Annotated in this window: 114 protein-coding genes, 1 tRNA gene, 2 pseudogenes and 1 riboswitch (1 of these 118 running past the window's edge); of the genes and pseudogenes, 56 read left to right on the top strand and 61 right to left on the bottom strand. The window is 63.6% G+C overall.

Features of this window, described 5'->3' with window-relative positions; genetic code table 11:
* Positions 1 to 144: 144 nt before the first annotated feature.
* The 7 genes from ACGYLD_RS15030 to ACGYLD_RS15060 form a co-directional block, all read right to left on the bottom strand.
* Complete coding sequence (locus ACGYLD_RS15030) at positions 145 to 1323, bottom strand: DUF6538 domain-containing protein (RefSeq protein WP_271691804.1); 1179 nt, start codon at positions 1321 to 1323, stop codon at positions 145 to 147.
* 61 nt (positions 1324 to 1384) lie between these two features.
* Positions 1385 to 1459 (bottom strand) — tRNA-Phe (locus ACGYLD_RS15035).
* A 115-nt stretch (positions 1460 to 1574) separates the two neighbouring features.
* Positions 1575 to 1766: a DNA gyrase inhibitor YacG gene (locus ACGYLD_RS15040; RefSeq protein WP_067268003.1), complete on the bottom strand. Its 192-nt coding sequence runs from the start codon at positions 1764 to 1766 to the stop codon at positions 1575 to 1577.
* A complete protein-coding gene (locus tag ACGYLD_RS15045; protein WP_271691807.1) occupies positions 1763 to 2797 on the bottom strand; it encodes a ribonuclease E/G in 1035 nt (344 codons plus the stop codon). The genes ACGYLD_RS15040 and ACGYLD_RS15045 overlap by 4 nt, the downstream gene beginning before the upstream one ends.
* Positions 2794 to 3372: a nucleoside triphosphate pyrophosphatase gene (locus tag ACGYLD_RS15050; protein WP_271691809.1), complete on the bottom strand. Its 579-nt coding sequence runs from the start codon at positions 3370 to 3372 to the stop codon at positions 2794 to 2796. Before ACGYLD_RS15050 ends, ACGYLD_RS15045 begins: the two co-directional genes overlap by 4 nt.
* A gap of 89 nt (positions 3373 to 3461) precedes the next feature.
* Positions 3462 to 3680 (bottom strand): translation initiation factor IF-1, encoded by a 219-nt coding sequence (infA, locus tag ACGYLD_RS15055; RefSeq protein WP_005978431.1) that lies wholly within the window; start codon positions 3678 to 3680, stop codon positions 3462 to 3464.
* Positions 3681 to 3761: 81 nt separating this feature from the next.
* Complete coding sequence (locus ACGYLD_RS15060; protein ID WP_394403059.1) at positions 3762 to 4637, bottom strand: carbon-nitrogen hydrolase family protein; 876 nt, start codon at positions 4635 to 4637, stop codon at positions 3762 to 3764.
* Positions 4638 to 4800: 163 nt separating this feature from the next.
* On the opposite strand from ACGYLD_RS15060, the gene ACGYLD_RS15065 reads away from it, so the two are divergent.
* Together ACGYLD_RS15065 and ACGYLD_RS15070 are read left to right on the top strand one after the other, a co-directional pair.
* Entirely contained in the window at positions 4801 to 5796 is a 996-nt protein-coding gene (locus ACGYLD_RS15065) for a LysR family transcriptional regulator (protein ID WP_271691812.1), read from the top strand.
* A gap of 6 nt (positions 5797 to 5802) precedes the next feature.
* Positions 5803 to 6501: an NAD-dependent deacylase gene (locus tag ACGYLD_RS15070; RefSeq protein WP_271691813.1), complete on the top strand. Its 699-nt coding sequence runs from the start codon at positions 5803 to 5805 to the stop codon at positions 6499 to 6501.
* A 21-nt stretch (positions 6502 to 6522) separates the two neighbouring features.
* On the opposite strand, the gene ACGYLD_RS15075 is transcribed toward ACGYLD_RS15070, so the two are convergent.
* The gene (locus tag ACGYLD_RS15075) at positions 6523 to 8163 is read right to left on the bottom strand and encodes a BCCT family transporter (RefSeq protein WP_394403061.1); all 1641 of its coding nucleotides are present in this window, start codon (positions 8161 to 8163) and stop codon (positions 6523 to 6525) included.
* Positions 8164 to 8418: 255 nt separating this feature from the next.
* Positions 8419 to 8718 carry a 50S ribosomal protein L28 gene (gene rpmB, locus ACGYLD_RS15080; protein WP_067268014.1) on the bottom strand — a complete coding sequence of 100 codons (300 nt, stop codon included), beginning with the start codon at positions 8716 to 8718 and terminating at the stop codon, positions 8419 to 8421.
* 268 nt (positions 8719 to 8986) lie between these two features.
* Between rpmB and ACGYLD_RS15085 the strand changes: the two genes are divergently transcribed.
* Complete coding sequence (locus ACGYLD_RS15085) at positions 8987 to 9682, top strand: phosphatidylcholine/phosphatidylserine synthase (RefSeq protein WP_067268016.1); 696 nt, start codon at positions 8987 to 8989, stop codon at positions 9680 to 9682.
* A gap of 15 nt (positions 9683 to 9697) precedes the next feature.
* Here ACGYLD_RS15085 and ACGYLD_RS15090 read toward each other — a convergent pair whose 3' ends face one another.
* The 3 genes from ACGYLD_RS15090 to ileS all read right to left on the bottom strand — a co-directional run bounded on the left by ACGYLD_RS15090 (position 9698) and on the right by ileS (position 13590).
* Positions 9698 to 10153: a methylated-DNA--[protein]-cysteine S-methyltransferase gene (locus ACGYLD_RS15090; RefSeq protein ID WP_394403063.1), complete on the bottom strand. Its 456-nt coding sequence runs from the start codon at positions 10151 to 10153 to the stop codon at positions 9698 to 9700.
* A 249-nt stretch (positions 10154 to 10402) separates the two neighbouring features.
* Positions 10403 to 10663: a hypothetical protein gene (locus ACGYLD_RS15095; RefSeq protein WP_394403065.1), complete on the bottom strand. Its 261-nt coding sequence runs from the start codon at positions 10661 to 10663 to the stop codon at positions 10403 to 10405.
* On the bottom strand, positions 10660 to 13590 hold the full coding sequence (gene ileS, locus ACGYLD_RS15100) for an isoleucine--tRNA ligase (protein WP_394403067.1): 2931 nt from the start codon (positions 13588 to 13590) through the stop codon (positions 10660 to 10662). The genes ACGYLD_RS15095 and ileS overlap by 4 nt, the downstream gene beginning before the upstream one ends.
* A gap of 373 nt (positions 13591 to 13963) precedes the next feature.
* Between ileS and ACGYLD_RS15105 the strand changes: the two genes are divergently transcribed.
* Entirely contained in the window at positions 13964 to 14713 is a 750-nt protein-coding gene (locus ACGYLD_RS15105) for a Crp/Fnr family transcriptional regulator (RefSeq protein WP_394403069.1), read from the top strand.
* Here the strand turns inward: ACGYLD_RS15105 and ACGYLD_RS15110 are convergent.
* Genes ACGYLD_RS15110 through ACGYLD_RS15125 form a run of 4 tightly spaced genes read right to left on the bottom strand, consistent with a single transcriptional unit; the run spans position 14710 to position 19985 of the window.
* Positions 14710 to 15867 (bottom strand): glycosyltransferase, encoded by a 1158-nt coding sequence (locus ACGYLD_RS15110; RefSeq protein WP_271691823.1) that lies wholly within the window; start codon positions 15865 to 15867, stop codon positions 14710 to 14712. The two genes, ACGYLD_RS15105 and ACGYLD_RS15110, sit on opposite strands and share 4 nt — an antisense overlap.
* Positions 15864 to 16808: a glycosyltransferase family 2 protein gene (locus ACGYLD_RS15115; RefSeq protein ID WP_271691824.1), complete on the bottom strand. Its 945-nt coding sequence runs from the start codon at positions 16806 to 16808 to the stop codon at positions 15864 to 15866. The genes ACGYLD_RS15110 and ACGYLD_RS15115 overlap by 4 nt, the downstream gene beginning before the upstream one ends.
* Positions 16780 to 17937, bottom strand: coding sequence for a glycosyltransferase (locus ACGYLD_RS15120; protein ID WP_394403071.1), 1158 nt, complete (start codon positions 17935 to 17937; stop codon positions 16780 to 16782). Before ACGYLD_RS15120 ends, ACGYLD_RS15115 begins: the two co-directional genes overlap by 29 nt.
* Positions 17934 to 19985 (bottom strand): HAD-IIB family hydrolase, encoded by a 2052-nt coding sequence (locus tag ACGYLD_RS15125; protein WP_394403073.1) that lies wholly within the window; start codon positions 19983 to 19985, stop codon positions 17934 to 17936. Before ACGYLD_RS15125 ends, ACGYLD_RS15120 begins: the two co-directional genes overlap by 4 nt.
* Before the next feature lie 152 nt (positions 19986 to 20137).
* On the opposite strand from ACGYLD_RS15125, the gene ACGYLD_RS15130 reads away from it, so the two are divergent.
* On the top strand, positions 20138 to 20917 hold the full coding sequence (locus ACGYLD_RS15130; RefSeq protein WP_394403075.1) for a sulfotransferase family protein: 780 nt from the start codon (positions 20138 to 20140) through the stop codon (positions 20915 to 20917).
* Positions 20918 to 20921: 4 nt separating this feature from the next.
* On the opposite strand, the gene ACGYLD_RS15135 is transcribed toward ACGYLD_RS15130, so the two are convergent.
* Genes ACGYLD_RS15135 through ACGYLD_RS15145 form a run of 3 tightly spaced genes read right to left on the bottom strand, consistent with a single transcriptional unit; the run spans position 20922 to position 23814 of the window.
* Entirely contained in the window at positions 20922 to 21926 is a 1005-nt protein-coding gene (locus tag ACGYLD_RS15135) for a YcjF family protein (RefSeq protein ID WP_394403076.1), read from the bottom strand.
* A complete protein-coding gene (locus ACGYLD_RS15140) occupies positions 21926 to 22390 on the bottom strand; it encodes a GNAT family N-acetyltransferase (protein ID WP_394403078.1) in 465 nt (154 codons plus the stop codon). The genes ACGYLD_RS15135 and ACGYLD_RS15140 overlap by 1 nt, the downstream gene beginning before the upstream one ends.
* A complete protein-coding gene (locus tag ACGYLD_RS15145) occupies positions 22387 to 23814 on the bottom strand; it encodes a YcjX family protein (RefSeq protein ID WP_394403080.1) in 1428 nt (475 codons plus the stop codon). Before ACGYLD_RS15145 ends, ACGYLD_RS15140 begins: the two co-directional genes overlap by 4 nt.
* 89 nt (positions 23815 to 23903) lie before the next feature.
* Here ACGYLD_RS15145 and truA point away from each other — a divergent pair, with 89 nt between their 5' ends.
* Positions 23904 to 24677: a tRNA pseudouridine(38-40) synthase TruA gene (gene truA / locus ACGYLD_RS15150; RefSeq protein WP_394403082.1), complete on the top strand. Its 774-nt coding sequence runs from the start codon at positions 23904 to 23906 to the stop codon at positions 24675 to 24677.
* 176 nt (positions 24678 to 24853) lie between these two features.
* Here truA and gndA read toward each other — a convergent pair whose 3' ends face one another.
* A complete protein-coding gene (gene gndA / locus ACGYLD_RS15155) occupies positions 24854 to 26302 on the bottom strand; it encodes an NADP-dependent phosphogluconate dehydrogenase (protein WP_394403165.1) in 1449 nt (482 codons plus the stop codon).
* A gap of 169 nt (positions 26303 to 26471) precedes the next feature.
* On the opposite strand from gndA, the gene ACGYLD_RS15160 reads away from it, so the two are divergent.
* Both ACGYLD_RS15160 and ACGYLD_RS15165 read left to right on the top strand, forming a co-directional pair.
* Entirely contained in the window at positions 26472 to 26900 is a 429-nt protein-coding gene (locus tag ACGYLD_RS15160; protein WP_231886276.1) for an NUDIX hydrolase, read from the top strand.
* Positions 26901 to 27060: 160 nt separating this feature from the next.
* Positions 27061 to 28542, top strand: coding sequence for an inorganic phosphate transporter (locus ACGYLD_RS15165; protein ID WP_271691834.1), 1482 nt, complete (start codon positions 27061 to 27063; stop codon positions 28540 to 28542).
* 18 nt (positions 28543 to 28560) lie between these two features.
* On the opposite strand, the gene ACGYLD_RS15170 is transcribed toward ACGYLD_RS15165, so the two are convergent.
* The 3 genes from ACGYLD_RS15170 to ACGYLD_RS15180 form a co-directional block, all read right to left on the bottom strand.
* Complete coding sequence (locus ACGYLD_RS15170; RefSeq protein WP_271691835.1) at positions 28561 to 29595, bottom strand: 2-dehydropantoate 2-reductase; 1035 nt, start codon at positions 29593 to 29595, stop codon at positions 28561 to 28563.
* Entirely contained in the window at positions 29592 to 30497 is a 906-nt protein-coding gene (gene argF, locus ACGYLD_RS15175) for an ornithine carbamoyltransferase (protein ID WP_271691836.1), read from the bottom strand. Before argF ends, ACGYLD_RS15170 begins: the two co-directional genes overlap by 4 nt.
* 73 nt (positions 30498 to 30570) lie before the next feature.
* Positions 30571 to 31746 carry an aspartate aminotransferase family protein gene (locus ACGYLD_RS15180; protein WP_271691837.1) on the bottom strand — a complete coding sequence of 392 codons (1176 nt, stop codon included), beginning with the start codon at positions 31744 to 31746 and terminating at the stop codon, positions 30571 to 30573.
* Positions 31747 to 32107: 361 nt separating this feature from the next.
* On the opposite strand from ACGYLD_RS15180, the gene ACGYLD_RS15185 reads away from it, so the two are divergent.
* Positions 32108 to 32728, top strand: a complete 621-nt coding sequence (locus ACGYLD_RS15185) for a GcrA family cell cycle regulator (protein WP_067261447.1) — start codon at positions 32108 to 32110, stop codon at positions 32726 to 32728.
* Positions 32729 to 32803: 75 nt separating this feature from the next.
* On the opposite strand, the gene ACGYLD_RS15190 is transcribed toward ACGYLD_RS15185, so the two are convergent.
* Both ACGYLD_RS15190 and ACGYLD_RS15195 read right to left on the bottom strand, forming a co-directional pair.
* Positions 32804 to 33610, bottom strand: a complete 807-nt coding sequence (locus ACGYLD_RS15190; RefSeq protein ID WP_271691838.1) for an SseB family protein — start codon at positions 33608 to 33610, stop codon at positions 32804 to 32806.
* Positions 33591 to 34190, bottom strand: a complete 600-nt coding sequence (locus ACGYLD_RS15195; RefSeq protein ID WP_271691839.1) for a uracil-DNA glycosylase family protein — start codon at positions 34188 to 34190, stop codon at positions 33591 to 33593. The genes ACGYLD_RS15190 and ACGYLD_RS15195 overlap by 20 nt, the downstream gene beginning before the upstream one ends.
* A gap of 109 nt (positions 34191 to 34299) precedes the next feature.
* Here ACGYLD_RS15195 and ACGYLD_RS15200 point away from each other — a divergent pair, with 109 nt between their 5' ends.
* Positions 34300 to 34641 (top strand): helix-turn-helix transcriptional regulator, encoded by a 342-nt coding sequence (locus tag ACGYLD_RS15200; RefSeq protein WP_271691840.1) that lies wholly within the window; start codon positions 34300 to 34302, stop codon positions 34639 to 34641.
* Positions 34634 to 35665 carry a permease gene (locus ACGYLD_RS15205; RefSeq protein ID WP_394403086.1) on the top strand — a complete coding sequence of 344 codons (1032 nt, stop codon included), beginning with the start codon at positions 34634 to 34636 and terminating at the stop codon, positions 35663 to 35665. The genes ACGYLD_RS15200 and ACGYLD_RS15205 overlap by 8 nt, the downstream gene beginning before the upstream one ends.
* Before the next feature lie 127 nt (positions 35666 to 35792).
* Here ACGYLD_RS15205 and ACGYLD_RS15210 read toward each other — a convergent pair whose 3' ends face one another.
* Positions 35793 to 37268 carry a sensor histidine kinase gene (locus ACGYLD_RS15210; protein WP_394403088.1) on the bottom strand — a complete coding sequence of 492 codons (1476 nt, stop codon included), beginning with the start codon at positions 37266 to 37268 and terminating at the stop codon, positions 35793 to 35795.
* Positions 37269 to 37478: 210 nt separating this feature from the next.
* On the opposite strand from ACGYLD_RS15210, the gene ACGYLD_RS15215 reads away from it, so the two are divergent.
* The 5 genes from ACGYLD_RS15215 (at position 37479) to ACGYLD_RS15235 (ending at position 43243) form a co-directional block, all read left to right on the top strand.
* A complete protein-coding gene (locus ACGYLD_RS15215) occupies positions 37479 to 38285 on the top strand; it encodes an acyl-homoserine-lactone synthase (RefSeq protein ID WP_394403090.1) in 807 nt (268 codons plus the stop codon).
* Positions 38286 to 38515: 230 nt separating this feature from the next.
* A complete protein-coding gene (locus ACGYLD_RS15220) occupies positions 38516 to 39175 on the top strand; it encodes an ABC transporter ATP-binding protein (RefSeq protein WP_067261436.1) in 660 nt (219 codons plus the stop codon).
* Entirely contained in the window at positions 39153 to 40889 is a 1737-nt protein-coding gene (locus ACGYLD_RS15225; RefSeq protein ID WP_271691844.1) for a capsule biosynthesis protein, read from the top strand. The genes ACGYLD_RS15220 and ACGYLD_RS15225 overlap by 23 nt, the downstream gene beginning before the upstream one ends.
* A complete protein-coding gene (gene kdsA, locus ACGYLD_RS15230) occupies positions 40886 to 41719 on the top strand; it encodes a 3-deoxy-8-phosphooctulonate synthase (protein WP_271691846.1) in 834 nt (277 codons plus the stop codon). Before ACGYLD_RS15225 ends, kdsA begins: the two co-directional genes overlap by 4 nt.
* Positions 41720 to 41746: 27 nt before the next feature.
* Positions 41747 to 43243, top strand: coding sequence for a phosphomannomutase/phosphoglucomutase (locus ACGYLD_RS15235; protein ID WP_271691848.1), 1497 nt, complete (start codon positions 41747 to 41749; stop codon positions 43241 to 43243).
* A gap of 75 nt (positions 43244 to 43318) precedes the next feature.
* Here ACGYLD_RS15235 and ACGYLD_RS15240 read toward each other — a convergent pair whose 3' ends face one another.
* From ACGYLD_RS15240 to ACGYLD_RS15260, 5 genes and pseudogenes are all read right to left on the bottom strand, one after another.
* On the bottom strand, positions 43319 to 43966 hold the full coding sequence (locus tag ACGYLD_RS15240; RefSeq protein ID WP_271691849.1) for a phosphoribosylanthranilate isomerase: 648 nt from the start codon (positions 43964 to 43966) through the stop codon (positions 43319 to 43321).
* A 9-nt stretch (positions 43967 to 43975) separates the two neighbouring features.
* On the bottom strand, positions 43976 to 44326 hold the full coding sequence (locus ACGYLD_RS15245) for a lipopolysaccharide assembly protein LapA domain-containing protein (protein WP_271691852.1): 351 nt from the start codon (positions 44324 to 44326) through the stop codon (positions 43976 to 43978).
* A complete protein-coding gene (gene ihfB / locus ACGYLD_RS15250) occupies positions 44326 to 44610 on the bottom strand; it encodes an integration host factor subunit beta (protein WP_067261426.1) in 285 nt (94 codons plus the stop codon). The genes ACGYLD_RS15245 and ihfB overlap by 1 nt, the downstream gene beginning before the upstream one ends.
* Positions 44611 to 44894: 284 nt before the next feature.
* Positions 44895 to 46589, bottom strand: a pseudogene (gene rpsA / locus ACGYLD_RS15255) (30S ribosomal protein S1); the annotation flags it as partial.
* Between the two features lie 397 nt (positions 46590 to 46986).
* Positions 46987 to 47739 carry a response regulator gene (locus tag ACGYLD_RS15260; protein ID WP_271691854.1) on the bottom strand — a complete coding sequence of 251 codons (753 nt, stop codon included), beginning with the start codon at positions 47737 to 47739 and terminating at the stop codon, positions 46987 to 46989.
* A gap of 130 nt (positions 47740 to 47869) precedes the next feature.
* Here ACGYLD_RS15260 and trmB point away from each other — a divergent pair, with 130 nt between their 5' ends.
* The 4 genes from trmB to ACGYLD_RS15280 all read left to right on the top strand — a co-directional run bounded on the left by trmB (position 47870) and on the right by ACGYLD_RS15280 (position 51141).
* Positions 47870 to 48571 carry a tRNA (guanosine(46)-N7)-methyltransferase TrmB gene (gene trmB / locus ACGYLD_RS15265; RefSeq protein ID WP_067261420.1) on the top strand — a complete coding sequence of 234 codons (702 nt, stop codon included), beginning with the start codon at positions 47870 to 47872 and terminating at the stop codon, positions 48569 to 48571.
* A gap of 94 nt (positions 48572 to 48665) precedes the next feature.
* Positions 48666 to 50018 (top strand): 3-phosphoshikimate 1-carboxyvinyltransferase, encoded by a 1353-nt coding sequence (gene aroA / locus ACGYLD_RS15270; RefSeq protein ID WP_209217349.1) that lies wholly within the window; start codon positions 48666 to 48668, stop codon positions 50016 to 50018.
* Positions 50015 to 50518, top strand: coding sequence for a hypothetical protein (locus ACGYLD_RS15275; protein WP_271691855.1), 504 nt, complete (start codon positions 50015 to 50017; stop codon positions 50516 to 50518). Before aroA ends, ACGYLD_RS15275 begins: the two co-directional genes overlap by 4 nt.
* Positions 50515 to 51141, top strand: coding sequence for a d(CMP) kinase (locus ACGYLD_RS15280; RefSeq protein ID WP_271689435.1), 627 nt, complete (start codon positions 50515 to 50517; stop codon positions 51139 to 51141). Before ACGYLD_RS15275 ends, ACGYLD_RS15280 begins: the two co-directional genes overlap by 4 nt.
* 46 nt (positions 51142 to 51187) lie before the next feature.
* Here ACGYLD_RS15280 and metK read toward each other — a convergent pair whose 3' ends face one another.
* From metK to ACGYLD_RS15315, 7 genes are all read right to left on the bottom strand, one after another.
* Positions 51188 to 52369 carry a methionine adenosyltransferase gene (gene metK / locus ACGYLD_RS15285; protein ID WP_271691856.1) on the bottom strand — a complete coding sequence of 394 codons (1182 nt, stop codon included), beginning with the start codon at positions 52367 to 52369 and terminating at the stop codon, positions 51188 to 51190.
* A 4-nt stretch (positions 52370 to 52373) separates the two neighbouring features.
* Positions 52374 to 52422, bottom strand: a riboswitch (SAM-SAH riboswitch).
* Between the two features lie 31 nt (positions 52423 to 52453).
* Positions 52454 to 53953 (bottom strand): apolipoprotein N-acyltransferase, encoded by a 1500-nt coding sequence (gene lnt / locus ACGYLD_RS15290; RefSeq protein ID WP_271691857.1) that lies wholly within the window; start codon positions 53951 to 53953, stop codon positions 52454 to 52456.
* Complete coding sequence (locus tag ACGYLD_RS15295; protein WP_271691858.1) at positions 53950 to 54852, bottom strand: hemolysin family protein; 903 nt, start codon at positions 54850 to 54852, stop codon at positions 53950 to 53952. Before ACGYLD_RS15295 ends, lnt begins: the two co-directional genes overlap by 4 nt.
* 27 nt (positions 54853 to 54879) lie before the next feature.
* Positions 54880 to 55425 (bottom strand): rRNA maturation RNase YbeY, encoded by a 546-nt coding sequence (gene ybeY / locus ACGYLD_RS15300; RefSeq protein WP_271691859.1) that lies wholly within the window; start codon positions 55423 to 55425, stop codon positions 54880 to 54882.
* The gene (locus ACGYLD_RS15305; RefSeq protein ID WP_067261409.1) at positions 55400 to 56389 is read right to left on the bottom strand and encodes a PhoH family protein; all 990 of its coding nucleotides are present in this window, start codon (positions 56387 to 56389) and stop codon (positions 55400 to 55402) included. The genes ybeY and ACGYLD_RS15305 overlap by 26 nt, the downstream gene beginning before the upstream one ends.
* A 147-nt stretch (positions 56390 to 56536) precedes the next feature.
* On the bottom strand, positions 56537 to 56860 hold the full coding sequence (locus ACGYLD_RS15310) for a hypothetical protein (protein ID WP_197470808.1): 324 nt from the start codon (positions 56858 to 56860) through the stop codon (positions 56537 to 56539).
* A 13-nt stretch (positions 56861 to 56873) separates the two neighbouring features.
* The gene (locus tag ACGYLD_RS15315; RefSeq protein WP_394403167.1) at positions 56874 to 57416 is read right to left on the bottom strand and encodes an OmpA family protein; all 543 of its coding nucleotides are present in this window, start codon (positions 57414 to 57416) and stop codon (positions 56874 to 56876) included.
* A gap of 457 nt (positions 57417 to 57873) precedes the next feature.
* Here ACGYLD_RS15315 and ACGYLD_RS15320 point away from each other — a divergent pair, with 457 nt between their 5' ends.
* A complete protein-coding gene (locus ACGYLD_RS15320) occupies positions 57874 to 58218 on the top strand; it encodes a hypothetical protein (protein ID WP_394403095.1) in 345 nt (114 codons plus the stop codon).
* A gap of 53 nt (positions 58219 to 58271) precedes the next feature.
* Here the strand turns inward: ACGYLD_RS15320 and miaB are convergent, their stop codons facing one another.
* On the bottom strand, positions 58272 to 59576 hold the full coding sequence (miaB, locus tag ACGYLD_RS15325) for a tRNA (N6-isopentenyl adenosine(37)-C2)-methylthiotransferase MiaB (protein WP_394403097.1): 1305 nt from the start codon (positions 59574 to 59576) through the stop codon (positions 58272 to 58274).
* A gap of 122 nt (positions 59577 to 59698) precedes the next feature.
* Between miaB and ACGYLD_RS15330 the strand changes: the two genes are divergently transcribed.
* The 4 genes from ACGYLD_RS15330 (at position 59699) to ACGYLD_RS15345 (ending at position 62994) form a co-directional block, all read left to right on the top strand.
* On the top strand, positions 59699 to 60568 hold the full coding sequence (locus ACGYLD_RS15330) for a hypothetical protein (RefSeq protein WP_271691862.1): 870 nt from the start codon (positions 59699 to 59701) through the stop codon (positions 60566 to 60568).
* Between the two features lie 324 nt (positions 60569 to 60892).
* On the top strand, positions 60893 to 61585 hold the full coding sequence (locus tag ACGYLD_RS15335) for a phosphatidylserine decarboxylase (protein WP_209217358.1): 693 nt from the start codon (positions 60893 to 60895) through the stop codon (positions 61583 to 61585).
* 10 nt (positions 61586 to 61595) lie between these two features.
* Positions 61596 to 62375 carry a CDP-diacylglycerol--serine O-phosphatidyltransferase gene (gene pssA / locus ACGYLD_RS15340; protein WP_067261404.1) on the top strand — a complete coding sequence of 260 codons (780 nt, stop codon included), beginning with the start codon at positions 61596 to 61598 and terminating at the stop codon, positions 62373 to 62375.
* A 1-nt stretch (position 62376) separates the two neighbouring features.
* A complete protein-coding gene (locus tag ACGYLD_RS15345) occupies positions 62377 to 62994 on the top strand; it encodes a class I SAM-dependent methyltransferase (RefSeq protein ID WP_271689428.1) in 618 nt (205 codons plus the stop codon).
* Between the two features lie 31 nt (positions 62995 to 63025).
* On the opposite strand, the gene irrA is transcribed toward ACGYLD_RS15345, so the two are convergent.
* A complete protein-coding gene (gene irrA / locus ACGYLD_RS15350) occupies positions 63026 to 63445 on the bottom strand; it encodes an iron response transcriptional regulator IrrA (protein WP_394403099.1) in 420 nt (139 codons plus the stop codon).
* 164 nt (positions 63446 to 63609) lie between these two features.
* Here irrA and fabA point away from each other — a divergent pair, with 164 nt between their 5' ends.
* Complete coding sequence (fabA, locus tag ACGYLD_RS15355; protein WP_067261401.1) at positions 63610 to 64119, top strand: bifunctional 3-hydroxydecanoyl-ACP dehydratase/trans-2-decenoyl-ACP isomerase; 510 nt, start codon at positions 63610 to 63612, stop codon at positions 64117 to 64119.
* 60 nt (positions 64120 to 64179) lie between these two features.
* Here fabA and ACGYLD_RS15360 read toward each other — a convergent pair whose 3' ends face one another.
* Positions 64180 to 64776, bottom strand: a complete 597-nt coding sequence (locus ACGYLD_RS15360) for an SDR family oxidoreductase (RefSeq protein ID WP_394403101.1) — start codon at positions 64774 to 64776, stop codon at positions 64180 to 64182.
* Positions 64777 to 64847: 71 nt separating this feature from the next.
* The gene (locus ACGYLD_RS15365; RefSeq protein WP_271691866.1) at positions 64848 to 66227 is read right to left on the bottom strand and encodes an NAD-dependent succinate-semialdehyde dehydrogenase; all 1380 of its coding nucleotides are present in this window, start codon (positions 66225 to 66227) and stop codon (positions 64848 to 64850) included.
* 163 nt (positions 66228 to 66390) lie between these two features.
* On the opposite strand from ACGYLD_RS15365, the gene fabB reads away from it, so the two are divergent.
* Complete coding sequence (fabB, locus tag ACGYLD_RS15370; RefSeq protein WP_271691867.1) at positions 66391 to 67620, top strand: beta-ketoacyl-ACP synthase I; 1230 nt, start codon at positions 66391 to 66393, stop codon at positions 67618 to 67620.
* Positions 67621 to 67629: 9 nt separating this feature from the next.
* The gene (locus ACGYLD_RS15375) at positions 67630 to 68421 is read left to right on the top strand and encodes an enoyl-ACP reductase (protein WP_271691868.1); all 792 of its coding nucleotides are present in this window, start codon (positions 67630 to 67632) and stop codon (positions 68419 to 68421) included.
* A gap of 184 nt (positions 68422 to 68605) precedes the next feature.
* On the opposite strand, the gene ACGYLD_RS15380 is transcribed toward ACGYLD_RS15375, so the two are convergent.
* Together ACGYLD_RS15380 and ACGYLD_RS15385 are read right to left on the bottom strand one after the other, a co-directional pair.
* On the bottom strand, positions 68606 to 69721 hold the full coding sequence (locus tag ACGYLD_RS15380) for a class I SAM-dependent RNA methyltransferase (RefSeq protein ID WP_271691869.1): 1116 nt from the start codon (positions 69719 to 69721) through the stop codon (positions 68606 to 68608).
* A gap of 97 nt (positions 69722 to 69818) precedes the next feature.
* A complete protein-coding gene (locus ACGYLD_RS15385) occupies positions 69819 to 70256 on the bottom strand; it encodes a peptidylprolyl isomerase (RefSeq protein WP_271691870.1) in 438 nt (145 codons plus the stop codon).
* Between the two features lie 195 nt (positions 70257 to 70451).
* On the opposite strand from ACGYLD_RS15385, the gene ACGYLD_RS15390 reads away from it, so the two are divergent.
* The 6 genes and pseudogenes from ACGYLD_RS15390 (at position 70452) to ACGYLD_RS15415 (ending at position 76402) form a co-directional block, all read left to right on the top strand.
* Entirely contained in the window at positions 70452 to 71138 is a 687-nt protein-coding gene (locus ACGYLD_RS15390) for a haloacid dehalogenase type II (protein WP_394403104.1), read from the top strand.
* Positions 71138 to 71959: an alpha/beta fold hydrolase gene (locus ACGYLD_RS15395; RefSeq protein WP_394403105.1), complete on the top strand. Its 822-nt coding sequence runs from the start codon at positions 71138 to 71140 to the stop codon at positions 71957 to 71959. Before ACGYLD_RS15390 ends, ACGYLD_RS15395 begins: the two co-directional genes overlap by 1 nt.
* Positions 71956 to 72927 carry a threonine/serine dehydratase gene (locus tag ACGYLD_RS15400; protein WP_394403107.1) on the top strand — a complete coding sequence of 324 codons (972 nt, stop codon included), beginning with the start codon at positions 71956 to 71958 and terminating at the stop codon, positions 72925 to 72927. The genes ACGYLD_RS15395 and ACGYLD_RS15400 overlap by 4 nt, the downstream gene beginning before the upstream one ends.
* Before the next feature lie 170 nt (positions 72928 to 73097).
* Positions 73098 to 73900 (top strand): annotated as a pseudogene (pcaD, locus tag ACGYLD_RS15405) (3-oxoadipate enol-lactonase).
* Positions 73901 to 74020: 120 nt separating this feature from the next.
* Entirely contained in the window at positions 74021 to 75241 is a 1221-nt protein-coding gene (locus ACGYLD_RS15410) for a TCR/Tet family MFS transporter (RefSeq protein ID WP_394403109.1), read from the top strand.
* A 72-nt stretch (positions 75242 to 75313) separates the two neighbouring features.
* Positions 75314 to 76402, top strand: a complete 1089-nt coding sequence (locus tag ACGYLD_RS15415; protein ID WP_394403111.1) for a zinc-binding dehydrogenase — start codon at positions 75314 to 75316, stop codon at positions 76400 to 76402.
* A 23-nt stretch (positions 76403 to 76425) separates the two neighbouring features.
* Here ACGYLD_RS15415 and ACGYLD_RS15420 read toward each other — a convergent pair whose 3' ends face one another.
* The 4 genes from ACGYLD_RS15420 to ACGYLD_RS15435 all read right to left on the bottom strand — a co-directional run bounded on the left by ACGYLD_RS15420 (position 76426) and on the right by ACGYLD_RS15435 (position 80541).
* Positions 76426 to 77697, bottom strand: a complete 1272-nt coding sequence (locus ACGYLD_RS15420; protein ID WP_271691877.1) for a glycerate kinase — start codon at positions 77695 to 77697, stop codon at positions 76426 to 76428.
* A gap of 47 nt (positions 77698 to 77744) precedes the next feature.
* Positions 77745 to 78734: an ROK family protein gene (locus ACGYLD_RS15425; RefSeq protein ID WP_394403113.1), complete on the bottom strand. Its 990-nt coding sequence runs from the start codon at positions 78732 to 78734 to the stop codon at positions 77745 to 77747.
* A gap of 120 nt (positions 78735 to 78854) precedes the next feature.
* Positions 78855 to 79073, bottom strand: a complete 219-nt coding sequence (locus ACGYLD_RS15430) for a hypothetical protein (protein ID WP_271691879.1) — start codon at positions 79071 to 79073, stop codon at positions 78855 to 78857.
* Between the two features lie 109 nt (positions 79074 to 79182).
* Positions 79183 to 80541: a formimidoylglutamate deiminase gene (locus ACGYLD_RS15435; RefSeq protein WP_271691880.1), complete on the bottom strand. Its 1359-nt coding sequence runs from the start codon at positions 80539 to 80541 to the stop codon at positions 79183 to 79185.
* A gap of 85 nt (positions 80542 to 80626) precedes the next feature.
* Here ACGYLD_RS15435 and hutI point away from each other — a divergent pair, with 85 nt between their 5' ends.
* From hutI to hutU, 4 genes are read left to right on the top strand one after another with little or no spacing between them, the layout of a single operon-like run.
* Positions 80627 to 81835: an imidazolonepropionase gene (gene hutI / locus ACGYLD_RS15440; protein ID WP_394403115.1), complete on the top strand. Its 1209-nt coding sequence runs from the start codon at positions 80627 to 80629 to the stop codon at positions 81833 to 81835.
* Positions 81832 to 83370 carry a histidine ammonia-lyase gene (hutH, locus tag ACGYLD_RS15445; protein WP_394403117.1) on the top strand — a complete coding sequence of 513 codons (1539 nt, stop codon included), beginning with the start codon at positions 81832 to 81834 and terminating at the stop codon, positions 83368 to 83370. The genes hutI and hutH overlap by 4 nt, the downstream gene beginning before the upstream one ends.
* A gap of 11 nt (positions 83371 to 83381) precedes the next feature.
* Entirely contained in the window at positions 83382 to 84182 is an 801-nt protein-coding gene (gene hutG, locus ACGYLD_RS15450; protein ID WP_271693843.1) for an N-formylglutamate deformylase, read from the top strand.
* Positions 84179 to 85846, top strand: a complete 1668-nt coding sequence (gene hutU / locus ACGYLD_RS15455) for a urocanate hydratase (RefSeq protein WP_394403119.1) — start codon at positions 84179 to 84181, stop codon at positions 85844 to 85846. Before hutG ends, hutU begins: the two co-directional genes overlap by 4 nt.
* A gap of 37 nt (positions 85847 to 85883) precedes the next feature.
* Here the strand turns inward: hutU and ACGYLD_RS15460 are convergent, their stop codons facing one another.
* On the bottom strand, positions 85884 to 86573 hold the full coding sequence (locus ACGYLD_RS15460; RefSeq protein ID WP_394403121.1) for a UTRA domain-containing protein: 690 nt from the start codon (positions 86571 to 86573) through the stop codon (positions 85884 to 85886).
* Between the two features lie 182 nt (positions 86574 to 86755).
* On the opposite strand from ACGYLD_RS15460, the gene ACGYLD_RS15465 reads away from it, so the two are divergent.
* Positions 86756 to 87277: a cell wall hydrolase gene (locus ACGYLD_RS15465; protein WP_394403123.1), complete on the top strand. Its 522-nt coding sequence runs from the start codon at positions 86756 to 86758 to the stop codon at positions 87275 to 87277.
* Positions 87278 to 87280: 3 nt separating this feature from the next.
* Here ACGYLD_RS15465 and ACGYLD_RS15470 read toward each other — a convergent pair whose 3' ends face one another.
* From ACGYLD_RS15470 to ACGYLD_RS15495, 6 genes are all read right to left on the bottom strand, one after another.
* Positions 87281 to 87709 (bottom strand): YqaA family protein, encoded by a 429-nt coding sequence (locus ACGYLD_RS15470; RefSeq protein ID WP_394403125.1) that lies wholly within the window; start codon positions 87707 to 87709, stop codon positions 87281 to 87283.
* Between the two features lie 96 nt (positions 87710 to 87805).
* Positions 87806 to 87970 carry a hemin uptake protein HemP gene (locus ACGYLD_RS15475; protein WP_082851946.1) on the bottom strand — a complete coding sequence of 55 codons (165 nt, stop codon included), beginning with the start codon at positions 87968 to 87970 and terminating at the stop codon, positions 87806 to 87808.
* Positions 87971 to 87975: 5 nt separating this feature from the next.
* The gene (locus ACGYLD_RS15480; RefSeq protein WP_394403127.1) at positions 87976 to 88152 is read right to left on the bottom strand and encodes a hypothetical protein; all 177 of its coding nucleotides are present in this window, start codon (positions 88150 to 88152) and stop codon (positions 87976 to 87978) included.
* A 160-nt stretch (positions 88153 to 88312) separates the two neighbouring features.
* Entirely contained in the window at positions 88313 to 88630 is a 318-nt protein-coding gene (locus ACGYLD_RS15485) for an antibiotic biosynthesis monooxygenase family protein (protein ID WP_394403129.1), read from the bottom strand.
* An 11-nt stretch (positions 88631 to 88641) separates the two neighbouring features.
* On the bottom strand, positions 88642 to 89403 hold the full coding sequence (locus ACGYLD_RS15490) for a ChaN family lipoprotein (protein ID WP_394403131.1): 762 nt from the start codon (positions 89401 to 89403) through the stop codon (positions 88642 to 88644).
* A complete protein-coding gene (locus ACGYLD_RS15495; protein ID WP_209217383.1) occupies positions 89400 to 89654 on the bottom strand; it encodes a hypothetical protein in 255 nt (84 codons plus the stop codon). The genes ACGYLD_RS15490 and ACGYLD_RS15495 overlap by 4 nt, the downstream gene beginning before the upstream one ends.
* 431 nt (positions 89655 to 90085) lie before the next feature.
* Here ACGYLD_RS15495 and phnC point away from each other — a divergent pair, with 431 nt between their 5' ends.
* From phnC to ACGYLD_RS15520, 5 genes are all read left to right on the top strand, one after another.
* The gene (gene phnC, locus ACGYLD_RS15500; protein ID WP_067261353.1) at positions 90086 to 90880 is read left to right on the top strand and encodes a phosphonate ABC transporter ATP-binding protein; all 795 of its coding nucleotides are present in this window, start codon (positions 90086 to 90088) and stop codon (positions 90878 to 90880) included.
* Between the two features lie 45 nt (positions 90881 to 90925).
* Entirely contained in the window at positions 90926 to 91834 is a 909-nt protein-coding gene (phnD, locus tag ACGYLD_RS15505; protein ID WP_271689405.1) for a phosphonate ABC transporter substrate-binding protein, read from the top strand.
* Positions 91835 to 91907: 73 nt separating this feature from the next.
* Entirely contained in the window at positions 91908 to 92786 is an 879-nt protein-coding gene (gene phnE, locus ACGYLD_RS15510; RefSeq protein ID WP_271691894.1) for a phosphonate ABC transporter, permease protein PhnE, read from the top strand.
* 65 nt (positions 92787 to 92851) lie between these two features.
* Positions 92852 to 94087 carry a phosphonate ABC transporter, permease protein PhnE gene (gene phnE, locus ACGYLD_RS15515; protein WP_271693844.1) on the top strand — a complete coding sequence of 412 codons (1236 nt, stop codon included), beginning with the start codon at positions 92852 to 92854 and terminating at the stop codon, positions 94085 to 94087.
* Positions 94087 to 94701 carry a chloramphenicol acetyltransferase gene (locus ACGYLD_RS15520; protein ID WP_271689403.1) on the top strand — a complete coding sequence of 205 codons (615 nt, stop codon included), beginning with the start codon at positions 94087 to 94089 and terminating at the stop codon, positions 94699 to 94701. Before phnE (ACGYLD_RS15515) ends, ACGYLD_RS15520 begins: the two co-directional genes overlap by 1 nt.
* Here the strand turns inward: ACGYLD_RS15520 and phnF are convergent.
* Entirely contained in the window at positions 94698 to 95411 is a 714-nt protein-coding gene (gene phnF, locus ACGYLD_RS15525) for a phosphonate metabolism transcriptional regulator PhnF (RefSeq protein WP_271691895.1), read from the bottom strand. The two genes, ACGYLD_RS15520 and phnF, sit on opposite strands and share 4 nt — an antisense overlap.
* Positions 95412 to 95512: 101 nt before the next feature.
* Between phnF and phnG the strand changes: the two genes are divergently transcribed.
* From phnG to phnN, 7 genes are read left to right on the top strand one after another with little or no spacing between them, the layout of a single operon-like run.
* A complete protein-coding gene (phnG, locus tag ACGYLD_RS15530) occupies positions 95513 to 95971 on the top strand; it encodes a phosphonate C-P lyase system protein PhnG (protein WP_271691896.1) in 459 nt (152 codons plus the stop codon).
* A complete protein-coding gene (gene phnH / locus ACGYLD_RS15535; protein ID WP_271691897.1) occupies positions 95971 to 96531 on the top strand; it encodes a phosphonate C-P lyase system protein PhnH in 561 nt (186 codons plus the stop codon). Before phnG ends, phnH begins: the two co-directional genes overlap by 1 nt.
* Entirely contained in the window at positions 96531 to 97634 is a 1104-nt protein-coding gene (locus ACGYLD_RS15540; RefSeq protein ID WP_271691898.1) for a carbon-phosphorus lyase complex subunit PhnI, read from the top strand. The genes phnH and ACGYLD_RS15540 overlap by 1 nt, the downstream gene beginning before the upstream one ends.
* A gap of 47 nt (positions 97635 to 97681) precedes the next feature.
* Positions 97682 to 98551 carry an alpha-D-ribose 1-methylphosphonate 5-phosphate C-P-lyase PhnJ gene (locus tag ACGYLD_RS15545; protein ID WP_271691900.1) on the top strand — a complete coding sequence of 290 codons (870 nt, stop codon included), beginning with the start codon at positions 97682 to 97684 and terminating at the stop codon, positions 98549 to 98551.
* Positions 98548 to 99318: a phosphonate C-P lyase system protein PhnK gene (gene phnK, locus ACGYLD_RS15550; RefSeq protein WP_007117460.1), complete on the top strand. Its 771-nt coding sequence runs from the start codon at positions 98548 to 98550 to the stop codon at positions 99316 to 99318. Before ACGYLD_RS15545 ends, phnK begins: the two co-directional genes overlap by 4 nt.
* A gap of 52 nt (positions 99319 to 99370) precedes the next feature.
* Entirely contained in the window at positions 99371 to 100054 is a 684-nt protein-coding gene (gene phnL, locus ACGYLD_RS15555; RefSeq protein ID WP_209217393.1) for a phosphonate C-P lyase system protein PhnL, read from the top strand.
* Entirely contained in the window at positions 100051 to 100599 is a 549-nt protein-coding gene (phnN, locus tag ACGYLD_RS15560; RefSeq protein ID WP_271689398.1) for a phosphonate metabolism protein/1,5-bisphosphokinase (PRPP-forming) PhnN, read from the top strand. The genes phnL and phnN overlap by 4 nt, the downstream gene beginning before the upstream one ends.
* Here phnN and ACGYLD_RS15565 read toward each other — a convergent pair.
* A complete protein-coding gene (locus ACGYLD_RS15565) occupies positions 100575 to 101252 on the bottom strand; it encodes a DUF1045 domain-containing protein (protein ID WP_394403134.1) in 678 nt (225 codons plus the stop codon). The two genes, phnN and ACGYLD_RS15565, sit on opposite strands and share 25 nt — an antisense overlap.
* Positions 101253 to 101299: 47 nt before the next feature.
* Here ACGYLD_RS15565 and ACGYLD_RS15570 point away from each other — a divergent pair, with 47 nt between their 5' ends.
* The 5 genes from ACGYLD_RS15570 (at position 101300) to ACGYLD_RS15590 (ending at position 107091) form a co-directional block, all read left to right on the top strand.
* Entirely contained in the window at positions 101300 to 102448 is a 1149-nt protein-coding gene (locus tag ACGYLD_RS15570) for an alpha-D-ribose 1-methylphosphonate 5-triphosphate diphosphatase (protein ID WP_394403136.1), read from the top strand.
* Positions 102449 to 102658: 210 nt separating this feature from the next.
* Positions 102659 to 105055, top strand: a complete 2397-nt coding sequence (locus tag ACGYLD_RS15575) for a PAS domain S-box protein (RefSeq protein ID WP_394403138.1) — start codon at positions 102659 to 102661, stop codon at positions 105053 to 105055.
* Between the two features lie 60 nt (positions 105056 to 105115).
* The gene (locus tag ACGYLD_RS15580) at positions 105116 to 105403 is read left to right on the top strand and encodes an SH3 domain-containing protein (protein WP_209217398.1); all 288 of its coding nucleotides are present in this window, start codon (positions 105116 to 105118) and stop codon (positions 105401 to 105403) included.
* Between the two features lie 163 nt (positions 105404 to 105566).
* Positions 105567 to 106502, top strand: a complete 936-nt coding sequence (locus ACGYLD_RS15585) for a class II glutamine amidotransferase (protein WP_271691908.1) — start codon at positions 105567 to 105569, stop codon at positions 106500 to 106502.
* A gap of 22 nt (positions 106503 to 106524) precedes the next feature.
* Positions 106525 to 107091 (top strand): poly-gamma-glutamate hydrolase family protein, encoded by a 567-nt coding sequence (locus ACGYLD_RS15590; protein ID WP_271691909.1) that lies wholly within the window; start codon positions 106525 to 106527, stop codon positions 107089 to 107091.
* Positions 107092 to 107131: 40 nt separating this feature from the next.
* Here the strand turns inward: ACGYLD_RS15590 and ACGYLD_RS15595 are convergent, their stop codons facing one another.
* The 4 genes from ACGYLD_RS15595 to ACGYLD_RS15610 all read right to left on the bottom strand — a co-directional run.
* Positions 107132 to 107983, bottom strand: coding sequence for an ABC transporter permease (locus ACGYLD_RS15595; RefSeq protein ID WP_067261320.1), 852 nt, complete (start codon positions 107981 to 107983; stop codon positions 107132 to 107134).
* Between the two features lie 4 nt (positions 107984 to 107987).
* Positions 107988 to 108845: an ABC transporter permease gene (locus ACGYLD_RS15600; protein ID WP_209217402.1), complete on the bottom strand. Its 858-nt coding sequence runs from the start codon at positions 108843 to 108845 to the stop codon at positions 107988 to 107990.
* Positions 108845 to 109930, bottom strand: a complete 1086-nt coding sequence (locus tag ACGYLD_RS15605) for an ABC transporter ATP-binding protein (RefSeq protein WP_271691910.1) — start codon at positions 109928 to 109930, stop codon at positions 108845 to 108847. Before ACGYLD_RS15605 ends, ACGYLD_RS15600 begins: the two co-directional genes overlap by 1 nt.
* A 61-nt stretch (positions 109931 to 109991) precedes the next feature.
* Positions 109992 to 110648 carry the 3' portion of an extracellular solute-binding protein gene (locus tag ACGYLD_RS15610; RefSeq protein WP_394403141.1) on the bottom strand. The gene runs 405 nt beyond the window's last position, so 657 of the gene's 1062 nt are visible here — the last part of the coding sequence; the start codon falls outside the window, past its right edge; its stop codon occupies positions 109992 to 109994.

Raw genomic sequence — 110648 nt, forward strand, 5'->3', positions numbered from 1 at the left:
TTTGCTGGAGCTACCAGCTGAAGGGATGCCTGTAACGGGAACACAACGGAGTAAACCCTCCGCCCCCGGGCACCATTCCTCCAGCTAACACACTGGTAACGCTTCAGCTTTTAGCCACTGCTAGGAGCCGTAGACCATGTCGGCTTAAGTGACCTTCTTCATCCATTTCCTGAGGACGTCGAGCGGGTAACCTGTACCGTATCCATGCCCCACCCCCTTTGTCTGCCATCCTCCAATCTGATCAACAATATCAGCAGGACACTCCACCGCCCTAAGACGGTCCCGCATGGCATGGCGGAAGCCGTGCATGGTGCATCCTTTCGGCGCATACTCTTTCATCCATTTATTCAGTGCTGCGCTTGCGGCATTCGCGTTTGTCGCATCCTTCCTGTTGTAGCGAGGAAATGCGAACTGGGATGGGGTCTGCTGGTCAAGGATACGCTCCGCAGCCCATCGTGCCTCCCCTTCCAGCGGGATATCTCGTTCGCTGCCCTTGGTCTTAAGCCGTCGCCAAGGGTGTGGGCGAACGCGGACGAAAAGAGACCCATCATTATGGCGAACGATGTCGTCACGAGTTAGTCCCGCCGCTTCAGCTAAGCGCATTCCAGTATCTGAGACCAACGCCACTAGCCAACGCAAGTCATCGTCCATCTCACGGCATTTGACTTGAATGAGGTCAATCGCTTCTTCGGGAATCGAGTGGCGATCTGAGACACCCGCCGAGCGATCATAGTATACCCCAGCAAATGGATTGATCATGGAAAGACCCAGTTCGCTGGCAGCAAAGTTTGTTACTGCTCTAACTGTCCCGAAAATCCTCGTCATACTGCTGCCAGCCAAACCGCGAGCGACCAAAGCATCCCGAAAAGCGTTGGCATCCGCCTTGGTATAAGCGTCAAGGTGCTTGGCACCACAGGCGTCGATGACATAGCCGCAGGACCTCTCGGCAGCTCTGTGAAAGGTGATAGGGCGACCTTTGCCCTTGTGACGCAGATAGATGCCCACGGCTTCAGACAGCAATACAGCTGACGGAGATACAGCGGCCGGGTTATCGGTCAGGGTCGTCCCAGGCTTTTGCTTCCGCCTCAGCATGTGTTTGCCGGGCAATGCCACTTCTTGTGATCTCAGGTGATACCAATACTCATCAAGCTGATCGGCGGCACGTCTGGCTCTCGCTTCTGCAACCTTTGCTGATCTTGTACGCAGCGAATAAGCGATGCGCGGCGATAAATAATGAGACTTCAGCTCCTTTGGGATGCGTCGGCTGAAGTAATAGACCCCATCCTTAACGAAGGTGTACGAGGGGGAAATGGTCTCCGACATGGTCTACGGCTCCTAGCAGTGGCTAAAAGCTGAAGCGTTACCAGTGTGTTAGCTGGACGAATGGTGCCCGGGGGCGGAATCGAACCACCGACACGAGGATTTTCAATCCACTGCTCTACCCCTGAGCTACCCGGGCACGGGTCACCTCTTTCGAGGTCGGGTGAGCGGGTTCTAGGACCTGTGGCGCGGGGTGTCCAGCCCCATTTTTCCCTGAAACCCACTTCTTTTCAAAAAACGCGAATTTTCCTGTGTTAATGGGGCTTTGCAGGGCGGTCTTGTGCTGCTTCGGCGGCGTCGATGGCGGCTTCCACGTCTTCGGGGTCGCGCGAGGGGACGGCGTAGCTGCCGTTGAACCAGCGGCCCAAATCGATGTCGGCGCAGCGGCGCGAGCAGAAGGGGCGATGCGCCTTGACGGTTTCGGCTTTGCAGATCGGGCAGCTCATTGGCCTGCCCCTGCCAACACCTCCGCCAGCACCGGACGGGCACGTTTGCGTTGCAGCTCGTAATGGCCCAGAGGCGTCCAGCCGACCAGCGTCGTATCCACATCGTCGGCGCGGAAAGCAACACGTAGGGCACTTTCAAACGTCCGACGGTCCTTCTTGGGCATGGGCGCAAGGTCGAGCGTGATTTGCCCGCCAAGTCCGCGCAGACGCAAAGCACGCGGCAGCGCTTTGGCGCAGGCCATATTGGCCTTCACCCCGGCGGCGAGCGAGGCGTCGTTGCCGGTGTTCACATCGACCGCAACCAGCGCGCGTGTCGGCTCAACAAAGATCGATGCGCCGCCGCCGAGCGGCACCTGCGCCGAGGCCACGCGGTCGAGCTCTTCCAGAACGCCGTGGTCATCAAAGCCGCCGGCCTCGGTCACCACCTCGGCGGGCGCGGTCCAGTCGCGCCAAGCGAGCAGGTGCGGACCATCGCCTTCGCTCAGCACCTCCATCTGTTGCGCGTCATCATTGGCCACGGTATCCGCCAAGCTAAGCATATTGGCGATATCCTCGGCAATATCCTCGGCATCGGCCCCGGCGCAGGAGGACCGCAGGATCAGGCCCAGATCGGCGCCGTCCGCCACCTCATGGGCGATTTCGAGCAGCCGGTCGCGCTCTTCCTCGTCCTTGATCGAGCGCGAGATGTTCAGCCCCGGCGCATCCGGCGTCACGATGGCATAGCGCGACTTGAAGAGCAGCTTATTGGTCACCGGGATCGCCTTGCCCGGCTCGGCATGGCCCGAGACCTGCACGAGAATCGTCTGACCGGGGGCCAGCCCCTTGATCTGACGCAGAAAGGCCGCGCCATCGGGGGTCTTGAGGAACATGCCCCCCTGCCCCTTCACCGGACGATCCGCAATCGCGCGGTACACCGTGCCAACACGCGGTGCGTCGCTGTCGATCAGAAAATCGTCCAGCTTGCCGTCCACCATGAGGGCTGCGGCCTCGATATCACCGAGATGGTCAAGAATGATTGTACGGCCTTTCATGGCGTCCTTCCGTCAAATGGGTAGCCTGCCGCTTGCAGCAGGTTCGCAGCCTCAGCCAATGGCAGGCCGACGATTGCAGTGAATGACCCGCTGATCCAAGGGATCAACGCGCCAGCGGGGCCCTGAATGCCATAGCCGCCCGCCTTGCCGCGCCAATCGCCGGTGGCGAGGTAACGGCGAATCTCGGGCTCGGACAGGGATTTCATCTTCACGCTGCTTTGCACATCGCGCTGCCACAGCTTGTCGCCACGTTTGACGGCGACGGCGGTGACCACTTTATGACGACGGCCCGACATCAGCCGCAAAAAGGCTTCGGCCTCGGCCTCATCCTCGGGCTTGCCGAGGATGCGCCGGCCAAGCGCCACGGTGGTATCGGCGCAGAGCACGATGTCATCCGCACCCGCGGGCACCGCCGCCACTTTCTCGCGCGCCATACGGGCGCAATAGGGGCGTGGCAGCTCGGCCTTATGGGGGCTCTCGTCGATGTCGGGGGCGCGAATGGCATCGGGGGTCACGCCGATCTGGGCCAAAAGCTCCAACCGGCGCGGCGATCCTGATCCAAGAATGAATTGCATCTTATGGGCCTCTTTGCCTGAGGCCGGCGGCCCGGTCGGGGCCGCGCACGGCCCCGCCTGCGCCGCGCAACGCGCGAACGCGGTGCCGCTTACTTGAAGCGATAGTTGATCCGACCCTTGGTCAAATCATAGGGTGTCATTTCCACCTGAACCTTGTCGCCAGCCAGAACACGGATGCGGTTTTTCCGCATCTTGCCTGCCGTATGCGCGATGATCTCATGGCCGTTTTCCAGCTCGACCCGAAACGTCGCGTTAGGCAGGAGTTCCTTCACGACACCGGGAAATTCGAGCGTATCTTCCTTGGCCATGGTCTCTCCTTGAGCACAAAACCCTCCAAAACGAGGGCGCAGGCTTAAATGGGCGCATTTTCGCGCTTTTTCAAGGGGGATTCAGCGCAAAGCGACGTTTATCGCCTTTCCGTCGCGGCCAATCTGGTCTTGCCAGTCCCTTCGGTTGAGCACGATGCCATCCGCGCGCACCTCGGCGACCTGCGCCAAATCGGCGTCCGCCACGGTCCAGCCGGGGGCGTTGACCTCGCGCACACCCAAAATCCCCGTGGGCGGGAAGCCGCGATCCGGGGGGCAGAAAATCCCGCCCGCGCCATAGGATTGTCCCAAAGCCTCGGACCAATCGGCCTTGCCTACGACCGAGGACATGGCAGTGATACACTGATTCTCAAGCGCCCGCGCCATGGAGCCGATGCGCACGCGCCAATAGCCCGCGAGCGTTTCGGTGACACTGGGCACGCAGATCACATCACATTCCGCCAGCGCGCGGCCCAGCAAGGGAAACTCGCTGTCATAGCAAATGAGAATCCCGATCTTGCCAATCGCCGTGTCAAAGACCTGAAGCGCATTGCCCCCGATCACGCCCCATTCCTCACGCTCAAAACGGGTCATGATCTGCTTGTCCTGCACGCCGATCTGCCCCGTGGGCGTGATCAGCCGGGCACGGTTAACCGGGCGGCTCTCAGTCGCTGCGGGGCCGGAGCCGGCCACGATATGCACATTATGCTCAGCGGCGAGCTTCACATGCAACCGGTCCTCCTCCTCAAGCTTGTCCGACACCGAAAAGAGCGAACGTTCCAAATCGCCCGCCACCTCGGCCCCGTCGAGCGTCGCCAGTTCCATCGCCGCATACTCGGGAAAAACCATCAGTTCCGCCCCCTGCACCGCCGCCTCGGCGACCCAATGGGCCAGCTTGTCTTCGTACTGCGCCCATGATGTCAGAACATCGAGCGGATAGGCGGCTGTGGCGATTTTCATTCAAAAGGCTCCTCATTTTCGCGCAGTCTGCGCGGCTTTACCGGTGGCTTCAAGACGGGCGGCGTCGCTTTCATGGAACCGTCCGAGGGGCTGCCGCTTGCTTGGGCAAAGGCTTGACCCGAGCCGCCCATGGTTTCACAAGATCTGAAAGAGATGGGACCATATGCTGAACAAGGGCATCACCCTGCGGGGCATCGAAGTGTTTGAGGCGCTGGCGCGGAGCGGATCGGTGGCGCAGGCGGCCGAGGCCACGGGGCTGAGCCAGCCCGCCGTCAGCCAGCAGATGCGCAACCTCGAAGCCGCCATCGGCGCGGAACTGGTCGACCACACCCGCCGCCCCATGCGACTGACCCCAGCCGGGCAGATGTTCCTGCGCCGGGCCGAACAGGCGCTCAGCGAATTGCGCCAAGCGCAGAGCGAAGTCACGGTGATGGATTTGGCCCATCTGGAGGCGCTGAACCTCGGCGTGATCGACGATTTCGATGATGACCTGACCCCGCGCCTTGCCACGATCCTTGGCGATAGCCTGACCGGATGCCGCTTTCGGATGATCACCGCAGGCAGCAATGAATTGGCCGGAGCACTGCGCGACAAGAGCCTGCATATGGCACTCTCGGCGCAGATTGACGGGCCGATGGCGGGGGTTCTGGAATACCCGCTGGCCCGCGATCCGTTTATCCTCGTTACCCCCGCGGGCACCTCTGCCGATCCCGACGCCCTGCTGCGCGGCGCCACCGATCTGCCCTTCCTGCGCTATGCCGCCGATCAGTTGATCGCGCGGCAGATTGAGGCGCATCTTGCATCTGAGGGCCATAGCCTGCCCGCCCGCTTCGAGATTGGCAGCCATCTGGCGCTGATGGCCATGGTGGCCCGCGGCATCGGCTGGGCGATGACCACGCCCTTGGGATACATGCGCGCCGCCCGTTTTCACGACCGCCTCGCCGCGCACCCCCTGCCCGCGGCGGCACAGGCCCAACCGCCTGCGCGCACCATCTCTCTCTTCGCCGGTGCGGAATGGTCCGGCCCCGTGCCGCGCGACATCGCCCAGACCCTGCGGCAGTTGATGCAGACCCATATGATCGCCCCCGCCATCGCGCAATTGCCTTGGCTGGCCGACGGCTTTCACCTGCTTGAATACATGGACCCTATCGGAGAATAATGCCCCTTGACCAAGATCGTGATCCTCACCGGCGCGGGCATCTCTGCCGAAAGCGGGCTTGAGACCTTCCGCGCCTCAGATGGCCTCTGGGCGCAGCACCGGGTCGAAGACGTGGCGACGCCCGAAGGTTTCGCCCGCAACCCCAAACTGGTGGTCGACTTCTACAACGCGCGCCGCGCGCAGGCCGCCGAAGTGGCCCCCAACGCCGCGCACCGCGCCCTTGCCCGGCTGGAGGCCGAGTTGCACGGCGAGGTGGTGGTGATCACTCAAAACGTCGACGATCTGCACGAACAGGGCGGCTCGCTGCAGGTCATGCATATGCATGGCGCGCTCAAAGGCGCGCTCTGCGCCGCTTGCGATCACCGCTGGCCCGCGCCCATGGTCATGGCGCCGGGCGATCCCTGCCCCGCCTGCGGTGCCCCCGCCGCGCGACCCGATATCGTTTGGTTCGGCGAAATGCCCTATGAGATGGACGCGCTTTTCGATCATCTGGCCGAGGCGGATATCTTTGCCGCCATCGGCACATCGGGCAATGTCTACCCCGCCGCCGGTTTCGTCGCCGAAGCCCGCCGCGCCGGGGCGCATACGATTGAGTTCAACCTCGAACGCTCCGCCGTGGGCAATCAGTTCGCCGAACATCGCATCGGGCCCGCCAGCCAGACAGTGCCGGAATGGGTGGCCGAAGTGCTTGAGGCGCGCCGCTAATCACCGGCGCGCCACGGGCTGTCAGCGCGGTTCGCTGCGCAGCCCTTTGTAGATCGTGTAGCACATCACCAGCATCAGGATCGCGAAGGGCACCCCCGTCGCGGTGACCCCGGCCTGCAGCGCCGACAGCCCGCCGCCGATCAGCAGCACGATGGCGATCAACCCTTCGACGATGCACCAGAAGATGCGCTGCGGCACCGGCGCATCAATCTTGCCACCCGCCGTGATCGTATCGACAACCAGCGAGCCCGAATCCGAGGAGGTAACGAAAAACACCAGCGCCAGAAGAATCGCGATGGTCGAGGCGATCTTGGTAAAGGGAAGCTCATTCAGCATACCGAAAAGCGAGAGTTCCGGCGAATAGCTGTCGATCACATTGGCTTTGACCAGCGATGTCTCGGGGCTGGCAAGGATCTGATCGATCGCGATGCCGCCAAAGACGCCCATCCAGATGAAGATGATCAGCGACGGGATCAGCAACACGCAGATGATGAACTCCCGCACCGTGCGCCCGCGCGAGACGCGCGCGATAAACATGCCCACGAAAGGCGCCCAGGAGACCCACCAGGCCCAATAGAACGCGGTCCAACCCTCACGGTAGGAATCATCCTCCCGACCGAAGGGATTGGAGAGCGGGATGATCTCTTGCGTATAGGCCAAAAGACCGGTCCAGAACCCGTGCAGCCCCACCAGCGTTGGGCCGACGAAAAGCACGAAGAGGAAGAATAGGACCGCCACGATCATGTTCACCTCGGACAGGATCTTTACCCCGCCATCCAGCCCGCGCCAGACCGACACCAGCGCCACGGCGGTCACCAAGAGAATGATGATCACCTGCACATTGGTCGAAATCTCAAGCCCGAAGGCGAAGTTGAACCCTGCATTGGCCTGCTGCGCGCCAAGGCCAAGCGATGTGGCAAGACCAAAGAGCGTCGCGAAAACCGCCAGAATATCAATGATATGCCCCGGCCAGCCCCAGACCCGATCCCCCAGCAGGGGGTAGAAGCACGACCGGATCGAAAAAGGCAGCCCCTTGTTATAGGTGAAGAGCGCCAAGGCCAGCGCCATGATCGCATAGACCGCCCAACCGTGCAGCCCCCAGTGATAAAAGGTCGCCGCAAGACCCATGGCGCGGGCGGCCTCCACATTCTCGGGAATGATCGACCCATCCTCGGCAATCGGCAGGGGCACCCCCAGCGGACCGGAGACGTTCATATGGTACACCGGTTCGAGCACGCCAAAGAACAACAGGCCAATCCCCATGCCCGCGGCAAAAAGCATGGCGAACCACGCCAGATAGGAATATTCCGGCACGGCCTCTTGCCCGCCAAGCCTGACCTTTGAAATCGGCATGAAAATTAGCGCGATGCAGAACAGAACGAAGATGTTCACGATGATCATGAACAGCCAATCCAGCTTGGTCGTGGCAAAATCGCGAACCGCGAGGAAGAGCACACCGGCCTGATCCGGGAAAAGCATGGTTAGCAGCACAAAGGCCACCGCCGTCAGACCGGACACCATGAAAACCGGGTTGTGAATGTCAAAACCCAACGGGCCGAGGGTTCCGTCGATATTGTCTTGGCCGACCTCGAAATCAGTCTCAATCTCATTCGTATCGGGTGGCGTAGTGGAACTGGACGTGCCGGGTGTGGGGTCGGTCATGGAGTCTCCGATCTTGATGCACTGTCTGAACCCCGCTCGGCAGGTAGCATGGTCAGAACAACAATTGTCGGCAGATCAATTAGCGCGCATTTCCAAGGTTTCCCGAATTAAAACATGCCCCTGCGCAAGAAAATTACCCCGGGCCGCCGTGGCCCTAGCCCCTGATAGGCAGGAAACCCTAACAAATCCCTAAGCCCAAAACGAAAAAGGCCCCGATCCTTTCGGATCGAGGCCCCAATCTCTATGCGGTAAGCCTTAGCTCAGCACATCGGCAGTCGCGCTGGATTTCGCGATGGCCTTTTTGATTTTCAGCGCGTTGTCGGACAGTTCAACGTCTTTGGCTTTTGCCAGGAACTTGTCCAGACCACCACGGTGGTCAACGCTGCGCAGGGCTGCGGCAGAGATGCGCAGCTTGAACGCGCGGCCCAGTGCTTCGGACTGCAACGACACGTCGTTGAGATTCGGCAGGAACCGACGGCGTGTACGGTTGTTGGCGTGGCTTACGTTGTTGCCCGTCATCGGGCCTTTTCCGGTCAATTCGCAACGGCGCGACATGGGTTCATCCTTTTGCTGTTGTGTCTTTCCAGCGATCCGGAAACACACATAACGTGGGGGCCGCGCAGAGCCGACCCTGAATTGGTTCGCTGGCTTTAAGGGGAATCGCGGTAGCCGTCAACCCGATGCGCGGGACTTGGCCATATTTCCTGCACCCGCCGCCGATCGCGTCAAGCATAGCCGCCCCGCCCTCCCCCGCTACGCTGGTTTTTGCCATCGGGGCCAGAGTTTCCTTTGCATCCCCCCGGCGGATTTGCGATGCAGACGCATGACCATACAGATGCGCGCCCTCTTCGTTCACCTTTTCACTGCCACCGGAGCAGTGCTGGCGATGCTCGCCATGCTCGCCGCCGTGGAAGAGAAATGGGACCTCATGTTCCTGTGGCTGGTGATCGCCTTTTTCGTCGATGGCATCGACGGGCCGCTGGCGCGCAAATATGACGTGAAGACCAACGCGCCCGAGTTCGATGGCGTCTTGATGGATCTGATCATCGATTATCTGACTTACGTCTTCATTCCGGCATTCGCGCTTTTCACCTCGGGGCTGATGGATGGCTGGAGCGGCTGGGCGATGATCATTATCATCACCTTCGCCAGTGTCATGTATTTCTCTGACACGCGCATGAAAACAAAGGATAATTCCTTTAAAGGTTTCCCCGGCTGCTGGAACATGCTGGTGCTGGTGCTCTTTGCCTTGCAGCCCGAGTGGTGGATCAGCCTGATCGTGGTCACGATCCTTGCCGCAGCGATGTTTCTGCCGATCAAATTCGTCCACCCCGTCCGGACCGAGCGTTGGCGTCCCGTGACGCTGCCCATGGCGCTGGCATGGACCTTCTTTGCAGGCTGGTCCGCTTGGGTGAACTTCCACCCCGAAAGCTGGGCGCATTGGGGTCTGGTGATCACCTCTGTCTACCTGATCTGCGCCGGTGCCGCGCAGCAGTTGATCCCGTCGGGCGACGATTAAACCCGCCATTGCTCCTCAAATCAACAGCCCTGCCGCGCCTTCATGGCGCAGCAAGGCAACCTTGGTCTCGACCCCGCCCGCGCCGCTGAAACCGGTGAGCCCCTTGGCGCCCATGACGCGGTGGCAGGGGATGAGGATCGGGATCGGATTGCCGCCACAGGCCCCACCCACGGCCTGCGCTGGCACGCCGAGGTCACGGGCGATCTCGCCGTAGGTGCGGGTGTGGCCGAAGGGAATGGCCGCGATGGCGGCGCAGACCGCGCGCTGGAAATCGCTGCCGGTGACGCGCAGCGGCAGGTCAAAGTGCTGACGTTGGCCTGTGGCGTATTCGTTAAGTTGGCTCAGTGTGGTGTCGAGCACCTCCGAGCGGTCTTGCCCCGCCGCCTGCCCCCAGCCGAGCGCCCTGATCGCGCCGTCTTCTTCAGTGACGATCAGATCGCCAAAGGGCGTGGAGAGAGAGGCCTGTTTCATCGCCCTACTCTGCGCCAGAAATAACGCCTGCGAAAGAGCGCCGAGGGCATCGCCCTCCCTGGGGGGCGATACGCCCTATCTGGCGGGCAGATAGGTGCGTGACAAGCTGACCAAGCAATGCGCGGAAACGCTGCAAAATCGCCCTCCGGGGGGAGGGAGGGCGATGCCCGGTGTGCCACCGGGCGGGACGCTTGACCAGGATTGCGCAAAGAGAAACGGGCGCCGGTTACCCCGACACCCACAGCCCTCTTACTGAACGTGGCGAACTAGCCGCCAACGTTTCTCTGGCCCGAACTGTTCTGCAACGCCGTCACTTTCAAGCATTGCAAGGACCGTTCTAGAAATGTGTCCTACATGTTCAACATGTCCGCCATAGATGCCCAAACATTTTCCGACATCCACGTTTCTCAGTCCTTCTTCAGGGCCATTTTCGAGAACAGTTCTTACTGCTGCTTTCAATGCTGCCAGCGCCCCCTGTGCAGTTTCGAAAGCCTCATTAATAGTTTTCATGCTGTTTCCTCCGCCAGTGCCTCACGAACCGCCTCAGCACAGCGCCCGCAGACGCCGGGATATTCATGCGTGCCGACATCCGGCAACACCTTCCAGCAGCGCTCGCATTTTGCGCCCTCGGCCTTTTCAAACACCACGGCCACGCCGTCGGTCTCGGGCATGCGGAAAGCCTCGGCAGGCGCTGGATCGCCGGTCACAGTGATGTCTGAGGTGATGCTGACATCCTCGAAGGACACGCTGTCCAGCGCCTCGCGCTGCGCCGCGTCGTCGACATGTACCACGGGGGCCGCCTCGAGCGACGCGCCGATCACCTTCTCGGTCCGCTGCACTTCGAGCGCTGCGGTCACCACCCGGCGCGCGGCGCGGACCTTGGCCCATTTCGCCGCCAGTTCCGGGTTCAACCATGCTTCGGGCGTCTCGGGCATATCGACCAGATGCACCGAGGAGTCGTCGCCCGGGAAGCGCTCCAGCCAGACTTCTTCCATGGTGAAGACCAGCACCGGGGCCAGCCATGTGGTCAGACGGTGGAAGAGGATATCCAGCACCGTGCGCGCGGCGCGGCGGCGCAGGGTGTCGCCATCACAGTAAAGCGCGTCCTTGCGGATGTCGAAGTAGAAGGCCGAAAGATCGACGGTGGCAAAGGTGAAGACCGCCTGGAACACGCCTTGGAAGTCGAAACGCGCGAAACCGTCGCGCACCACCTTGTCGAGTTCCGCCACCCGGTGCAGCACCCACTGCTCAAGCTCCGGCATCTCCGCCGGGTTCACGCGGTCCGCCTCGGAAAAGTCACTCAGCGCGCCCAGCATGTAGCGCATGGTGTTGCGCAAGCGGCGATAGCTGTCGGCGACGCCCTTGAGGATCTCATCCCCGATGCGCTGGTCGGCGGTGTAATCGGTCTGCGCCACCCAGAGCCGCAGGATATCGGCGCCATACTGCTGCACGATCTTTTCGGGCACGATGGTGTTGCCGATGGACTTGGACATCTTCATGCCCTTGGCGTCCAGCGTGAAGCCATGGGTCACCACATTGCGATAGGGCGCGCGGCCCGTGGTGCCGACGGATTGCAAGAGCGAGGAATGGAACCAGCCACGGTGCTGGTCAGTGCCCTCCATATAGACATCGGCGATGCCGTCCTCGGTCCCGTCCTCGCGGTCGCGCAGGGTGAAGGCATGGGTCGAGCCGCTGTCGAACCAGACGTCGAGGATATCTGTCACCTGATCGAACTCCGCCGGGTCGACGATGCCCGAAAGGAACCGCTCCTTGGCGCCTTCGGCATACCAGGCATCCGCGCCTTCAGCCTCGAAAGCCTCCACGATGCGCTGGTTCACCGCGTCGTTGCGCAGTAGGAAGTTCTCGTCCGTGGGCGCCACGCCCTTGCGCACGAAGCAGGTCAGCGGCACGCCCCAGGCGCGCTGGCGGCTCAGCACCCAGTCGGGCCGCGCCTCCATCATCGAATGCAGACGGTTGCGGCCGGATTTCGGCACCCAGTTGACCTTGTCGATGCAAGTGAGCGCACGCTCGCGGATGGTTGTGCCGTTCTGATCCAGACCGTCGCCCACCTTCTTGTCGATGGCGGCGAACCACTGCGGCGTGTTGCGGTAGATCACCGGCGCCTTAGAGCGCCAGGAATGCGGATAGCTGTGCTTGATCTTGCCGCGCGCCAGCAACCCGCCGACTTCCACGAGCTTGTCGATGATGGCGCTGTTGGCGTTGCCCTCCTTGCCGTTCGGCTTGAGGATCGCCTTGCCACCGAAGAAGGGCAGATCGTCGCGGAAACGGCCGTCTTCCATGACGTTGTAGGTGATGACCTGCGGCAGCATGCCGAGGTCGCGGTAGAGCTCGTATTCCTCCAGACCGTGGGACGGCGCGCAATGCACGAAGCCCGTGCCCTCGTCCGAGGTCACGAAATCGGCGGCACGGAAATCGCGCAGATCGTCCCATTCGCCATTGGCGCCCTCGACGCCCGCCAGCGGGTGCTGCAGCTTGATCTTGGCCAGATCCTCCTGCGTGACATCGCAGAGGCGGCGGTACATCCCGTCGTCCAGACGCGCGCGGGCAAAGACATCGGCAGCCAGATCGTCGGCCAACAGATAGCGGTCGCCAATGCTGACCCAGCATTCCTCGGGCCGGCCGGTGATTTCATACAGACCGTAGGAGATGCCCTCGCCGTAAACCACGGCCTTGTTCGACGGCATGGTCCATGGCGTGGTCGTCCAGATCACCACGTTCGCCCCATCGAGCGTCCGGTCGCCCGTTTCGACGACCTTGAACTTCACCCAAACGGTGTGGCTTTCCTTGTCGTGATACTCAACCTCGGCCTCTGCCAGCGCGGTCTTCTCGACAGGCGACCACATCACGGGTTTGGAGCCTTGGTAGAGCGTGCCGTTCATCAGGAACTTCATGAATTCCTCGGCGATCACCCGCTCGGCATGGAAGTCCATGGTCAGATAGGGATTTTCCCAGTTGCCGGTGATGCCAAGGCGCTTGAACTCCTCGCGCTGCACGTCGACCCATTTGGCGGCGAAGTCGCGGCATTCGGCGCGGAACTCGTTAATCGGCACCTGATCCTTGTCGCGGCCCTTCTTGCGGTACTGCTCTTCGATCTTCCACTCGATCGGCAGGCCGTGGCAGTCCCAACCGGGGATGTAGCGCGCGTCATAGCCCATCATCTGGTGGGAGCGCACGATCATGTCCTTGATTGTCTTGTTCAGCGCGTGGCCGATGTGCAGGTTGCCGTTGGCGTAGGGCGGGCCGTCATGCAGGGTGAAAGGCTCCCGCCCCTCTTTCTCGCGCAGGCGGTCATAGACGCCGATCTTCTCCCAGCGTTCCAGCCAGCCGGGTTCGCGCTTGGGCAATCCGGCGCGCATGGGGAAATCGGTCTTGGGCAGGTTCAACGTGGCTTTGTAGTCGGGGGTCTCGGCGCACATGGGGGGCGTCCTTTAGGCATTTGGGGGGTTATTCAATCTCGGTCGGTGCGAATGGCTCAAGCACCTCGGCCCGGCGTCTCAATTGCTTAGAGCGCCGGGAATATAATTCGAATAATGATCGCGGTGAGGCGTGTCATGGGCCCGCTTATAAACAGCCCCCCCTGCCCCGACAAGCCCCGGAAGACGCGTGACAATCGGGGCTGAAAACACTGCCAGAGCCGCCGCCCGCCGGACTTAACATTTTTTATGATCCCCGGCCTTCGCTTGAATTTTTCGGCGAAAACAGCATCATAAGGTATTCGACAAAGCTTTATTTCCGCGGGCTCCGTTTTGGGGAAACCGCGACAATTCTAATGGGCAGAAAGACCTGCGTGTGACCATCAAAGACACCTTTTATCACGATATGGCCGTAAAACCGTCGGGCATGGTCGACCATCTGAGCGGCGCGCAATGGGCCAAGCTTGCCCCGCTGATGACCCAGCACAACCGTTTCACGCCCGGAACCGTAATCAGCCGCAGGGGTGATTTTCTGGATCACAGCCTGCTGCTGCTCGATGGGTTGATCGCCCGCAGCGTGCCGCGCGGACAGCGTGCCCGCAGCACCTTCGTCGCCCTCCAATTCCCCGGTGAGTTTGTCGATCTGCACGCTTTCCCGCTAAAACAACTCGACCATGATGTGATCTCGCTGACCGATACCCATGTCGCCATCATCTCGCATGAGCCGCTGCGCGAGTTGCTCAATGGCGATGTCGAGATGGCCCGGAAACTCTGGCTGATGACCTTGGTCGATGCCTCCATCCACCGCCATTGGGTGATGCGCAACAGCGCCATGCGTGCGCTGGCCCGGGTGGCGAATTTCCTGAGCGAATTCGATGCCCGCATGACCGCTGCGTATGGGATGGAGCGTCAGAGCCTGCCCTTCAGCCTGCGCCAGACCGATATCGCCGATGCCACCGGCCTCACCTCGGTCCATGTCAGCCGCACCCTGCGTGAGCTGCGCGAACATGGCTGCTGCGCCGTGACGGGCGGCAAACTGCTGATCCACGACCGCGCGGGGCTGCATAAAGTGGGCCAGTTCGAGCCTGCCTACCTCTATATGCCCCAACCCGAAGCAGCGTTTTAGCCCGCCTCTGCCAGAGGCTCGGGCGCACGCTCTACCTGCAAAGCAATCGCCGGATAGGTTTTACGCGGCAGCGCGACATCCCTCTGCGCCCGGGCCGCGTGATAGAGCCGTTCGAACTTCGTCACCATTGCCTGCGCATCAAAGAGCCGTGCCACACGGGCGCGGGGCACTTCGGCGTGGATATCGCGCGCCTGTAGCAGGGCCTGCGCCAAGGCATCCGCGCTATCCTCAGCCGCGATGACACCCGCCTCGCCAAGCACCTCCTCAACTGCGCCATGCGGGGTCGCGGCAACAGGTAGGCCCGTTGCCATCGCCTCCACCGCGGCAAGGCCAAAGGGTTCCTCCCACTGCGGGGTGAAGAGCGCCACCGAGGCCCGCCCATAGGCCGCCCCAAGCGCCGCCGTTTCCAGATGCCCGACATAGGCCACATCGCCATAAAGATGCGGTCTTACCAGATCGTTAAAGTAATCCCGATGCTCGACGACGCCGTAGATGCGCAGGGGCACCCCTGCGATCTGCGCCGCCTCTGCCGCCAGATGGGTGCCCTTGGTCGGGGTGATCCGCCCCGCCCAAACGGCGCTGCCATCCCCCGGCCCGCCTTGGGGCCATTCGGCAAGGTCGATCCCGTTGTGCACCACATGCGCCGTGTCGGGCGCGCCCTCGGGCCACCAGATGCCGCGTTGCCGGGCCGAGACGACGGAGGACAGATGCCAAGGCGCCGCCCCATCCATCAGCGCGCCGCGCAACACTTTGAAGGGCGGGATGTGCAGCGAGGTCACCATCGGCAGCCGCTCCGCCCGCGACAGGCGCGGCAGGAAGCGGTGCAGCGCGTTGTTGTGCACCACGTCAAAGCCACCTTCCAGCAAGAGCCGCGCGGCGCGGGCATAGCAGGCGTCGAGGTGGTCGTTCAGCGCATCGGTGCCGTGAAAGTCATGCCAAGGATAGCGCGCATCATAATGCGCGTCACAGATGGGCAGCAGCTTCACCCCCGGCGGCAGGCTCGCAGCACTGTCCCCGCTGGCCAATAGGGTCACCTCATGGCCGCGTTCGGCCAAGATCCGGGCAAGACCGTGGGTAAAAGCCTCCATCCCGCCCTTGAAGGGGGCGGCGATGGGGTGGCGAATATGGCCGACGATGGCGATGCGCAGGGTCATTCCGCCGCGATCCGCTCTTCGCCGCGCAGATAGCGCAGCACCCGCGCGGTATTGGCGTAAGGCTGGTCCGACTGCTGCTCGCAAAGCGCGAAATCATCTGCATCCGGCTCGCGCAGCTGCACCAGCGCGTCGCCGTCGCTCCCCACCAGCCCCATCAGGCGAAAGGCGGTGAGCCAGTGGTTCATGGTGCGGTGCCCCCATTTGTCAGCAAAAATCTCGGTATTGCGCAGGATCGATGGGATGTGGTGGATCGGCGGCATGCAATGCGGGTGATGCTGGTGAAAGACCTTCGCCCCCTTCGCCCAGTGGATCGGCACGCCGCGTTCGTCTAACTCTCGGCCAAAGTCGGTATCCTCACCTCCGTAGCCGGTGAAACGCTCGTCAAACCCGCCGGAGCGGTCCCAATCTTCGCGGTGGATGGCAAAGTTGAGCGACCAGAAGCAGCGGTAATCGTTGCAGCGTTTCAGCCCCTCGGCGGGCGGCCCCTGACGGTCGGAATGGCGCACGGCGACGGCTTCCAACTTCGGATAGCTCCAACCTTCGGTGGCCGTGCCTGCGGGGAGGTAGTTGACCTCGCCCATGATCAACCCGTTGCCCGGCACCGCATAGCCCATATAGTCGGCGATCAGTTCCGGCGCCGGGATGCAATCCACGTCGAGAAAGACCAGACAGTCGCCCTTGGCCTCTGCCGCGACGGTATTGCGCGCGCGTGAGAGGGGCAATTCGCTGCCCGTCACCTGAACCTGCCGGATCGGGAAATCGGTCTGCGGCAGGTCGTCGTAAAGCGTGTCCTGCATGACCCCGATCACCAGCTCATCCGGCTGCCGGGTCTGTCGGGTCAGGCCAAGGATCACATTGCGCAGATGCGCCGCCCGCCCCCGCGCGAGCGTCAGCGCGCTAACTGTGGTATTTTCAGGCACGGATGGGGTGAACGACGTCATGTAACTCTCCGGTAATTCTGGGTGTTTCAGATAGCAACTGATCGGTGAGGCCGATCAGCCAATTGGCCGTCTCTACGGCGGCATCCTCGTTGACCAAGGCCCGCTGCAGGGCGGGGTCATGGGCATCGAAGGTATCTTGGATCGCGCGGCGCCATGCTGCGGCGGAAGACGGGAAATGCGGCAGGTGATGCGCTGCCCCCGCCCGCGCCAGCGCCTCGGCCTTTTCGACCTGTTCGTCGAAATAGCGCCACTCCGGCACGGCGAGCCACGGGGTCTCTGCCGCTAGGATCTGGTGGCAGGTGGTGTTCCCGGTCGAGGCCACGACCATATCCGCCGCCGCCAGATAATCCGCCGCGTTTTCGACCCAGCCGTGATGGCGCAGGTTGGCAGGCTCGGTGGCATGCCAATCGCGTGCCATGCGCCCGATGGTGATGAAAGCCGTCTCGGGCATCGCCCGCGCCGCGATGCCGAAGGGGGCGGAGGCGAAACCCGTGCCGCCCCCGCCCGACATGACCAGCACCATGCGCTGCTCTGGCCCGACGCCAAGCCTCTCGCGCAACCTGTCCCGCCGCGCGGGATCGGGGCGTTTCACATCGACGCCCAAGCCCCCGGCGAAATGCGTCTTGGCCATATGCCGCGCGGGCCAGTCCGGCTGCGCCAGCGCCTTGGCGGCGGGACAAAGCAACCCGACCGCCCCGTCATAGGCCGCCTGATGCCCCGGATCACCGCGCTGACCATGTTGCAGCACTTTCACATGCGGCACCGAACAAAGCCGGGTAAGCTGCGCCACCTCAGCCGAGACGTCGCTGATCATCAACACCGGATTGGCGCTGGCGAACCAAGCGGCAAGTTGCGCCATGGCCTGCCGGATGCCGGGCCAGCCAAGCGGCGCGCAATGCACCATATCCGGCGCGCTGGTGGTGTCGTTGATGTCCTCGGCCCCCGTCGCCTCGAAAAGCGATGGCAGGGTGATGACTTCCACCGCCCGGGTGAAGGCGGGGAAAATGTCCGGTTTCGCGCAGAAGACGGTCACCGGCTGGCTCTCGGGCAGCGCGTTGACGACCGCCGCGCAGCGCTCCGCATGGCCGCGCCCCTGATGATGGACGAAGTAACCGATGGGCCGTGTCATTGCGCCACCATCTTCACCGGCGGCTCCATCGCGTTGAGGGCGAAGCCGAAGGTTTCCAACCCCTCCAAGACCCCAGCCGCATGGGCCGCGCGGGCGTGGTAGAGCCGTCTGCCGCTCAGGCGTTCGCGCAGCCCGTCCATCGCATTGCCCACCAAGATGCCCCGGCCCGGGCCATCCTCCACCGCCTGCAACATGTCGAAATCATTGCCGCTGTCCCCGGCCACGACAACCCGGTCCATCGGCATGCCCAACCGCCGCGCGGCGGCACAGACCGCAGGCCCCTTGCCCGCCGCCAAGGGTAGAACATCGATCAGCCGCCCATGCGAGGCCACGATCTGCGCTGCAGCACCGCGCCGGGCCAGATGCCGCTCCAACCGGCGCGCGGTGCGCATGTCACCAAAACCGCTGAGCTTCCACCGCCGCTGCTCGACCGGCGCTTGCCAGTTAAAGCCAAAGTCCTTCAGGGCGCGCTCCACCCGGGCCCGGTCCCATCCGGCGTCAAGCTTTTGGGCGAAACGCTCATCCAGACACAGCCGCCCTTCGGCATCGGGCAGATAGACCTCGGTGCCGACAGAGGTGATAAAGACGCGCGGGCTGGGCAGGTTCCAATCGCGCAGGATGCGGCGGGCTTCCGGCAGGCTGCGCCCCGTGGCCACGGCAAAAAGCGGTCGGTCCCGGGCGATCCAAGCGTTGAACAGGGCGGCGGATGGCGCGCAGCCCGTGAGCGTGTTGTCGATATCGCTCGCCAACAGGACGGGCGCTTGCGTCGGCAGTGGCGCGACGTGGCGGATATCTTCGCAGATATGCTGCACCTCTTCGGCCCATTTCGACCAGTCGTAGCGCCCAACATTGGCACGCCCGGCTTCCGATGCCTCAGTCCAGAATGCGCGATCGTCCAACAGCTTCAACAGCGCCGCCTCGATGGCCGCGCCATCGCAGGGCGGCACACAGAGCCCATGACCGAGGTCCGCCACGATATCGGCAGGCCCGCCTTCACGCGTGGCCACCACCGGCAGGCCATGCGATGCCGCCTCCAACATGGTGAGGCCAAAGGGCTCATGCAGTGCGAGGTTAACAAAAACCCCACCGGTCTGCGCTGCGCGGTCGTAGAGGGCCGCCACATCGCCCTGCGTATGCCTCGGCGGCAGCGCTACTTTGCCGCGCAGTTCCGGCACCTCCAACGTCTCCCGCAGGCGGATCAGCTCCGCACGGGCTTCTGCATTCGCCTGTAGCGCATCGCCATGCTGGCCGGCGAGGATCACAAGGTTCGCCCGCGCCTGCAAAGCGGGGCTTTGCGCATAGACCCGCGCCAAGGTCGCAAGGTTCTTGCGGGCCACGGGGCGCGCCACGGCGAGCAGCGTGGGGCGGTCGGGGTCGCTCAACTGACCGGCCAAGAGCGCACGGCCCGCCCCGGCCTCAGCCGGGCGGCGCAGCGATACGCCCGGAGAGACGCGGTGCACCCGCGCCTGCGCATCCGCCCCATAGGCCGCGACCTGCACCTCGGCCTCATCGCGCGAGGAAAGCACCACCGCATCGGCCTCCAACAGCGCGCGCCGCTCCGCCGACACGCGCGCGGCATCCACCTTAGCCCCTGACTTGCTCAAGGCCAGCGAATGGGGGGTATAGATCACCGGAATGCCGAACCGCGCACGCGCCGCCAGCGCCAATTGCGCCGCATCGGCGAAATGCGCGTGGATCACATCCGGCAGCCGTTTGGCCTGCGCCAGATCCTCAAGAAACGCCTCGACCAGTGCGGGGATTTCCGCGGCGAGGTTTTCCTTACTCAGATACCCCCGCTCCGCCGTCCAAAGACGCCGGATCGACAGGCTGCGGCTGACCTGCTGCTCGGTCTGGGCATGCACAGCGCCAAGGCTTGGTTCATCGAAAGCACGGGTCACGATCTGCACCGCATCCAAGTCGCCCCGCGCCGCCTGCGCGCGGGCCGCCCCCAAGATATAGGCGATGTGACCGCCGGTATCTTCGGTCACGCCATAGTTGACAGACGGCGCCGTGAGGCAGCCCCCGAGGGCAATGTGACAAATGAACATGAATGGGTCTCCTTATGGAGGGGTGACCCCCCTCACGGCCCATCCGTTCCGATAACAAATGTTAATGCATACATCGCTGGACAGCGCGGTTGGACGTCCTAGCTTCCTGCCATTGAACCCCGCCTCTCTCTCCCCCAATCAGAGCCGTCGTGATGCCCTCAGAAATCCCCCCGCGCTACCTGTTCATCGGCGGGCTGCACCGCTCTGGCACCTCGCTGGTCAACCGCTTGGCCAATGCCCTGCCCGGCGCGGGCGGCATCACCGGATCGGCGGCGCCCGAGAATGAGGGGGTCTACCTGCAAGGGGCCATTCCCCATACGGCGCAATCCGGGCGGCCCATGCATTTCGCGACCAACCCTGAGGAACATCTGACCGAGGCGCATCCGCTTAATAGTTTGGAGACGAAGACCCGGCTGGCGCAGGACTGGGCGCCGTGGTTTGCCCCGGACCTGCAGTGGCGGGTTGAGAAGTCGCCGGTGAACCTGACCCGCATGCGCCTGATGCAACACCTCTTTCCCATGTCGCAATTCATCGTCGTCCTGCGCCATCCCGAGGCCGTCGCCGCCTCGGTCGCGTCATGGGTCGATGCCCCGGCGCAGGCGTTGATCGACCATTGGATCGCGGCGCAGGCGCAGATGCTGGATGACCTGCCCTATCTGCATGCGGTGATGGTTCTGCGTTACGAGGATATCGTCGCCGACGCCCCCCGCGCCCTGCGCCGGATCGCGCGTTTCGTCGACTTGCCTGTGGTGGCATTGCCCGAAGGCATCGCGGATGGAAATCAAACCTACGCCGGGGCCACGCAGATGACGAAGGCACAGGCGGCTGAGGCCGCGCGGTGGGGCTATGCCCCCGGGTTGCAGGTCTCGCCTTGGCCCGGCCTGATCCAGCACCCGCTGCGCGCCGTGCGCGAAGCGGTTGAGGCAGCCTGATCGGTCAGCCCTCGCCGAGCACCCCGGTCAGCGCGCGTTTGATGATGCCCCGCACGCCGGGGCGTTTTTCGCGGGCAAAGGGCAGCGGGCGGCAAACCTCGATCGCGGCCACGCCAACGCGGGCGGTCAGCGCCCCGTTCACCAGCCCCTCGCCGAAACGGCGGCTCAGCTTGGCGACGATGGACCCGCCCAAGAGCGGCTCGATCAGATCATCCCCCACGGCCACGGCGCCCGTCGCCACCAGATGCGACAGCACCGCGCGGGTCAGCCGCCATGAGCCGAAAAAGCCCGAGCGCCCGCCGTAGATTTCGGCGATGCGTCGGATCATGCGCAGGTTGCTGCTAAGGGCCGCGGCGACATCGGCCAGCGCCAAGGGCACCAGCGCGGTCACGGCGGCGACCTGCCGGGCCGCGGCTTCGACCTCACGAGTGGCGGCACGGTCCAGCGGGGCCAGAACCTCGCTCTCGGCCAGCCCCAGAAGCGCTTCGGCATCGAATTGATCGCCGCGCAGTTCCGTCAGCCGATCGCGGCCCCAGCGGGTATCCTCGCGGTGTTTGTATAGCGCCTCAAGCCGGTCCGTGACGCTGCGCGCGGCGGTCAAATCCCCCTGCGCCAGCGCCTCGCCCGCATCATGGCGCAGCCCGTCAAGCCGCGCCAGCCGCCCGAAAGCCGCCATTTCGCGCAGCGACAGCAGCAGAAGGACCAGCAAAAACGCCCCGATCAGCAGCGTCATCGCCCAACCGAGCATCGGGTAGCGTGCCATGAGATCGGTGACGAAGGTCCAAGCCGCGATCGACACCAGCGCCGTGACCAATGCCCCTGCCAGCGCCCAGAACAACCGCACCAGGCGCGAGGGTTTGCGCGCCGCGAGCCGGGCCGCGATCTGCATCGCTTGGCCCTTGGGCGGCGGAGCCTCGACGTCCAACTCGGGCACGGCGGGCGCATCGGCGACCGAGGGCTGCGGCTTGGTGTCTTCTTCAAGGTGGAACAGGATCGGTCCGCGGGCCATCAGGCGGCCTCCCTTTGCCAGTGCAATGTCAAATCGGGCAGCCCTTCGTCATTGGCGCTGCCATCGCTGCGCGCGGTCTCGGCAAACCCGTGTTGGCGGTAGAATGCGATGGCCCGGGCATTGGCCTGAAAGGTCCAGCAGGTCAGCGACTTATGCCGTGTCTTTAACGCGCCCAGAAGGGCCGAGCCGATGCCCTGCCCCCGCGCCGATTGCGCCACAAATAGCGCATCCAATGCGCCGCCCTCACAAGCCGCAAAACCGGCGACGCGGCCCTCCCGCTCGGCCACTATGACCCAGCCCCGGGCGATCATCGCATCGGCATGGGCGATATCCTCGGCACCGGTATGAATGCGCGGCAACCAAGCGGTGTCGCGGGCGAAATCGCTCATAATGCCGCCCACGGCGCCTGCGTCGAGGGGCTGTGCCGGGCGCAGGGTGGCGGGGCCTGTCACAACCGCACTCACAGCCGGTCCCCAATCAGGAATTCCGCCGCACGGTCGAGCCGGATATGCGGCGGCCCATCGCCGGGGCGCAGGTCCAACACCGCAGGGGCAAAGCGCATGATCTGATAATCCGCCCCCAGCCATTCCTGCGCGCCCTGCCGCGCGGGGGTCAGCAGATGCGCCGGATCTTCGGGCAGTTCACCGGGGTAGAATGCCGCCTGCCGCCCGCGCGTCTCATCCTCGTTCAAAAGGGTGCCGCGCACCACGTCGAGCGGCTCTCCCCCATGGGTCATCACGTCTTCGGTCGTGGCGCGCAGGCTGGCGATGGCCATGGCCCGCGTGCCCGCCCCCGCATATTGCGCCCGATCCCGCGCCTCGCGGATCAGCGCCTGCATGATACCGCTCAGTCGGGGATGCTGGCTGTGGTGCAGATGGTCGGCCTTGGTCGCGGCAAAGAGGATTTTCTCGACCCGTTTGCCCCGCAGGAGGGTGGTCAGAAAGTTGTTCGTTCCCGGCCGGAACGCGCCCAGAATATCGGCCATGGCGCCGCGCAGGTCTTCGACCGCCTGCGGCCCTTGGTGGATCGCGCCAAGCGCGTCAACCAGCACCACTTGCCGGTCGATCCGCGAAAAGTGATCGCGGAAGAAGGGCTGCACCACCTGTTTCTTATAGGCCTCGAACCGCCGCGCCATTTCGCGGATCAGCGATTTGCGCGGCGCGCCTTCCGAGCCCGGCAGCGGCGCGAAGGTCAGCACCGGTGAGCCTGCAAGGTCACCGGGCAGCAGGAAGCGCCCCGGCGTGCAGTCGGAATAGCCATTGGCGCGGGCGGTTTGCAGATAATCGGCAAAACTGTCGGCAAGCCTGCGGGCGGTGGTTTCCTCCAACTCGGCATGGGGGTCGGTCTGCTCGGCCAGCGCGCGGTAGCCCGCCGCCTCTTCACGCGACGCGATGCGTTCAATGACTTGCGCCGACCATTCGGCATAGGTGACATCCATCAGCGCCAGATCCAGCAGCCATTCGCCGGGGTAATCCACGATATCCAGATGCAAGGTGCGCGACCCTTGCAGACCTGCCAGCAACCCATTGGGCCGCACCTTGAGCGAGAGCCGCAGTTCCGAAATCGCCCGCGTGCTTTCGGGCCAATGGGGCGTCTTTCCGGTCAGCGCGGCGAGGTGGGTCTCATACTCGAACCGGGGCACGGTATCGTCGGGCTGGGGCTGCAGAAACGCCGCCTCAATCCGCCCCTCAGAGGCCGCGAGCAGCCCCGGCATCCGCCCCCGGTCCAGCAGGTTGGCGACCAGCGAAGTGATGAAAACCGTCTTGCCCGACCGCGCAAGCCCTGTGACGCCGAGCCGGATCACCGGCTCGAAAAACGTCTCGCCCACCGTGTCGGTGACATTCTCGAACTGCCGCCAAATCCCGTCGGCAATGCCTGTGATACCCAAAGCTGCGCCCGTCCTTCTTTCTTTGGCCTCAACATAGGGCCGGCAGGCAGGGATTGCCAGAAGCGCCCGCCCGCGCTAAGGCCCCGGTCATGCCTAGATATGCCCTGAAAATCGAATACCACGGCGCGCCCTTCAACGGGTGGCAGCGTCAGGTTGACCAGCCCACGGTGCAAGGTTCGATCGAGGCCGCTTTGGCCAAGCTGGAACCCGGCGCGCACACCATCGCTGCCGCCGGGCGCACCGATACCGGTGTGCATGGGCTGGCGCAGGTCGCCCATTGCGACATGGCCCGCGATTGGTCGCCCTTTCGGCTGGGCGAGGCGCTGAACTATCACCTCAAGCCGCAGCCCATCGCAATCACCGATTGCGTACTGGCGCCCGATGATTTCCACGCCCGTTTCTCGGCGCTTGAACGGCGCTATCACTTCCGCATCCTCAGCCGCCGCGCCCCGGCGGTGCATCAGGCAGGGCTGGTCTGGCAGATCAAACATCGGCTGGATGTCGAGGTGATGCAGGCGGCGGCGGATCTTTTGGTGGGCAAGCATGATTTCACCACCTTCCGCTCGACCGTTTGTCAGGCGGAAAGCCCGGTGAAAACGCTGGACCGGTTACAGGTTTCGCAGGTCGAGACCATGGCCGGGACGGAGTATCATTTCGACGTGCGCGCGCGATCCTTCCTGCACAATCAAGTGCGCAGTTTCGTCGGTTCGCTGGAGCGGGTCGGCGCGGGGTCTTGGAGCGTGGCGGATATGGGTGCAGCACTTGCGGCGAAGGATCGGGCTGCCTGCGGGCCGGTTTGCCCGCCGCAGGGGTTATACTTGGCGCATGTGAGCTATCCGGTGGACCCGTTCGCTAAGGCGTGACGCGGACCATCGCCTGCCCGCGGGATGGCGATGCTTCAGTCGGTTCATGCCACTTTATCGTGCAGCCTAGGGGCGCGTTACCCAGAGGACACCGCCCCTGGCGAAATCGCCTCCCCGACCGGGCGGGCAGGCGATGGTCCGGCGTCTTCAGCTTGTTTGCGGACCTATAAGCCCTCTTACGGCAGAGGCGTCCACGTCCCGTGGAATTTCCCCTCTTCGCTGATCCGCTCAAACCCATGCGCACCAAAGAAATCGCGCTGCGCTTGGATCATATTCGCCGTGCCCCGCGCCCGGCGCATGCTGTCATACCACGCCAGCGCCGCCGACAGCGCGGGCAGCGCGACACCGAGCAATGCACCCGCTGCCACCACCCGGCGCAGCGCCGGAATGCTCCCTTCCAAGCGTTTGCGCATGGCGGGGGCGAGAATCAGATGCCCACCGGGCAATTCGCCCCGGAAGGCATCGGCAAACTCGTCCAGCAGCGCCGAGCGGATGATGCAGCCTGCCCGCCAAATCTCGGAGATCCGCGCCATGTCGAGAGACCAGCCAAACTCCTCCGACGCGGCGGAAAGGATGCGAAAGCCCTGCGCGTGGCCGATGATCCGTCCCGCCAAAAGCGCCATCTCAAGATCCGCCTCTTCGGGCAGCGGCGCGTCCTGCACGCCTTCGGACAACAGCGGCTCGGCCATTTCGCGCACAGACTTCTCGCTCGACCAACCGCGCGCGCCGACGGCGGCTTCGATGGTATTGGCCGATTGCCCCATCTTGAGCGCTTCGATCAAGGTCCAGCGCCCGGTGCCCTTTTGCCCAGCCTGATCGCGGATCACATCGACCATCGGCGTCCCGGTCTGGGTGTCGACCGACAAGAGCGCCGCGGCCGAGACTTCGATCAGATAGGAGTTCAGCGGTCCCTTACGCCAGTCGGCAAAGAGATTGCCAATTTCCACCGCGCCCTGCCCGCCCGCATCGCGCAGCAGGCCGTAGACTTCGGCGATCATCTGCATGTCGGCATATTCGATGCCGTTATGCACCGTTTTGACAAAATGCCCCGCCCCGTCGGGGCCGAGATGCGCCACGCAAGGCGTGCCCTCGAATTGCGCGGCAATCTTCTCGGCCATCGGTTTGAACTGGGTCCAGGAATGCGCGTTGCCGCCGACCATCATCGACGGGCCATTGCGCGCCCCGGCCTCGCCACCCGACACGCCCATGCCGACGAGATGCAGCCCCGTGCCTTCGAGTTCGGCACTGCGGCGGCGGGTATCGTGGAAATCGGCGTTGCCGCCGTCGATCAAAGTGTCGCCCTCGTCCAGCAGCGGTTTGATGGCCTCGATCATCGCATCGACCGGCGCGCCGGAGGGGATCATGAAAAGAATGCTGCGCGGGCGGGCAATGGCGGCGACGAAATCCTCCAACTGCGCGGTCCCGATCAGGCGCTCGGCCAGCGGCCCGGCCTCGTCAAGGAACGGCGCGATCCAGTCGGTCTCTCGGTTGCTGACGGCGACGGTAAAGCCACTGTCGGCCAAGTTCAGCGCCAGTGCCGAGCCCATGGTGCCCAGACCGTATACCCCGATATCGGCGCCCGCGCCCCGTGCCGCGCCCCCGTCCGCCTGCGTGCCAGTTGCCATAACGATCATGCCTCATTTCTAGCCTGTCATACTGCCTAGCCCGCCTATCCGGCAGGCCGCAGTTTGATTTGCGTTCGGGAAGACTATATAATGTGAGGATAACAAGAAAAACACCCGACCGAGGCATAGTTCTGTAATGACACAAGTATTTAGACGCGCATGGGAGGATATGGTCCTTCCTATTTTCAAACGTCCCCGCCGTGTGCAGGTTGCCGCCCTGTGCTACCGCGACACCGAGGCGGGCAAAAAGGTCCTGCTGATCACCAGCCGCGACACGGGCCGCTGGATTTTGCCCAAGGGCTGGCCGATCGACGGGTTGGACGGTGCCGGAGCCGCCTTGCAGGAAGCATGGGAAGAGGCCGGGGTGACCAAAGCGGATATCGAATCCGATCCAATGGGTATTTTCGACTATGACAAGGGTCTCGGCGAAGGCCTGACCGTGCCCGTGACCACACAGGTCTACCTCACCCGCGTCCGCGATCTGAGCGAGGAATACCCCGAAGCGGGCATGCGCAAACGCGCGTGGTTCACCCCGCAAGAGGCATCGGAACTCGTGGATGAGCCTGATCTTAAAGCAATCTTATCTGCCTTCCATTAAGCCCCTTCGGCGCCGGGCCGCTGTCCGGTGCCATTTCCCCCCTGCCCCATTGCCGCCCCTGCCCGTTTCGGGATGTTACAATTTTGTGACAGGGTGACTTGCGCCCTCGGTAGCCTTATGTCACCCCCCGCTGAACGTTAGGATCGGAGATCATACAGGAATGGCAACGGAACCGCAGGGCAGCCAGTGGAAGACACTGGACAAGGACCTCAACCGTATTTCGCAAGTCGAACTGGCCGCGACCTATGTCGCCCGCCCCCTTGTGGCGCCGGGCATCGCGCTGGCCTTTATCGTGGTGGCAGGTGCCGTTGCGGCGGTAATCTTCGGGCAACAGCCCTCCAGCTTTGTCGTGATCGCCGCGGCGGTCTTTGGCGCCTATATGGCGGTGAACATCGGCGCGAATGACGTGGCCAACAACATGGGCCCCGCCGTGGGCGCCAATGCGCTGACCATGGGCGGCGCCATCGTCATCGCGGCCTTGTGCGAATCCGCCGGGGCCTTGCTGGCGGGGGGCGATGTCGTCTCGACCATTTCCAAGGGCATCATCGACCCGGCGAGTGTCGCGGACACGCGCATCTTCATCTGGGCGATGATGGCGGCGCTGGTCTCCTCCGCGCTCTGGGTCAACCTTGCCACATGGGTCGGCGCGCCGGTCTCGACCACCCATTCGGTCGTCGGCGGGGTCATGGGCGCGGGCATCGCGGCTGCGGGCCTTGGCGCGGTCAACTGGAGTTCAATGAGCATGATCGCCGCAAGCTGGGTGATCTCGCCCGTGCTGGGCGGTGCGGTGGCGGCGATGTTCTTGGCCTTCATCAAGGCGCGCATCCTCTACCAAGACGACAAGATCGCCGCTTCGCGCACCTGGGTGCCGGTGCTGGTGGGGCTGATGGCCGGGGTCTTTGCCGCCTATCTGGCGCTCAAGGGGCTGAAAAAGATCATCAGCATCGACATGCCGGTCGCCCTGATCATTGGGCTGGTGACGGGGCTGGTGGTCTATGCCATCTCCGCCCCGCTGATCCGCCGCGCCTCGGAAGGGATGGAGAACCGCAACCGCTCAGTCAAAACGCTCTTTGGCCTGCCGCTGGTCCTCTCCGCCGCGCTGCTCAGCTTTGCCCATGGGGCCAATGACGTGGCCAATGCGGTCGGCCCGCTGGCGGCGATCGTCCATGCGACTGAGTTCGGCGGTTTCGAGGATAAGGTGAGCATCCCCACATGGGTGATGATCATCGGGGCCTTCGGCATCTCCTTCGGTCTGTTCCTATTCGGGCCGAAACTGATCCGCATGGTCGGCAGCCAGATCACCAAGCTGAACCCGATGCGCGCCTATTGCGTAGCACTCTCAGCCGCCATCACCGTAATCGTGGCAAGCTGGCTGGGCCTGCCCGTGTCTTCGACCCATATCGCCGTGGGCGGGGTCTTTGGCGTGGGCTTTTACCGTGAATGGCACATGGAACGGCGCCTGCGCCGGATCGGAGCCAAGAGCGGTGAGGTCAAGCGCATCGCCAAGGAAGAACGCCGCCGCCGCAAGCTCGTACGCCGCTCGCATTTCATGACCATCGTTGCGGCTTGGGTGATCACCGTGCCTGCTGCGGCGCTGCTCTCTGGCATCGTCTTTTGGGTGCTCAACGCCTTTGTGAACTAGGTCAGGCGCGGGCGCGCCTTACCCTTCTTGCCGGTCCTGCCCTGCCGCCATTTCGGCCCGCAGCGCGGCGACCGGCAAATGCGGCAACCCTTCGCCTGCAAGCTCTGCCCAGCCCATCACCCGCAGCACCATATCCGTCACCGGCGTCGCCCGGCCAAGCGCCCTTGCGCGGCGCTGCACCTCGCCCTGAAGCGCGTCGATCTCGGTCGGGCGGCGGGCGGCAAGGTCTTGCGCCATGGAGGTCCGCGCCTGCGGGTCGATCTGCAACATGGCTGCAGCGACGCGGGTGAATATCGGCGTCGGCAGGCGCAAGAGCATCGGGACCAGTCGCGCCGGGATCGGTGTGGTCATGGCGGGGCGGATCTTGCCTGCGCGCAGGACCGCCAGCGCCTCGGCCCATTGATCAGCCATCAGACGGCGCCATGCGCGATCCTGCAACTGGGCCTGCAACGGCAGGCCGCTCAGCGCATTCAGCGCGTTATTGAGGTTCATCAGAAACTTGCCCCATTGCAAGGCGGTGATATCGGCGTGCTCCACAACCTTCAGATCCGGCAGCGACAACCGCGCGGCCAGATCGGCGGGGCCACCCTCGATCACCAGATCGCCCGAACTTGCCCTGTGGTAGCAACCCTGCCCCATGGCCACGACATTGAACGGCACCAGCCCCGCGCGCAGGTCATGCTGCGGCAGGTGCTGCGCCAGAACCGCGCGATTGCCCATGCCGTTTTGCAGGCTGATGACCTGCACGCCGGGCGCGCTGTGGCGGGCGATCAGACGGGCCATGTCTTCGGTGTCGCGCGACTTGACCGTGACCAACACGATATCCGCATCGCGCAGACAGGTCTCATCGCCCGCAAGACTCAGATCATCGGCCGACAGGTAGCGCGCCATGCCGCCGAAATCCGTCAGGGTCAGCCCATGGGTGCGGATTTCGGCTTGAATGCGGGGCCGCGCCAGCAGGGTCACAGCATGCCCCGCACTGGCCAGCAGCCCGCCGACAAAGCAGCCCACCGCCCCCGCGCCCGCAACAACGATGCGGGGGCCGTCGCTCATGCGCCCAGACACCAGCGCATGACGGCTTTCTGTGCATGCAGACGGTTTTCGGCCTCGTCAAAGATCACCGAATGCGGCCCGTCCATGACCGAGCTTGTCGCCTCGTCATCGCGGTGCGCAGGCAGGCAGTGCATGAAGAGCGCGTCGGGCTTGGCCAGCGCCATCAGCGCATCGTTCACCTGATAGCCGCGCAGCTGATTGTGCCGCCGCTCCCGCGCCGATTGCGGATCATGCATGCTGACCCACGTGTCCGTGACCACCAGATCGGCACCCTCCACGGCCTTCTGGGGGTCGCGCTCGGTGGTATAAAGCCCGTCGAGCGCGCGCTCGGGGTCGAGCGGCTCCGGCCCGGTGAAGACAAGATCGAAGTCGAACTGCTTGGCCGCATGGGCGAAGCTTGCAAAGACATTGTTGCCATCGCCCGACCAGACCACCTTGCGCCCTTTGATCGGGCCGCGGTGTTCCTCAAAGGTCTGAATGTCGGCCATGATCTGACAGGGATGCGTGCGGTTGGTCAGCCCGTTGATCACCGGAACGGTGGCATATTCCGCCATCTCCAGCAGGGTCTGCTCCTCAAAAGTGCGGATCATGATCATATCGACGTAGCGCGACAGCACGCGGGCGGTGTCGGCGATGGTCTCACCATGGCCAAGCTGCATATCGGCGCCCGAAAGCACCATGGTCTGCCCGCCCATCTGACGCACGCCCACGTCGAAGGAGACACGTGTCCGGGTCGAGGGCTTCTCGAAAATCAGCGCGACCATGTGATCCTTCAACGGCTGGTCATCATCCGGCGCGCCGCGCGGGCGGCCATTGCGCGCGGCTTTCATGGCGGCGGCATTGTCGATGATCTGCCGCAGATCGGCGGGGTCGGTTTGGTGGATATCGAGGAAATGGTTCATCTGTCGTCTCTGTCTTGCGGGGTCGAAGGCCACGGCCTTGAAAGCCCGAGGAATGTTTTGGGGTGAATGGCGCTTAGGCCGGGGTCAGGTCACGCGCGATAGCGTCAAGGCGGGTCACCGCCTCGGCAATCTCATCGTCGGAAATGGTCAGCGGCGGCAGCAGGCGGATCACATTGTCGGCGGCGGGCACGGTGATCAGCTCATGAGCATAGCCCGAGGCGACCACATCGGCATTCGCCACTTTGCATTTCAGCCCCAACATCAGCCCCGCGCCGCGCACCTCTTCAAAAACCTCCGGATGCTCAGCCACCAGCCCTTCGAGACGCTGACGCAGCAGCCCCGCCTTGCGGCTCACCTCGGCCAGAAAGGCCGCGTCGGCCACCACATCCAGCACCGCGCAGCCCACGGCACAGCCCAGCGGGTTGCCCCCATAGGTTGAACCATGGGTGCCTGCCGTCATGCCCGAGGCCGCCTTTTCCGTGGCCAGTACGGCGCCCAGCGGGAAGCCCCCGCCGATGCCCTTGGCCACCATCATGATGTCGGGAGCTACCCCTGCCCATTCATGGGCAAAAAGCCGCCCGGTCCGGCCCACGCCGCATTGCACCTCATCGCAAATCAGCAAGAGCCCGTGGGCGTCGCAAAGCGCGCGCATCTGTTGCAACTCGGCATCCGGCACGGCGCGGATACCGCCTTCGCCCTGTACCGGCTCGACCATGATGGCGGCGGTCTTGTCGGTGATGGCAGCCTCAAGTGCGGCGCTGTCGCCGAGGTCGAGATGCACGAAACCCGGCAGTTGCGGGCCGAAGCCTTTGGTCATCTTCTCAGACCCCGCCGCCGCGATCCCGGCGGAAGAGCGGCCGTGAAAGGCCCCGTTGAAGGCGATGATCTCGACCCGCTCGGGCTGGCCCGCCTCATAGAAATACTTGCGCGCCATCTTCACCGCCAATTCGCAGGCCTCGGTCCCCGAATTGCAAAAGAAGGCGGTGTCGGCAAAGGTCTCGGCCACCAGCCGGTCGGCCAGCGCCTCTTGCTGCGGAATGTGGTAGAGGTTCGACGTATGCCACAGCGCCTGCGCCTGATCGGTCAGCGCCTTCACCAGCGCCGGATGCGCATGGCCAAGCGCGTTCACCGCGATCCCCGCGCCCAGATCAAGAAAACGTCGCCCATCCGCCTCGATCAGCCAAGTGCCTTCGCCTTTGACGAAGGTCAAAGGAGCGCGATTATAGGTTGGCAGAACGGAAGGGATCATCTGTTTGTCCTTGAAAGAGGGCCGTGTCACGCCGGTAAAAGGGCATGGGGCTGGCGCAGGGTCAATGGGATTTGCTTGTTTTTGAAAGGATGCAGCACGCATGCTGCGAGATCAGGCCATCACGCCGCCCCAAAGGGGCACCATGTTATCGGACGAAGCGTCGTCGGATGGAATATGCGGCAGATTTGATCATGGCTCTTGCATAGCCGCCCTTCATCCCCCACGTAAAGCCCCAATCGCAGCGCCCCGTGCCCAGAGGGCATCGGCGCTTGCACCTGCGGCCCCAGAAGATAAAATGGGGGCCGATACACTGACAAAGCGGTCCGGGCTAGGGGGCCGCTTTTTAACTGGGGAACCCCGTATGTCCTGGACTGATGAGCGCGTAGAGACACTGAAAAAGATGTGGGGCGAAGGCCAGTCCGCCAGCCAGATCGCGAAGGAACTGGGTGGGGTGACGCGCAATGCCGTGATCGGCAAGGTGCACCGTCTGGGCCTGTCGAACCGCACCGCCGGGGCGCCCGCCGCCGCGGCGGCGGCGACTGCCAAGCCGGAGCCCAAGGCCAAGCCCGCAGCCCCCAAGGCCGAGGCCAAGGCAAAGCCCGCCGCCAAAGCCGCGCCCGAGCCGGAGGCCGAAGCCGCCCCCGCGCCCGAAGCCGAAGAGCCCGCCGCAGCCCCGGCGCCCAAGCCCAACCTGCCCGCGCGCAAACAGATCATCCCCGCAGGCCAACCCCTGCCGCCGCAGCCGTCGGCGAATGAGATCAGCCCAGAGGCGCTGGCCAAGGTCAGCGAAGTTGAGAAGAAGGCCAAGAAGATCGGCCTGATGGAACTGACCGAACGCACCTGCAAATGGCCTGTGGGCGACCCGGCGACCGATGATTTCTGGTTCTGCGGCTTGCCGGTGCAACAGGGCAAACCCTATTGCGAAGCCCATGTTGGCGTCGCCTTCCAACCAATGAGCGCGCGGCGCGACCGCCGCCGCTAAGACCGGCGCGATGAAACGAAAAAGGCGGGCGGGCTTGAGTGCCCTGCCCGCCTTTTTCTTTGCCTGAGGTCAAGATCAGCGCAGTTTCGGCGGTTTCGCCGGATCGCTGCCGGGGGCCATCCGGGGCGTGTTCTGCAAAGGCTCCATCTGAGGCAGATCAAAGCGCAGGCCGACGCGGGCCAGCTTCTCGACCACCGCGTCATTGGGACCGAAGAAGCCCACATCCATCGCCCCCGCCTCGATCCCCGAAAAGGTCAACGCCTCGGACGCCGCCCGCACCAGCGCGTCTTGCGCCCGGGGGATCGCACCGACGAAGGCCAGCAGATGCCCGCGCCCGCCGCCGCTGTATTCGACACCGACAAGGAAGGCCCCCGCCGCCATGCCCGTGGCCGTGGCAAGCTTCGCGTCAATCGCGGCGATCAACGTCTCGGGCAACCCCTGCGGCGGGAAAACGCGGTCGATCCCCGCCTCGACCTCGCCCGGCGCATGGGCCAATGTGCTGCGCAGCCAGTCCATCGCCTCGGCAGGCAGCAGGATCTCGGACGGGGCCACACCGATATTCACCGCCATGCCCAAGGGCTGCCCCGCCAACATCGCGGCAATCGCACGCCCCGAGAGCGCCACATAAGGAGACGCCTCCCCCACATGGGCCGAAAGCCGCGCCGCGCGGTCGAAGACCATGACATAGCTATCATCAAGCAGCACCGGGCTGATCTGATCGCCCTGCGGCTCATCCTCAAGCAGCATGAACAGCTCGACATCCGCGATACGCTCGTAAAAACGCAGACGCGCCGCGTCGTCGTCGGGGGCGGAGGTCATCGCAGTATGGGCTTGGTCGAGCGGGGTCAGCTCGGTCTTGGGGTCAGTTTGGCGGTCGGTCATTCATCACCTCGGACACGGCGGCGCGCAGACGGGGCAAGACCTCTTCCGCGAACCAGGGATTCTTGTTCAACCATCCGGTATTGCGCCACGACGGATGAGGCAAGGCAAAGACCCCCGGCGGATGATCCCGCCAGCCCGCCACGGCCTCGGTCACATTGCGAAATCCGGGGAGGTGATATTTCATCGCATAGGCCCCAATCAACACCGTTAGCCGCAGATCGGGCAGCATCTCCAGCACCGGTTTGCGCCAAGTCTGCGCACAGATACGCGGCGGTGGCAGGTCACTGCCCTTGGCGTCATAGCCCGGAAAGCAAAAGCCCATCGGCACGATGGCGACCCTGTCGCGATCATAGAATGTCGCCTCATCCAGCCCCAGCCAGTCGCGCAGGCGGGTGCCGGACACATCCCAGAACGGCTTGCCCGCCTCATGCACCCGCTTGCCGGGCGCTTGGCTGGCGATCAGCAGCCGTGCGCCGGGTTTGAACCAGACGATGGGCCGCGGGCGATGCTGGGTGGCGGTCACGGCGAAACGCTCGGCACAAAGGCGGCAGGCCGCCAGATCATCTCGGATATCCTTCATGAGCAGGAGATAAGCGATAGGACCAAAAGATAAAGGGCGGCGGGCCATCACTTCGAGAATTATCGAAATAAACCTTGCATCGCGCTGACGTTTCGATATTTCTAGAATCATGAAACAAGAATCCGCAACCCCCGCCCTCACCCTCGCCGCCAGCAGCTTTGCGGCGCTTGGATCGGAACAACGCCTCCTGGTGCTGCGCACGCTGGTGCGCGCCGGATCAGAGGGGCTGAACATCGGCACGCTGGGCGAACGCACCGGCGTGACCGGCTCGACCCTGACACATCATCTGAAACTCTTGGCCTCTGCCGGTCTGGTGAAACAGGAAAAACAAGGCCGCAGCACCATCTGCGCCGCCGTCGCCTATGAAGAAGTTCAAGCCTTGGCGAATTTCTTGCTGACCGAATGCTGCGCGGATGCAATCGACGGCTGCACGGAGCATAACCATGACTGATACCACACAAACCCTCCCCGCGCTGCACCGCTTGGCCTTTCTGAAAGGCGCTTGGGGCATCACGCTGGCGCTCTTGGCGCTGATCGCACTGCTGGATCCGCCGCAGGTCATGCCGACGGTCATCTTCGCGTCCGAGGCGCTTTTGCACACCGCGCCCTTCATCGCCTTCGCGGTGCTGGCCGTGGCCTATCTCAAAGCCAGCGGAGCCGAGAGCCTGCTTGCCCGCGCGTTCGAGGGCAACCCGGCACGAATGGTGGTGATGGCGGCGGCGCTTGGCGGCTTGTCCCCCTTTTGTAGTTGCGAGGTGATCCCATTCATTGCCGCGCTGCTGGCCGTCGGCGCTCCGCTCGGCGCGGTGATGGCCTTTTGGCTGGCCTCCCCGCTGATGGACCCGGCGATGTTTGCAATCACCTCAGGCACGCTCGGCTTCGACTTTGCCCTGGCGAAAACCATCGCGGCGCTCGGCGTCGGCATGTTGGGGGGCTTCACCGTCATGGCCCTGTCCCGCACGCCGATTTTCAACGACCCCCTGCGCCCCCAGCCCGCGAAAAGCAGCTGCTGTTCTTCGGCCAAACCCTTCTCCGGCGCGCCGGTCTGGAAGTTCTGGCAAGAGGCCGAGCGCCGCGCGAGTTTTGCCGACACGGCACTGACCAATGCGCTGTTCCTCGTCAAATGGCTGACCCTCGCCTATGTGGTCGAAGCCCTCATGCTGACCTATGTGCCCGCGGAATGGATCGCCAATGTCTTGGGCGGCACCGGGATCATGCCGATCATTCTGGGCGCATTCGTGGGCGCACCGGCCTACCTGAATGGCTATGCCGCCGTGCCCCTGATCGACGCGCTGCTGGCGCAAGGGATGACCCAAGGCGCGGCCATGTCCTTTGTCGTGGCGGGCGGGGTAAGCTGCATTCCGGCGGCCATCGCGGTCTGGGCACTGGTCAAACCGCATGTCTTCGCCGCCTATATCGGCTTTGCCTTCGTCGGGGCGATCTTTGCGGGTGTGATCTGGCAATTGGTCGCGTGACCGCATCAAACTGACGACCCGAATGCGGGGGCGGTAGAAATGCCGCCCCCTTTTCTGTTTCGACTGTTACTGAGGCGAGGGCAGATGCCGACCACGCCGACAGGACGGGCAGCGAGGCGCTCGCGACTTACGCAGCCGCGCGCTCCCCATCTGGCTTTTCGGAGGGTTCATCCCCAATCGGCCCCTCGCCATTCACCATGTCTTTGACAGCCATCCCATGGGGCAATTCCTTCCCCGTACCATTGCCCAAGGGCATATCGATATAGAAGGTCGTGCCGGGGCCGTCGTTCTTGAAATAGTCGATCTGCCCGCCCAAAGCTTCGATGATCCGTTTCGAGATGTTCATCCCCAGCCCGGTGCCGCCGACGGCCCGCTGGTCCGAGGAATCGATTTGCGAGAATTCATCAAAGACCTTCTCGCGCTCGGATTCGGCAAGGCCGATCCCCTCGTCGATCACGCTGATCCGCACCTTGTCGCCACGGTTGACCGAGGTGACCTTGACCGTCGACCCGGCGGGCGAGAATTTGGCCGCGTTCGACAGAAGGTTGGACATCACCTGTTGCAGGCGCTTTTCATCCGTGGCGATCCCGGCAGGCTCCGACGGTTTGGCATAGCGCAGCGTCACGCCAAGGTTGCCCGCAAAGGATTGGTTCAACTCAATCGCGTCTTCAATGATCGTCTGCACCTCAAGCGGTTCGATATCAAAGCTGATCTTGCCCGCCTCGAACTTTTGCAGGTCGAGAATCTCGTTAATGATCGACGTCAGCCGCGCCGAATTGCGCTGCGCGATCTTTAGAACTTTCTCCATCTGCGGGGTCATTTCGCCCAAAACGCCGGCGCAGGCCATATCGAGCGACCCTTTGATCGAGGTCATCGGCGTGCGCAGCTCATGGCTGATGGTCGAGACGAATTCGGTCTTCACCTTGAACGCGATCTTGGTTTTCTCATGCTCGACCTTCAGCTCTTCAAGCTGGCGCAGATTTGTGCGGTACATCTTCAGGAAGATGCGAGAGCAATCGACGATAAAATAGAGCACGAAGACCACGGTGAACAACTGGGTCCAAAGCTCGGATTCGATGCTCGCCCCCGTGCGCACAATGTCCCAGATCGGGATGAAGAGGAATGTCGCGCCATAGATCGCAAGCCGCAGCATCAGCACCGGCAGGATATGGTGGTTGTTCATCGAGGCGAAGAGCGCCGCGGCGAAAAGGAAGAAGAGCGGCAGGAAATGCGTTGTCGCCCCCTGCTGAAGCGCGATCCCAAGGGCGAAATAGCTGATCACCCCGGCGCTCAGCACCGTGCCAATATAGATGCGGTTCATGAACAAACGCGCCAAACGGGGGCTGCGTCCGCGCCAACGCGTGATGCGCAGGAAAAGCAGATAGTCAAATGTCTCGGAAATCGCGATCAGGATCACCGTCGAGATCGACAGCCAAAGATCGTAGTAGAAAGCGGACAGGCAAATGGCCGCCGCAAAGATCATCTGCCGCTGCCAGAACAGGTTAACGCCGACTTGGGAGTAGTCCCGCATCTGCTGCACCTTTGTCGCGTCTGCCAGATGCGGCGTATGAATCGGGCCGTATGTTACTTTTTCCTGCGACATCGCTCTCGTTTTCTTCGGTCGGCTGCTCGAATGCCGGCATTCTGCCGACAAACGCTCTTAACATGTTGCATTTCGGCATCGAAGCACATGTTAGACGCGATCATCTTCCTTTCTACACCCGGAAATGGGACATAAGTATGGCCATTTCATGCAACTAGAGGTTAGCCTCTTGATAAGAGGTATTTTTACAGCGAATTTTCGAGGTCCAACATGAGTCTGCAAGGACGGAGCTTCAGTGGAAAATCTTGGCAGGATGTTCTTCCCGAACTGACGCCACAGGACGCTAAGGCGCTGGAAGTAAAGAACAACCGCTTCCCACGAAAACTGCTCAACAGCAAATCGACAGAGGTCGACCCCTATAGCCCCGAGGCCCTTGCCCGGGCCAACCCCTATATGCGTGCCACAACTTTGTCATTTTTGAACATGCATCAGCACGGGGAATTATTCGTTAATTTCCTCCGGGCGCGGCGCCGAATCTTCATCGACGACAAGCAATGGGATCTCCCTCAGGTTGATGGGATGGAGTTTGACCAATACGACACGCCCCGCGCACGCTGGATCGTTTTGCATGAATATGGGGAGGTCATGGGCGGCGTCCGCCTAATGCCTACCACCTCGACCTGCGCGCAATACAGCTACATGCTGCGCGATGCGCAACTGGGGATGCTGCCGGACATTCCGCAGGACGTGCTGTTCTTCAAAGCCCCTGTGCGCGACGACATCTGGGAAGCCACCCGCTTGTTCCTCACCAGCGCCGTTCCTGCCCAACGCCGCATTGCTGTGCAACGTATGCTGATGAACCAGATGGCCGGTGCCGCCTATGCGATGGGCGCCAGCCATGTTCTGGGCATCGTGCCCGCCACCTTCAGCCGCTGGATGACACGGCTTGGGCTGATGAGCGCCGTGCCCGTGGGCCCGGTGCAAAACATCGACGGTGACCGCACGCAAGCGGCCTTGATGAACGTCAGCTACATCGGCGAGATGGCCCCGACCGAGAGCACTCATACGCTACACTGACCCCCGTGCAGGTGCGGGCCGATATGCCCTCCTCTTATGCCCCCTCGCCCGCAGGATACCCGTCCTGCGGGCAGCAGATTTTACCGCCACCAAACAGCCCCGCACGGCGCCCTGCCCCAGCGAACGCCCGCGTTTCGACATATTGTGGTCAAATTCCGTGAATAAACGGATAAGATACCTCTGATACCAGAGGCGCCGCGACGCCCGCTTAGCACCAACCGGAGCAGCGAATGCTGGAATTTGAAAATGTGTCCAAGTCCTTTTGGACGGGATCGCAGCACAAGGTCATTCTTGACCGGGTGTCTTTTCGCGTTGAGCTTGGCAACTCCTTGGGCATTCTGGCCCCCAACGGCACCGGCAAAACAACCCTGATCAACATGATGGCCGGGCTGGAAAAGCCCGACGAAGGAGAGATCAGGCGCGGCTGTAACATCTCGTTTCCATTGGGTTTTATGGGCGGGGTGGTCAATAAAGTCTCAGCCATGGAGAACGCCCGCTATATCGCGCGGCTCTACGGGCTTGACCCTGATTACGTCGAAAGTTTCTGTCGCTGGCTCTGCGGTCTGGGGGAATATTTCGACCAGCCGCTCGGCACCTATTCCGCCGGGATGCGGGCGCGTTTCTCATTCGCGCTGATGTTGGCGCTGGATTTTGATATCTATCTGATTGACGAAGGCATGCCCGGCACGACAGACGTGGAATTCAACCGCAAAGCGGGTGATATTCTGAAAGAACGGCTGCGGACCACGACGATCATCATCGTCTCGCATCAGGCCCATACGCTTGAGAAATTTGCCCGCTCCGCCGCTGTCCTTTTGGACGGCAAGCTACATATGTTCGACACCTTGGAAGAAGCGAAACAGCTCTATGACTACGAAACCCAAGGCTAGAAAATTCCGCATCCGCAAGGCGCCGCCCCCCTCGGGCAGCAGCACCGCGCCGAGCAGCGCCGAGAAGGCGCAGGCGGGCCAAAGCGATGCCGAAAAGGCTGCGCGCAAGGCCAAGCTGCGCGCCGTCGCGGATGCGACCGAGGTGGAACCCTCGCACAGCAAGGAAGCCTTGGAACATGCCGCCCGCAGCGGCAAAGCGCCCCATTCCGAAAGCGCCCGCTCGGGCGAGGTGTCTTCTCCCAATGAAGTCTCGGCCGAGCAGGACATCGACGCGATCCGCCGCGAGGGGCTGACAGGCCGCCAATTGCGCATGGCGCGGCGGGTGGCGCAGAAACACGGGCTGGCGCCGACCTCGGATTTCGACGCGGTGCGCCTTTTGCGGGCCAAGGGGATCGACCCGTTTCAGCGGTCCAACATGCTGGAACTCGTGGTGCCGCAGGCGGGTGATCCGGCGGACAGCGGCCTGCCCGCCACCCGCGGCCAGCCCGGCGACCCGAAGGTGCAACTGCCCCAGACCACGCCCCGCGGCCCGCGCGGCCTGCCCTCGACCGATGTCAGCCCCGCCGAACGTCGCCAGCGCGAGATCTCGGACATTCAGCGTGACATCACCCGCCGCCGCCGCCGCAAAGCGGCCATGCTGCTGGTCCGGCTGGCCTTTTTCGTCATGCTGCCCACCATCGCCGCGGGTTACTATTTCTACAAAATCGCCACACCGATGTATGCCACCGAAAGCCAGTTTCTGATCATTCAGAACGAAGGTGGCGGCGGCTCCAGCCCCTTTGGCGGGCTTCTGCCCACCCAATTCGCCAATAGCGCCGACAGCATCGCCACGCAGGCCTATCTGCAATCGAAAGACGCGATGCTGCGGCTCGACGAAGACGCTGGGTTTCGCGCCCATTTCGCCGATCCTGAGATTGACGCGATTCAACGGCTTTCCGAAGACCCCAGCAACGAAGAAGCCTATAAGACCTACAAGAAGAACGTCAAAATCGGCTACGACCCGACCGAAGGCGTGATCCGGATGGAGGTGATTGCCGCCGATCCCGAGGTCTCGGAAGAATTCTCTAAACGTCTGCTCACCTATGCCGAAGAGCGGGTGAATGACCTAAGCAAGCAAAAGCGCGAAGACGGGATGCGCGACGCGCTCGAGGGCTATGAAACCGCATTGGAAAACCGCCGGGCGGCGCAAGAGGCGCTGATCAAACTGCAGGTCGACAACAACGTCGACCCTGAGGCGATGATCGCCTCGATCCGCACGCAGATCACCAATTACGAGACCCTGTTGATCGAAAAGGAACTCGAACTCGCCGCCCTGCTCGACAACCAGCGCCCGAACCAAGCCAAGGTCGATGGCGCGCGCGGGGATGTGCGACGGCTACGCGAGCAGCTCACCAAACTGCGCGAGCGGATGACCGCCGCCAACGAAGGCGAAAACTCGCTGGCGCAACAGGCCGTCGCCGCACAGCTTGCGCAGGCCGATCTGGCCTCTGCCGACATGGTGCTGCAAAGCGCGCAAACCGCCATGGAACAGGCCCGAACCGAGGCCGGGCGGCAGGTTCGCTACCTCACCGTGGCGGTCAACCCCGTGGCCCCGGACGAGGCGACCTACCCTCGCAAGTTCGAAAACACGATATTGGCTTTCCTTATCTTTGCAGGCATCTACCTGATGTTGTCTCTGACAGCGTCCATTCTAAGAGAACAGGTAACTTCATGACCCAGCTGCGCATTGGCAATCTGACCGTCGGCAATGATCGTCCCCTCACCGTGATCGCTGGCCCCTGCCAGTTGGAGAGCGAAGACCACGCGCAGATGGTCGCGGGGGTGTTGAAAGAGGCATGTGACGCCGCCGGCGCGCAGTTCATCTTCAAGGGCAGCTATGACAAGGCCAACCGCACCTCCCTCTCGGGCAAGCGCGGTTTGGGCATCGAAAAGGGGCTGCAAGTCCTGCAATCTGTGGCCCGCGCCAATGACGTGCCGGTGCTGACGGATGTGCATAATGAAGCGCAATGCGCACAGGCCGGTGACGTGGTCGACGTGCTGCAAATCCCCGCCTTCCTCTGCCGCCAAACCGACCTGCTGCTCGCCGCCGGGGAGACCGGAAAGGCGGTTAATGTGAAGAAGGGGCAGTTCCTCGCCCCTTGGGAGATGCAGAACATCGTCGATAAGATCGAAAGCACCGGGAACCGCAACATCCTGCTGACCGAACGCGGCACCACCTTCGGCTACAACACGCTGGTCGCCGACATGCGCAGCCTGCCGCAGATGGCCCAAACCGGCTACCCGGTGGTGATGGACGCGACCCATTCCGTCGCCCAGCCCGGCGGCAAGGGCGGCTCTTCGGGCGGCCAGCGTGAGTTTGCTCCCGTCATGGCGCGCGCGGCGGCGGCGATTGGCGTGGCCGCGATCTTCATGGAAACCCACGAAGACCCAGACCGCGCGCCCAGCGATGGGCCCAATATGATCTACCTCGACCAGATGCCGGGGCTGATCAACCTGTTGATGCAATTCGACGCGCTGGCCAAAAGCCATCCGCTGACTTTCTAAATTTATCCCAAAAAGCGAGTATTTGACGTGAGTAAACCGGCCTCCACCGTGACCCCGAACACTTGGGAATTCCTGCGCGATGCGATGATCACCCCGACGGGCTTTCGCGAATATGACGCGCGTTGGAAATACCCCGACGATATCAATCTGCCCGGCATCACCGCCCTCGGCCTTGGGCTTGGCACGCAGATGCATGCGCGTGGGATTGAGCCTGTCATCGCCGTGGGCAATGACTATCGCGACTATTCGCTCTCGATCAAAAACGCGCTGATGCTGGGGCTGATGCAGGCCGGGATCACGGTCAAGGATATCGGCCCGGCGCTTTCTCCCATGGCCTATTTCGCTCAGTTCCACCTCGATGCCCCTGCCGTTGCCATGGTCACGGCGAGCCACAACCCGAACGGCTGGACCGGCGTCAAAATGGGCTTTCAGCGCCCCCTCACCCACGGCCCGGACGAGATGGCCGAGCTGCGCGACATCGTGTTGAATGGCCGCGGCGAACGGCGTCCGGGCGGGGCTTACGAGTTCGTCGACGGCGTGCGCGAAGCCTATCTGGATGACCTCGTCGGTGACTTCAAAATGACCCGCAAACTGAAGGTCGTCTGCGCCACCGGCAATGGCACCGCATCGGCCTTCGCGCCCGAATTGTTCCGCCGCTTGGGGGTCGAGGTCGTCGATAGCCACAACACGCTCGACTACACCTTCCCCCATTACAACCCAAACCCCGAAGCCATGGAGATGCTGCACGACATGGCCGACAGCGTCCGCGCCTCCGGCGCTGATCTGGCGCTCGGTTTCGACGGTGACGGGGACCGCTGCGGCGTGGTGGATGACGAAGGCGAAGAGATCTTCGCCGACAAGATGGGCGTCATCATGGCCCGCGATCTGGCCAAACTGCACCCAAACAGCACCTTCGTCGCGGATGTGAAATCCACCGGCCTCTTTGCCTCGGACCCTGAGTTGCAGAAACACGGGGCCAAGGCGGACTATTGGAAAACCGGCCACAGCCACATGAAACGCCGTGTTAAAGAACTGGGCGCGCTGGCGGGGTTCGAAAAGTCCGGCCACTATTTCTTGGCCGAGCCGATTGGCCGTGGCTATGACTGCGGCATGCGCGTTGCGGTGGAAATCTGCAAGCTGATGGACCGCAACCCCGACAAATCCATGTCGGACCTGCGCCGCGCCCTGCCCCAGACCTATTCGACGCCCACCATGTCGCCCTATGCCTCGGACACCGAGAAATACGACATCCTCGACCGGATCGTGGAGAAGCTCACCGCCAAGGCCGAAGCCGGGGACAAGATCGGCGGCCGCGCGATTGCCGAGGTCATCACCGTCAACGGCGCACGCGTCATGCTCGACAACGGCGGCTGGGGCCTCGTGCGGGCCTCCTCCAACACGCCGAACCTTGTCGTGGTGTGTGAAAGCCCCGAATCTGACGCTGAAATGCGTGCGATCTTCGCCGATATCGATGCGGTGATCCGCACCGAGCCGGGCGTGGGCGATTACGATCAATCGATCTGATCGCCATTTACGGCACCAGAACGACAATGGCCCGGGACATCGCCATCGGGCCCTTTTTCTTTGAACTAAAAGAGCTTACTTCAGCGCCGCTTCGCAGAAGGCGCGAATGCGCTCGGCATCCTTCACCCCCGGCGCGCTCTCGACACCCGAAGAGACATCAACCTGTCGCGCCCCGGTGAGGGCAATCGCCTCCCCCACATTCTCGGCGTTCAGCCCCCCGGCGAGCATCCAAGGCTTCGGCCAGCGCCGCCCGGCGATCAGCCGCCAGTCAAAGGCCAGCCCATTGCCGCCCGGCAGCACCGCATCCTTGGGCGGCTTGGCATCGACCAAAAGCTGATCCGCGACGGTGACATAGTCGTTCAGCAGCGCCAGATCATCGCGATCCGCCACGCCGATGGCCTTCATCACCGGCAGCCCATAGCGCGCCTTGACCTCGGCCACCCGCGCCGGGCTTTCGCTGCCGTGCAGCTGTAGCATGTCCAAAAAGGGCACCGCGGCCAGCAGCGCATCCAGCGCCGCATCATCCGCATTGACGGTCAGCGCGACTTTGCAAATGCCGTCCGGCACGGCCTCGGTCATATGCGCCGCGGCCTCCAGTGACAGATGGCGCGGGGATTTTTCGAAAAAGACAAATCCCAGTGTCCGTGCGCCCGCCAAGAGGGCAGCGGGCACATCGGCAGGGTCGGTCAGACCGCAGATTTTTACGTTAACGTTCTCAGGCATGGGTGGGGTCTAGCCTGCTTCGTCGAGCAGCGCCAGCACCTCATCCTTGCCCTGATGCTTCTCTTCCTTGAGGCGGATCACCTCCCGCTCCAACCGACGACGTTCACGCGCTTGCCGCGCCAGTTCGGCCCGGTGGCCGTGTTCGCGGATCCATTCCCAAACGAAGCCCACCAAAAGCCCTGCGATGATCCCGCCAAGGATCACGACAAAGAGCGGCAGTTCAATAGAGGGGTTCACGGCAAACCAACCTGAAATCTCGGTCGGAAGCACTTGAAGTGTCACGATATTCCGGTTCGCCAGAGCAACGGAAACCAGCGCAATCGCGAAAAGCGCGATGCAGGCATAACGAATGTAACGCATCAGCTTTTCCCGTTCAGCCGGTCACGCAAGAGTTTGCCCGTCTTGAAGAAGGGCACATGCTTTTCTTCGACATTCACCGTCTCACCGGTGCGCGGGTTGCGCCCCACACGGGCATCGCGTTTCTTGACAGAAAAAGCACCGAAGCCTCGCAATTCGACCCGGTCCCCACGCGCCATGGCGCCCGTGATCTCATCAAAGACCGTGTTTACGATCCGCTCAACATCACGTTGATAAAGATGCGGATTGTCGTCAGCGATCTTCTGGATCAGTTCCGACCGGATCATGGCACGTCCCCCGAGAATTTATTGATGTCTTACCCGACTATAGGAAATAACGCCCCACACGGGAAGGTGTTCCACCAGCGCCGCGATAGATTTTTCGCAGCGAAACCCCTGTTATTTCGGCCCTTTTCCGCCGCCTGCCGCCGCTGGAGGCCATGGCGCGTAGGGATTGGGTATAAGGGCCAAAACCCGCTTCGCGATTCGACCCCGCCCCCGGAACAGCAAAAGGCCCCGCATATCGCCATGCGGGGCCTTCGCTAAGATTACATATTCAACGTGGAATATGCTTACTCGTCGTCGCCTTTCAGCGCCGCGCCAAGGATGTCGCCCAAGCTCGCGCCGGAGTCGGAGGAACCGTACTGCTGTACCGCCTCTTTCTCTTCTGCGATTTCACGCGCCTTGATGGAGACGCCCAGACGGTGTGCTTTCGCATCAACGTTGGTGATGCGCACGTCGACCTTGTCACCGACCGAGAAACGCTCGGGGCGCTGTTCGGCACGGTCACGGCTGAGGTCGGAACGACGGATGAAGCTCTTCATGCCTTCGTATTCGACTTCGATGCCGCCATCTTCGATGGAGGTCACGGTCACGGTCACGATCGAGCCGCGCTTCACGCCGCCCACGGCTTCGGCGAACTTGTCACCGCCAACGTTCTTGATCGAGAGCGAGATGCGCTCTTTCTCAACGTCGACTTCGGAGACAACGGCCTGAACCACGTCACCTTTGCGGTAGTCTTGGATCGCTTCTTCGCCGCGCTGGTCCCAGCTGAGGTCGGAGAGGTGAACCATGCCGTCGATGTCGCCGGGCAGGCCAACGAACAGACCGAATTCGGTGATGTTCTTGACTTCGCCTTCGACTTCGGTGCCCTCGGGGTGTGTTTCAGCGAACACTTCCCATGGGTTGCGCATGGTCTGCTTGAGACCAAGGGAAACACGACGCTTGGCGCTGTCGATTTCCAGAACCATGACTTCGACTTCTTGGCTGGTGGACACGATCTTGCCGGGGTGCACGTTCTTCTTGGTCCAAGACATCTCGGACACGTGAACCAGACCTTCAACGCCCGGCTCCAGCTCAACAAATGCGCCGTAATCGGTGATGTTGGTAACGCGGCCGCTGTGCACGGAACCCAGCGGGTATTTCGCGCCAACCAAATCCCATGGATCTTCCTGCAGCTGCTTCATGCCGAGGCTGATGCGGTGGGTCTCTTTGTTGATCTTGATGACCTGAACCTTGATGGTCTCGCCGATCGACAGGATCTCGGACGGGTGGTTCACGCGACGCCATGCCATGTCGGTGACGTGCAGCAAGCCGTCGACACCGCCAAGGTCAACAAACGCACCGTATTCGGTGATGTTCTTGACCACACCATCGACGGTCTGACCTTCGGTCAGGTTGCCAATGACTTCGGCACGCTGTTCGGCGCGGGACTCTTCGAGGATCGCACGGCGCGATACAACGATGTTACCACGACGGCGGTCCATCTTGAGGATTTGGAACGGCTGCTTGAGACCCATGAGCGGGCCTGCGTCGCGCACGGGGCGCACGTCGACCTGCGAACCGGGCAGGAACGCAACTGCGCCGCCGAGGTCGACGGTGAAGCCACCTTTGACACGGCCAAAGATCGCGCCTTCGACACGCTCTTCTGCGGCATAGGCTTTTTCCAGACGATCCCAGGCTTCCTCACGGCGGGCCATTTCGCGGCTGATGACGGCTTCGCCACGCGCGTTTTCGACTTGGCGAAGGAAAACTTCGACTTCGTCGCCAACTTCGATTTTGGGGGATTCGCCGGGATCAGCAAATTCTTTCAGCTCAACGCGGCCTTCCATTTTGTAGCCGACGTCGATGATGGCTTGGCCCGCTTCGACAGCGATCACCTTGCCTTTGACGACTGTGCCCTCTTGGGGCGTGTCCATTTCAAAGCTTTCGTTAAGAAGCGCTTCGAATTCGTCCATTGCTTTGGTCATGTAGCTTTTCGTATCCTTATCAAATGTTTCTGGCCGCGCGGTTGTCTCCGCCGGTCTGGAGTTGCAATTGGTCGTTGTGGTGGCACCGTGCCGATCTTGTCAGAGAAGCTCCGACATAATAGCACAGCGGTTGACCCGCAGCCGAACGCAAACAAAAGAGGGCCGGTTAGTACCGACCCTGCCCGCTATATCGCGTCCGAAGCTGTAACCGCCCCTTAGACAAGGCGCGTATAGGCGAATTTTGGCGCTCCTGCAAGGGCTATGGCGTGCTGGCCGGGGGATATGCGGGGTTCTGCCGGGCGAGGGTTCCGTAGTGCGCCCGGGGATAGAGGGCACCACAACTGATCAGAGCCATCGCGGCGCTGCAACTTCTTCATAGCGATCTGCACGGCCTTCGCCGCGGCAAGCCTCCCGCTCACCCGCCCCAGCCCGCGCCCAGCCCCGGCGCGGGTTTCGGCGGATCAGCAAGATCGCCTTCGGCAAGGTCACTGCCTTGATAGCTGGCAAGGTCCTCAACAAACTCCCACAGACGCAAGAAAGTGTAATCAACCTTTCCTAACGCCTCCGCCACGGCGGCGGGGTTCGACCTGTCCAAGGCGCATAGCGCGCGCATGCTTTCATTCACCATCGGCTTAATATCCTGCGCGCATTCCTCGGTGAACCGCCGTAGAACGCTTTGCAGCTCAGACCGTTTTTGCTCCTGCGTGGCCACGCCCAGTTGCAGCGCGGTCTTGTGAAGCGCGTGAAAGGCGGAACGCCTGAGCGTGCTTTGCGAGAGTTCATCCTTGGCGATGTAGTCACTACAACCGCCGCGCAGCGCTTCGATTGCGACGTCGCTCTGCTCCGTCCCGGTGACCATCACCGTGGCCACACCACCGTTGCGCGGGTGGGCACGGATCATCTGCAAGCCGCGCAGGCCATCCCCGTCGGGCAGGTTGTAGTCCAGCAAGATCAGGTCGAACGCCCCCTCATCCAACTGCTGGCCGAGGGCGGCGAGGCTCTCCGCCTCTGTCAAAGAGACAGGAAAGTCCAGCCCGCCGCAGAGCCGTTTGATCCGCATCCGGTCAAAGCGCTGGTCATCGACGATCAGGATACGCGCCGCCGCCAAAGGCCCCGCCGCGCCATCCGCCCTATCGCCTGCACCGCTTCCGCGCCTTGCCACGTTCATCAGCCGTCCCCCTGCTTTGCCTCGGCATTTAGACCCACGGAGCCTAACAAATGGTTAACCCGCCCCTATTCGCCGCCAGCGTTGCAGAGGAATGTTGCGGTGGCGCGGCGAGGCCGCTACATGAGCCGCCATGAGTGATACAACACGCCCCCGCCGCAACTTCTATGGCCGCCTCAAAGGCAAAGCGCTGAAGAAGTCGCAAAAGACCTATATCGACGAAGACCTCGACGCATTGTCGCCGGGGGCCGTCGATTGGGAGAGCAATCCCGACCGTAGGCCCCTTGACCTTGATACGCTGTTTGGCGGGCGCAAGGTCTGGCTGGAAATCGGCTTTGGCGGCGGTGAGCATCTGGTGCATCAGGCCGGGCAAAACCCGGATGTAGGCATCATCGGCTGCGAGCCTTACATCAACGGCGTCGCCATGTTGCTGGGCAAAATCCGGCGCGCGGGCGTGGACAACCTCGCCATTCACCCCGGTGACGTGCGCGATATGTTCGACGTGTTGCCCGAAGCCTCAATCGACCGGGCGTTCCTGCTCTATCCCGATCCTTGGCCGAAAACCCGCCACCACCGCCGCCGTTTTGTCACGCCCGAGCATCTGGAGCCCTTGGCCCGCGTGTTGAAACCCGGCGCGATCTTCCGCGTGGCGACGGATATCGAGGATTACGTCCGCCAGACGCTCGAACAGGTGCCGCAGCATGGGTTTGATTGGCTGGCCGAAGGGCCGGACGATTGGCGCGCGCCTTGGGATGACTGGATTTCGACCCGCTATGAGCAAAAAGCGCTGCGCGAAGGCCGCACCCCGCATTACCTGACCTTCCGCAAACGCTGAACCGCGCCGCCTGATCGCGCCCATCGCACGCGCGGCGATGGACGCTGCCGCCCGCCTGCGATAATAGGAACCTTGAGCAGATCAGAGGTACCTCATGTCCAGTCACGGCAGCCCCATTCCTATGTCATCGCGCGCCTGCGGGCCGCTTAGCGGCACCGCCGAAGTGCCCGGCGACAAGTCGATCTCGCACCGCAGCCTGATCCTTGGCGCCATGGCCGTGGGCGAGACCACGATCACCGGGCTTTTGGAGGGGCAAGACGTGCTCGACACCGCCAAAGCCATGCGCGCTTTCGGGGCCGAGGTCGTCGACCACGGCGGCGGCTCCTATTCCGTGCACGGGGTGGGTGTCGGCGGCTTTGCCGAGCCGGACAATGTGATCGACTGCGGCAATTCCGGCACCGGCGTGCGGCTGTTGATGGGGGCGATGGCGACCTCTCCGATCTCGGTCACCTTCACGGGCGATGCCAGCCTCAACAGCCGCCCGATGGCGCGGGTGACCGATCCGCTGGCGCTGTTCGGCACGCAATCCGTGGGCCGCGCCGGGGGCCGCCTGCCGATGACGCTCGTGGGTGCCGCCGAGCCTGTGCCGGTGCGCTACACCGTGCCCGTGCCTTCGGCGCAGGTGAAATCCGCGGTGCTGCTGGCGGGGCTGAATGCGCCGGGCAAAACCGTGGTGATCGAGGCCGAAGCCACCCGCGACCATACCGAGCGGATGCTGGCGGGCTTTGGCGCCGAGATCACGGTTGAAGAGACCGACGAGGGCCGCGTCATCACCCTGACCGGCCAGCCCGAGTTGAAGCCGCAGCATATCGACGTGCCGCGCGACCCCTCCTCCGCCGCCTTCCCCGTATGTGCCGCGCTGATCGTGCCCGGCTCGGACGTGCTGGTACCGGGCATCGGGTTGAACCCGACCCGCGCGGGGCTGTTCACCACCCTGCGCGAGATGGGCGCGGACCTGACCTATGAAAACGAACGTACCGAGGGCGGCGAGCCTGTGGCCGACCTGCGCGCAAAGTTCTCGCCCAACCTCAGGGGCATCGAAGTCCCCCCCGAACGTGCGGCGAGCATGATCGACGAATACCCCGTGCTCTCGGTCGTGGCAGCCTGTGCCACCGGCGAGACCGTGATGCGCGGCGTCAAGGAACTCCGCGTCAAGGAAAGCGACCGGATCGAGGCCATGGCCAGCGGGCTGCGCGCCAATGGGGTCGCGGTCGAAGACGGGCCGGATTGGTGGACTGTCAAAGGGCTGGGCCACGGCAATATCCCCGGGGGTGCGACCTGCCAAAGCCATCTCGACCACCGTATCGCCATGTCGTTCCTGATCCTTGGCATGGTCGCGCAACAGCCGGTGCAGGTGGACGATGGCGGCCCCATCGCCACCTCCTTTCCAATTTTCGAGCCGCTGATGGCCTCTTTGGGTGCGCAGGTCGAACGGTTGCCTGCGTGACAGGCGACCGGCTGATCTGGCTCAGCCTTTGCGCTGCACTGGCCTTTGCAGCCCTTGCGGGCTTTGCCGAGACACATCTGCGCGCGGCGGGCATCGGCGTCTTGGACGGGCGGCTTCTGGGCTATGATCTGCCCGAGGTGCGCGCCTATCTGTCAGCACTCAGTCCCGAGCAGACGGCGCTGTATCTGGGCCAGTTCCGGCTGGCCGACACCGCCTTCCCCGCCCTCTTGGCGCTGGCCCTGCTGCTGTGGTTCCGTCGCTGGTCATCGGGCGGGCTGCGGCTGGGGCTGACGCTGGCCGTAGCGCTGTATCTGGGGGCGGATTACACTGAAAACATGCTGATCGGGCGGCTGGTCGAATTGGGGCCGGACCGGATCACCGCACAGGCCGTCGCAACGGCGAGCCTGTTCACAAAGGCGAAATGGTTGATACTGGCGGGCTGTTTCACGGCGGCCCTGCTGCTTGGCCTGCGGGCCCGGAACAAAAGGAATTTGCGATGACGGATAACAAAACCAACGGCATCACCGTTGCCATCGACGGCCCCGCCGCGGCGGGCAAAGGCACCGTGGCCAAGGCGGTGGCGGCACATTTCGGCTTTGCGCATCTCGACACCGGGCTTTTATACCGCGCGGTCGCGGCCAAGACCCTCACCGGGATGGACCCGGAAGAAGCGGCCCAGACCCTCGCCCCCGTCGATCTGGAAGACCCTACTCTGCGCAGCCCCGAGGTTGCCCAAGAGGCCAGCAAAGTGGCGGTGATCCCCGCGGTGCGTGCCGCCCTAGTGCGGTTCCAGCGCAGCTTTGCCACCCGCGCAGGTGGTGCGGTGCTCGACGGGCGCGACATCGGCACGGTGATCTGCCCCGACGCGCCGGTCAAACTCTTCATCACCGCCAGCCCCGAAGTGCGCGCACAGCGCCGTTTCGCCGAACTGTCGGGCAAGGGGATCGAGACCAGCTATGAAGATGTGTTGGAAGACGTGCGCCAGCGCGATCTACGCGACATGAGCCGGGACCAAGCGCCGCTGAAACCCGCCGAGGATGCGAAACAGATCGACACGACGGAAATGGCGATTGAAGATGCAGTGGCCGCCGCCGTGGCCTTGGTCGAGGCGAAACGGGGCTGACCTCCGCCGCGAAAGTGGGGGGCGCTGTCGCCCACCCCCTGAATACTTACACAGCCGCCTTCAACTGATCGACCAGATCGCGGCGCTCCCAGCTGAAACCGCCATCCGCGTCGGGCGCGCGGCCAAAGTGGCCATAGGCCGCCGTGCGCTGATAGATCGGCTTGTTCAACTGCAAATGCTCACGAATGCCGCGCGGGGTCAGGTCAATGATCTGGCGGATCGCTTTTTCGATCGCAGCGTCATGCACGTCACCGGTGCCATGGGTGTCGCAATAGATCGACAGCGGCTCGCTCACGCCAATCGCATAGCTCAGCTGGATGGTGCATTTGTTCGCCAGCCCCGCCGCCACGACGTTTTTCGCCAGATAGCGCGCCACATAGGCCGCCGAACGGTCGACCTTGGTCGGGTCTTTGCCCGAAAACGCCCCGCCGCCATGCGGTGCGGCCCCGCCATAGGTGTCCACGATGATCTTGCGGCCCGTGAGCCCCGCGTCGCCATCCGGCCCGCCGATCACGAAAACGCCGGTGGGGTTCACATGCCAAACGGTGTCGGCATCGATCCACCCCTCGGGCAGAACCTCTCGGATATAGGGCTCCACGATCTCGCGGATATCGGCGCTGGTCTGGCTTTCGCTCTCATGCTGGGTCGACAGCACGATGGAGCTTACGCCCACCGGTTTGCCGTTCTCGTAACGCACCGAAAGTTGGCTTTTCGCATCGGGCCGCAGGGTCGGCTCGGTCCCGTCTTTGCGCACCTCGGCCAGACGGCGCAGGATCGCATGGGCGTAGTGGATCGGCGCGGGCATCAACTCGGGCGTCTCATCGGTGGCGAAACCGAACATGATACCCTGATCGCCTGCGCCCTCTTCCTTGCCATCGGCGGCATCGACGCCTTGGGCGATATGCGCCGACTGCGGGTGCAGCAGATTGGTGATCTCACATGTCGCGTGGTGGAACTCATCCTGCTCGTAACCGATGTCTTTGATGCAGGCGCGGGCGATATCCTCGACACCCGCCAGATATTCATCGAGCTTGGTCTTGTTGGCCAGCCCGACCTCGCCCCCGATCACGACGCGGTTGGTGGTGGCAAAGGTTTCGGCGGCGACCCGCGCTTCGGGTTCCTCGCTGATGAAAGCGTCGAGGATGGCATCGGAAATCCGGTCGCAGACCTTATCCGGGTGCCCCTCGGAAACGGATTCCGAAGTGAAAGTATAGTTCTGACGGGACATGTAGTGCTCCAATAAAAATTACGCACCACGTCAGGAAGCCGTTGTGGTGCTCTCCCAACGGCTTAGACAACCGCTGGTGGATGGTCAATCGGCATTCCCCGGGCTGCGACGGCGGGCCACGGCAAGCCCGGCAAGGCAGAGGGTCAGAAGCAGGATTAAAGGCAAATCACCGCTGCGGCTATAGAGCGTGGGCGCCAGTGGCGCTGGCAGCGGCGCGTCGATGAAGCCTGCGGAATTGAGCGGCAGCGAAGCGATCACCCTCCCCTGCGGGTCGATCATCGCCGAGATGCCAGTATTGGCCGCCCGGGCCATGGGCAGCCCCTGCTCGATCGCGCGCATCCGCGCTTGGGCCAGATGCTGACGCGGGCCTGCGGCCTTGCCGAACCATGCGTCATTGGTCACCTGCATCAGGAAGGCGGGCCGCGCTGGCGCGGCGTTCACATCATGGGCAAAGACGGCCTCGTAGCAAATCAACGGCAATGCGGCGCCGAGCGATCCCATATCCAACACCTGCGCCCCCGGCCCGCTGGAAAAGCCGTTCCCCTCCTGCGCGGCGAGGCCGTGGATCCCGAAACGCGCCATCAGATCCCCCAAGGGCATGTATTCGCCAAAGGGCACGAGGTGATGTTTGTCATAAAGCTGATCGACCGCGCCGCCTTCGTCGAGCAGGACGAGCGAGTTGTAGTAGCGCATGTTCGACCGGCGCTGCACGCCCAGCGCCACCGGCACGTCCGAGGCCGCGCCGATCTCATCCAAAGCGCTGCCTGCCATGTCCAACGACCATGGGATCGCGGTCTCGGGCCAGATCACCAGATCGGGGGCCGTGCCTTCGTCTGGCGGTGCGGCGGCAGTGTAGTCGAGCTGGCGGGAGAAATAGAATTCAAAGGTATCGGGGTTCCACTTATCGCGTTGCGCAGCATTAGGCTGCACCAAACGGACCACGTTCTCGGTCAGCACCGCGGGCGGCGCTTGCGGGGGCAACAGCAACAGCAGCACCGTCGACAAGGCCAGCGCCCCCTGCCCCAACCGCAGGCTCAAAGGGCCGCGCAGCAGCAAGATCGCGGCAATGGCGAATAGCCAGAGGTTCAGCGCATAGGGGCCGACCCAGGCGAGGCCCTGCCCCGCCATCACGCCAACCAGTCCTTGAGCGGGCATGGCCCATGGGAAGCCGGTGAAAATATAGGCGCGCAGCAGTTCCACCGCCGCCCAAGTCAGCGCCAGCGCCAGCCCACGCTTCGGCGCGATCCAACGGGCGAGGCCAAAGGCCAGCCCCCAGAACAGCGCCATGCCAGCGGCCAGAAGGATCAGCGCAAAAGGCGCCATCCACCCATGCTGCGCCACATCGACCATGAAGGGCGAAACGATCCATTGCAGCGCATGCAGGAAATAGCCAAAACCAAAGCCCCAGCCTAAAAGCGCCGGGCGCATTGGCCCGCCGGATTGCGCGCGAAAAAGCCAAAACGCCGCCACCAGCCCGGCGAAGAGCAAAAGTGGCAGTTCATAAGGCGCTTGCCCGAAGGCTGCGATGGCCCCGGCGAGGGGGGCCAGCAGCAACCGGCCCCGCATCGCCAGCCGTTGCCTCATCCCCCGGCCCCTTGGGTGCGGACCCGCAACCGTTTGATGCGGCGCGGATCGGCGTCAATCACCTCGAACTCCGGACCATCAGGGTGCAAGACCACCTCGCCCCGCGCAGGCACGCGGCCCGACAGCATAAAGACCAAGCCCCCAAGCGTATCGATCTCTTCTTCGTCGACGGTTTCATGGTCGGTCAGGGAATGGCCAATCTCAGCCTCGAAATCCCCCAGTGGGGTCTTGGCGAGCGCGAGATAAGTGCCGGGCTTTTCGACCGTCCAATAGGTGCCCTCATCGACGTCATGTTCGTCTTCGATCTCACCTATGACCTGCTCGATCAGATCTTCGATGGTCACCAGCCCGTCGACACCGCCATATTCGTCGATCACCAGCGCCATATGCCGCCGCTCGGCCTGCATCTTGGTGAGCAGAACGCCGATGGTCATCGACGGCGGCACATAGACCAGTGGCCGCAGCAGGGTGCGCAGATCGAACTTGGTGTTTTTGCCGTTGAAACCGTGGTTTAGCGCAAGGTCTTTGAGGTGGACCATGCCCACGGGCGTGTCGAGCGTGCCATCATAGACCGGCAGGCGGGTCATCCCGCTTTCCTTGAAGACCGAGACCAGCTCATCCAGCGTGGCGCTGACCGGCACGGCGGTGATATCCGCCTTTGGGATCGCCACGTCATCGACCCGCATCCGGCGCAGGTTCATCATGCCATGGCCCGTGGGCCGCTCGGCCTCTGCCGAGGTCTCTGGCGTGTCCTCCTCGCTGTCCGATGGGCTTAATGCCTCGAACACCCGAGAGAAGAAATTGCCGGTGCGCATCGCGCCATCGTCCGGCTGCTCATGTCTGTCTTCATCTGTCAGCGCGCTCTGCGCCGCGTCAGATGATCCGTCTGTATCGCCCATTGGGTCCCGTCTGTGTTACAAAGCCCCTCAAGGCCCATTTTCCTTATATGGGTCATCATAACCCATTTTGCCAAGTATTTCGCGCTCCAACCCCTCCATCAACGTCGCGTCGGGGTCATTTTCATGGTCATAGCCCAGAAGATGCAACAGCCCGTGCACGATTAAATGGGTCACATGGGCATCTAATGGCTTCTCCGCCGCCGCGGCTTCGGCGGCGGAGGTCTCATAAGCCAAGGCGATGTCGCCCAGTTCGAGCATCCCGTCAATGCCGGGGGCGACAGGCAGCGGATCGCCGCCCGGGGTGACCGCCCCGCGTTCCTCGGCAGGCCAGCTTAGCACATTGGTCGCCCGCGCTTTGCCGCGAAAGTCTTCGTTTAGCGCGGCGATGCGGCTGTCGTCGCAGGCCAGCAGGGTCATCTCAGCGGCTTCGGCATCAAGGCCGAGATGGCCCAGGGTAGCCCGCGCCGCGGCATGAGCGCGCGCTTCAAGGTCGACCGCCGCCCAACGGTCGTCTTCGATCACGATGTCGAAATCTTCCAGCATCACGTCAAGCGGCACCGCTATCGGCCTCATAAGCTTCGATAATCGCGGCGACCAGCGGATGGCGCACCACGTCTTTGGACGAGAAGTAGTTGAAGCTGATGCTGGGGATTTGCTTGAGCAAGCGCTCCGCATCCTGAAGCCCCGATTGCACCCCGCGCGGCAGGTCGATCTGGGTCCGGTCTCCGGTGATCACCATGCGCGAGTTCTGCCCCAGACGTGTCAGGAACATCTTCATCTGCATCGAAGTGGCGTTTTGCGCCTCGTCCAGCACCACGAAAGCGTTCGACAGCGTGCGACCCCGCATGAAGGCCAGCGGCGCGATCTCAATGCGCTTTTCCTCCAGCAGTTTGGCCAATTGCTTGCTCGGCAAAAAGTCGTTCAGCGCGTCGTAGAGCGGCTGCATATAGGGGTCGACCTTGTCCTTCATGTCGCCCGGCAGGTAGCCCAGCTTCTCGCCCGCCTCGACCGCAGGGCGGCTGAGGATGATCCGGTCCACATGGCCGCCGATGAACATCGACACGCCCACCGCCACGGCCAGATAGGTCTTGCCGGTGCCCGCAGGGCCGATGCCAAAGGCCAGTTCGTTGTCGAAGAGCGATTGCACATAGGCTTTCTGCGCATCGGTGCGCGGCTCCACCCGTTTCTTGCGGGTCTGGATTTCGATCGCATCCGAGATCGGCATTTCAAGCTGGTCACCCTGACGCACGCCGGTGCCTGCGCCGGAGTTGCCCATACGCAGCAGACCGTCCACATCCGCAGGTTCAACCGCGCGGCCACTTTCAAGCCGGACATAGAGTGCATTGAGCAGGCTCTCGGCCTTCTCCACGGCCTCGCCCTCGCCCAGAATTTGCAGGTGATTGCCGCGCCGGATGATCTGCACCTCAAGCGATTTCTCGATGGCAGCCAGATGCGCGTCATAGGCGCCGCAGAGGTCGATCAAAAGGCGGTTGTCGGGAAATTCCACCACCCGTTCGGCCGCGGTTTCCGGTGTCATCAGATCAGTTGAAGGCAATGCGCGTATCCTTTGTGAAGCACTAAATGTTGAAATAGTCAGACCGGACCGAATTACCAACCCGTCGCGACAAAAAGGGCCGAAGCGCAACGCGCTCCGGCCCGGGGTCTGTGATATGGCCCGCCAAGGTCAGTTCGGGTCTTTGATGTTGGAGCCACCCTTGAAGTGGCCCGCGGTATGTGTCGGCGGTGCCACGCCCGAGCAGACCGGCTTCCCGAATTTATCGAGCCGCGCCGAAAGATAGCCCTCGACCCCGTCGTCGATGATCCAGTGGTCGCAACCGTTCGGATCGACCCAGATGCCCGCCTGAAGGTTGCTCAGGTGCTTTTTGTCGATGCCCCGGTCAAAGGTCTTGTCCGAAGGGTAACCCCGGCCCAGACCGCCTTCGTAATCGGTACAGGCCGACAGGCCGACGGCACAGGCTGTGACCATGAGAAGTTTCGTCTTAATCACTTTTGTGGTCCCTTCAGCGAATGCAGATGATTTCGACACGGCGGTTCTTGGCCATGTTCGCAGCGGAATTGTTCGGCACGGCGGGCATCCGTTCGCCATAGCCCCGCACATCGGCGATCTTGGCACCCACTTGATTGGCGATGCGCGCCACAGCATTGGCCCGGTTGTAGGACAGGCGCATGTTATAGGCGTCCGACGCGCGGCTGTCGGTATGGCCGGTGATGATGTAGGACACCGCCCCGGTCGATTGGAAGAAGTTCGCCAGACGCGCCCGGCCTTGCGGCGAGATGCTGTATTTGTCGGTGGCAAAGAACTGATCCGCCTCCATCACACCGCAGACATCGCCGCGGCGGCACACCGGAATGCCCTGCCGGGTGACATGGGGGGTCATGTAGCCCTCGGCCCCGTCATCCATAACCCAATGTTCACAGCCATCCGGGTCGACCCAGATGGTCGGCGTGTAAACGCCCTTGTCACGGCCTTGTTGCGAGGGTGTCTGCGCATCGGCCGAGGTGCTGGCCACGGTCAGCGCCGCTGCCATCGTCAGGCTGGCCATGGCGCGCAGTGCTTTGGAAATAGTGGGTCCCACAGCGTTTGTCCTATTCTAATTTCTGGTTCTTATCTTTGGCAAATGCGACCCCTCCCCGGACCCGCGCCTTTTGAGTATAGGGTCAGGTTAGGTAAAAACGGTCTCGCTGTGAAGCTGTGAAATCAACATTTTGTGGCCGAACCTTGGCGGCTTACAACGAATCCGCCGCGGGGTAGCGGCAAAACGGCTTCGGAGCGCGGCCATTTCACCCTGCCCCGATCCGCCGAAAACAGGCCATTGACGACGACTTGGCGACAATCCCGCACAAGCCCTTGGGATTGTTCGCAAACACCGGCCCCTGCCATTGAATTTTCTTGAAAATCGCACCTTTAGACCTAAACCTCTTTCCATCGGATCGCGAGGGTGGGACTTCGCGCGGCTTTGCCGATCATGATTGCTGCAATGATAACTGGGGGACCAAACCATGATAAAAACGCTACTCGCCACCGCCGTCACCGGCCTGCTTGCCCTGCCCGCTTTCGCGGGGGGCGTGAAATACGCCTATCACAACCAAGGTGTGGCCCATCCCACGGGCAATGTGATCCACGTCAGCTGCTACCGCGGCCCGTGGAACGACGTGATCTGGGACCGGCCAAACTCGGTCTTCGTGGATAGCCTCGTGGCCGTGGGCTATGACTTTGCCACAGCCCATGCCGTGGCAGAACGGGTCTGCCGGGATCACACACTCGTCGGCAACCCCGAGGGGCTGAAAGCGACGATGAAACGGATCTTTGCGGACGCCGCATCGCACCGCAAACACAACTACTGACAAGCCAAGGGTGCGCGGCGACGCGCACCCGATGCAGCTTTAGGGGATGCCGATCAGACCAGAACAGCGGCCAGAGAGTTCGTCTTGGCCTCGGTCACCCGCACACGCTGGATATCACCGATCTGCGCCGTGCTATCCTCGATATGCACCGCATGCAGATACTCCGACTTGCCCAGCATCTGACCGGGTAGACGGCCCTTCTTCTCAACCAGAACCGAGACTTCGCGCCCCACCATCGACTGCTGGATTTCCTGCTGGTGCTGGGTGATCAGCCCTTGCAGACGCTGCAAACGGTCATCGGCCACGGCTGGATCGACCAGCGGGCGTTCGGCGGCGGGCGTGCCGGGGCGGGTGGAGTATTTGAACGAATAGGCATAGCCGTAGCGCACCTGCCGAACGAGTTCCATCGTGGCCTCGAAATCCGCTTCGGTCTCTTCCGGGAAGCCGACGATGAAATCACCCGACAGCACGATGTCGGGCCGTGCTTCGCGGATGCGCTCAAGCAGTTTGAGGTAGCTCTCGGCGGTGTGGCTTCGGTTCATCCGTTTCAGGATATGGTCGCTGCCCGATTGCACCGGCAGATGCAGATAGGGCATCAGTTCAGGCACTTCGCCATGGGCCGCGATCAGATCGTCGCCCATGTCGTTGGGGTGGCTGGTGGTGTAGCGGATACGCTCCAGCCCGTCGATCTTGGCCAGCGCACGGATCAACCCGGCCAGCGTCATGCCGCCGTGGTAGGCATTGACGTTCTGGCCCAGAAGCGTGACCTCGCGCACGCCGCGTTCGACCAGATCGCGGGCCTCTTCCAACACCTTCTCGGCGGGGCGGGAGACTTCGGCGCCGCGGGTATAGGGCACCACGCAGAAGGCGCAGAACTTGTCGCAGCCCTCTTGCACGGTCAGAAAGGCGGCGGGGGCGCGTTTCGCCTTGGGGCGGCCCTTGAGGTGGTCGAATTTGTCTTCTGCCGGGAAATCAGTGTCGAGCGCGCTTTGCCCGCCCTGCACCTTCGCCTCCATCTCCGGCAGGCGGTGATAGCTTTGCGGGCCGACCACCAGATCGACGGCGGGCTGGCGGCGCATGATCTCTTCGCCCTCGGCTTGGGCCACACAGCCCGCCACGCCGATCTTCAGATCGGGCCGCGCGTCTTTCAGCGGCTTCAGACGGCCCAGTTCGGAATAGACCTTCTCCGCCGCCTTCTCGCGAATGTGGCAGGTGTTGAGCAGGATCATATCCGCGTCATCGGCGCGGTCGGTGGTGACATAGCCCTGCCCGCCCAGGCTCTCGGCCATGCGTTCGCTGTCATAGACGTTCATCTGGCAACCATAGGTCTTGATGAACAGCTTTTTCGGTTGGGTCATGGCGGGCATCCAAGGGTTTTGACGGATTTCGGGCAGATGGCGTCGTCTAACAGCGGTGGCCGCGTCTTGCAATGCACCCGGAATTGGCCGACTTTACCGGCGGCAAATTCCAGCGGGGGCCTATGCGGTATCGCGATCTCGACCAGCTTATCAAAGAGGCCCGCACGGCGCTGAACGCAGGCCCTATCGCCATGATCTTGGTCGAGGATGAGGTTGAGGTCGACACCACCCTGCGCCACCACCAGCAGGCGGGGTTCGACAGCGTCGTAGCGCTGATGCCCCCCGGTTTCGAGCTGCCCCGCGACTTGCAAGAAAGCGTGCTGCGGGTCGACTATGACACCACTGCCGAAGCCGCGTTGGAGCGGGCCGTGAACCGCATGATCGCGGCGGTGCCGGGGCAATGGCTTTATTACTGCTACAACGCCGAATACCTGTTCCACCCCTTCAGCGAGACACGCAACGTCAAAGAATTGCTGGCCTTTCACAGCGAAGAGCGGCGCGATGCCATGCTGGCCTATGTGGTGGACCTCTATGCGCTGGACCTCAAGCAACACCCCAATGCCGTCTCACTGGATCAGGCGCATTTGGACCGCTCGGGCTATTACGCGCTGGCGCGCAAGGATGCGGCCCGGCAGGGGCACCCCAAGGAACGGCAGCTTGATTTCTTTGGTGGGCTGCGCTGGCGGTTCGAGGAACATGTGCCGCCGCACAGCCGCAAGATCGACCGTATTCCGCTGTTTCGCGCCAAACCGGGGCTGAAGCTGCGCGGCGACCACACGTTCAACGACGAGGAATACAACACCTACGCCTGCGAATGGCATCACAACGTCACGTCGGCGATCTGCTCGTTCCGCACGGCCAAGGCGCTGAAGCGCAATCCCGGCAGCCGCTATGACATCCCCACATTCCAGTGGCACAACTCCGAGCCGTTCGAGTGGCATTCCCGGCAGCTGATGGATCTGGGTTTGATGGAGCCGGGGCAGTGGTTTTGACAGGCTCCCCCTTTTAACTGACCCGCCCGGTGGCACACCGGGCATCGCCCTCCCTCCCCCCGGAGGGCGATCTTGCAACGTTTCGGTGGACGGGCCAGTCAGGGTCCAGAATGACTGTCCCTACATCACGCAAGCGCTCATCGCCCCCCAGGGAGGGCGACACCCTCAGCGCATGGCGGCTAACATTTTCGATGCCCGGAAAAGACGCCGCCGGTATCCGCTACACTCAGCCCGCAACCGCCCAAAAAACGCGCCCACCTAAAACCTCCTTGCACTCACCCGCTATGCACCTATGACGGAAGACAGCCTGAACGGGAGGGTCCGATGGCCGTCAACTTGCTCGACACATTCATCAAACCGATGCACCGCGAGGGCATCAAATTCGTGGCGATCTTCGCCGCTGTCACGCTTGTGCTCTTCGCCATCGAAGAAGTCCTCGGCTGGATCGGCGTCGGCCTGACGATCTGGTGCTACTACTTCTTCCGCGATCCCGAGCGCGTGACCCCCGACCGGCCCGACCTGATCGTCAGCCCCGCCGACGGCATCGTCTCACTCATCGAGCCTGCGGTGCCGCCCGCCGAACTGGGGATGCCGGATGTGCCGCTGACCCGCGTCAGCGTCTTCATGAGCGTCTTTAACTGCCACATCAACCGCGCCCCCGTCGCGGGCAAGGTGCAGGCCGTGGCCTACCGTCCGGGCAAATTCTTCAACGCCTCGCTCGACAAGGCCAGCGCCGACAATGAGCGCAACAGCCTGTGCATCCGCATGGACGACGGGCGCGACATCGCCGTGGTGCAGATCGCGGGCCTCGTGGCGCGGCGCATCGTCTGTTTCGTGAAATCCGGCGACGGGCTTGAGACCGGCGAACGCTTCGGCTTGATCCGCTTCGGCTCCCGGCTAGATGTTTACCTGCCCGAAGGCGTCGACCCGATGGTGCGCATCGGGCAGACCATGGTCGCCGGGGAAACCGTGCTGGCCGAGTTGAAACAGCCGGTCATAGAGACCGCCCCGCTTTAGGAAACACCCCATGCGCCCCCCTTCTGAAAAGACCGGCGCGGACCTTGCGCTGATCCAGCTTCTGCCCAATGCGCTGACGATCACCGCGATTTGCGCAGGGCTTTCGGCGATCCGCTTTGGGGTGCAGGGCAACTATGTGCTGGCGGTGCAACTGATCCTTTTGGCCTGCGTGCTGGATGGGTTGGACGGGCGGCTTGCGCGGCTCTTGCGGTCTTCCAGCCCGATGGGGGCGGAATTGGACTCGCTTGCCGATTTTTTGAACTTCGGCGTGGCCCCGCCGCTGATCCTCTATTTCTGGGCGCTGCAAGACATGCGCAGCGCGGCTTGGATTTCCGTGCTCGTCTATGCGGTCTGCTGCGTGGTGCGGCTGGCGCGGTTCAACGTCAACGACAAGGCCGAAGCGGCCAAGGCCAAGAATGGCGATGCGGTGGGGGAATCCGGCTCCTTCTTCACCGGCATCCCCTCACCCGCAGGCGCGCTGCTGGTGCTCTTGCCGATGACCCTGTCTTTTGCCTTTCACAACCGGCCCATTCTGCCGGATTGGATGATCTGCCTGCATATGGTGCTGATCGGTTTTCTGATGATCAGCCGCATCCCCACATGGTCTTTCAAAACCACCAAAGTCTCCCGACGCCATGTGAAATACCTGCTGGTGGGCGTGGCAATTTTCGCCGCCGCCTTGGCCACCTACGCTTGGACCACGCTCGTCGTCCTCTGCTTGGCCTATATCGGCATGGTGATCTGGGGGCTTTTGAGAGCACGGAAAACGAGTTTAACCAAAAGGAATTGAAATGGACATCAAGGCGGTCGAGACATCCTATGCCCGTTGGGCACCGATCTACGACAAGACCTTCGGCGCGCTGACCAGTGGCGGTCGCCGCCATGTCGTGGCCCATATCAACAAGGGCAGCGGCTCTGTTCTCGAAGTGGGTGTCGGCACCGGCCTGTCCCTGCCCCACTACGCGCCGCACCTCTCCGTCACGGGCATCGATTTCAGCGACGAAATGCTTGCCAAGGCCCGCCAGCGCGTCACCCGCGAAGGGCTGCAACATGTAGCTGACCTGCGCCAGATGGACGCGCGCGACCTCGACTTCCCCGATGCCAGTTTCGACACGATCGCCGCGATGCATGTGCTGTCCGTGGTGCCCGAGCCTGAGCGCGTGATGGAGGAAATCGCCCGCGTGCTCAAACCCGGCGGTCAGGTGGTCATCGCCAACCATTTCATGCGCACCACGGGGGTGCTGGGCTTTCTTGAGAAAGTCTCGGCCCCCTTTGCCAATACGCTCGGCTGGCATTCTGATTTCGAGATGGAAACCGTGTTGCAACAAGATGCGCTGGAGGTCGAAGACGAACGCGCCCTGCCGCCCATGGGCATGATGACCTTTCTGGTACTGCGAAAACGCGGCTGATCACGCAGGCGGCGGGGCCTGCCCCGCCGGTTCAGGTCTTCCGGCGCAGCCGGATCACCACATCGACCGAGGCAATCTCGGCCCCCTCGGGGGCATCGGGAAGCTGCGCGATCACCAACTCTTCCGAGGGCGCATCGGTCAGCTTGCTGTCGTCTTCCCAAAAGAAATGCGGGTGGTCGTGGGTGTTGGTGTCGAAATAGCTTTTCGAGCCATCCACGGTCACCTCCTGCAACAGCCCGGCATCGCAGAACGCCCGCAGCGTGTTATAGACCGTGGCCAGCGAGACAGCCTCGCCCTGCCCCTTCGCAGCCTCAAACAGGCTTTCGGCGGTGACGTGGCGGTCTTGCCCATCGCCCACCAGAAGGTTCGCCAGCGTGACACGTTGGCGCGTGGGGCGCAGCCCGGCCTGAGCCAACCAGCGCGTTCCGACCTCTTGTACCTCTGCGGACATCAGTTCCCTGCCTTTCAGGGTCATATAAAGGAGGAAATCCCCGGTTTTCAATTGAAAACCTTGCACCAATCGTCGCAGCGTCCCTGCCGCGGCCCTTGCGGCACGCGGCGGCGGGGTGCTAAACGGGGCCGGACGTTATAACAGAGCAGCAGGAGAGCCGCAGGATGGCCGACTACCCCACGAGTTTCGACAAGGAAGATCTGCTGAAATGCGCCCGCGGTGAGCTTTTCGGCCCCGGCAACGCACAGCTTCCCGCCCCGCCGATGCTCATGATGGACCGGATCACCGATGTCTCGGCCGATGGCGGCGCCCATGGCAAGGGCCATATCACCGCGGAATTCGATATCACCCCGGACCTGTGGTTCTTTGAGTGCCATTTCCCCGGCAATCCGATCATGCCCGGCTGCCTTGGCCTTGACGGCCTGTGGCAGCTCACGGGCTTCAACCTCGGCTGGCGCGGCTGGCAGGGGCGCGGCTATGCGCTTGGCGTGGGTGAGGTGAAGCTCACCGGCATGGTGCGTCCGGACCGCAAGATGCTGACCTACAAGATTGATTTCACCAAGGCGATCCAAACCCGCCGCCTGACCATGGGCGTGGCCGACGGCATCGTCGAAGCCGATGGCGAGGTGATCTATCAGGTGAAAGACATGAAAGTCGCCCTTAGCGAGAGCTGAAGCGCTGCGACTTTACAGATATAAAAAAGGGGGCCACGCGGCCCCCTTTTGCATTGTCGCTCAAAGCGTCTGCATTTCCTGCACCTTACCGTCATGACGCCCGGTCACAGTGGCCTCGGCCAATACGGCTGCCACATCGGCACGATGCGCCTCGCCCTTTTGATCGACTCCCTCGCCCAGATTGACCGCATTGGTCTTGGGGTCATCGGTCAGCGCCACGGGCCGCAGGATCGAATGGGTCAGGCCGCATGCTTGCAGATGTTCATCCGCCGCCTGTTTTGCCTTGAGGTAATGGGTCATCTCGTGATCCTCCGGCGGGTTGTCGGCGCCCACGGAACTCAGCATCACGAAGCGGTCAACCTCGGCCTCGCGGGCCAGATCGACCAGACGCTGCGCGCCTTCGCGGTCGACCTTCTCGGTCATCTCCGGCCCCGTGCTGCCACCCGACCCGGCGGCGAAGACAACGGCGTCTACACCGTCGCACACCCCCGCTTGCAGATTGGTCAGATCACCCTTCCGCTCTTCCGTGCCCTCGGGCAGCACGGAAGTATCGGAGCCGTCGCGCACCAGTGCGATGGGCTCGGCCCCGCGGTCTTTCAATTCACTGACGAGCAGACGCCCGGTTTTTCCGGTCGCACCGGCGACAAGTACTTTCATGTTCATATGGAACCTCTCGGAATTTAATTTAATACGGGCGAGCGGCATTTCGCGCCGCCCGCCTTTGCCGGTTACGACGGCAGGAAAATCGACTTGGCGTTGACGAACTCTTTCATGCCAAAGCCACCGTGTTCGCGCCCATAGCCGGAATTCTTCACCCCGCCGAAGGGCATGTTCGGATCGGCGGCGCCAAAGTTGTTGATCCGCACCATGCCGGTGTCGAACTCATCCCGCGCAAGGCGCAGGGCGTGCTCTTCATCCGTGCAGAAGATGCCGCCGCCCAGACCATAGCGGCTGTCATTGGCAATGCGCATCGCGTCTTCGTCATCCTTTGCCCGGATGACCGAGGCGACGGGTCCGAAGATCTCATCGTCATAGGCTGGCATGCCCGGCTTGACCTCGGCCAGAACGGTCGCGGGATAATAGGCACCCGTGCGGTCGGGCACTTCGCCACCGCAGAGCACCTTGGCGCCCTTCTCGACACTCTCTTTCACCTGATCGCGGACGGATTCGAACTGCTCTTGGCTCGACAGCGGCCCGAGCTTGGTGTCTTCGTCCATCGGATCGCCCATCGGGATCGCCTTCATCGCATCGACATAGGCGCTCACGAAAGCGTCGTAATTCTTCTCGGTCACGATGAAACGCTTGGCCGAGACGCAGGTCTGGCCGTTGTTATAAAGCCGCCCCATGGTCGAGAATTTCACCGCCGTTTCGATATCGGCGTCGTCCAGCACGAGGTAGGCGTCGTTCGAGCCCAGTTCGAGCACGGACTTCTTCAGATGTTTCGCGGCCTCGGCCCCGATATGGCTGCCCGCGCTGTCAGAACCGGTCATGGTCACGCCGCGCACCAGCTTATGGCCGATCAGCTTGTCGGAGGTATCGTGGTCAATGATGATAACGTTGAACAGGTCTTTGGGCAGGCCCGCTTCTTCGCAGATCTCTTTCAGACGCAAGCCGCTGCCGGTGCAGATTTCCGCGTGTTTCAGAACGCAGCCATTGCCGGTCATCAGGTTCGCGGCCAGCACGCGCACGGGCTGGTAGAGGGGGAAGTTCCACGGCTGGATCTGATAGATCACGCCGATGGGCTGATAGGTCACCACACCGCGCTTCTTGCCGCCCGCGTGTTTACGCTCTTCATCCTTCAGCATGTCGGGGCCGTTCTCAGCGGTATATTCGAAGATCTGGGCGCAGAGTTCGACCTCGGTCAGCCCGTCTTTGTAGAGCTTGCCGACCTCGCGGGTCATCAGTTCCGACAGGCTTTCCTTATTTTCGCGCAGCTTCTCGGCGATCTTTTTCAGATAGGGCGCGCGTTCGGCATGGGTCAGCTTGCGCCATTCCTTAAACGCCTCATGCGTGGCCTCGACCGCTTGGGTCGCTTCGGTTTCGGACATCACGTTATAGGTGTGGAGCACCTCTTCGGTGGCGGGATTTACCGTACTGATCTTGGGCATTCTAATCTCCTTTATGTCTCGTGAAGCCAACACCACCTGCCACTGCACCGTTCCATCACAGAACCTTGACCGCGACCTTCGCGCGCAGAGGATCGGCAAACCGCTTGCGCCGTATGGGCGTGCTGGCATACACCGGGGCTGCCAAAACAAAGGAGTGCTGCGCATGCGCCGCGTCGTCGTCACAGGGTTGGGGATTGTCTCATCCATCGGAAACAACGCCGAAGAAGTGCTCGAAGCACTGAAAAACGGCACCTCCGGGATCGAAGCCAGCCCGGAGATGGCCGAACACGGGTTCCGCAGCCGCGTGGCAGGGACGCTTAAGATCAATCTGGCCGATCACATCGACAAACGCACCTTGCGTTTCATGGGGCCGGGCGCGGGCTATGCCTATGTCGCCATGGATCAGGCGATCAAGGATGCGGGTCTCGACGAGGCGCAGATCAGCAACCCGCGCACCGGTCTGGTGGCAGGCTCGGGCGGGCCGTCGACCTCCGCCATGTTCGCCGCACATAACATCGTGAAGGACACCGGGGCGACCAAGCGCATCGGGCCCTTCGCCGTGCCCAAGTGCATGTCTTCGACCGTCAGCGCGAACCTCTCGACCGCCTTCAAGATCAAGGGCATCAACTATTCGATCACTTCCGCCTGCTCCACCTCGCTGCATTGTATCGGCAACGCGGCCGAGCAGATCATGCTGGGCAAGCAGGACGTGATGTTCGCCGGCGGCGGCGAGGAGTTGGACTGGACGCTGAGCTGCCTCTTCGACGCGATGGGGGCGATGTCCTCCAAATACAACGACGCGCCTGAGACGGCGAGCCGCGCCTTCGACGCGGACCGCGACGGTTTCGTGATCTCCGGCGGCGGCGGCATGCTGGTGCTGGAAGACCTCGACCACGCGCTGGCGCGCGGCGCGAAAATCTACGCCGAGGTGACCGGCTATGCCGCCACCAGCGACGGCCACGACATGGTTGCCCCTTCCGGTGAAGGCGGCGAGCGCGCGATGCGTCTTGCGCTGGAGACCCTGCCCGAGGGCCGCAAGGTGGGCTACATCAACGCCCATGGCACCTCGACCCCGGTGGGCGACGTGGGCGAGATCGAGGCCGTGCGCCGTGTCTTCGGTGAGGGCAACACCCCGCCCGTCAGCTCCACCAAGTCGATGACCGGCCACGCACAAGGCGCTGCCGGCGCGCTCGAGGCGATCTTCTCGCTGCTGATGCTCGACAACGATTTCATCGCCAAGTCGATCAACGTGCAAAACCTCGACCCCGCGCTCGATCCCTCCGAGATCGCGCTGGAGCGTGTCGACAACGCGGGCCTCGACTCGGTGATGACGAACTCCTTCGGGTTCGGCGGCACCAACGGGTCGATGATCCTGTCGAAATACCAAGGCTGAGGGCGCGGGATGTCTGGATTGCTTGCAGGAAAACGCGGCCTCGTCATGGGTGTGGCCAATGAACGCTCCATCGCTTGGGGCATCGCCAAGGCGATGGCCGAGGCCGGGGCGGAACTGGCCTTCACCTACCAGGGCGAAGCCTTTGGCAAGCGGCTGGAGCCGCTGGCGCAGAGCGTTGGCTCGAACTTCATGGTCGATGTGGACGTGACCGACGACGCCTCGCTCGACCGCGCCTTCGAGGAGCTTGGCGCGCGTTGGCCAACCATCGACTTCGTCGTACATGCCATTGCCTTTTCGGACAAATCCGAACTGACGGGGCGGTTTTTGAACACCAGCCGGGCGAACTTCAAGAACTCGATGGATATCTCGGCCTATTCCTTCATCGACGTGGCGCGCCGCGCGCATCCGCTGATGAAGGAGAACGGCGGCACGCTGATGACGCTGACCTACATGGGCTCGAACCGGGTGACGCCGAATTACAACGTGATGGGCGTGGCCAAGGCGGCGCTGGAAAGCGCGACGCGCTATCTGGCGAATGATCTGGGGCCGGAAGGCATCCGGGTGAACGCGATCTCGCCGGGTCCAATGAAGACGCTCGCGGGGGCTGCCATCGGCGGCGCGCGCAAGACCTACAAACACACGGATCAGAACGCGCCGCTGCGGTCCAATGCGACGCTGGAGGCTGTGGGCGGCACGGCGGTCTATCTGGCATCCGACGCAGGCGCCTGCACGACCGGCGAAATCATCCGCGTGGATGGCGGTTTCCACGTGCTGGGAATGCCGCAGGCGGAGCATCTTTAACCAGAGACTGAGGGCCATCGCCTGCCCGCGGGTGGGCGATCCTAGGGTGTTTCATGCCACTTTATGGTTCAGCCGTGACGTGACTTCGCCAAGTCGCGTCACGCCTCACCAAATCGCCTACCCGTCCGGGCGGGCAGGCGATGGCCCGGCGCCTGCGGCTTGATTCCGGGCCAAGTGGCAGCCTCTACCGCAACGCCTCGGTCTGCCAGAGCCACACCTTCATCCCGCCATGCGCAATCGCCGGCCCCTGCCCCTTCCACGGCAGCCCGGTCGCCTTCGCAAGCGGCGGCTCCGAGGTCACCAGCCCCACCCGCCAGCCGCGGAACCGCGCCTTCAGCGTCTCGCCCAGCGTCCCATAGAGCGGATAAAGCAGCTTCTTGTTGCCGATCCGCCCGCCGTAGGGCGGGTTCACGATCACCAGCCCAGGCGGGCCTTCGGGCGGCTGCACCTCCCCTGCCCCATGGCAGGCGAAGTGGCACCACGCCCCCACCCCGGCCCGGTCGGCATTGGCCGTGCTCATGCGGATCGCGCCCGCGTCCCGGTCGGAGCCGTGGAACCGCAGGGCAGGCTCGGCCTCCGCCCCCGCAGCGCGCATTTCGTCCCACGCCCCGGCATCGAAACTCGCCAGGTCCTCGAAGGCGAAGCGCCGCGAGCGCCCGGGCTTCAGCCCCGCCGCGATCTCGGCCGCCTCAATCAGGAACGTGCCCGAACCGCACATCGGGTCGACCACCGGCTCGCCGGGCGCATAGCCGCAGGACCGCAGCATCAGCGCCGCCATGTTCTCGCGCATCGGCGCCTTGCCCACGGCCTCCTTGTGGCCGCGCTTGTGCAGCGCCTCGCCAGAGGTATCGAGGCTGAAGGTCACCTGATTGTCGTGGATGCGGACCTTCAGCACCAGCGCCGCCTCGGCATCCACCGTGATGCCATGGCTTTCGCGCAGCGCCGTTTCGACCCGCTGCTGCGCCGCCCCGGCGTGGTAAATCTTGGATGCCTTCGTCGTCACCTGCACCTTCACCGGCACATCGGTGCGCAGCACATCGGTAAAGGGAAATTTACGACAGCGTTTGTCCAACTGCGCCAGATGGAAGGCCATGAAACCGCCGATCCGCGCCAGCACCCGCGCGGCGCCGCGCAGCTCCAGATTGGCGCGCCAGACCTCGGGCCAGCCGCCCTGCACGCTCACGCCACCGGGCTGGGCCTGCGCTGCTGCAAAACCTTTTTCCTGCGCTTCGGCGCAGAGCAAATCCTCAAGCCCGGGCGGGCAGACAAGGAAAATCTCGAATGTATCCGGGGTATCCATGGCCCCTGCATAAGCGCCAATGCGCGGGCGTGCGAGGGGAAAAGACGCCGGAGACGTCTTTGGGGCGTGCCGGGGGGAAGCCCCCCGGCCACCGATATCATGCCGCCGGAGCGATCTTGACCAGTTCGATGTCGAACCGCAGGTCTTTGCCCGCCAGCGGGTGGTTGGCGTCGAGCGTGACGGTGGTCTCGTCAACCTCGACCACGGTCACCGGCAGGGCCTGACCTTCGGGGGTCTGCATCTGCAGCTGCGTGCCGGGATCGAGCGGGATGTCCGCCGGGATGCCTTCGCGCGGCACGGCCTGACGCATCTCGGGGTTCACGGGGCCGTAAGCTTCGTCGCTGGGCACCTGAACGACCTTCTTGTCGCCCTCGGTCATGCCGGGCAGCGCGCTGTCGAGACCGGGGATGATCTGGCCCGAGCCCACGACGAACTCCAGCGGGTCACGGCCCTCGGAGCTGTCGAATGTGGTGCCGTCTTTCAACGTGCCGGTATAGTGAATCTGTACTGTGTCGCCGGATTTGACCTCAGCCATCGGGTGTCTCCAATCTGTAGGGGAAAAAAGGGAAGGAGGCCGCGTATCTGCGCGGGTGCTCCAAATTCCGCGACAGCATGAAGATTGTGACCCCGAGAGTAAACCCCCCGTCCGGGTCGATCGCGGAATTCGCCCCTTTTCGCCGCCGCGCCTGCGTGCCACTCTGCCGCTACACGGAAAGGGAGAGCCTGTCAGATGCCCATCACGACCTGCGTTTTCGACGCCTATGGAACCCTCTTCGACGTGGCCGCCGCCGCCCGTGAGGCCGCAGCCGAACCCGCTTTCGCCGCCATCGCCGAGACTTGGCCGGAACTGGCAGAACACTGGCGTCTCAAGCAGTTGCAGTATTCATGGCTGCGGGCGGTAACCGGGGCGCATGACGATTTCTGGCAAGTCACCCAAGAGGGGCTGGATTGGACGCTGGAGAAGATGAACCTCGCCGATGACCCCGCCCTGCGCGCGCGCCTGCTGGCGCTTTACTGGGAGCTTCGCGCCTATGACGAGGTGGCCGCCATGCTGCGCGCGCTGAAAGACGGGGGCCTGAACACCGCGATCTTGTCGAACGGCGCCCCGGCGATGCTGGACGGGGCGGTGCAATCGGCGGGAATCGGTGATCTTTTGGATGCCTCGCTTTCGGTCGAAAGCGTCGGCGTCTTCAAACCGCATGCGTCGGTCTATGACCTTGTCGGGGCGCACTTCGGCTGTGCCAAGGACGAGGTGCTGTTCGTGTCCTCCAACGGCTGGGATGCGGCAGCGGCGACGGGCTATGGGTTCACCACCGCATGGGTGAACCGGGGCGGTGATCCGGTGGACCGGCTGCCGTGGAAACCCGCGCATCAGTTGCGCGAGCTGAGCGGCATTCCCGCATTGGCGGGGCTCTGATGCCGCGTTTCACCACCTCCGACGGGCTGTCCCTGCATTACACGGATGAGGGCAGTGGCTTGCCGATCCTTTGCCTTGCCGGTCTCACCCGCACCGGCGCGGATTTCGACTACCTCGCCCCGCATTTGGCTGATCACCGGCTGATCCGCATGGACTACCGCGGGCGGGGCCGCTCGGATTTCGACGCGAATTGGCGGAACTACACGCTCTCGGTGGAATGCCGCGACGTGTTGGAATTGCTGGCGCATCTGGGGCTGGAACAGGTCGCCCTCATCGGCACCTCGCGTGGCGGGCTGAATGCCATGGCGCTGGCGATGGTCGCTCATGATCACCTTTTGGGCGTGGCGCTGAATGACGTGGGCCCCGAGCTTGACCCCAAGGGCGTTGAATTCATCATGGGCTATCTCGGTCGTAACCCCGCCGCCAAAACCTATGAAGAAGCCGCCGCCGCCATGGCCCGCGCCTTCCCCGAGTTTCACGGCGTGCCCGAGAGCCGCTGGCTTGAGGAGGTCAAACGTCACTACAGGGCGACCGACGATGGGCTGAAAATCACCTATGATCCGCATCTGCGCGATGCCGTGACCGCCGCAGGCCAGCAGGCTGTCGATCTGTGGCCATTCTTCGATGCGCTGCAAGGGTTGCCGTTGGTCACGATCCGCGGGGCCAATTCCACGCTGTTCAGCCGCGAGACGCTGATGCAGATGCAGACCCGCCGCCCCGATATGATTGTGGCCGAAGTGCCGGACCGCGGCCATGTGCCCTTTCTCGACGAACCCCAAGCGCTTGCCGCGCTGCACGAATGGATAGGACAAATCAAATGAACATCGACATGATCCGCGCCGCCGCCGACCGCGCCAAGGGCCATGTGCGGCGCACGCCGCTCTTGAACTCCCCCTTTCTGGACGAGATCGCGGGCCGCCGGGTCTGGGTCAAACCCGAGTGTTTGCAGCATACTGGCAGCTTCAAGTTCCGCGGCGCGTGGTCAGCCCTTTCGGCCCTGCCAAGCGCGCAGCGCGCCAAGGGCGTCATCGCCTATTCCAGCGGCAATCATGCCCAAGGCGTGGCGCTGGCGGCCAAGATGCACGGCGCGCCTGCCGTGATCGTCATGCCCGAGGACAGCCCGCGGCTGAAGATCGCCAACACCCGCGCCTATGGCGCCGAGGTGGTGCTTTATGACCGCGCGAATGAGAGCCGCGAGGAGATCGGTGCGGCCTTGGCTGAGGAACGCGGGCTTACGCTGATCAAACCCTATGACGAGCCGCAGGTCATCGCGGGCCAAGGCACCACGGGGCTGGAAATCGCCCAGCAGGCCGCCGAGGCCGGGATCGAAGAGGCCCAGGTGATCGTCTGCTGCGGGGGCGGTGGCCTGACCTCCGGCATCGCGCTGGCGCTGGAGGCTGAGGCGCCGGGGTTCCGCGTGCGCCCGGCGGAACCGGAAGGCTTCGACGATGCCGCCCGCTCGCTGGTTTCCGGCCAGATCGAGCAGAACCCGAGCGCCTTGGGCTCGATCTGCGATGCCATCGTCACGCCTGCGCCGGGGGAGCTGACCTTCCCGATCATGCAGCGATTGGTGGGTCCGGGACTGGTGGTGAGCGACGAGGAGGCGTTGCAGGCTATGGGTCATGCCTTCAACCGGTTGAAACTCGTGGCCGAGCCGGGCGGTGCCGTGGCGCTTGCCGCGGCGTTGTTCCGGGGCGGGGAGATCGAGGGCGACGCTGTGATCGTCACCATCTCCGGCGGGAACGTTGATGCGGATATGTTTGCCCGCGCCTTACAGACACTGGGGTAACGATTAGGGCAGCGCCGACCCGCGGGGTGGTGCTGAAAGCGCCGCCCCAGGGGGGCGGGTCGGCGCTGCCCGGTGTGCCACCGGGCGGTACCTATTCGAACTGTCCCGTCTTTGACCTCCCGCGTTCGCACGATATGCTGCACCCTGAACGCCGCCCAAAGGAGACCCCCATGCAGATTTTCGACACCGGCGAGGTGCAACTGCACTACCGCGTCGACGGCCCCGAGGACGGCGCGCCCGTGGTCTTCGCCAACTCGCTCGGCACCGACATGCGCCTGTGGGACCCGATCCTGCCGCTGCTCGCGCCCGGCCTGCGCATCATCCGCTTCGACAAACGCGGCCACGGCCTGTCGTCCTGCCCGCCCGCGCCTTATTCTATGGGGTCGCTCATCACCGACACCGAACGCCTGCTCGACCACCTTCAGGTGCGCGACTGCGTCTTCATCGGCCTCTCGATCGGCGGCATGATCGCGCAGGGGCTGGCGGTCAAACGGCTCGACATGATCCGCGCGCTGGTGCTGAGCAACACCGCCACCAAAATCGGCAACCGCGACATCTGGGATGCGCGGATCGCGGAGGTCGAAAAGGGCGGCATCGAAAGCCTTGCCGATGCGGTGATGGAGCGTTGGTTTTCGACCGGGTTCCGCGCCACGCCGGAACTGGCGCTCTGGCGCAACATGCTGACGCGGCAGCCGACGCGGGCTATGCGGGCTGTTCGGCGGCGATTTCGCACAGTGATTTCATGACCCCGACCTCCGGCCTACGCCTGCCCGCACTTGGCATCGCAGGGACGGAAGACGGCTCAACCCCGTCCGATCTGGTGCGCGAGTTGATGGACCTGATCCCTGCCTCGAAATTCAAATTGATCCGCCGCGCGGGCCATCTGCCCTGTGTCGAGCAACCGCAGGAATACGCCGAAACGCTGAACGATTTCCTCGCCAGTGTCGGACATATCCCGAAGGCGCAGGGCTGAGCGTGGCGGCAGGTGTCTCTGGCAGCGAGCGGGTCAAACGCCTGCAACGCGCGCCGCATTCGCGCCCTATCGTGACGTCGGCCCTTGCCTTTGGCCCCCGCGCGGACCACATCTGACCGAATGCCGCTGCCACTGATCTTTATCCTTGTGACGGTGATGATCGATGCCATGGGCGTCGGCCTGATCTTGCCCGTCATGCCCGACCTGATCCGCGAAGTTCGCGGCGGCGGGCTGAGCGATGCGGCCCTTTGGGGCGGCGTGCTGGCCACGGGCTTTGCGGCGATGCAATTCCTTTTCGGCCCGGTGCTGGGCGGGCTCTCCGACCGTTTTGGCCGCCGCCCGGTCCTGCTGCTGGCGCTGATCGTGATGACGGTGGACTATGGCGTGATGGCACTCGCGGGCAGCATTTGGCTGCTGCTGATCGGGCGGCTCGTGGGGGGCATCACGGCGGCGACCCATGCCACGGCCTCAGCCTATATGGCCGATATCTCTCCGGCGCAGGACCGCGCGGCGCGTTTCGGGCTGATCGGCGCGGCCTTTGGCGCGGGCTTTGTTCTGGGGCCGCTGATGGGCGGCGTCTTGGGCGAATATGGCACCCGCGCGCCCTTTTGGGCCGCAGCGGTACTGGCGGCGGGCAATGCGGCGCTTGGCTGGGCCGTGCTGCGCGAAACCCTGCCCCCGACGCAGCGCCGCGCTTTCGACTGGCGACGGGCCAATCCGCTGGGCGCGCTGCGCGCCCTTGGCCGCCTGCCCGAGGTTGGCAGGCTGCTCGCGGTCTATTTCATCTACCATGTGGGCTTTGCCGCCTATCCGGCGGTTTGGGCCTATTTCGGGGTCGAGCGTTTCGGCTGGTCACCGACGATGATCGGCCTTTCACTCGGCCTTTTCGGTGTGCTAATGGCTCTGGTCCAAGGCGCGCTGATCGGCCCCGTGATCAGCCGCTTGGGCGCGCGCGCCACGGTGATTCTAGGCCATGTCTTTGCCCTTGCCGCCTTTGCCGCGCTCACCCTGCTGACCTCGGGCACTTGGGCGCTGATCATGACCCCGCTCGCCGCGCTTGCGGGGGTGATCCCGCCCGCGCTTCAAGGCATCATGTCAGCCCGCGTCAGCGCCGACGCCCAAGGGGAGTTGCACGGCGCGCTCAGTTCCTCCACCGCGCTGGCGATGATCATCTCGCCGCTGACGATGACCGCAGTCTTCGCCTATTTCACGGCCCCCGAAGCCGCGATCTACCTTCCCGGTGCGCCCTTCCTGCTGGCGCTTTTGCTGACCCTCGGCGGGCTGGTGATCTTTGCCAGCCGCCCTACCCCTACGTCACAAAACGACACTTCGCCGCATTAGGCCCATTCCCCGTCTTGCACCACCGGCCCAACCGCGTCAGGCTGGCGAAAACCAAGTGAAAGGGACAGGCCATTGCAAACCATCAAAGCCGCCGTCTGCCATGCCTTTGACACACCGCTGAGTGTCGAAGACATCCGCATCAGCGCACCGCAAACGGGCGAGGTCGAAGTGACCTTGGATGCCGTGGCGATCTGCCATTCCGACATCCTGTTTGCCGAAGGTGGCTGGGGCGGCACACTGCCTGCCGTCTATGGCCATGAGGCCGCAGGCCGCGTCAGCGCCGTGGGGCCGAATGTGCAGGGTCTGGCCGAGGGCGACAGCGTGATCGTCACCCTGATCCGCGCCTGTGGCAGCTGCCCCAACTGCGCCTCGGGCCAGCCGACGATCTGCGAAACCCCGCAAGCGCCCGAAGGGCCGCTGCAAACGGCCGAGGGCGCACCGCTCGTTCAGGCGATGAACACCGGCGGTTTCGCCGAGAAGGTCGTCGTAGACCGGTCGCAGGTGGTGAAAATCTCGCATGACATTCCCAAAGACGCCGCCTGCCTGATCGCCTGCGGCGTCATCACCGGTGTCGGCGCCGTGGTCAACGCAGCGGGCCTGCGCGCGGGTCAGGATGTGGTGGTGATCGGCGCGGGCGGGGTCGGCCTCAACGCGATTCAAGGGGCGCGCATCGCGGGCGCTCGGCGGATCGTGGCGGTCGACATGACCGAAGACAAACTCGCCATCGCTCGCGAATTCGGCGCGACCGACACTGTGCTCGCGACCGAGGCGAAACCGTGGCGCGCGGCCTTCAAGGCCATGGGGCGCGGGGCGGATGCCGTGATCGTCACCGTGGGCGCGATCCCCGCCTATGAAACCGCGCCGCGCTACCTCGCCGCCGGGGGCCGGGTGATCATGGTCGGCATGCCCCACAGCGGGGCCGAGGCCAGCTATGAACCGGTGGTCCTCGCCGCCCTGGGGCAAGGCATGGTCGGCTCCAAAATGGGCGATGTGGTGATCCAGCGCGACATTCCGTGGATGGTCGACCTCTATCTTCAGGGCCGCCTGCAACTCGACAGCCTAATCTCTGGCCGCTGGCGGCTGGATCAGATCAACGAGGCGATTGCCGACACCAAGACCGGGGCCGCGCGGCGCAATGTGATCGTCTTCGACCGGTCCTAAATCGGCCCCGAGGCGGGCGGACGCTACGGCAGATCGCCGATCAGAAGGGCGCGAAAATCATTCACATTGGTCCCGGTGGGGCCGGTGTGAAACAGTGCATCTATCGCCTCGAAGGCCCCGAAAGCATCGTTGCGCTGCAAAGCGCCGCGCGGGTCCACCCCCGCCGCGCGCATGGCAGCCGCTGTGCCTGCCTCCACGAAAGCGCCCGCGTTATCCTCTGACCCGTCGATACCATCGGTATCCGCGGCCAAGGCCGTGATCCCCTCCTGCCCTTCGAGCGCCAGCGCGAGGGACAGCGCAAACTCACTATTCCGCCCGCCGCGCCCTTTGTGGCGCAGGGTCACCGTCGTCTCACCACCCGAGAGCAGCACCAGCGGCGCGGGATGCGGAAAGCCGCTCTCTTGCGCCTGCCGCGCGAGAGCCGCATGCACCAGCGCCACCTCCCGTGCCTCGCCCTCGATCGCGTCCGACAGGATCCACGCGTTCACCCCCCGCGCCTGCGCGGCTTTGGCCGCGGCGGCAAGCGACAGACCGGCAGAGGCGATGACATGGGTCTGCGTCGTGCTCGGCGCGTCCTGCTGAGGCTGCGTTGCCGCCTTTTCCAGAAACGCCATGCAGCGCCCCGGCAGTTCCAACCCCCGCGCGGCCACCTCTTCCAAAACCGCCGCCGCAGTACGCCGCCCCGGCACCGTGGGGCCAGAGGCCACGGCCCCCGGATCATCCCCCGGCACATCCGAGACGACAAAGCTCACCACCCGCGCGGGATGGGCCAGTTCCGCCAGACGTCCGCCGTTGACCGTGCTGAACTGCTTGCGGATGTCGTTCATGACCGAAATCGGCGCGCCCGAGGCCAAGAGCGCCGAATTCAACGCCTGCAAATCCTCCAACGTCAGCCCCTCGGGCGGGGCGGGCAAAAGCGATGAGCCGCCGCCGCAGACCAGCGCGATCACCTGATCCTCTGGCCCCAGACCTTGCACCGCTTCCTGCAAGGCGTGGGCAGCCTCGATCCCGGCCTGATCGGGCACGGGATGGGCAGCCTCCAGCACCTTGATCCGCTTGCATGGCGCGCCATAGCCGTAACGGGTGACCACGATACCGTCATAGGGATGCGGCCAGATGGCCTCGAACGCCTGCGCCAACTGCGCGGCCCCCTTGCCCGCACCGATCACCACCGTGCGCCCTTTGGGCGGCGGCGGCAGCTGGTCTTTCAGGATCAAATGCGGATCGGCGGCGGCGACGGCGGTGTCGAACAGTTCGGCCAAGAACTGGCGTTTCGGGTCATTGAGGTTGGACATAGGGCACTCCGACTGCTGCGGCAATCATGGCGGCCCGTTGCCTGCTGTCAATCCGGCAGGGGGTGTTCGTGCTGGACAAACAGGCAGTTGCGCGCGCCGAGCAGGCCAAAGTCGGGGTCGCTGCACAGGCCCAAGGGCATTGCCGCGCGCCATTTGCTGTGCCGCCCCCCTGCGTTGAAGGCGGCGCGGAAGTCGTCATCCAGCATCCACGGGTTCTGCTGCGCCACGCCCCCCGTGATGAAGACCCCGCCGCGCGCGCCCATGACCAAGCCCAGATCCCCCGCGACCCCGCCAAGATACTGCACCATCAAAGCAACTGCGCGACAGGCACTCGCGTCCTCCCCAGCCCTAGCCGCCGCGAAAATCGCCGCCGCCCCCTCCGAATGCGCCGCCTCGCCCCGTGCGGAGGCGATGGCACGATACCAATAGGGCATACCGGTGCCCGACAGGATCGCCTCGGCCTCGACCGCCAGCGCTTCGCCCACCTGCACCTCGGGCCAAAGCGCGATCAGGGCTTCGAAATAGGCCACTTCCTCGGCGCTATGGGGGGTGAGCCGCAGATGCCCTCCTTCGCCCGGCACCGCCGTGGGCCGCGCGCCCTGCCAGACCAGAGACCCAACGCCGAGGCCCGTCCCCGGGCCGATGATCACCCGCGCCCCCGGTCGCGGGTCGGGCCCGCCCTGAAGATAGGTCACATTGTCTGCATCCAGCGTGGCCAAGGACCAAGCCGCCGCCTCGAAATCATTGAGCAACAGCACCTTGGCGGGGTCCAAACCGCAGGCCCGTGCCAGATCATCCCGCGAGATGCTGCGCGCCGCATTGGTCATCCGCACCTGCCCGTCGACAACCACCCCGGCCACCGCCATGGCGACCCCTTCGGGCGGGCGGCCCATCTCGGCACAAAGCGTCGCGCAGGCATCAGGCAAAGTGGTCAGCCCGTCAGTGGGATGGCTGCGGCGTTCTACCACCGCCCCCGCCGGCTCTACCGCTGCGAGGCGCAGATTGGTGCCGCCGATGTCCCCTACCAAATACCACATGTGCCTGCCCCGCTGCCCTCGATACCGATGCAAGATGGCCCGCCTGCGCGGCCAAGGTCAAACAACAAAACCCGAAAGCCGAGGCTTCCGGGTTTCGCATTTGGGTGCTGTCCGTTTGGATCAATCAGGGGCGATCGGCACGGATGCTTCATTGTCGCCCTCAATGACGTTTTCCTCGTCGACGATCACTTCCTCTTCCGTCTCGGGCGCGGTGGCGACTTCCTCGCCCGTCCAATAGACGATGATCCCGACGCCAAAGATTACCACAAGCGCCATGCCGATCAGGGGCCATTTGTGACGGCTTTCCTGTTTTTTGAGGTTCGTGTCTGGTGGACTCATGATCCGCTCCCTTTCACTGTCTTCGGGCTGTGCCGCGCAGCACTTCGCGCGGTCCTCGTTACCGGGCCAACCCGGCAGGCCGCGCCAAAGTTCCCGAAAAGGGAAGGTTTCACAAAAGCGCCATCACCTCTGCCATGGCGCGACGGTAACCCGCCACGATCCGATCCCGCTGCCGGTGCCGCCCGCCCGTCACCGCATGGCGGCCCGCCGACCACAGATCGGTCACCACCCGATCCTTGGCGGCAAAGGCCAGACCGTCGAGCAATTGGTCAGGCCGCAGCGCGCAGAGCGCCGGGTCTTGGCTGTCGATCGCCACAAGATCGGCCCACTCGCCCACGGCAATCTCGCCCCGACCCCGGCCAAGCGCCTGCGCCCCGCCACGCGCCGCGCCCGTGTAAAGCGCCGCCCCGACCGAACCTTCCCCCGCCACCATCACATTGCGCGCCAAATCCCGCAGACGCTGTGAATATTCCAGCGTGCGCAATTCCTCGGTCAGCGAAATCAACACATTGGAATCAGACCCGATGCCAAACCGCCCCCCGGCGGCAAGGTAGCCCGGCCCGTTGAACGGCCCATCGCCCAAATTGGCCTCCGTCACCGGGCAAAGCCCTGCCACCGCGCCGCTGCGGGCCATGGCAGCGGTCTCACCTTCCGTCATATGAGTGGCGTGGATCAGGCACCAATTCTCGGCCACCTCGGCATTGGCCAGCAACCACTCGACCGGGCGTGCGCCAAGCCAAGCGGAGACATCCGCGACCTCTTTGGGCTGTTCGGCGAGGTGGATATGGACCGGCACATCGGGATGGTCGGCCAGCACCTCGGCCAATTCCGCCGGTGCGGTGGCGCGCAGCGAATGGGGCGCGATGCCGACGCGGCAATCGGGGGACAGGTCCCGCACCGCCCGCTGCGCCTGCTCAACCAGCGCGCCGAAGCGCGCCACCCCATTGCCAAAACGCGCCTGCCCCGCCTGCAAGGGCTGCTGCCCCGCCTCGCCATAGGTATAGAGCACCGGCAGATGGGTCAGCCCGATCCCCGTCTGTGCTGCCGCCGCCGCGATCCGGGCCGATAGCTCCCCCAGATTGTCATAGGGCGTGCCGTCGGGTTGGTGGTGGAGGTAGTGAAACTCTCCCACGCTGGCGAAACCGGCCTCTTGCATCTCTAGGAAGACGAAGGCCGCGATGGCTTCGATATGCGCGGGCGTCAGATGGGCGGTGAAGCGATACATCAAATCGCGCCATGTCCAGAAACTGTCCTTCCCGGCCAAGCGCGTCTCGGTCATCCCGGCCATGGCGCGTTGGAAGCTGTGGCAGTGCAGATTGGCCAGCGCGGGCAGCAGGGTGTCGACACGGGTGTCATCGGCCTTGGGTGCCTGCCCGGTCTCAACCTGCGTCACCCGCCCATCGGCAACCGTGATCCGAACGTCACGCGCCCATCCCTGCGGCAGTTTTGCATGTGTAGCGAAAATCATTTGACGGCCCTTTGCTTCTTTATGTATAGACATATAGCAAATAAAACCGATGTAGAAAAGCGAAACCTGAGGAGGAGGCGATAGGATGACAGCGCAGGATCGGGTCTTGGTCGACCTCACGGCGGCGACGATGGATGGCCCACAGCCCTATGGTTTGATCAAAGATGCGGCGATCGCGATTGCCGAGGGCCAGATCGCATGGGTCGGCCCGCGCGATGATCTGCCGCAAGGCTACCGCGACCTGCCCGCCGAATCGCTGGGTCAGCGCCTCGTCACCCCCGGGCTGATCGATTGCCACACCCATATCGTGCACGGCGGCGACCGCGCGCGAGAGTTCGAGATGCGGCTCGAGGGCGCCAGCTATGAGGAAATCGCCCGCGCCGGGGGCGGCATCGTCTCAACCGTCACCGCCACCCGCGCCGCCGATGAGGCAGAGTTGCTGGCCGATGCCCTGCGCCGCGTCGACGTGCTGATCGCCGAAGGGGTCACGGCCATCGAAGTCAAATCCGGCTACGGTCTGGATATCGAGACCGAGCTGCGCATGTTGCGCACCGCCCGCGCCATTGGCCAGCAGCGCCCGATCCGCGTCTCCACCACCTTCCTGGGCGCCCATGCGGTGCCTGCCGAATACACAGGCCGCGCGGATGCCTATATCGACGATGTTTGCCTCCCCGCCCTGCGTGCGGCTCATGCCGAAGGGCTGGTAGATGCGGTCGACGGGTTCTGCGAGGGCATCGCCTTTCAGCCCGCCCAAATCGCGCGGGTCTTTGACGTGGCGCGGGAATTGGGCCTGCCGGTGAAACTCCATGCCGAGCAATTGTCGAACTTGGGCGGCGCGCGGCTGGCGGCCTCCTATGGCGCGCTCTCGGCGGATCATATCGAATACCTTGATGAGAGCGGCGTGAGCGCGATGGCCGAAGCGGGCAGCGTGGCCGTTCTACTGCCCGGTGCCTTCTATACATTGCGCGAGACCCAAGCGCCGCCCATCGACCTGCTGCGCAAACACAGCGTGCCGATGGCGCTGGCGACGGATATCAACCCCGGCTCCTCGCCGCTGAATTCCCTGCTGCTGACCCTCAACATGGCCTGCACCCTGTTCCGCCTGACGCCGGAAGAAGCGCTGCGCGGCGCCACGCAGCACGCGGCCCGCGCGCTCGGGCTGGCGGATTGCGGCATGATCCGCCCCGGCCTGCGCGCCGACCTCGCCGTTTGGGACATCACACACCCGGCCGAGCTTGCCTACCGCATCGGCTTCAACCCGCTTCATTCCCGCATTTTCGGAGGCCAATCGTGACCACCCTGACCCTCACCCCCGGCGCGGCCACTTTGGATGATCTGGCCCGCATCTACCGCGAAGAGGCATCGGTGCGGCTCGCCCCCGCCTGCCGCCCCGCAATCGAAGACGCCCACGCCCGCATCGCTCGGGCCGTGGCGGGCGAGGATGCCGTTTACGGCGTGAACACCGGTTTCGGCAAGCTCGCCTCGGTCAAGATCGCGGCAGAGGATACGGCGGCACTGCAACGCAACCTGATCCTGTCGCATTGCTGCGGTGTCGGCCCCGCGATCCCGCGCGGCCATGCACGGCTGCTGATGGCGCTGAAACTGCTGAGCCTCGGGCGCGGTGCCTCGGGCGTGCGGCTGGCGGTCGTGGACCTGATCGAAGCCATGCTGGAGCGGGGCGTGACCCCGGTGATCCCGGCGCAAGGCTCTGTTGGCGCCTCGGGCGATCTGGCCCCCTTGGCGCATATGGCCGCCGTGATGATGGGCCATGGCGAGGCGGAGTTCGAGGGCCGCGTCATGACGGGCGGCGCGGCGCTGACTGCTGCGGGTCTCACCCCGTTGGAGTTCGGCCCCAAGGAAGGGCTGGCGCTGATCAACGGCACGCAATTCTCCACCGCTTTCGCGCTGGCGGGGCTCTTCGACGCATGGCAGGCCGCGACCTCGGCGCTGGTGATCTCGGCCCTGTCGACGGATGCAATCATGGGCTCCACCGCGCCGCTACAGCCCGAGATCCACGCCCTGCGCGGTCATCGCGGCCAGATCGAGGCGGGCGAGACCATGCGCGCCCTGCTCAATGGCTCAGAAATCCGGGAGAGCCATGTGGCGAATGATGCCCGCGTCCAAGACCCTTACTGCATCCGCTGCCAGCCGCAGGTGACGGGGGCGGCGATGGACGTGCTGCGCATGGCCGCCGCCACGCTGGAGGTCGAAGCCAATGCCGCCACCGATAACCCGCTGGTGCTGACGGGGGCAGACCTCATCGTCTCGGGCGGGAATTTCCATGCCGAGCCGGTGGGTTTCGCCGCCGATATGATCGCCCTCGCCCTGGCCGAGATCGGCGCCATCGCGCAGCGCCGCGTGGCGCTGATCGTCGATCCGGTGCTCAGCTTCAACCTGCCGCCCTTCCTGACGCCGACCCCCGGCCTCAACAGCGGCTATATGATCGCCGAAGTCACAACCGCCGCGTTGATGAGCGAGAACAAGCACCTCGCCAACCCCTGCGTCACCGACAGCACGCCGACCTCGGCCAACCAAGAAGATCACGTCAGCATGGCCGCCCATGGCGCAAGGCGGCTGGGGCAGATGGTCGAGAACCTGAACCGCATCCTTGGGGTGGAACTGCTCTGCGCCGCGCAGGGCATCGACTTTCGCGCGCCGCTTGCCACCAGCGAGACGTTGCAGCGGGTGGTCGCGCGGGTCCGCGAAGAGGTCGCCACGCTGGAAGACGACCGCTACCTCGCCCCCGATCTGGAACGCGCGGCACGGATGGTAGCGCGCGGTGAGATCACCCGTGCCGCCGCCTGCGAGATGCCGGGGCTTTCCACATGACCCCCGCTGAGATCACACCCGTCGAGATCACCCGCGGCGACAGCCCCATCGTGCTCGGCCTGCCTCATACCGGGACTGACCTGCCCGAGGCCATCCGGCGCGACCTGAACCCGCGCGGGCGGGAATTGGCGGATACCGATTGGCATATCGACCGGCTCTACGACGGGCTGCTGCCCGGCGCGACCACGGTGCGCGCGACCTTCCACCGCTATGTGATCGACGCCAACCGCGACCCTTCGGGCGCATCGCTCTACCCCGGGCAGAACACCACTGGGCTGGTGCCGTTGACGGATTTCGACGGGCAGGACATCTGGACCACCCCGCCCGACGCAGCCGAGGTTGAGGCCCGCCGCGTGGCATACCACGCGCCCTATCATGCCGCGCTTGAGGCCGAACTGGCCCGCGTCCGCGACCTGCATGGGGTCGCGATCCTCTATGACTGCCACTCGATCCGCTCGCTGATCCCCTTCCTCTTTGACGGCCCGCTGCCCGATTTCAACATCGGCACGAACCTCGGCACCACCTCCGCGCCGGAGATCGAAGCCGCCGTCGCCGAGATCTGCGCCGCCGCACCCGGCTACACCGCCGTCAGCAACGGGCGCTTCAAAGGCGGCTGGACCACGCGCCACTATGGCCGCCCCGCCGAAGGGCTCCACGCGATCCAGATGGAACTGGCACAAAGCAGCTACCTCGGCGCCGAGGCGCCGCCTTGGCCCTATGACCCCGACAAGGCCGCGCGGCTGCGCGTGCATCTGACCGATATCCTGACAACTCTGGCCGCGATGGCCCCTACCCTGAAAGGCACAGCATGAGCGATCCGCGCAAGAACACCCGTGACGTCTATCCCGCCACCGGCACCGAGCTTTCTGCGAAAAGCTGGCTGACCGAAGCGCCGCTGCGGATGCTGATGAACAACCTGCACCCCGACGTGGCCGAGAACCCGCATGAGCTGGTCGTCTACGGCGGCATCGGGCGCGCGGCGCGGACGTGGGAGGACTATGACCAGATCGTCGCCTCCCTGCGCGCGCTGGAAGAGGACCAAACGCTGCTGGTGCAATCGGGCAAGCCCGTGGGGGTTTTCCAAACCCATAAGGACGCCCCGCGCGTGTTGATCGCCAACTCCAACCTCGTGCCGCATTGGGCCAATTGGGACCATTTCAACGAACTCGATAAGAAGGGTCTGGCGATGTACGGCCAGATGACCGCCGGATCGTGGATCTACATTGGCAGCCAAGGCATCGTCCAAGGCACCTATGAGACCTTCGTCGAGGCAGGCCGCCAGCACTATGGTGGTGACCTCAAAGGCAAATGGATCCTCACCGGGGGCTTGGGCGGCATGGGCGGCGCGCAGCCCTTGGCCGCGGTCATGGCCGGTGCCTGCTGTCTGGCGGTGGAGTGCAATCCCGACAGCATCGATTTCCGCCTGCGCACCCGCTATGTCGATGAAAAGACCGACAGCCTTGATGAGGCGCTGGCGATGATCGACCGCTGGACCGCGGCGGGCGAGGCGAAGTCCGTGGCGCTTTTGGGCAATGCGGCAGATGTCTTTCCCGAACTGGTGAAACGCGGGGTCCGCCCCGATATCGTGACCGACCAGACCTCGGCCCATGACCCGGTGAACGGCTATCTGCCGCAGGGCTGGACGATGGGCGAATGGCGCGAGAAACGCGAGAGCGATCCCAAAGCGGTCGAAAAAGCCGCCCGCGCCTCGATGAAGGTGCAGGTGCAGGCGATGGTCGATTTCCACACCGCTGGCATCCCAACGGTCGACTATGGCAACAACATCCGCCAGATGGCACTGGAAGAAGGGCTCGACAACGCCTTCGACTTCCCCGGCTTCGTGCCCGCCTATATCCGCCCGCTGTTCTGCCGCGGCATCGGCCCCTTCCGCTGGGCGGCGCTGTCGGGCGATCCTGAGGATATCTACAAGACCGACGCCAAGGTGAAGGAGATCCTCGCTGAGGACACGCATCTGCACAACTGGCTCGACATGGCGCGGGAGCGTATCTCTTTCCAAGGGCTGCCTGCACGGATTTGTTGGGTGGGCTTAGGCGTGCGCCACAAGCTGGGGCTGGCCTTCAATGAGATGGTCCGCACAGGCGAACTCAGCGCGCCGGTGGTGATTGGCCGCGACCACCTCGACAGCGGCTCCGTCGCCTCGCCCAACCGCGAGACGGAGGCGATGAAAGACGGCTCTGACGCGGTGTCGGACTGGCCGCTGCTGAACGCGCTTTTGAACACCGCCTCGGGGGCGACTTGGGTGTCGCTGCACCACGGCGGCGGGGTCGGCATGGGCTTCTCGCAGCACTCGGGCATGGTGATCTGCTGTGACGGCTCCGAGGACGCCGACCGCCGGATCGAACGGGTGCTGTGGAACGACCCGGCGACGGGCGTGATGCGCCATGCGGACGCGGGCTATGACGAAGCACGCGATTGCGCCCGCGAACATGGGCTGAACCTGCCGGGTATCCTTTGAGCGCTGAGCGCTGCCGCCCACCCGCGGCGGCGGCAGCTTAATAGCGCGTGGTCAGGCGGTGGCCGGGGCGGTAGGACAGCCGCACATAGGTCACCGCCTGCCCCTCCCACCACGTCGACCGCTCGACGGTAAAAACCGGATCGCCCAAGCCGCAGGCGAGGTATTCGCTTAGCCTCTGATCGGCCAGTCCGGCAGAAAGGCTGATCTCCACATCCGAAAAGGGAATGGCCGAGATCAGCCATTCGTTCGGCCCGACATCGGTGAAACTCTCCTCCCGCGCCTGCGGGAGGGTGGCGAGGTTGATCCAACGGTCCTCAAATTGATAGGGGTCGCCATCGGCGTAATGCATGCAGACCAGATGCAGCGCCTCGCTCCCCGCGCCCAGTTTGAGCCGGGCGCGCAGCCAGTCGGGTGCAGGCTCAATTGCGTGACTGACCCGCGAATACCGGTAGTCGGCGCCCTTCTCTTCGATCTCGGCCCGGACCAGCGGAATGTCGAAACGGGCCTGCCGCAGCGGGGCCATGCGCACCCGCGTGCCCGCCTTGCGCCGCCTTTCGATGAACCCCTCTTCGGCCAATTCGCGCATGGCGCGGTTGACCGTCGCCCGGGCGCAGCCATAGGTCTCGGCCAGATCGACCTCATTGGGCACAAGGCTGCCCAACGGCCACTCGCCCTTGGTGATCTTTGACAGGATGTCGGTTTTCACATCCCGGTAGGTGACTTTCATAGGGCGGCCTGCTGCGATCATGACTGTTTTACCAAGCATTACACTAGATCAATCCCCAGCCCAAGCGCCCCCCGCGCGCCCCGCCCGGAGGGATACCGCCGGAGCCGGGCGCGGGTCTTGCCTCTGCCCGCGTTTGCTGGAAAATTATGTCCCACCTGCCCCCTCAGCCAGAAAGGCCGCCCATGCGCGTTCAGCCCCCGAAAATCCGCACTGCCGCTTTGCTCTTGGGCCTTGGCCTGCTCGCCGCCTGTGGCGGGAAGCAGACCGAAGTCGTCGCGGTTCCGGCGGATGAGGTGGAGTGTATGGCCCGCGCGATGTATTTCGAATCCAACCGTTCCAGCCGCGACGGAATGGTGGCCGTGGGGACGGTGGTGCTGAACCGCGTCCACTCCGACGCCTTCCCCGACACGGTCTGCGGTGTGGTCGGCCAGCCCAACCAATTCGCCCCCGGCGTGATGACGAAACCGATGACCGACCGCGGCGCCCCGCTGGCCCGCGCCACGGCACTGGCGGTGCTTCAGGGGGAGCGGCATCCGAAGGTCACCCGCGCCAGATTCTTTCACGCGGCATGGTACAATGCGAACTACAACAACATGCATTATGTGGTGACCGCGGGCGGCAATGCCTTTTACGAAAAGCGCCGCGCCCATCTTGTGACCGCGCCCAACCCGCTGCCGCCGCTCGAAGGGATCACCCCGCACTAAGGGTCACAAAACCCCGCGGGCGATCAGGATCAGCACGAGGTAACGCCCGCCCTTGGCAAGGGTGACGATCAGCACGAACCGCCAAAGCGGTTCGCGCAACATGCCCGCGGCCAAGGTCAGCGGATCGCCGATGATCGGCACCCAACTGGCCAGCAGGCTCCAGTATCCCCAACTCCGATACCAGCCAGAGGCACGGACCATCTGCTTGGCCGAGAAGGGAAACCAGCGGTGATCGGCGAAATGGCTGAGGTAGCGCCCCAGCAGCCAATTGAGCAGCGATCCCAGCACATTGCCCAGCGTCGCCACCAGCCACAAAAGCGCCGTGGCATGAGCACCCGACCACATCAGCCCCAAAAGCACCGCTTCGGATTGCGCGGGGATCAGGGTGGCCGCCAGCAGCGCCGCGAAGAACAGGCTCAGCAGGGCCAGCATGTCAGCGGCAAAAGTGGGCAAAGACGGCAGGGCATGGCGCGTCAGTAAAGACGCCGCGCCCACAGGGCAAGCCGCGCTTTGGGAAAGCGCGCAGGCTTATTTGGTCAGGATCAACTTGCCCGCCCGCGTGATGCGCAGCGTATAGGTCTGGCCGTCCAAGACGATATTCGCGGTCGAGCCATTGGGCACCAAGGCACGGGCATCATGCACGGCCTCTTGGGCCGGTTGGGCGGCGGGCGATGGATCGGGCAGTTTTTGCATCAGGCTCATGCCATCTCTCCCATTTGGCGGGCGCGTTGCAGATCGATGAGATGCTCCAGCCCGAAACCCTCGCAGGCTGCGGCATCGTTGCTGCCAAGCGCGATGTCGCGCCAGCTATTGTTGGATGGGGTCTGTAGCCGGGCATGGGCCATTGGCTCGGGCGTGGTCACGGGTGTCCTCACGGGGCGGGCTCCTTTCCATTGACATCCGGGCTTCCGACGCGCGGTGGCTTGGACGGTTTCGGCGTAAAGTCGTTCATACCCCGGCGAAACGCCCGGGTTCCTTTAACGGCTACTTAATCTGATTATTTTAGTCAAGTATAGAAACCCCGGCCCTCCCGGGTTATTCCGCGTCGATCTTTTGAATGGCGCTGAAGCCTTCGAACTGCGGCGCGCCCTCGTGCAGCTTGCGGGTCTGTCCCGCCCGCGCATGGGCGGCGCGAAAGGCATCGCTGGTCGTCCAAGCCCGAAAATGCGCCTCGCTCTCCCAAACGGTGTGAGAGGCATAGAGGATCGCCCCCTCCGTCTCCGGCCCTTTGAGCATATGGAAGGAGACGAAGCCTTCGCTCTCCTTCAGGTGGCTTTCCCGGTTCAGCCAAAGCGCTTCGAAAGCGGCGGCATTCTCGGGCAAGACGGTGAAACGGTTCATGGCAAGATACATGGGCCTGTCCTTTAGTTCTCGATCAGGGCGTTGCAGGGGGCGTCGCGCTCGGCGGGCGGGATGAGACGGGTCTCATCGAAAGGCACCGCGGTCTCGGCCCCTACAAAGCCGATGGCGTGGGTCGTGACTTCGGGCGCGGCTTGGGCGATGAGGGCGGGAATGCCCCAATCGGTGCGGGCGTGGCCATTGCCGGTGATCACCGCCACCGGCGGGCCGTAGGCTTTGAGCGCGTCGAGCGCGGCGCGGGCGAAGGTGGCGTCGCGGTAGCGTTGCACGGCGACCATGCCGCCCATCATCTCGCGCGGCATGGCCTCGCAATGGGCGGCGAATTGCAATTCCACACGCACAGCCTGCTGATCCTCCGGCAAGGGCTGGTCAAGGCCGAAGCGCGCCGCCTCAGGCCCGAAGAGCGCGGCTGCCCCCTCGCGGTACACGCGCTGCACCGCCTCACGCGGGGCGGCGGCGCCGATAATGCGGGCGTCTCCCAAAGCGCCAAAGATGGGGGCATAGATATCGAAGTGCTGCCACCCGCTCGCCGCCCAAGCCTGCGCAATCTGGCTGCGATCGGCGTCGGCCTTTGCCGACTCTTCGGCGGTGAGCATTTCGAACACCACAGCCGTAGGACGCAGCGCCTTTAGGGCAGCGGCCTGTTCGAGATGGGCATGGGGGTTGTCATGCACCTCGCCCAAGATCACGATCTCGGCGGGGGTGTCAGCGTTCGCGGGCAGCGCCAGCCAGAGCAGCATCGCGGCGCAAAGGCGCTTCGCGCTCACGATTTGCGCTCATCCGTGTCGGTTTTGATTTCGGGGTCGTTGTAATCGTTGGGGTCAAAGTCTTCGGGGTCGAACGGGTCTTCGTCTTCGGCGATGCCGCTGACATGGGTGGTGCCGCTTTCCTCGTCAAAGACCAGCCCGTAGTTCGCCTTGCCCTCGCTTTTGTAGCGCCGAAACTCGTGGATGCCGGCGTAGACGAAAACCAGCGTGATCGGCAGCAGAATCAGAAATGCGATAACTTGGGCGTCCATGAACGCGCTCCTTTGAATGCTTGTCGGGGGCCTGTCTCACCATAGGGGGCGCGGGTGGAGGACACTGCGCGCGCGGTGATCCGGCCAAAGATCTTAACGGTCGCTGCGCCAATTGCACGGCCTGACCAGATGCGGCCCTATCTGAACCGCCTTGTGAGAGAAAGCATTAATCCGCCCAGTTTGTTCCGCAAGCTCTATTTCGCAGGCCCTTATTTCATTGCATAAAACCGGCCCTTAGGCCCTCGCAGCCCCGCTCGTTTGCCCCATGCGCAGCACCGGCACCATCGCACAAGCGCCTATAAAACAAGCACAAACGCGCGGACTTAGGCAGCCGTTCCGCAAAAAGGGACGCGTTACAAAAGCTTCGTCAAACTTAAACATTCGTGACATTCACCGCTGCGATAGCTCGCCCCGCAAACCCCGGGGGACTTATGCTCGTCATTTCTGAACTGACCAAAACATTCGGCGCGAACACAGCGGTGGCCCGCGCCAACCTAGAGGTCGACAAGCCGCAGATGATCGGAATCATCGGGCGCTCCGGCGCGGGGAAATCCACCCTGCTGCGGATGCTCAACCGGCTGACCGATGCCTCCTCGGGGCAGATCCTGTTTCAGGGGCGCGATGTGACCGCCCTGCGCGGCGCGGCCCGGCGCGGCTGGCAGGCGGAATGCGCGATGATCTTTCAGCAGTTCAACCTCGTCCCACGGATGGATGTGGTATCGAACGTGCTGCATGGCACGCTCAACCGCCGCTCGACGCTGAGCAGCATCTTCAACCTCTACCCCGATGCCGACATCACCCGCGCCATCGAAATCCTCGACCGGCTGGGCATCGCGCAGCACGCGCCCAAACGGGCCGAGGCGCTTTCTGGCGGGCAGCAACAGCGCGTCGCCATCGCCCGCGCCCTGATGCAGGACCCGCAGATCATTCTGGCGGATGAACCCATCGCCAGCCTCGACCCGATGAACGCGCAGGTGGTGATGCAATCGCTGCGCCGCATTCACGAGGAAGATGGCCGCATGGTCATCGCCAACCTTCACACGCTGGATACCGCGCGCCGCTACTGCGACCGCGTGGTGGGGATGCGCGACGGCAAGATCGTCTTTGACGGCACGCCCGAGCAGCTGACCACCGGCATGGCCCGCGAAATCTACGGTGCGGACAGCAGCTTTTCCGAAGCCGCCACCTCAACCGAGATCGAAACGCTGGACAAAGTGCCAGCCTGACAAGACCCGCCCCAAAGGGCATTTTTTGCAAACGGAGACGACACAATGAAAAAGCTCATCGCCGCCGCCTTGGCAACCACGGCCCTCACCGGCACCGCCATGGCCCAAAGTGCCGAGATCGACGAATTCCGCATCGGCATCCTCGGCGGGGAAAACGCGCAGGACCGGATGAACTCCTACGAATGTCTGCGCGGCTACACCGAAGAGCGCCTTGGCGTTCCGGCCAAACTCTTTGCCCCGGCCGACTATAACGGCGTGATCCAAGGTCTGCTGGGCGGCACGCTCGACATGGCATGGCTGGGCGCTTCGGCCTATGCCGCCGTGCATCTGCAAGACCCCGAAGCGGTCGAGCCGGTGCTGGTCAAGATCAACCTCGACGGCTCCTACGGCTATCACTCCATCGGCTTTGCGCGCAAAGATGCGGGCATCGAGAGCCTCGAAGACATGCAGGGCAAGGTCTTTGGCTTTGGCGATCCGAACTCCACCTCGGGCTACCTGATCCCCTCCATCGAAATCCCCCAGACCACTGGTGCCACGATGGAATCCGGCGACTACTTCGGCGAAGTGAAATTCACCGGCGGCCATGAGCAGACCATCGTCGCGGTCAACAACGGTGACGTCGACGGCGGCGTGACATGGGCCGACGGTCAGGGCAACTGGGAAGACGGCTACAACTCCGGCGCGCTGCGCAAAGCCGTGGACGCGGGCCTCGTCGACATGAACGACCTGGTGGAAATCTGGCGCTCCAAGCCGATCCCCGAAGGCCCGGTCGTGCTGCGCAAGGCCCTGCCTGAAGAGGTCAAGGCGACGATGACCCAACTGGTGGATGAACTGCACGAGAAAGACGCCGATTGCGCCTACGGCGTGGCCGCGGGCGAGAGCCTTGGTTTCGATCCGATCGCGCATGACGCCTATGTCTCCATCGTCGAAGCGCGCAAGGCGAAATCCAACTGATCGCAGCGATTACAAGACATCTGGCAGGTCCCGACAACGATTGTCGGGGCCTGTCGTCATAGGGGGACGACAGATGCACCAGACCACCACCGCACCGCAGATCACGGCGGATTACCTTGCCCACACCCGACAAAAGCGGGTGATGAACATGATCCTGCTGGTCGTTTTCCTGGCCCTGCTGATCGGCGGTTTCGGCACCGCCAATGCCCGCAACGCAGGCGGGTTCTGGAACGGGCTGCCCAATATCTTTGACTTCCCCGCCGATGTACTGGGCGAGGCTTGGGAGCGCATCCATCTGCTGCCCGGCTATTTCGTGAAATACCTCCCCTCTCTGATCGAGACGGTGAACATCGCCGGGGCCGCCACGCTGATCGGCGCGCTGCTGGCTTTCTTCGCTGCCCTTCTGGCCACCCGCGGCCTTGCCCCCGCGCCGTGGCTCGTAGCGCCGCTGCGCCGCCTGCTGGACGTGCTGCGCGCGGTGCCTGAGATCGTCGTCGCGCTGGTGCTGATCTTCCTTCTGGGCGGCGGCCCGGTGCCCGCGATGATCGCCATCGCGCTGCATACCGTGGGCGCGCTCGGCAAACTTTTTTCCGAGGTGAATGAGAACGCCTCTCTTAAACCTGTCGACGGCCTTGCCTCCGTCGGCGCAGGCTGGCTGCAACGCATGGTGCTGGGCGTCGTGCCACAGGTCGCGCCCAACTACCTCTCCTACGCGCTGCTGCGGTTCGAGATCAATATCCGCGCCTCGGCCATCCTTGGCTTCGTCGGCGCAGGCGGCATCGGCTATGACCTGCGCAACACGATGTCTTGGGGCCAAGGCAAATTCGACGAGGCGGCGGCGATCTTTCTGCTGCTCTTCGGCACCATCATCATCGTCGACCAAGTCTCAAGCCATTTCCGCGATCGGCTGACCCATGGCCGCGCCTATAAGGACAAGGGAGCCATCCTGTGACCGACCTTACCGCTTCCACCCTCCCCGCTCAGCAGGTCGCCAGCCGTAGCTTCCGGCGCAAACGCATGGCGAGCCTTGCCGCCCCGGTGCTGATCCTTGCCTATCTCACTTACGTCTTCTTTGCCTTCGACGTGGCCGGGCTGGGTGACCGCATCAATGTGTCGAACATGAAGACGCTGGTGGCCGACAGCTATAGCTACAAAACCCATGTCGCCCGCGACAACCGCAACGGCGAGATGGAGATCGCCATCGAAGGGGAGCGCAAGGGCCGCTATGCACCCGGCACCGCCCCCGATTGGGTCACCTTGGGCGAGACTTCTATCGTCGAGCTGGGCAACGGGCACACCGTCGAACTGGGACCGGAAGTGCGCTATGACGTGCCGGGCTACGGGCTGATCACCGCCACACCGGGGCGCAGCGGCGTCAACGCCACCCTGCCCGATGGCCCCTTGCCCGCGTGGATCAACGCCTCGAAAAACCGTCTTGCCGTGACCACGGAGGCAGGCCGCCTGACGATCACCCGCAACCGCGCCGAGGTGTTCCGCTATTTCAACGGGTGGGAGCTGTTCTTCTTCACGCTCGACAGCCCCTACTACGGCATGTCCCCGCTTGAGCTGTTGCGCAGCGGTGAATACGGCGCGATCTGGCAGGACTTCTGGACCAACAAGATGTGGCGTCACGGCGATGTGGCTTGGGCGCTGGTCGAGACCGTTCTCATGGCCTTCCTCGGCACTTTTGGCGCGGCGATGATCGCCCTGCCGCTGGGGTTTCTTGCGGCCAAGAACTTCTCTCCGCTTGGCGCGCTGCGCTTTGCCGCGCGGCGGCTCTTTGACTTCCTGCGCGGGGTCGACGGGCTGATCTGGACCATCGTATTGTCCCGCGCTTTTGGCCCCGGCCCGCTGACCGGATCGCTGGCGATCTTGCTGACAGACACCGGCACCTTCGGCAAAATCTTCTCCGAGGCGCTTGAGAATGTGGATGACAAACAGATCGAAGGCATCGCCTCCACCGGGGCCGCCCCCGTGCAACGCTACCGCTTTGGCGTCATCCCGCAGATCACCCCGGTTCTGCTGAGCCAAGTGCTCTACTATCTGGAATCCAACACCCGGTCCGCCACCATCATCGGCGCGATCACCGGCGGCGGCATTGGCCTGCTGCTGACCCAAGCGATCATCACCCAAAAGGATTGGGAGGAGGTGAGCTATTACATCGTGCTGATCATTCTGATGGTCGTGGCGATGGACAGCTTCTCGGGCTGGCTGCGCCGCAAACTGATCGCGGGCAATGAGGCGGACCACTGATGGCGCGTCTCAAAGCGGATGCGCCCTTCCTTCACCCGGACTGCGAAGTGACTGACACGCAGTTCGGGCGCTATGTCGAGATCGGGCGCGCCACGCGCCTCGCCCATTCCGAGATCGGGGATTACTCCTATTGCGACCGCTGGTGCGACATCGCCAACACGCAAGTCGGCAAGTTCAGCAATATCGCCGCCAGTGTGCGTATCGGGGCTACCGATCACCCGATGGAAAAGGCCAGCCTGCACCACTTCCACTACCGCGCCGGGGACTACTTCGACGGGGCCGAGGATGACGCCGACTGGTTCGCCCTGCGCCGCAGCCGCCGCACGGTGATTGGCCATGACACATGGCTGGGCCACGGCGCGCAGGTCCGGCCCGAGGTAACCATCGGCCACGGCGCGGTGGTGGCAGGCGGGGCCATCGTCACCCGCGATGTCGCCCCCTATATGATCGTCGCCGGCATCCCCGCCAAACCGCTGCGCCGCCGCTTTTCCGAAAGCATCGCCGCGCGGATGGAGGAATTGGCGTGGTGGGATTGGCCGCATGATCGACTGCAAGCATCGCTCAAGGACTTCCAAACCCTGCCCGCCGAAGCGTTTCTTGAGAAATACGGCTAGTCGCCGGGGTTGAGCGTCAGCGTCACCCGGTCACCCGCGAACCACGTCACCCCGTATTCCACCGGCACGCCCTCGGGGTCCACATTGATCCCCGCCGAGCGCAGGATCGGCGCGCCTTCGGACAGCCGCAGATGCAGCGCCTGCGTGGCAGTGGCAAGCTTCGCCGTCAGCCGGGTCGAGGCGCGGATGTAATCCACCACCCCACCCTGCGCCAAGGCGGTGGTGACGGAACGGCTGGCCTCAAGCGCCGCCAACAGGGCAGGAAACCGCGCGGCGGGAAAGATGCTGCGGAAGATCGCGATGGGCTGCTCATCGGCCAGTGACAAACCCTCGTAGACATGCACCTGCGCCTCGCCCTCCAGCCCCAACTGCGCGGCCTCATGGGCCGAGGCGGCGCGGGTCTCCAAGGTCAAAACCTCCTTGGCTGGCACCCGCCCCGCCGCCGCGAGGTTCTGGTGAAAGCGCACCCGTTTGCCGATGGGATAGTCCGTGGGCCGCTGCGCCACGAAGACGCCCGCGCCCCGGCGGCTATAGGTCAGCCCGCTCTCGTTCATGTCGCTGATCGCGCGGCGCACCGTGTGGCGATTGACCCCAAAGCGCGCCGCCAACTGCGCCTCGGTCGGGAGCCGGTCACCGGGGGCGTATTTCCCCGCAGCGATATCGTGGGTCAGGGCGGCGGTGATGGTTTTCCAGATCGCAGTACGGGCCATGTCGCAGAAGTTTCACATATCCAAGCTTGCGCCAGCGGAAGGCCAGCGGCTAATACTTGTCTAGTTGTATAGTAAATTAGACAAATGCACAAGGTGTCTAGATGACGGTTGAAACCAAGGAAAAGTCCCGCGACAGGCAGGCGTGGATGGGCCTGCTCGCACGGGCCGAGGCCCGCGATCTCGCCCGGCTATGGGAGGGCTTCGGCCCCCTGCCCGCCCATGAGGTGCTTCGCGCGCCTGAGATCGGCGGCGTCATGCTGCGGGGCCGGATGGGCGCTGTGGGCGATGCCTTCAACATGGGTGAGATGTCGGTCACGCGCTGTTCGGTGCGGCTGACGGATGGGGTAGACGGCCACGCCTATGTGCAGGGCCGCAGCCGCGACAAGGCGCTGCAAGCGGCCCTTACCGACGCGCTGATGCAGGGCGATGCGGCGGATGAGGTCCGCGCCAAACTGCTCGACCCGCTGGCCGAGATCGAGGGCCAGCGCCGCGCCAGCCGGGCCGCCAAGGCCGCCGCCACCAAGGTCGACTTTTTCACCATGGTCAGGGGAGAAGACTGATGCAGACCCTATCGCTGACAGGCGGGTTTCGCGACGCGCCCAAAGACGCCGCTTTTGCCTTTCGCGCGGTGATGAACGCCATGGCCAAACCGGGGGAGATCAACAGCGTGACCGGGGCCGAACCGCCTGCGGGTCTCTCCACCGCCGCCGGGGTCGTCCTGCTGACGCTCTGCGATCCCGAAACGCCGCTCTACCTCGCGCCCGGCTTCGACCGACCCGAAGTGCGCGACTGGATCACCTTCCACACCGGCGCACCCTTCGCCCCCGCAACTGCGGCGCAATTCGCCTTGGGCGCCTGGGACGACCTGCCGCGCGGCGACTTCCCCCTCGGGACCGCCGCCTACCCCGACCGCTCTGCCACGCTGATCGTCGAGTTGGATGATCTGCGCGGCGATGGCGCGACCCTCTCCGGCCCCGGCATCAAAGACAGCGCGGCACTGTCGCTGCCCGAGCGCGCCGCTTTTCAGCAGAACGCGGCGCTCTTCCCGCGTGGGCTGGACTTCATTTTCACCTGCGGCGACCGTTTGGCGGCGCTGCCCCGAAGCACAAAGGTGTCCTGATGTATGTAGCGGTAAAAGGCGGCGAGCGGGCGATCGACAACGCCCACGCATGGCTCGCCGAAGAGCGGCGCGGTGACGCAAAGGTGCCGGAACTCAGCGTCGCGCAAATTCGCGAGCAGATGACGCTGGCGGTGAACCGGGTGATGGCCGAAGGCTCGCTCTATGATCCCGACCTCGCCGCGCTGGCGATCAAACAGGCGCGCGGCGACCTGATCGAAGCGGTCTTCCTGATCCGCGCCTATCGCACCACCCTGCCGCGGTTCGGTGCCTCGCGCCCGATGGACACCGGCACCATGGCCTGCGATCGCCGCGTCTCGGCCACCTTCAAGGATGCGCCGGGCGGGCAGGTCTTGGGGCCGACCTTCGACTACACGCACCGGCTGCTGGATTTCAAACTCGCCGCCGATGGTGAGGTGCCCCCGGCCCCCGAAGCGCCCGAGGCCGAACCGCCCGCGGAGACGCCGCACATCATGGAATTCCTCGACCGCGAAGGGCTGATGCAGCGCGACACGGACAGCAAGGCCCCGCCGCGCGACCTGACGCGCGAGCCTTTGGAACTCCCTGCCACCCGCGACCTGCGCCTGCAAGCGCTGACCCGCGGCGACGAGGGCTTCGTGCTCGGCATGGCCTATTCCACGCAGCGCGGCTATGCCCGCAACCACGCTTTCGTTGCAGAACTGCGCATCGGCAAAGTCGCTGTCGAAATGGATATTCCCGAACTGGGTTTCGCCATTGAGATCGGCGAGGTTGAGCTGACCGAATGTGAGACGGTGAACCAATTCGCAGGCTCAAAGACCGAGCCGCCGCAGTTCACCCGCGGCTACGGGCTGGTCTTCGGCATGTCCGAGCGCAAGGCGATCTCCATGGCGCTGGTGGACCGGGCATTGCGTTGGGAGGAGTTGGGCGAAGACAACCTCGGCGCGCCGGCGCAGGACGCGGAATTCGTGCTCTACCACGCCGACAACATCCAAGCGACGGGGTTCTTGGAGCATATCAAACTGCCCCATTACGTCGACTTCCAATCCGAACTCGAACTGATCCGCAAACTGCGCCGCGAGGCGACAGCCGCGGCGCAAGACGCACCACGGGAGGCCGCGGAATGAACCCTGCCATGACACAGTGTGACCAAGACAGGCATGAGGACCGAGGCATGAACGACTACAACTTTGCCTATCTGGACGAGCAGACCAAGCGGATGATCCGCCGCGCGATCCTGAAAGGGCTGGCGATCCCGGGCTATCAGGTGCCCTTTGCCAGCCGCGAGATGCCGATGCCTTACGGTTGGGGCACTGGTGGCGTGCAAGTCTCTGCCGCGGTGCTGACGCCCGAGGATACCTTCAAGGTGATCGACCAAGGGGCGGATGATACGACCAACGCCGTCTCGATCCGCCGCTTTTTCCAAAAGACGGCTGGCGTCGCCGTGACCGAAGCCACGGCCGAGGCCAGCGTCATCCAAACCCGCCACCGCATCCCCGAAGCCGCGCTGCGCGAGGATCAGGTGCTGGTCTATCAGGTGCCAATCCCCGAACCGCTGCGCTTTCTTGAGCCTTCGGAGGTCGAGACCCGCAAAATGCACGAGCTGGAGGAATACGGGCTGATGCATGTGAAACTTTACGAAGACATCGCCCAGCACGGCGCGATTGCCACGGCCTATGCCTATCCGGTCAAGGTCGAGGGGCGCTATGTGATGGACCCTTCGCCGATCCCGAAATTCGACAATCCGAAACTGGAAATGGCCGCGATCCAACTCTTCGGCGCGGGGCGCGAGCAGCGGATTTATGCGCTGCCGCCCTATACGCAGGTCGTCTCGCTGGATTTCGAGGACCACCCCTTTGAGGCGAGCAAGGCCGACCATCCTTGCGGCCTCTGCGGGGCCGAGGACAGCTATCTTGATGAGTTGATCGTCGATGACGCAGGCGGGCGTCTGTTCATGTGTTCCGACACCGATTATTGCGCGGCCCGTCAGGCCGCCGGACATCGCGGCGCGGATGCGGCACCTGTGGTGGAGGGCATGGCATGACCCCCTTGTTGCAAGTTGAAAACATCGCGAAATTCTATGGCGCGCGGATCGGCTGCACCGATGTCAGCTTTGACCTCTACCCCGGTGAAGTCATGGGGATCGTCGGGGAAAGCGGCTCGGGCAAGTCGACGCTGCTCAACACGCTAGCCGGGCATCTGACCCCGGATCGCGGGGCCGTGCGTTTCGACACCCGCGCCGATGGGCTGCGCGACACGGTGACAATGAGCGAGCCGGAGCGCCGGATGCTGTCGCGCACCGATTGGGCCTTTGTGCACCAACACGCCCGCGACGGGCTGCGCATGAACGTGAGCGCGGGCGGCAATGTCGGCGAGCGGCTGATGGCTGTGGGTGCGCGACACTATGGCGACATCCGCGCCAGTGCCACCGATTGGCTGGGCCGGGTCGAGATCAACGAGGACCGGATCGACGACCGGCCCTCGGCCTTCTCTGGCGGAATGCAGCAGCGTTTGCAGATCGCCCGCAACCTCGTGACCGGGCCGCGGCTGGTCTTCATGGACGAACCCACGGGCGGGCTGGACGTGAGCGTTCAGGCGCGGCTGCTCGACCTGCTGCGCGGGCTTGTGCGCGAGATGGGGCTGAGCGCGATCATCGTGACCCATGATCTAGCGGTGGTGCGGCTCTTGGCGGATCGGTTGATGGTGATGAAGGATGGCCATGTGGTGGAAACCGGCCTGACCGATCAGGTGCTCGACGACCCGCAGCACGGCTATACGCAGCTTTTGGTCTCGAGCGTGCTACAGGTGTGAACATGCAAAGAAAACCATTCAATTTCAGAATTATACCGAGCAAGGCTAAACCATGATACGCGTGGAAAATGTAAGCAAATCCTTCACTCTGCACAATCAGGGTGCTGCGGTGATCCCGGTGATGCGCGGCGGTGAATTGACCGTCGCGCGGGGCGAATGCGTGGCGCTGACCGGGGCGTCGGGCGCCGGAAAATCGACGCTGATGCGGATGATCTATGGCAACTACCTGACCGCGTCGGGCCGGATCATGGTGGGCGATCTGGATGTCGCCCAAGCCGCCCCGCGCGAGATACTGGAGCTGCGCCGTCATGTGCTGGGCTATGTTAGCCAGTTCCTGCGCGTCGTGCCACGGGTGGCAACGCTGGATGTCGTGGCCGAGCCGCTGCGCGCGGTGGGCAGCAGCGAAGCCGAGGCACGGGCGCGGGCCGGAGAATTGCTGGCACAACTCAATATCCCCGAACGGCTTTGGCAGCTCAGCCCCACGACCTTTTCCGGCGGGGAGCAGCAGCGGGTGAACATCGCGCGCGGCTTTGCGCATCCCTACCCCGTCCTGCTGCTGGACGAGCCGACGGCGAGCCTTGACGCCACCAACCGCGCCACGGTGCTGGCGCTGATCGAAGAGGCCAAGGCCCGTGGCACGGCGATCTTGGGCATCTTCCACGACGAAGCCGCCCGCGACCAAATCTGCGACCGCGAAGTGGACGTGACCCGCTTCACCCCCGGATTGGCGGCATGAGCGGGCGTTTCATCGCGGTTGTGGGGCCGTCGGGCGTGGGCAAGGACAGCGTGATGGAAGCGCTTGCCGAGGCCCAGCCCGATCTCTTCCTCGCCCGCCGCGCCATCACCCGGCCCAGCGAAGCGGGCGGCGAAGACTTCGACGGGATCGACGAGGCCACGTTCCTGCGGCTGGAGGCGGAGGGCGCCTTTGCCCTCAGCTGGGCCGCGCATGGGCTGCGCTATGGCATCCCCATCGCGGTCGATATGGCGCTGGCCGAGGGGCGCGACGTGCTGGCCAACCTCTCGCGCGCGGTGTTGACCGAAGCGAAGCTCAGGTTTGACCGGTTCGAGGTGCTGTCGCTCACCGCCGCGCCCGAAGTGCTGGCCGCGCGGCTGCGGGGCCGTGGGCGCGAGAGTGAAGCGGAAATCACCGCCCGGCTGGCGCGCGCCGAACGGGTCTTGCCCGACCATATCGCCGCCATCGAGATCGACAACTCCGGCCCGCTGAAGCAAACCGTGGCACTGGCGCTGGCGGCGCTTTATCCCGAAAGGGCCGCGCGGTGAACCTCATGGAACATACCGTCTGGGGCCTGCCCCACCAGCGTCAGGCTGTCCAGCACGAAGGGCTGCGGCAGATGCGGCGTGATATAGGGGGCCAGCGCTGCGGTGACCTGCGGCAGATCGCCCTTGGGCAGTTTGCCGGTCAGGGTGATGTGAAAGCGGAACGCCTCCATCACATAAGGGTAGCCCCATTGGCTGAGGTTAGCCTCTTGCACCGGGGTCAGATTGGCCTGACGCCTGCGGGCCAGATCGGCCTCGGTCGGTGGCGCGCGGAAAGTATCAAGGCCGCGCACCACCTCGGCGGCCATGGTGTTGAGCGCGGCGGTGTCCCCCTCGGGCGTCAGCGCCAGAAACCGGCCCAGCTGGGTCAGCGCCAGCCCATCCAGCGTGACGGGCGCAAGCCGCGTGCAAAGCGTCTTGAACTTGGCCAGCAACCCGTCAGCCGATGTGCCTTCGGCCAGTACGAACGGCGGTTTGACCGTCGCGTGCAGCCCGTATTTGCGCGGCGTCTGGGTCAGCGCGGCCACGTCCAGCCCCGCGACCTCAGGATGTGCCACGGCACGCCCGCGCGCCAAATCCCACCCCAGCCAAGCGGCCCCAGCCTCGGCCAATGCGCCCTTGGGCGTGTAATAGATCGCGTAGCGGTCGAACTTCATTCATCTTCTCCCTGCATCCATGGATGCGCAACAAGCGTGACCTTCACATGACAAAAGAAACCATTCTCGCCAATGCCAAAATCATCCTGCCCGATGCGGTGATCCCCGGCAGCGTGGTGCTGCGCGACGGGGTGATCGCCGATATCGCCGAAGGCACCGCCCTGCCCAAGGGGGCGATCGATTGCGAAGGCCGCTACGTCGCCCCCGGGTTGGTGGAACTGCATACCGACAACCTAGAGCGCCACATGAAGCCGCGGCCCAAGGTCGATTGGCCGCACCGTGCCGCAATCATCGCCCATGACCGCGAACTGGCGGGCACCGGGATCACCACGGTTTTCGACGCGATCCGGGTGGGGTCGATCCTCTCGGACGAAGGGCGCAAACGCTACGGGAAATACGCCCGCGACATGGCCGATGAGATCCTGATGATGCGCGACAGCGGGGCGCTGGCGATCAGCCACCATATCCACCTGCGCGCCGAGATCTGTTCCGAAACGCTAGAGGAGGAACTGGCCGAGTTTGGCCCCGACGACAAGGTCGGCATCGTCAGCCTGATGGATCACACCCCCGGCCAGCGGCAATTCCGCGACGTGCAAAAGTTCGAGGATTACGTCTGCGGCAAGAACGGCCTGCCGCGTGAGGATTTCGGCGATTACGTTACCTTCCTGCATGGGTTGCAGGACCGGCTTGGCGCGAAACATGAAGCGGCTGCGGTGGCGGCGGCGGCGCGCTATGGCGCAGCGCTGGCCAGCCATGACGACACCACCGCCGAACAGGTCGCGACCAGCCATGCCCATGGCGTGCGGCTGGCCGAATTCCCCACCACCCGCGAAGCGGCAGAGGCGTGCCATGCCCAAGACATCGCCACGATCATGGGTGCGCCGAACCTCGTGCGCGGCGGCTCGCATTCGGGCAATGTCGCGGCCAAGGAACTGGCGGAACTGGACCTGCTCGACATCCTGTCGTCCGACTATGTGCCCGCAGCCCTTTTGCTGGGCGCGGTGCAATTGGGTAACCTATGGGGCGACATGGCACGCGGGCTCGCCACCGTGACCCGCACGCCCGCGCATCATGCAGGGCTGACCGACCGGGGCGAGATCGCTCTGGGCGCGCGGGCCGATCTGATCCTCTTTGACATCATGAAAGACGCGCCGATCCTGGCTTCGGTCTATGCCATGGGCAACCGCGTGGCCTGACCGCGCCCTGCCCCCTGCGCATCCGCCGGCCCCGGCGGGTGCCCCTCCTACCTATCTGCGCAAAAACCCGCCCCTTGTGCGAATGTGGCTTTTTGCCCTCGTCTTGTCCCTCCATAAGGCTAGGTTAAACAAACCTGCATCTTGCAGTAACAATTTAGCCGGTCATCATGGCCGACAAGTTTGAGGAAAATGGTGCGAGAAGCATTCAGATTGGCGAGTGATCGCCTTGGCCAGATCGTCGAAGACGCGGCCAGCGAAGTTTACCTTTTTTCAGTCGAAGATTTCACCTTCACCCTCGCCAATCGCGGCGCGCGGGAGAACCTTGGCTATTCGATGGATGAGCTGCGCGGCATGGCGGCTTGGGACATCAAGCCCGAACTCTCGCGCGAGGCGTTTCTGGAACTCGTCCAACCGCTGCTGAGCGGTGAGAAGACGACGCTGGAATATGAGACGATCCACCAACGCAAGGACGGGTCGCGCTATAACGTGCTGACCCATCTGCAATTGATCGTGACCGAGAATGACACGGTCCTCTACGCGGCCATTCAGGACATCACGAAACAGAAAGAGGCCAACGCGGCGCTGACCAAGGTCTCGGCCCGGCTGGACGCCATCCTGAGCAACACGACGATGGCCATCTTCATGATGGACGACAAACAGCAATGCGTTTTCATGAACCGCGCGGCAGAAGAGCTGACCGGCTATCGGTTCGAGGAAACCGCAGGCCGACCGTTGCATGATGTGATCCACCACACCCATCCCGATGGGCGGCATTTCCCCATCGAAGACTGCGCCATCGACCGCGCCTTTCCCGAGAACCACCAGACCCAAGGGGAAGAGACCTTTGTCCATAAGGACGGCAGCTTCTACCCTGTGGGTTTCACCGCCTCCCCGATGAAGGACGAGACCGGCAAAACCGTGGGCACGGTGATCGAGGTGCGCGACCTGCGCGAAGAACTGCGCGCCCGCAATGCCGAGATCGAGTTCAACAACGCGCTGAAAACCAAGATCGAAGAGGCCATGGCCGAGCGGGACCGGCTTGAGGCGCAATTGGTGCAGGCGCAAAAGATGGAAGCCGTGGGCCAGTTGACCGGCGGCATCGCGCATGACTTCAACAACCTGCTGCAAGTGGTGGGCAGCAACCTCCAACTTCTGTCGAAAGAATTGCCCGAAGGCGACGCCAAGCGGCGGTTCGTCGACAATGCCATGGCAGGCGTGTCGCGCGGGGCCAAGCTCACCGCGCAGTTGCTGGCCTTTGGGCGGCAGCAGCCCTTGGAGCCGAAACCGCAGAACCTTGGCCGATTGGTGCGGGGCATGGACGACATGCTGCGCCGCACGCTTGGCGAAGGGATCGAGGTCGAGACGGTGATCTCGGGGGGCCTGTGGAACTGTCTTGTCGACCCGGCGCAGTTGGAGAACGTGATCCTGAACCTCGCCATCAACGCGCGCGATGCGATGGCCCATCACGGCAAGCTGACGATCGAAGTGGGCAATGCCGCGCTGGATGATGCCTATACGCAGAACCATCCGAACGTGGCGCCGGGCCAATATGTCATGCTGGCGATCACCGACACCGGCACGGGCATCCCGCCCGAGATCATGGAGAAGGTCTTTGACCCCTTCTTCACCACCAAGGAGACCGGAGAGGGCACGGGGCTGGGCCTCAGCATGGTTTACGGTTTCGTCAAACAATCCGGCGGGCACATCAAGCTCTACAGCGAAGAGAAGCAAGGCACGACCGTGCGGGTCTACCTGCCACGCACACAGCGCAAGGAGGAAAGCGCCCCGCTGCCCGCCACCACCGACACGCCCACCGGCAGTGGCGAGGTGATCCTTGTGGTCGAAGACGATGCCGCCGTGCGTGAGACTGCCGTCGATCAACTGCGCGATCTTGGATATGGCGTGCTTACCGCCGAGAATGCGGACAGTGCGCTGGCGATCGTGAAAAGCGGGGTCCAGATCAACCTGCTGTTCACCGATGTGGTCATGCCCGGCAAAATCCGCAGCCCCGAGCTTGCCCGCGAGGCCAAGGCGCATCTGCCGAATGTCGGCGTGCTTTTTACCTCGGGCTATACGCAGAACGCCATCGTTCATGCGGGACGGCTCGACGAAGGGGTCGATCTGCTGAGCAAACCCTACACCCGCGAACGGCTGGCGCTGAAAATCCATGAAATCCTCTCGCGCCAAACCAGTGCCGACGCCGCCCCACCAGCTGCAGAGACCGCGCCGAGCACCGATGACGCGCCCAAGGTGCTGCTGGTCGAAGACGATGCGCTGATCTGCATGGCCACTGCGGATATGCTCTCTGATCTGGGCTATGCGGTAACCGAGGCCGACAGCGTCGCCGCCGCGGAGCGCAGCCTTCAGGCAGAGCGGTTCGATGTCATGTTCACCGACCTTGGCCTGCCCGATGGCTCTGGCATGGAACTGGTGCGGCATGTGACGCAGCTGCGCCCCGAAATCGCCGTGATCATCGCCTCAGGCGCCGATCCGCGGGAATATGCCGAAGGCGATGCAGAGGCGGGGCGCTATATCAGCTTGATGAAACCCTATGACGAACATTCGTTGAAACGGGCGTTGGAGCAGTGCAAGGCGGCGGCGGAATAAGGCGGCTAGGATCACCCCGGTTTTCGATCTATGAGAAAGAAAACAAAAGAGAGGCAGATCATGCGCAGCATTACATTCGCAGCCGTTTCCACCGCTATGTTCATCGCTGGTTGCGCGGGCGTGGCCAGTGACCGCGTCATGGTGCACCGCACCGGGCCGGATGAGCTTTTAAAACTGCGGTCCGGGCCGGGCTTGGATTTCGGGATCATCATGGGGTTGCCCGACGGCACCGTCCTCAACCGCCGCGATTGCGTGACCGAGATCGGGCAGTTGTGGTGCCGCGTCTCACTCGCCGATGCGCCTGAGGTGCAGGGCTATGTTTCGGCGGATTATATCTCTGACATCTGATTTATGACCTCGGGTGGCCCGTGTGCCGGGCCGCCCACAGCCGACGGACACCTTGCCCTGACCGCGCTGCCACGTCCCAAGTCGATTTTCGCACGCCTTGCTCTATCTCAGCCCTTCACACCCTTTTCGAAGTCGCTGAACTATCTCAAGAGTAAGGAAAACCATGTGCCGCTTTCTCGCCTATATCGGACCTGAACTGCCAATCGAGTCGCTGCTCCTTGCGCCTGAGAACAGCCTGCTGAACCAAAGCCTCGACCCGGAACTGCACCCAAGCCTGCAACTGGCCGGCTGGGGTTTCGCCGCCTGGAGCGACCATCTGCTGCATCCCGAAGCGCCGCTGCGCTACCACCGGCCCAAGGCCGCCTTTCACGACGACAACGCCAAATCGGTGATCCCTAGCCTGCAGGCGCACACGCTGCTGTCGCATATCCGCGCGGCCTCTTATGACGCCAGCGTGGTGCAGGCCGATGAGAACTGCCACCCATTCTCCTTTGACCATACGCCGTGGATCATCGCCCAGAACGGCGCCCTGCCCCATTGGCGGCAATTGCAGCGCGAACTCTTGCCCCATTGCAAAGATCGCTACCTCACCCAGATGCGCGGCACAACGGATACGGAATTCCTCTATGTGCTGCTGCTGTCCCTGCTGGAGGGCAACAGCGACGAAGACGTGCAGCGCGGGTTTGAAAAGCTGTTGCAGGTGATCTGCAAGGCTGCCCGCGACCTCGACCTCGCCGCGCTCACCAAACTCAAGATCGCGCTGGTCAGCCGGGAGCGGATCATCGGCGTGAACTTTGGCTGCGGCCATGAGGGTGAGACGGATGTCACAGGCGATTGGCAAAAGCTGCGGGACGAGGACCTGCCCCTGTCGATGCTGCTTGAGCCGATCTACCTGCTCACCGGGGCGAATTTTCAGGACTATGCGAACACCTATGACATCGACGCCTGCCCCGAGGGGGAGGCGACCTCGGCCATCCTCGCGTCGGAACCGCTGACCGAAAACGCGGAGGAATGGCTGAAGATCGAATTCGGCGAGATCGTGTTTCTGGAGCGGAAGGACGGGCTGATCCGCAAAACGGTCCGCAAGCTCGACGTGTAACCGCCATTCAACAGGAGCCTTTATGGCAGATCGTTTCCAAAACTTCGCCGACCTCTCCGCCGAGATGGTCGCGGGCGTCGATTACCGCATCCGGGCCGAAGATCGCGGCAGCGCGGTTGTCATTCTGGCCCCGCATGGCGGCACGATCGAACCCGAGACCGGGCTGATCGCCGAAGCGATCGCGGGGCGCGACCTGTCGCTCTATGTCTTCGAGGCGCTAAAGCCCGGGGCGCATGGGGATTTTCACATCACCTCGCACCGTTTCGATGAGCCGCAGGCGCTGGCGCTTGTCGGCAGCGCCGAGGGGGCCATCGCCGTGCATGGCCGCAAGGACGATGGCACCGAAACCGTATGGCTCGGCGGGCGGGACAAGGCGATGCGCGGTGCCATCGGCTCCGCCCTGCGCAGGGCGGGCTTCGGGGCGGAGGTAAACACCACCCTGCCCGGCCTGCACGAGACGAACATCTGCAACCGCACCCGCAAGGGCGCAGGGGTGCAGCTTGAACTGCCCCGGTCGCTGAGGCGCCATCTGGCAGAGGATGCGGATTTACTTGAAAGGTTCAGCCGGGCGGTGCGTGCCGCGCTTTAGCCGGAAGTGGCAGGCCCGGCTGGCGGGCCTGCCGAGGGGCTTAGCCCTTTTTCTGGAACAGGATCACCAGCAGCGCCAAAAGCGACGAGCCCAGCATCAAGAGCAGCGACACGGCGTTCAGCAGCGGGGTCGACCCCTCTTTCAGCCGGTCGAACATGGCGATGGTCAGCGGCGCGTCGGAGCCCACGAGCATCAGCGTGGTGTTGAAGTTCTCAAAGCTCATCAAAAACGCCACCACCACGGCCCCGACCATCGCAGGCGCAAGGAAGGGCAGCGTGATCGTGCGCACCGCTGTCAGACGGTCCGCGCCAAGGTTCAGCGCCGCCTCCTCCAAGGTCCGGTCGAATTTCTGCAACCGGGCCGAGATCACCAGCGTGGCGATGGTGGTAATAAAGCTGAACTGCCCGAGGATCACCAACAGCAGACCGGGGCGCAGCGCCTGTATGTCGATCTGCGCCAAGTCCCAAACGCCATTGGCCAGTGTTGAGGAGAACACCAGCACCGAGATGCCTAAGACGATGCCGGGGATCACCAGCGGCAGCAGCATCAGCACATAGAGGAACCCCTTGCCACGGAACTCATAGCGGTTGAACAAAAAGGCGTTGGTCGTGCCCACGCAGACGGAAAGCACCGCCACGCAAAGCGCCACGAAGGCCGAGGTGCCGACCGCGCGCAGAATGCCGCGTTCGTGAAAGACGCCGATCTGCGGGCGCTCCTCGCCAAAGAACCAATTCCATGTGAACCCCTCCCACGGGAGAGAGGGGAACTGGCTGTCGTTGAAGGCGAAGACCGCCACCACGGTCAGCGGCAGGGCCAGATAGAGAAAGAACAGCGCCACATAGCCACCATAGACAATGCGAAAGCTGCGCGATTGCGGGATTGTCGGGATCATTGGATCACCCCATCGTTTCCTTGAGGGTCCGGCCCGTGAGCCAGAGCATCCCCCAGACGATCACCGAAGACAGCACCAAAAGCATAAAGCCAAAGGCGGCGCCCAGCTCCCAATTGGAGCGCACGATGAACTGGTTATAGATCATTTCGGTGAACCACAGGCTGTCCTTGCCGCCCAGCATCGTCGGCGTCAGGTAGTTGCCCAAGCTCAGCATGAAGACCACGATACAGCCCGATACGATGCCGGGCATGGCGTGGGGGATAATGATCTCACGCAGGACGGAAAGACCGCTGCCGCCCAGATCATAGCCCGCCTCGATCACACTGTCGTCGAGGCTTTCCAGCGTGGTGACAAGCGGCACCACCATGAAGAGCATGGAGGTATAGACCAGCCCGACCATCATCGTGGCATCGGTATAAAGCAGCTCGACCGGACGGTCGGCCAGCCCCACCCATTGCAACAGGTTCGAGACGAGACCCGTCTCACGCAGCAGGATCATCCAGCCAAAGGTGCGCACCAGTTCGGAGACGTAAAACGGGATCAGGCAGAGCAGGAACAACACCTGCTGCAAGCGCCCCTTCGCCATTTTGGCGATGTAATAGGCCACTGGAAAGGCGATCAGCAGCGTCAGCGCGGTTGCCAGCACCGACATCACCGCCGTGCGCCAGAAGGTGCGCAAATACAGCGGTTCGGTCAGCGCCTTTTCATATTGCGCCAGACTGGTTTCATAGACGCCAAAGCTGATCCGCTCGCGCAGCGAGATCAGCAGCATGTCGATATGCGGGATGATGATCAAAAGCCCCAGCCACAGCACCAAGGGCGTCAGCAGCAGGTAGAATGTCAATCGGGATTGGCTGCGCATCACGCGACCCCAAAGCAGGTCGCCTGCCCCGCGCCCCAGCCGATATGCACCACGTCGCCGCGTTTCAGGCTTGAGAACTCCCCCGATTGCGGCAGCGTGACTTCGAGCGTTTCACCCACATCATCCTGCACCAAGACGCGGGAAGCCGCGCCGTTGAACAACAGGCTGGTGACGGTGCCCTTTAGCTGATTGTCGAAACCCGACAGCGCATCGGCACTGGCAGCCAGCCGAATGGATTCGGGCCGCACGAAAATCTCGGCCTTTGCCCCTTGGACAAGGCCCGCGCCGGTGGCGCGCATGGCAAGCCCGCTGTCGGTGCGCAGTTGCAGGGCGTCGCCCTCCACCCGTTCGATCCGGCCTTTCCAGCGGTTCGACTCTCCGATGAAACCGGCGACGAAGGGTGTTTCGGGGCGGTAGTAAAGGTCTTGCCCCCGGCCCACCTGTTCGAACTGGCCGTTGCTCATCACCGCGATCTGGTCGGACATCACCAGCGCTTCGGATTGGTCGTGGGTGATATAGACGAATGTCGTGTCAAAGGCGGCTTGCAGGGCCTTTAGCTCAACCTTCATATGTTCGCGCAGCTTGAGGTCCAGCGCCCCCAGCGGCTCATCCAGCAGCAGCACGTCAGGCTCCAACACCATGCAGCGCGCGATGGCGACCCGTTGTTTCTGCCCGCCCGAAAGCTCATCCGCCTTGCGCGCGCCGATGCCCGGCAGGCCGATCCGGTCAAGCGCCTCATCGACTTTGCGCGCGATCTCGGCTTTGAGCATGCCGCGACGGCGCAGCCCGTAGCCGATATTCTCGGCAATCGTCATCATCGGGAAAAGCGCCAGATGCTGGAACACCATGTTCACCGGGCGCTTGTTCGGCGGCGTATCGAGCACCGAACCGCCCTTGATCCGAATGTCACCCGAAGTAGGGTCAAGAAACCCGGCGATCATCCGCATGATTGTTGTTTTGCCACAGCCCGAAGGCCCGAGGATGGAGAAGAAACTGCCGGGCGGCACCGTGAAGGAGACGTTGTTAACAGCGGTGGTATCGCCGAACCGCTTAACGAGGTCGACGCATTCCAGATCTGGGGTCATGTGAATTCCGTATAAAGATGCGACACCCCCAATATGAGGGTGCCGCTCGTAGGGTCAGTTATCAGTTGGCAGCTTGGACGCGGTCCAGCACTTCGCCTTCGATGGTTTCCAGACCGGCGGGCACCGGCGGATACCATTTGATATTGTCGACGGCTTCTTGCGGGAAGCTGTTCTGATACTTGGCTTTCAGGCTGTCTTCGGCAAACTCATCCGCGCCTGCGGAGGCGGTGAAGTTGCCCGCCGCTGCGGTGATCATCGCCGCGATTTCCGGCTGCATGACGAAGTTGATCCACTCATAGGCCACATCGTCGGCCTGCCCTTTGGCGGGCAGAACGAAGGTGTCGATCCAGCCCAGCGCACCCGAGGCCGGGGCCACGAAGGTGATGTCGGCGTTGTCGTCGTTCAGCTTCCAGCCGCCGGTATCCCATGCCATCGACGCGGTCACTTCGCCCGAGCGCAGCAGGTTCATCAACTCATCGCCGCCGCCCCAGTAGGTTTTGACGTTCTCTTTGCATTCGATCAGCTTGTCTTCGACCTTGCCCATGATCTCGGCGTATTTGGCTTCGTCATCGTAGGCGGCAAAGGGGTCTTCGCCCAAAGCGAAGGCAAAACCGATCAGTGTCGGGCGTTTCAGGCGGTAGGAGACTTTGCCAGCGACTTCGGGCGCGCAGAGGTCGGTGTAATCCTTGACCGTGTCACCCGCTTCGGCGGTGTTCAT

The organism is Sulfitobacter sp. 1A12056, assembly GCF_043558125.1.
GTDB lineage: Bacteria > Pseudomonadota > Alphaproteobacteria > Rhodobacterales > Rhodobacteraceae > Sulfitobacter > Sulfitobacter faviae.

Coding starts and splice junctions, on each gene's coding strand:
- ACGYLD_RS15595 (WP_067261320.1), bottom strand. CDS start 107,983: ATGATCCCGACAATCCCGCAATCGCGCAGCTTTCGCATTGTCTATGGT.
- phnK (WP_007117460.1), top strand. CDS start 98,548: ATGACCCCCTTGTTGCAAGTTGAAAACATCGCGAAATTCTATGGCGCG.
- ACGYLD_RS15320 (WP_394403095.1), top strand. CDS start 57,874: ATGATAAAAACGCTACTCGCCACCGCCGTCACCGGCCTGCTTGCCCTG.
- ACGYLD_RS15570 (WP_394403136.1), top strand. CDS start 101,300: ATGACAAAAGAAACCATTCTCGCCAATGCCAAAATCATCCTGCCCGAT.
- ACGYLD_RS15030 (WP_271691804.1), bottom strand. CDS start 1,323: ATGTCGGAGACCATTTCCCCCTCGTACACCTTCGTTAAGGATGGGGTC.
- ACGYLD_RS15130 (WP_394403075.1), top strand. CDS start 20,138: ATGCCCTCAGAAATCCCCCCGCGCTACCTGTTCATCGGCGGGCTGCAC.
- ACGYLD_RS15330 (WP_271691862.1), top strand. CDS start 59,699: ATGCGGTATCGCGATCTCGACCAGCTTATCAAAGAGGCCCGCACGGCG.
- ACGYLD_RS15410 (WP_394403109.1), top strand. CDS start 74,021: ATGCCGCTGCCACTGATCTTTATCCTTGTGACGGTGATGATCGATGCC.
- ACGYLD_RS15390 (WP_394403104.1), top strand. CDS start 70,452: ATGCCCATCACGACCTGCGTTTTCGACGCCTATGGAACCCTCTTCGAC.
- phnH (WP_271691897.1), top strand. CDS start 95,971: ATGCAGACCCTATCGCTGACAGGCGGGTTTCGCGACGCGCCCAAAGAC.
- ileS (WP_394403067.1), bottom strand. CDS start 13,590: ATGTGCGCCGAGACCCCCGACTACAAAGCCACGTTGAACCTGCCCAAG.
- ACGYLD_RS15485 (WP_394403129.1), bottom strand. CDS start 88,630: ATGTATCTTGCCATGAACCGTTTCACCGTCTTGCCCGAGAATGCCGCC.
- ACGYLD_RS15135 (WP_394403076.1), bottom strand. CDS start 21,926: ATGGCCCGCGGACCGATCCTGTTCCACCTTGAAGAAGACACCAAGCCG.
- ACGYLD_RS15360 (WP_394403101.1), bottom strand. CDS start 64,776: ATGAAAGTACTTGTCGCCGGTGCGACCGGAAAAACCGGGCGTCTGCTC.
- ACGYLD_RS15200 (WP_271691840.1), top strand. CDS start 34,300: ATGAAACAAGAATCCGCAACCCCCGCCCTCACCCTCGCCGCCAGCAGC.
- ACGYLD_RS15050 (WP_271691809.1), bottom strand. CDS start 3,372: ATGCAATTCATTCTTGGATCAGGATCGCCGCGCCGGTTGGAGCTTTTG.
- argF (WP_271691836.1), bottom strand. CDS start 30,497: ATGAACCATTTCCTCGATATCCACCAAACCGACCCCGCCGATCTGCGG.
- ACGYLD_RS15590 (WP_271691909.1), top strand. CDS start 106,525: ATGGCAGATCGTTTCCAAAACTTCGCCGACCTCTCCGCCGAGATGGTC.
- ACGYLD_RS15420 (WP_271691877.1), bottom strand. CDS start 77,697: ATGTCCAACCTCAATGACCCGAAACGCCAGTTCTTGGCCGAACTGTTC.
- ybeY (WP_271691859.1), bottom strand. CDS start 55,425: ATGAGGCCGATAGCGGTGCCGCTTGACGTGATGCTGGAAGATTTCGAC.
- ACGYLD_RS15475 (WP_082851946.1), bottom strand. CDS start 87,970: ATGCAAAAACTGCCCGATCCATCGCCCGCCGCCCAACCGGCCCAAGAG.
- phnD (WP_271689405.1), top strand. CDS start 90,926: ATGAAAAAGCTCATCGCCGCCGCCTTGGCAACCACGGCCCTCACCGGC.
- ACGYLD_RS15430 (WP_271691879.1), bottom strand. CDS start 79,073: ATGAGTCCACCAGACACGAACCTCAAAAAACAGGAAAGCCGTCACAAA.
- lnt (WP_271691857.1), bottom strand. CDS start 53,953: ATGAGGCAACGGCTGGCGATGCGGGGCCGGTTGCTGCTGGCCCCCCTC.
- ACGYLD_RS15465 (WP_394403123.1), top strand. CDS start 86,756: ATGCGCGTTCAGCCCCCGAAAATCCGCACTGCCGCTTTGCTCTTGGGC.
- ACGYLD_RS15260 (WP_271691854.1), bottom strand. CDS start 47,739: ATGAACGTGGCAAGGCGCGGAAGCGGTGCAGGCGATAGGGCGGATGGC.
- ACGYLD_RS15395 (WP_394403105.1), top strand. CDS start 71,138: ATGCCGCGTTTCACCACCTCCGACGGGCTGTCCCTGCATTACACGGAT.
- ACGYLD_RS15400 (WP_394403107.1), top strand. CDS start 71,956: ATGAACATCGACATGATCCGCGCCGCCGCCGACCGCGCCAAGGGCCAT.
- rpmB (WP_067268014.1), bottom strand. CDS start 8,718: ATGTCGCGCCGTTGCGAATTGACCGGAAAAGGCCCGATGACGGGCAAC.
- ACGYLD_RS15205 (WP_394403086.1), top strand. CDS start 34,634: ATGACTGATACCACACAAACCCTCCCCGCGCTGCACCGCTTGGCCTTT.
- ACGYLD_RS15375 (WP_271691868.1), top strand. CDS start 67,630: ATGTCTGGATTGCTTGCAGGAAAACGCGGCCTCGTCATGGGTGTGGCC.
- ACGYLD_RS15190 (WP_271691838.1), bottom strand. CDS start 33,610: ATGACCGACCGCCAAACTGACCCCAAGACCGAGCTGACCCCGCTCGAC.
- ACGYLD_RS15470 (WP_394403125.1), bottom strand. CDS start 87,709: ATGCTGGCCCTGCTGAGCCTGTTCTTCGCGGCGCTGCTGGCGGCCACC.
- ihfB (WP_067261426.1), bottom strand. CDS start 44,610: ATGATCCGGTCGGAACTGATCCAGAAGATCGCTGACGACAATCCGCAT.
- ACGYLD_RS15495 (WP_209217383.1), bottom strand. CDS start 89,654: ATGGACGCCCAAGTTATCGCATTTCTGATTCTGCTGCCGATCACGCTG.
- infA (WP_005978431.1), bottom strand. CDS start 3,680: ATGGCCAAGGAAGATACGCTCGAATTTCCCGGTGTCGTGAAGGAACTC.
- ACGYLD_RS15225 (WP_271691844.1), top strand. CDS start 39,153: ATGACTACGAAACCCAAGGCTAGAAAATTCCGCATCCGCAAGGCGCCG.
- phnE (WP_271691894.1), top strand. CDS start 91,908: ATGCACCAGACCACCACCGCACCGCAGATCACGGCGGATTACCTTGCC.
- ACGYLD_RS15240 (WP_271691849.1), bottom strand. CDS start 43,966: ATGCCTGAGAACGTTAACGTAAAAATCTGCGGTCTGACCGACCCTGCC.
- phnL (WP_209217393.1), top strand. CDS start 99,371: ATGATACGCGTGGAAAATGTAAGCAAATCCTTCACTCTGCACAATCAG.
- ACGYLD_RS15600 (WP_209217402.1), bottom strand. CDS start 108,845: ATGCGCAGCCAATCCCGATTGACATTCTACCTGCTGCTGACGCCCTTG.
- metK (WP_271691856.1), bottom strand. CDS start 52,369: ATGTCCCGTCAGAACTATACTTTCACTTCGGAATCCGTTTCCGAGGGG.
- ACGYLD_RS15060 (WP_394403059.1), bottom strand. CDS start 4,637: ATGAAAATCGCCACAGCCGCCTATCCGCTCGATGTTCTGACATCATGG.
- irrA (WP_394403099.1), bottom strand. CDS start 63,445: ATGTCCGCAGAGGTACAAGAGGTCGGAACGCGCTGGTTGGCTCAGGCC.
- ACGYLD_RS15195 (WP_271691839.1), bottom strand. CDS start 34,190: ATGAAGGATATCCGAGATGATCTGGCGGCCTGCCGCCTTTGTGCCGAG.
- hutU (WP_394403119.1), top strand. CDS start 84,179: ATGAGCGATCCGCGCAAGAACACCCGTGACGTCTATCCCGCCACCGGC.
- fabA (WP_067261401.1), top strand. CDS start 63,610: ATGGCCGACTACCCCACGAGTTTCGACAAGGAAGATCTGCTGAAATGC.
- ACGYLD_RS15315 (WP_394403167.1), bottom strand. CDS start 57,416: ATGGCCAGCCTGACGATGGCAGCGGCGCTGACCGTGGCCAGCACCTCG.
- ACGYLD_RS15065 (WP_271691812.1), top strand. CDS start 4,801: ATGCTGAACAAGGGCATCACCCTGCGGGGCATCGAAGTGTTTGAGGCG.
- ACGYLD_RS15305 (WP_067261409.1), bottom strand. CDS start 56,389: ATGACACCGGAAACCGCGGCCGAACGGGTGGTGGAATTTCCCGACAAC.
- ACGYLD_RS15335 (WP_209217358.1), top strand. CDS start 60,893: ATGGCCGTCAACTTGCTCGACACATTCATCAAACCGATGCACCGCGAG.
- ACGYLD_RS15185 (WP_067261447.1), top strand. CDS start 32,108: ATGTCCTGGACTGATGAGCGCGTAGAGACACTGAAAAAGATGTGGGGC.
- phnN (WP_271689398.1), top strand. CDS start 100,051: ATGAGCGGGCGTTTCATCGCGGTTGTGGGGCCGTCGGGCGTGGGCAAG.
- ACGYLD_RS15160 (WP_231886276.1), top strand. CDS start 26,472: ATGGTCCTTCCTATTTTCAAACGTCCCCGCCGTGTGCAGGTTGCCGCC.
- ACGYLD_RS15220 (WP_067261436.1), top strand. CDS start 38,516: ATGCTGGAATTTGAAAATGTGTCCAAGTCCTTTTGGACGGGATCGCAG.
- ACGYLD_RS15045 (WP_271691807.1), bottom strand. CDS start 2,797: ATGAAAGGCCGTACAATCATTCTTGACCATCTCGGTGATATCGAGGCC.
- ACGYLD_RS15245 (WP_271691852.1), bottom strand. CDS start 44,326: ATGCGTTACATTCGTTATGCCTGCATCGCGCTTTTCGCGATTGCGCTG.
- ACGYLD_RS15095 (WP_394403065.1), bottom strand. CDS start 10,663: ATGAAAACTATTAATGAGGCTTTCGAAACTGCACAGGGGGCGCTGGCA.
- phnE (WP_271693844.1), top strand. CDS start 92,852: ATGGCGAGCCTTGCCGCCCCGGTGCTGATCCTTGCCTATCTCACTTAC.
- ACGYLD_RS15365 (WP_271691866.1), bottom strand. CDS start 66,227: ATGCCCAAGATCAGTACGGTAAATCCCGCCACCGAAGAGGTGCTCCAC.
- ACGYLD_RS15460 (WP_394403121.1), bottom strand. CDS start 86,573: ATGAAAGTCACCTACCGGGATGTGAAAACCGACATCCTGTCAAAGATC.
- ACGYLD_RS15605 (WP_271691910.1), bottom strand. CDS start 109,930: ATGACCCCAGATCTGGAATGCGTCGACCTCGTTAAGCGGTTCGGCGAT.
- phnF (WP_271691895.1), bottom strand. CDS start 95,411: ATGGCCCGTACTGCGATCTGGAAAACCATCACCGCCGCCCTGACCCAC.
- hutI (WP_394403115.1), top strand. CDS start 80,627: ATGACAGCGCAGGATCGGGTCTTGGTCGACCTCACGGCGGCGACGATG.
- ACGYLD_RS15215 (WP_394403090.1), top strand. CDS start 37,479: ATGAGTCTGCAAGGACGGAGCTTCAGTGGAAAATCTTGGCAGGATGTT.
- kdsA (WP_271691846.1), top strand. CDS start 40,886: ATGACCCAGCTGCGCATTGGCAATCTGACCGTCGGCAATGATCGTCCC.
- truA (WP_394403082.1), top strand. CDS start 23,904: ATGCCTAGATATGCCCTGAAAATCGAATACCACGGCGCGCCCTTCAAC.
- ACGYLD_RS15580 (WP_209217398.1), top strand. CDS start 105,116: ATGCGCAGCATTACATTCGCAGCCGTTTCCACCGCTATGTTCATCGCT.
- ACGYLD_RS15180 (WP_271691837.1), bottom strand. CDS start 31,746: ATGATCCCTTCCGTTCTGCCAACCTATAATCGCGCTCCTTTGACCTTC.
- ACGYLD_RS15545 (WP_271691900.1), top strand. CDS start 97,682: ATGAACGACTACAACTTTGCCTATCTGGACGAGCAGACCAAGCGGATG.
- ACGYLD_RS15090 (WP_394403063.1), bottom strand. CDS start 10,153: ATGAAACAGGCCTCTCTCTCCACGCCCTTTGGCGATCTGATCGTCACT.
- ACGYLD_RS15565 (WP_394403134.1), bottom strand. CDS start 101,252: ATGAAGTTCGACCGCTACGCGATCTATTACACGCCCAAGGGCGCATTG.
- ACGYLD_RS15125 (WP_394403073.1), bottom strand. CDS start 19,985: ATGTTCATTTGTCACATTGCCCTCGGGGGCTGCCTCACGGCGCCGTCT.
- ACGYLD_RS15385 (WP_271691870.1), bottom strand. CDS start 70,256: ATGGCTGAGGTCAAATCCGGCGACACAGTACAGATTCACTATACCGGC.
- ACGYLD_RS15210 (WP_394403088.1), bottom strand. CDS start 37,268: ATGTCGCAGGAAAAAGTAACATACGGCCCGATTCATACGCCGCATCTG.
- ACGYLD_RS15520 (WP_271689403.1), top strand. CDS start 94,087: ATGGCGCGTCTCAAAGCGGATGCGCCCTTCCTTCACCCGGACTGCGAA.
- ACGYLD_RS15295 (WP_271691858.1), bottom strand. CDS start 54,852: ATGGGCGATACAGACGGATCATCTGACGCGGCGCAGAGCGCGCTGACA.
- ACGYLD_RS15040 (WP_067268003.1), bottom strand. CDS start 1,766: ATGAGCTGCCCGATCTGCAAAGCCGAAACCGTCAAGGCGCATCGCCCC.
- fabB (WP_271691867.1), top strand. CDS start 66,391: ATGCGCCGCGTCGTCGTCACAGGGTTGGGGATTGTCTCATCCATCGGA.
- phnG (WP_271691896.1), top strand. CDS start 95,513: ATGACGGTTGAAACCAAGGAAAAGTCCCGCGACAGGCAGGCGTGGATG.
- pssA (WP_067261404.1), top strand. CDS start 61,596: ATGCGCCCCCCTTCTGAAAAGACCGGCGCGGACCTTGCGCTGATCCAG.
- ACGYLD_RS15380 (WP_271691869.1), bottom strand. CDS start 69,721: ATGGATACCCCGGATACATTCGAGATTTTCCTTGTCTGCCCGCCCGGG.
- miaB (WP_394403097.1), bottom strand. CDS start 59,576: ATGACCCAACCGAAAAAGCTGTTCATCAAGACCTATGGTTGCCAGATG.
- ACGYLD_RS15425 (WP_394403113.1), bottom strand. CDS start 78,734: ATGTGGTATTTGGTAGGGGACATCGGCGGCACCAATCTGCGCCTCGCA.
- ACGYLD_RS15585 (WP_271691908.1), top strand. CDS start 105,567: ATGTGCCGCTTTCTCGCCTATATCGGACCTGAACTGCCAATCGAGTCG.
- gndA (WP_394403165.1), bottom strand. CDS start 26,302: ATGGCAACTGGCACGCAGGCGGACGGGGGCGCGGCACGGGGCGCGGGC.
- phnC (WP_067261353.1), top strand. CDS start 90,086: ATGCTCGTCATTTCTGAACTGACCAAAACATTCGGCGCGAACACAGCG.
- ACGYLD_RS15170 (WP_271691835.1), bottom strand. CDS start 29,595: ATGAGCGACGGCCCCCGCATCGTTGTTGCGGGCGCGGGGGCGGTGGGC.
- ACGYLD_RS15165 (WP_271691834.1), top strand. CDS start 27,061: ATGGCAACGGAACCGCAGGGCAGCCAGTGGAAGACACTGGACAAGGAC.
- ACGYLD_RS15280 (WP_271689435.1), top strand. CDS start 50,515: ATGACGGATAACAAAACCAACGGCATCACCGTTGCCATCGACGGCCCC.
- ACGYLD_RS15115 (WP_271691824.1), bottom strand. CDS start 16,808: ATGACGTCGTTCACCCCATCCGTGCCTGAAAATACCACAGTTAGCGCG.
- ACGYLD_RS15120 (WP_394403071.1), bottom strand. CDS start 17,937: ATGACACGGCCCATCGGTTACTTCGTCCATCATCAGGGGCGCGGCCAT.
- ACGYLD_RS15110 (WP_271691823.1), bottom strand. CDS start 15,867: ATGACCCTGCGCATCGCCATCGTCGGCCATATTCGCCACCCCATCGCC.
- ACGYLD_RS15085 (WP_067268016.1), top strand. CDS start 8,987: ATGACCATACAGATGCGCGCCCTCTTCGTTCACCTTTTCACTGCCACC.
- trmB (WP_067261420.1), top strand. CDS start 47,870: ATGAGTGATACAACACGCCCCCGCCGCAACTTCTATGGCCGCCTCAAA.
- aroA (WP_209217349.1), top strand. CDS start 48,666: ATGTCCAGTCACGGCAGCCCCATTCCTATGTCATCGCGCGCCTGCGGG.
- ACGYLD_RS15075 (WP_394403061.1), bottom strand. CDS start 8,163: ATGACCGACCCCACACCCGGCACGTCCAGTTCCACTACGCCACCCGAT.
- ACGYLD_RS15435 (WP_271691880.1), bottom strand. CDS start 80,541: ATGATTTTCGCTACACATGCAAAACTGCCGCAGGGATGGGCGCGTGAC.
- ACGYLD_RS15540 (WP_271691898.1), top strand. CDS start 96,531: ATGTATGTAGCGGTAAAAGGCGGCGAGCGGGCGATCGACAACGCCCAC.
- ACGYLD_RS15345 (WP_271689428.1), top strand. CDS start 62,377: ATGGACATCAAGGCGGTCGAGACATCCTATGCCCGTTGGGCACCGATC.